General features: G+C 56.2%; 106 protein-coding genes, 1 tRNA gene and 1 riboswitch (2 of these 108 cut by a window edge). Of the genes, 43 read left to right on the top strand and 64 right to left on the bottom strand.

Going from position 1 to position 115,343, the window contains the following annotated elements; all coding sequences use genetic code 11:
• The 5 genes in view from parE to nudF are tightly spaced (at most 28 nt apart) and all read right to left on the bottom strand, a layout consistent with a single transcriptional unit that may run on beyond the window.
• Positions 1 to 1,863: the 5' portion of a DNA topoisomerase IV subunit B gene (gene parE, locus EKN38_RS03775; RefSeq protein ID WP_014833290.1), read on the bottom strand. Its footprint begins 30 nt before the window's first position; only the first 1,863 of its 1,893 coding nucleotides appear in the window; its start codon is at positions 1,861 to 1,863; its stop codon lies off the left edge, out of view.
• A 28-nt stretch (positions 1,864 to 1,891) separates the two neighbouring features.
• The gene (gene yqiA / locus EKN38_RS03770; protein ID WP_014833291.1) at positions 1,892 to 2,473 is read right to left on the bottom strand and encodes an esterase YqiA; all 582 of its coding nucleotides are present in this window, start codon (positions 2,471 to 2,473) and stop codon (positions 1,892 to 1,894) included.
• Positions 2,473 to 3,300, bottom strand: a complete 828-nt coding sequence (cpdA, locus tag EKN38_RS03765) for a 3',5'-cyclic-AMP phosphodiesterase (protein ID WP_014833292.1) — start codon at positions 3,298 to 3,300, stop codon at positions 2,473 to 2,475. Before cpdA ends, yqiA begins: the two co-directional genes overlap by 1 nt.
• A gap of 27 nt (positions 3,301 to 3,327) precedes the next feature.
• On the bottom strand, positions 3,328 to 3,750 hold the full coding sequence (locus EKN38_RS03760; protein ID WP_014833293.1) for a DUF1249 family protein: 423 nt from the start codon (positions 3,748 to 3,750) through the stop codon (positions 3,328 to 3,330).
• Entirely contained in the window at positions 3,747 to 4,379 is a 633-nt protein-coding gene (gene nudF / locus EKN38_RS03755; RefSeq protein ID WP_014833294.1) for an ADP-ribose diphosphatase, read from the bottom strand. Before nudF ends, EKN38_RS03760 begins: the two co-directional genes overlap by 4 nt.
• Before the next feature lie 203 nt (positions 4,380 to 4,582).
• Here nudF and tolC point away from each other — a divergent pair, with 203 nt between their 5' ends.
• The 3 genes from tolC (at position 4,583) to EKN38_RS03740 (ending at position 8,080) form a co-directional block, all read left to right on the top strand.
• Positions 4,583 to 6,061 (top strand): outer membrane channel protein TolC, encoded by a 1,479-nt coding sequence (gene tolC, locus EKN38_RS03750; RefSeq protein WP_014833295.1) that lies wholly within the window; start codon positions 4,583 to 4,585, stop codon positions 6,059 to 6,061.
• A gap of 190 nt (positions 6,062 to 6,251) precedes the next feature.
• Positions 6,252 to 6,917 (top strand): DUF1190 family protein, encoded by a 666-nt coding sequence (locus EKN38_RS03745; protein ID WP_013098745.1) that lies wholly within the window; start codon positions 6,252 to 6,254, stop codon positions 6,915 to 6,917.
• A 2-nt stretch (positions 6,918 to 6,919) separates the two neighbouring features.
• The gene (locus EKN38_RS03740; RefSeq protein WP_014833296.1) at positions 6,920 to 8,080 is read left to right on the top strand and encodes a glutathionylspermidine synthase family protein; all 1,161 of its coding nucleotides are present in this window, start codon (positions 6,920 to 6,922) and stop codon (positions 8,078 to 8,080) included.
• Between the two features lie 85 nt (positions 8,081 to 8,165).
• Here the strand turns inward: EKN38_RS03740 and ygiD are convergent, their stop codons facing one another.
• Positions 8,166 to 8,954, bottom strand: coding sequence for a 4,5-DOPA dioxygenase extradiol (ygiD, locus tag EKN38_RS03735; protein ID WP_014833297.1), 789 nt, complete (start codon positions 8,952 to 8,954; stop codon positions 8,166 to 8,168).
• Positions 8,955 to 9,151: 197 nt separating this feature from the next.
• Here ygiD and zupT point away from each other — a divergent pair, with 197 nt between their 5' ends.
• The 5 genes from zupT (at position 9,152) to EKN38_RS03710 (ending at position 15,002) form a co-directional block, all read left to right on the top strand.
• Positions 9,152 to 9,925, top strand: a complete 774-nt coding sequence (gene zupT / locus EKN38_RS03730; protein WP_014833298.1) for a zinc transporter ZupT — start codon at positions 9,152 to 9,154, stop codon at positions 9,923 to 9,925.
• 200 nt (positions 9,926 to 10,125) lie between these two features.
• Positions 10,126 to 10,683, top strand: coding sequence for a fimbrial protein (locus EKN38_RS03725; protein WP_014833299.1), 558 nt, complete (start codon positions 10,126 to 10,128; stop codon positions 10,681 to 10,683).
• Positions 10,684 to 10,756: 73 nt separating this feature from the next.
• Entirely contained in the window at positions 10,757 to 13,195 is a 2,439-nt protein-coding gene (locus EKN38_RS03720; RefSeq protein ID WP_014833300.1) for a fimbria/pilus outer membrane usher protein, read from the top strand.
• A gap of 6 nt (positions 13,196 to 13,201) precedes the next feature.
• Positions 13,202 to 13,960 carry a molecular chaperone gene (locus tag EKN38_RS03715; protein ID WP_126521643.1) on the top strand — a complete coding sequence of 253 codons (759 nt, stop codon included), beginning with the start codon at positions 13,202 to 13,204 and terminating at the stop codon, positions 13,958 to 13,960.
• The gene (locus EKN38_RS03710) at positions 13,944 to 15,002 is read left to right on the top strand and encodes a fimbrial protein (RefSeq protein WP_014833302.1); all 1,059 of its coding nucleotides are present in this window, start codon (positions 13,944 to 13,946) and stop codon (positions 15,000 to 15,002) included. Before EKN38_RS03715 ends, EKN38_RS03710 begins: the two co-directional genes overlap by 17 nt.
• 45 nt (positions 15,003 to 15,047) lie before the next feature.
• On the opposite strand, the gene ribB is transcribed toward EKN38_RS03710, so the two are convergent.
• A complete protein-coding gene (gene ribB / locus EKN38_RS03705) occupies positions 15,048 to 15,701 on the bottom strand; it encodes a 3,4-dihydroxy-2-butanone-4-phosphate synthase (RefSeq protein ID WP_014833303.1) in 654 nt (217 codons plus the stop codon).
• A gap of 106 nt (positions 15,702 to 15,807) precedes the next feature.
• Positions 15,808 to 15,958, bottom strand: a riboswitch (FMN riboswitch).
• Between the two features lie 120 nt (positions 15,959 to 16,078).
• On the opposite strand from ribB, the gene ubiK reads away from it, so the two are divergent.
• Positions 16,079 to 16,375 (top strand): ubiquinone biosynthesis accessory factor UbiK, encoded by a 297-nt coding sequence (gene ubiK, locus EKN38_RS03700; protein ID WP_014833304.1) that lies wholly within the window; start codon positions 16,079 to 16,081, stop codon positions 16,373 to 16,375.
• A gap of 79 nt (positions 16,376 to 16,454) precedes the next feature.
• Here ubiK and hldE read toward each other — a convergent pair whose 3' ends face one another.
• From hldE to EKN38_RS03685, 3 genes are read right to left on the bottom strand one after another with little or no spacing between them, the layout of a single operon-like run.
• The gene (gene hldE, locus EKN38_RS03695) at positions 16,455 to 17,885 is read right to left on the bottom strand and encodes a bifunctional D-glycero-beta-D-manno-heptose-7-phosphate kinase/D-glycero-beta-D-manno-heptose 1-phosphate adenylyltransferase HldE (protein WP_014833305.1); all 1,431 of its coding nucleotides are present in this window, start codon (positions 17,883 to 17,885) and stop codon (positions 16,455 to 16,457) included.
• A gap of 40 nt (positions 17,886 to 17,925) precedes the next feature.
• Positions 17,926 to 20,784, bottom strand: a complete 2,859-nt coding sequence (gene glnE / locus EKN38_RS03690; RefSeq protein ID WP_126521641.1) for a bifunctional [glutamate--ammonia ligase]-adenylyl-L-tyrosine phosphorylase/[glutamate--ammonia-ligase] adenylyltransferase — start codon at positions 20,782 to 20,784, stop codon at positions 17,926 to 17,928.
• Positions 20,785 to 20,802: 18 nt separating this feature from the next.
• The gene (locus EKN38_RS03685) at positions 20,803 to 22,104 is read right to left on the bottom strand and encodes an inorganic triphosphatase (protein ID WP_014833307.1); all 1,302 of its coding nucleotides are present in this window, start codon (positions 22,102 to 22,104) and stop codon (positions 20,803 to 20,805) included.
• Positions 22,105 to 22,342: 238 nt separating this feature from the next.
• On the opposite strand from EKN38_RS03685, the gene EKN38_RS03680 reads away from it, so the two are divergent.
• On the top strand, positions 22,343 to 22,963 hold the full coding sequence (locus tag EKN38_RS03680; protein WP_014833308.1) for a TIGR04211 family SH3 domain-containing protein: 621 nt from the start codon (positions 22,343 to 22,345) through the stop codon (positions 22,961 to 22,963).
• Between the two features lie 60 nt (positions 22,964 to 23,023).
• Entirely contained in the window at positions 23,024 to 24,265 is a 1,242-nt protein-coding gene (locus EKN38_RS03675; RefSeq protein ID WP_014833309.1) for a multifunctional CCA addition/repair protein, read from the top strand.
• A gap of 10 nt (positions 24,266 to 24,275) precedes the next feature.
• Here EKN38_RS03675 and bacA read toward each other — a convergent pair whose 3' ends face one another.
• A complete protein-coding gene (bacA, locus tag EKN38_RS03670) occupies positions 24,276 to 25,097 on the bottom strand; it encodes an undecaprenyl-diphosphate phosphatase (RefSeq protein ID WP_014833310.1) in 822 nt (273 codons plus the stop codon).
• Positions 25,098 to 25,202: 105 nt separating this feature from the next.
• Complete coding sequence (gene folB / locus EKN38_RS03665) at positions 25,203 to 25,571, bottom strand: bifunctional dihydroneopterin aldolase/7,8-dihydroneopterin epimerase (RefSeq protein ID WP_013098764.1); 369 nt, start codon at positions 25,569 to 25,571, stop codon at positions 25,203 to 25,205.
• A 107-nt stretch (positions 25,572 to 25,678) separates the two neighbouring features.
• On the opposite strand from folB, the gene plsY reads away from it, so the two are divergent.
• Together plsY and EKN38_RS03655 are read left to right on the top strand one after the other, a co-directional pair.
• Positions 25,679 to 26,293 (top strand): glycerol-3-phosphate 1-O-acyltransferase PlsY, encoded by a 615-nt coding sequence (gene plsY, locus EKN38_RS03660; protein ID WP_014833311.1) that lies wholly within the window; start codon positions 25,679 to 25,681, stop codon positions 26,291 to 26,293.
• A gap of 91 nt (positions 26,294 to 26,384) precedes the next feature.
• Positions 26,385 to 27,851 carry an MFS transporter gene (locus tag EKN38_RS03655; RefSeq protein WP_014833312.1) on the top strand — a complete coding sequence of 489 codons (1,467 nt, stop codon included), beginning with the start codon at positions 26,385 to 26,387 and terminating at the stop codon, positions 27,849 to 27,851.
• Positions 27,852 to 27,891: 40 nt separating this feature from the next.
• On the opposite strand, the gene EKN38_RS03650 is transcribed toward EKN38_RS03655, so the two are convergent.
• Positions 27,892 to 28,314 carry a MarR family winged helix-turn-helix transcriptional regulator gene (locus EKN38_RS03650; RefSeq protein WP_014833313.1) on the bottom strand — a complete coding sequence of 141 codons (423 nt, stop codon included), beginning with the start codon at positions 28,312 to 28,314 and terminating at the stop codon, positions 27,892 to 27,894.
• A 148-nt stretch (positions 28,315 to 28,462) separates the two neighbouring features.
• On the opposite strand from EKN38_RS03650, the gene EKN38_RS03645 reads away from it, so the two are divergent.
• The 9 genes from EKN38_RS03645 (at position 28,463) to ureG (ending at position 35,110) form a co-directional block, all read left to right on the top strand.
• A complete protein-coding gene (locus EKN38_RS03645) occupies positions 28,463 to 29,476 on the top strand; it encodes an alpha/beta hydrolase (RefSeq protein ID WP_014833314.1) in 1,014 nt (337 codons plus the stop codon).
• A 148-nt stretch (positions 29,477 to 29,624) separates the two neighbouring features.
• Positions 29,625 to 30,452, top strand: coding sequence for an urease accessory protein UreD (locus EKN38_RS03640; protein WP_014833315.1), 828 nt, complete (start codon positions 29,625 to 29,627; stop codon positions 30,450 to 30,452).
• Between the two features lie 10 nt (positions 30,453 to 30,462).
• A complete protein-coding gene (locus EKN38_RS03635; RefSeq protein ID WP_003862556.1) occupies positions 30,463 to 30,765 on the top strand; it encodes an urease subunit gamma in 303 nt (100 codons plus the stop codon).
• Positions 30,766 to 30,775: 10 nt separating this feature from the next.
• Complete coding sequence (locus tag EKN38_RS03630; RefSeq protein WP_014833316.1) at positions 30,776 to 31,090, top strand: urease subunit beta; 315 nt, start codon at positions 30,776 to 30,778, stop codon at positions 31,088 to 31,090.
• Entirely contained in the window at positions 31,083 to 32,786 is a 1,704-nt protein-coding gene (gene ureC, locus EKN38_RS03625) for an urease subunit alpha (RefSeq protein ID WP_014833317.1), read from the top strand. Before EKN38_RS03630 ends, ureC begins: the two co-directional genes overlap by 8 nt.
• A 9-nt stretch (positions 32,787 to 32,795) precedes the next feature.
• Positions 32,796 to 33,260 carry an urease accessory protein UreE gene (gene ureE / locus EKN38_RS03620; protein ID WP_014833318.1) on the top strand — a complete coding sequence of 155 codons (465 nt, stop codon included), beginning with the start codon at positions 32,796 to 32,798 and terminating at the stop codon, positions 33,258 to 33,260.
• A gap of 9 nt (positions 33,261 to 33,269) precedes the next feature.
• On the top strand, positions 33,270 to 33,809 hold the full coding sequence (locus tag EKN38_RS03615) for a HupE/UreJ family protein (RefSeq protein ID WP_014833319.1): 540 nt from the start codon (positions 33,270 to 33,272) through the stop codon (positions 33,807 to 33,809).
• Positions 33,809 to 34,483, top strand: a complete 675-nt coding sequence (locus EKN38_RS03610; protein ID WP_014833320.1) for an urease accessory protein UreF — start codon at positions 33,809 to 33,811, stop codon at positions 34,481 to 34,483. Before EKN38_RS03615 ends, EKN38_RS03610 begins: the two co-directional genes overlap by 1 nt.
• A 9-nt stretch (positions 34,484 to 34,492) precedes the next feature.
• Positions 34,493 to 35,110, top strand: coding sequence for an urease accessory protein UreG (ureG, locus tag EKN38_RS03605; RefSeq protein ID WP_003862566.1), 618 nt, complete (start codon positions 34,493 to 34,495; stop codon positions 35,108 to 35,110).
• A gap of 35 nt (positions 35,111 to 35,145) precedes the next feature.
• On the opposite strand, the gene EKN38_RS03600 is transcribed toward ureG, so the two are convergent.
• Both EKN38_RS03600 and tsaD read right to left on the bottom strand, forming a co-directional pair.
• Entirely contained in the window at positions 35,146 to 37,158 is a 2,013-nt protein-coding gene (locus EKN38_RS03600) for a S8 family peptidase (protein ID WP_014833322.1), read from the bottom strand.
• 292 nt (positions 37,159 to 37,450) lie between these two features.
• Entirely contained in the window at positions 37,451 to 38,464 is a 1,014-nt protein-coding gene (gene tsaD, locus EKN38_RS03595) for a tRNA (adenosine(37)-N6)-threonylcarbamoyltransferase complex transferase subunit TsaD (RefSeq protein ID WP_014833323.1), read from the bottom strand.
• A gap of 236 nt (positions 38,465 to 38,700) precedes the next feature.
• On the opposite strand from tsaD, the gene rpsU reads away from it, so the two are divergent.
• From rpsU to rpoD, 3 genes are all read left to right on the top strand, one after another.
• Positions 38,701 to 38,916, top strand: coding sequence for a 30S ribosomal protein S21 (rpsU, locus tag EKN38_RS03590; protein ID WP_001144069.1), 216 nt, complete (start codon positions 38,701 to 38,703; stop codon positions 38,914 to 38,916).
• 116 nt (positions 38,917 to 39,032) lie between these two features.
• On the top strand, positions 39,033 to 40,778 hold the full coding sequence (gene dnaG / locus EKN38_RS03585; protein WP_014833324.1) for a DNA primase: 1,746 nt from the start codon (positions 39,033 to 39,035) through the stop codon (positions 40,776 to 40,778).
• 153 nt (positions 40,779 to 40,931) lie between these two features.
• Positions 40,932 to 42,779 carry an RNA polymerase sigma factor RpoD gene (gene rpoD, locus EKN38_RS03580; protein WP_013098777.1) on the top strand — a complete coding sequence of 616 codons (1,848 nt, stop codon included), beginning with the start codon at positions 40,932 to 40,934 and terminating at the stop codon, positions 42,777 to 42,779.
• A 103-nt stretch (positions 42,780 to 42,882) separates the two neighbouring features.
• Here the strand turns inward: rpoD and mug are convergent, their stop codons facing one another.
• Positions 42,883 to 43,389, bottom strand: a complete 507-nt coding sequence (gene mug / locus EKN38_RS03575) for a G/U mismatch-specific DNA glycosylase (protein ID WP_014833325.1) — start codon at positions 43,387 to 43,389, stop codon at positions 42,883 to 42,885.
• A gap of 125 nt (positions 43,390 to 43,514) precedes the next feature.
• Here mug and EKN38_RS03570 point away from each other — a divergent pair.
• A tRNA-Ile gene (locus tag EKN38_RS03570) sits at positions 43,515 to 43,590 on the top strand.
• A gap of 155 nt (positions 43,591 to 43,745) precedes the next feature.
• Here the strand turns inward: EKN38_RS03570 and EKN38_RS03565 are convergent.
• From EKN38_RS03565 to EKN38_RS03440, 26 genes are all read right to left on the bottom strand, one after another.
• The gene (locus EKN38_RS03565) at positions 43,746 to 43,946 is read right to left on the bottom strand and encodes an ogr/Delta-like zinc finger family protein (RefSeq protein ID WP_014833326.1); all 201 of its coding nucleotides are present in this window, start codon (positions 43,944 to 43,946) and stop codon (positions 43,746 to 43,748) included.
• Between the two features lie 66 nt (positions 43,947 to 44,012).
• Positions 44,013 to 45,158 carry a phage late control D family protein gene (locus EKN38_RS03560; protein WP_014833327.1) on the bottom strand — a complete coding sequence of 382 codons (1,146 nt, stop codon included), beginning with the start codon at positions 45,156 to 45,158 and terminating at the stop codon, positions 44,013 to 44,015.
• Entirely contained in the window at positions 45,155 to 45,619 is a 465-nt protein-coding gene (locus tag EKN38_RS03555; protein ID WP_014833328.1) for a phage tail protein, read from the bottom strand. The genes EKN38_RS03560 and EKN38_RS03555 overlap by 4 nt, the downstream gene beginning before the upstream one ends.
• Before the next feature lie 11 nt (positions 45,620 to 45,630).
• The gene (locus EKN38_RS03550; RefSeq protein WP_014833329.1) at positions 45,631 to 48,078 is read right to left on the bottom strand and encodes a phage tail tape measure protein; all 2,448 of its coding nucleotides are present in this window, start codon (positions 48,076 to 48,078) and stop codon (positions 45,631 to 45,633) included.
• Positions 48,071 to 48,190, bottom strand: a complete 120-nt coding sequence (locus tag EKN38_RS03545; protein ID WP_014833330.1) for a GpE family phage tail protein — start codon at positions 48,188 to 48,190, stop codon at positions 48,071 to 48,073. Before EKN38_RS03545 ends, EKN38_RS03550 begins: the two co-directional genes overlap by 8 nt.
• Positions 48,191 to 48,222: 32 nt before the next feature.
• The gene (locus EKN38_RS03540) at positions 48,223 to 48,531 is read right to left on the bottom strand and encodes a phage tail assembly protein (RefSeq protein WP_014833331.1); all 309 of its coding nucleotides are present in this window, start codon (positions 48,529 to 48,531) and stop codon (positions 48,223 to 48,225) included.
• Between the two features lie 55 nt (positions 48,532 to 48,586).
• Positions 48,587 to 49,105 (bottom strand): phage major tail tube protein, encoded by a 519-nt coding sequence (locus EKN38_RS03535; protein ID WP_014833332.1) that lies wholly within the window; start codon positions 49,103 to 49,105, stop codon positions 48,587 to 48,589.
• Between the two features lie 11 nt (positions 49,106 to 49,116).
• Positions 49,117 to 50,310: a phage tail sheath protein gene (locus EKN38_RS03530; protein WP_126521639.1), complete on the bottom strand. Its 1,194-nt coding sequence runs from the start codon at positions 50,308 to 50,310 to the stop codon at positions 49,117 to 49,119.
• A 123-nt stretch (positions 50,311 to 50,433) separates the two neighbouring features.
• Complete coding sequence (locus EKN38_RS03525; protein ID WP_014833334.1) at positions 50,434 to 50,940, bottom strand: tail fiber assembly protein; 507 nt, start codon at positions 50,938 to 50,940, stop codon at positions 50,434 to 50,436.
• Positions 50,941 to 50,949: 9 nt separating this feature from the next.
• Entirely contained in the window at positions 50,950 to 52,995 is a 2,046-nt protein-coding gene (locus tag EKN38_RS03520; RefSeq protein ID WP_014833335.1) for a phage tail protein, read from the bottom strand.
• 11 nt (positions 52,996 to 53,006) lie between these two features.
• On the bottom strand, positions 53,007 to 53,537 hold the full coding sequence (locus EKN38_RS03515) for a phage tail protein I (protein WP_014833336.1): 531 nt from the start codon (positions 53,535 to 53,537) through the stop codon (positions 53,007 to 53,009).
• Positions 53,530 to 54,438, bottom strand: coding sequence for a baseplate assembly protein (locus EKN38_RS03510; protein WP_014833337.1), 909 nt, complete (start codon positions 54,436 to 54,438; stop codon positions 53,530 to 53,532). Before EKN38_RS03510 ends, EKN38_RS03515 begins: the two co-directional genes overlap by 8 nt.
• Before the next feature lie 5 nt (positions 54,439 to 54,443).
• A complete protein-coding gene (locus EKN38_RS03505; protein WP_014833338.1) occupies positions 54,444 to 54,794 on the bottom strand; it encodes a GPW/gp25 family protein in 351 nt (116 codons plus the stop codon).
• A complete protein-coding gene (locus EKN38_RS03500) occupies positions 54,791 to 55,432 on the bottom strand; it encodes a phage baseplate assembly protein V (protein ID WP_043951700.1) in 642 nt (213 codons plus the stop codon). Before EKN38_RS03500 ends, EKN38_RS03505 begins: the two co-directional genes overlap by 4 nt.
• Positions 55,433 to 55,558: 126 nt before the next feature.
• Positions 55,559 to 56,026, bottom strand: a complete 468-nt coding sequence (locus EKN38_RS03495) for a phage tail protein (RefSeq protein WP_014833340.1) — start codon at positions 56,024 to 56,026, stop codon at positions 55,559 to 55,561.
• Entirely contained in the window at positions 55,989 to 56,234 is a 246-nt protein-coding gene (gene lysC, locus EKN38_RS25880; RefSeq protein WP_194515989.1) for an Rz1-like lysis system protein LysC, read from the bottom strand. The genes EKN38_RS03495 and lysC overlap by 38 nt, the downstream gene beginning before the upstream one ends.
• Positions 56,134 to 56,547, bottom strand: a complete 414-nt coding sequence (gene lysB, locus EKN38_RS25925) for an Rz-like lysis system protein LysB (RefSeq protein WP_014833341.1) — start codon at positions 56,545 to 56,547, stop codon at positions 56,134 to 56,136. Before lysB ends, lysC begins: the two co-directional genes overlap by 101 nt.
• Positions 56,544 to 57,053, bottom strand: coding sequence for a lysozyme (locus tag EKN38_RS03480; protein ID WP_014833342.1), 510 nt, complete (start codon positions 57,051 to 57,053; stop codon positions 56,544 to 56,546). The genes lysB and EKN38_RS03480 overlap by 4 nt, the downstream gene beginning before the upstream one ends.
• The gene (locus EKN38_RS03475) at positions 57,037 to 57,258 is read right to left on the bottom strand and encodes an HP1 family phage holin (protein ID WP_014833343.1); all 222 of its coding nucleotides are present in this window, start codon (positions 57,256 to 57,258) and stop codon (positions 57,037 to 57,039) included. The genes EKN38_RS03480 and EKN38_RS03475 overlap by 17 nt, the downstream gene beginning before the upstream one ends.
• Complete coding sequence (locus EKN38_RS03470) at positions 57,249 to 57,452, bottom strand: tail protein X (protein ID WP_014833344.1); 204 nt, start codon at positions 57,450 to 57,452, stop codon at positions 57,249 to 57,251. Before EKN38_RS03470 ends, EKN38_RS03475 begins: the two co-directional genes overlap by 10 nt.
• A 165-nt stretch (positions 57,453 to 57,617) precedes the next feature.
• Positions 57,618 to 58,058 (bottom strand): DinI-like family protein, encoded by a 441-nt coding sequence (locus EKN38_RS03465; RefSeq protein WP_014833345.1) that lies wholly within the window; start codon positions 58,056 to 58,058, stop codon positions 57,618 to 57,620.
• A gap of 109 nt (positions 58,059 to 58,167) precedes the next feature.
• Positions 58,168 to 60,129, bottom strand: coding sequence for a replication endonuclease (locus tag EKN38_RS03460; protein WP_014833346.1), 1,962 nt, complete (start codon positions 60,127 to 60,129; stop codon positions 58,168 to 58,170).
• A 1-nt stretch (position 60,130) separates the two neighbouring features.
• On the bottom strand, positions 60,131 to 60,352 hold the full coding sequence (locus EKN38_RS03455) for a TraR/DksA family transcriptional regulator (protein ID WP_126521637.1): 222 nt from the start codon (positions 60,350 to 60,352) through the stop codon (positions 60,131 to 60,133).
• Entirely contained in the window at positions 60,352 to 60,579 is a 228-nt protein-coding gene (locus EKN38_RS03450) for a DUF2732 family protein (protein WP_014833348.1), read from the bottom strand. Before EKN38_RS03450 ends, EKN38_RS03455 begins: the two co-directional genes overlap by 1 nt.
• 67 nt (positions 60,580 to 60,646) lie before the next feature.
• Entirely contained in the window at positions 60,647 to 60,985 is a 339-nt protein-coding gene (locus EKN38_RS03445) for a DUF5347 domain-containing protein (RefSeq protein ID WP_014833349.1), read from the bottom strand.
• 32 nt (positions 60,986 to 61,017) lie between these two features.
• A complete protein-coding gene (locus EKN38_RS03440) occupies positions 61,018 to 61,281 on the bottom strand; it encodes a hypothetical protein (protein WP_014833350.1) in 264 nt (87 codons plus the stop codon).
• A 132-nt stretch (positions 61,282 to 61,413) separates the two neighbouring features.
• Here EKN38_RS03440 and EKN38_RS03435 point away from each other — a divergent pair, with 132 nt between their 5' ends.
• Positions 61,414 to 61,989 carry a phage repressor protein CI gene (locus tag EKN38_RS03435; protein ID WP_014833351.1) on the top strand — a complete coding sequence of 192 codons (576 nt, stop codon included), beginning with the start codon at positions 61,414 to 61,416 and terminating at the stop codon, positions 61,987 to 61,989.
• Positions 61,989 to 63,023 carry a tyrosine-type recombinase/integrase gene (locus tag EKN38_RS03430; protein WP_014833352.1) on the top strand — a complete coding sequence of 345 codons (1,035 nt, stop codon included), beginning with the start codon at positions 61,989 to 61,991 and terminating at the stop codon, positions 63,021 to 63,023. Before EKN38_RS03435 ends, EKN38_RS03430 begins: the two co-directional genes overlap by 1 nt.
• A 440-nt stretch (positions 63,024 to 63,463) precedes the next feature.
• Here EKN38_RS03430 and EKN38_RS03425 read toward each other — a convergent pair whose 3' ends face one another.
• The 11 genes from EKN38_RS03425 to EKN38_RS03370 form a co-directional block, all read right to left on the bottom strand.
• Positions 63,464 to 64,147: an outer membrane protein gene (locus tag EKN38_RS03425; RefSeq protein ID WP_013098813.1), complete on the bottom strand. Its 684-nt coding sequence runs from the start codon at positions 64,145 to 64,147 to the stop codon at positions 63,464 to 63,466.
• Positions 64,148 to 64,284: 137 nt separating this feature from the next.
• Positions 64,285 to 66,399 (bottom strand): fimbria/pilus outer membrane usher protein, encoded by a 2,115-nt coding sequence (locus EKN38_RS03420; RefSeq protein WP_043951805.1) that lies wholly within the window; start codon positions 66,397 to 66,399, stop codon positions 64,285 to 64,287.
• Positions 66,400 to 66,462: 63 nt separating this feature from the next.
• On the bottom strand, positions 66,463 to 66,891 hold the full coding sequence (locus EKN38_RS03415; RefSeq protein WP_014833354.1) for a DUF1090 domain-containing protein: 429 nt from the start codon (positions 66,889 to 66,891) through the stop codon (positions 66,463 to 66,465).
• 62 nt (positions 66,892 to 66,953) lie between these two features.
• Positions 66,954 to 70,142 (bottom strand): ATP-binding protein, encoded by a 3,189-nt coding sequence (locus tag EKN38_RS03410; protein WP_014833355.1) that lies wholly within the window; start codon positions 70,140 to 70,142, stop codon positions 66,954 to 66,956.
• The gene (locus EKN38_RS03405) at positions 70,139 to 70,768 is read right to left on the bottom strand and encodes a response regulator transcription factor (protein ID WP_014833356.1); all 630 of its coding nucleotides are present in this window, start codon (positions 70,766 to 70,768) and stop codon (positions 70,139 to 70,141) included. The genes EKN38_RS03410 and EKN38_RS03405 overlap by 4 nt, the downstream gene beginning before the upstream one ends.
• A gap of 223 nt (positions 70,769 to 70,991) precedes the next feature.
• A complete protein-coding gene (locus EKN38_RS03400) occupies positions 70,992 to 71,351 on the bottom strand; it encodes a DUF6911 family protein (RefSeq protein WP_232943025.1) in 360 nt (119 codons plus the stop codon).
• A gap of 356 nt (positions 71,352 to 71,707) precedes the next feature.
• Positions 71,708 to 72,385, bottom strand: coding sequence for a hypothetical protein (locus EKN38_RS03395; protein WP_014833358.1), 678 nt, complete (start codon positions 72,383 to 72,385; stop codon positions 71,708 to 71,710).
• A 218-nt stretch (positions 72,386 to 72,603) separates the two neighbouring features.
• Positions 72,604 to 72,870: a hypothetical protein gene (locus EKN38_RS03390; RefSeq protein ID WP_014833359.1), complete on the bottom strand. Its 267-nt coding sequence runs from the start codon at positions 72,868 to 72,870 to the stop codon at positions 72,604 to 72,606.
• A 386-nt stretch (positions 72,871 to 73,256) separates the two neighbouring features.
• The gene (locus EKN38_RS03380) at positions 73,257 to 73,559 is read right to left on the bottom strand and encodes a hypothetical protein (RefSeq protein WP_014833360.1); all 303 of its coding nucleotides are present in this window, start codon (positions 73,557 to 73,559) and stop codon (positions 73,257 to 73,259) included.
• Entirely contained in the window at positions 73,546 to 83,451 is a 9,906-nt protein-coding gene (cdiA, locus tag EKN38_RS03375; protein WP_238540746.1) for a contact-dependent inhibition effector 16S rRNA endonuclease, read from the bottom strand. The genes EKN38_RS03380 and cdiA overlap by 14 nt, the downstream gene beginning before the upstream one ends.
• Before the next feature lie 9 nt (positions 83,452 to 83,460).
• On the bottom strand, positions 83,461 to 85,107 hold the full coding sequence (locus EKN38_RS03370; RefSeq protein ID WP_014833362.1) for a ShlB/FhaC/HecB family hemolysin secretion/activation protein: 1,647 nt from the start codon (positions 85,105 to 85,107) through the stop codon (positions 83,461 to 83,463).
• 301 nt (positions 85,108 to 85,408) lie between these two features.
• Between EKN38_RS03370 and EKN38_RS03365 the strand changes: the two genes are divergently transcribed.
• The 4 genes from EKN38_RS03365 (at position 85,409) to EKN38_RS03350 (ending at position 90,496) form a co-directional block, all read left to right on the top strand.
• Positions 85,409 to 86,035 (top strand): response regulator, encoded by a 627-nt coding sequence (locus EKN38_RS03365; protein WP_014833363.1) that lies wholly within the window; start codon positions 85,409 to 85,411, stop codon positions 86,033 to 86,035.
• A gap of 142 nt (positions 86,036 to 86,177) precedes the next feature.
• On the top strand, positions 86,178 to 87,308 hold the full coding sequence (locus EKN38_RS03360; RefSeq protein WP_043951808.1) for a polysaccharide export protein: 1,131 nt from the start codon (positions 86,178 to 86,180) through the stop codon (positions 87,306 to 87,308).
• A gap of 38 nt (positions 87,309 to 87,346) precedes the next feature.
• Complete coding sequence (locus EKN38_RS03355; protein ID WP_014833365.1) at positions 87,347 to 89,206, top strand: polysaccharide biosynthesis tyrosine autokinase; 1,860 nt, start codon at positions 87,347 to 87,349, stop codon at positions 89,204 to 89,206.
• A gap of 120 nt (positions 89,207 to 89,326) precedes the next feature.
• Entirely contained in the window at positions 89,327 to 90,496 is a 1,170-nt protein-coding gene (locus tag EKN38_RS03350) for a DNA repair ATPase (RefSeq protein WP_014833366.1), read from the top strand.
• On the opposite strand, the gene EKN38_RS03345 is transcribed toward EKN38_RS03350, so the two are convergent.
• The gene (locus EKN38_RS03345; RefSeq protein WP_126521635.1) at positions 90,497 to 91,261 is read right to left on the bottom strand and encodes a siderophore-interacting protein; all 765 of its coding nucleotides are present in this window, start codon (positions 91,259 to 91,261) and stop codon (positions 90,497 to 90,499) included. It lies immediately after the preceding gene.
• Positions 91,262 to 91,407: 146 nt separating this feature from the next.
• Here EKN38_RS03345 and EKN38_RS03340 point away from each other — a divergent pair, with 146 nt between their 5' ends.
• Positions 91,408 to 91,902 carry a PadR family transcriptional regulator gene (locus EKN38_RS03340; RefSeq protein WP_014833368.1) on the top strand — a complete coding sequence of 165 codons (495 nt, stop codon included), beginning with the start codon at positions 91,408 to 91,410 and terminating at the stop codon, positions 91,900 to 91,902.
• Here the strand turns inward: EKN38_RS03340 and EKN38_RS03335 are convergent.
• Both EKN38_RS03335 and EKN38_RS03330 read right to left on the bottom strand, forming a co-directional pair.
• On the bottom strand, positions 91,899 to 93,458 hold the full coding sequence (locus tag EKN38_RS03335) for a methyl-accepting chemotaxis protein (RefSeq protein WP_014833369.1): 1,560 nt from the start codon (positions 93,456 to 93,458) through the stop codon (positions 91,899 to 91,901). The genes EKN38_RS03340 and EKN38_RS03335 overlap by 4 nt on opposite strands.
• 336 nt (positions 93,459 to 93,794) lie before the next feature.
• On the bottom strand, positions 93,795 to 95,315 hold the full coding sequence (locus EKN38_RS03330; protein ID WP_014833370.1) for a PAS domain-containing methyl-accepting chemotaxis protein: 1,521 nt from the start codon (positions 95,313 to 95,315) through the stop codon (positions 93,795 to 93,797).
• 434 nt (positions 95,316 to 95,749) lie between these two features.
• On the opposite strand from EKN38_RS03330, the gene ygjG reads away from it, so the two are divergent.
• A complete protein-coding gene (gene ygjG / locus EKN38_RS03325) occupies positions 95,750 to 97,129 on the top strand; it encodes a putrescine aminotransferase (RefSeq protein WP_043951702.1) in 1,380 nt (459 codons plus the stop codon).
• Between the two features lie 35 nt (positions 97,130 to 97,164).
• On the opposite strand, the gene EKN38_RS03320 is transcribed toward ygjG, so the two are convergent.
• A complete protein-coding gene (locus EKN38_RS03320; protein ID WP_014833372.1) occupies positions 97,165 to 97,767 on the bottom strand; it encodes a helix-turn-helix domain-containing protein in 603 nt (200 codons plus the stop codon).
• A 42-nt stretch (positions 97,768 to 97,809) separates the two neighbouring features.
• Between EKN38_RS03320 and EKN38_RS03315 the strand changes: the two genes are divergently transcribed.
• Together EKN38_RS03315 and EKN38_RS03310 are read left to right on the top strand one after the other, a co-directional pair.
• Positions 97,810 to 98,496 (top strand): B3/4 domain-containing protein, encoded by a 687-nt coding sequence (locus tag EKN38_RS03315; RefSeq protein WP_014833373.1) that lies wholly within the window; start codon positions 97,810 to 97,812, stop codon positions 98,494 to 98,496.
• 11 nt (positions 98,497 to 98,507) lie between these two features.
• The gene (locus EKN38_RS03310) at positions 98,508 to 99,356 is read left to right on the top strand and encodes a dihydrodipicolinate synthase family protein (protein WP_014833374.1); all 849 of its coding nucleotides are present in this window, start codon (positions 98,508 to 98,510) and stop codon (positions 99,354 to 99,356) included.
• A 94-nt stretch (positions 99,357 to 99,450) separates the two neighbouring features.
• Here EKN38_RS03310 and lsrG read toward each other — a convergent pair whose 3' ends face one another.
• Genes lsrG through lsrA form a run of 6 tightly spaced genes read right to left on the bottom strand, consistent with a single transcriptional unit; the run spans position 99,451 to position 105,136 of the window.
• Positions 99,451 to 99,744: a (4S)-4-hydroxy-5-phosphonooxypentane-2,3-dione isomerase gene (gene lsrG, locus EKN38_RS03305; protein WP_013098845.1), complete on the bottom strand. Its 294-nt coding sequence runs from the start codon at positions 99,742 to 99,744 to the stop codon at positions 99,451 to 99,453.
• Positions 99,741 to 100,628 (bottom strand): 3-hydroxy-5-phosphonooxypentane-2,4-dione thiolase, encoded by an 888-nt coding sequence (lsrF, locus tag EKN38_RS03300; protein ID WP_014833375.1) that lies wholly within the window; start codon positions 100,626 to 100,628, stop codon positions 99,741 to 99,743. Before lsrF ends, lsrG begins: the two co-directional genes overlap by 4 nt.
• An 11-nt stretch (positions 100,629 to 100,639) precedes the next feature.
• Entirely contained in the window at positions 100,640 to 101,641 is a 1,002-nt protein-coding gene (gene lsrB / locus EKN38_RS03295; protein WP_014833376.1) for an autoinducer 2 ABC transporter substrate-binding protein LsrB, read from the bottom strand.
• 1 nt (position 101,642) lies between these two features.
• Complete coding sequence (lsrD, locus tag EKN38_RS03290) at positions 101,643 to 102,620, bottom strand: autoinducer 2 ABC transporter permease LsrD (protein WP_014833377.1); 978 nt, start codon at positions 102,618 to 102,620, stop codon at positions 101,643 to 101,645.
• On the bottom strand, positions 102,621 to 103,652 hold the full coding sequence (gene lsrC / locus EKN38_RS03285; protein WP_014833378.1) for an autoinducer 2 ABC transporter permease LsrC: 1,032 nt from the start codon (positions 103,650 to 103,652) through the stop codon (positions 102,621 to 102,623).
• Positions 103,649 to 105,136 carry an autoinducer 2 ABC transporter ATP-binding protein LsrA gene (gene lsrA / locus EKN38_RS03280; protein ID WP_014833379.1) on the bottom strand — a complete coding sequence of 496 codons (1,488 nt, stop codon included), beginning with the start codon at positions 105,134 to 105,136 and terminating at the stop codon, positions 103,649 to 103,651. The genes lsrC and lsrA overlap by 4 nt, the downstream gene beginning before the upstream one ends.
• A 215-nt stretch (positions 105,137 to 105,351) precedes the next feature.
• Between lsrA and lsrR the strand changes: the two genes are divergently transcribed.
• The 3 genes from lsrR (at position 105,352) to EKN38_RS03265 (ending at position 110,135) form a co-directional block, all read left to right on the top strand.
• A complete protein-coding gene (gene lsrR, locus EKN38_RS03275; protein ID WP_013098851.1) occupies positions 105,352 to 106,320 on the top strand; it encodes a transcriptional regulator LsrR in 969 nt (322 codons plus the stop codon).
• Between the two features lie 35 nt (positions 106,321 to 106,355).
• The gene (lsrK, locus tag EKN38_RS03270; protein WP_014833380.1) at positions 106,356 to 107,948 is read left to right on the top strand and encodes an autoinducer-2 kinase; all 1,593 of its coding nucleotides are present in this window, start codon (positions 106,356 to 106,358) and stop codon (positions 107,946 to 107,948) included.
• Between the two features lie 165 nt (positions 107,949 to 108,113).
• A complete protein-coding gene (locus EKN38_RS03265; RefSeq protein ID WP_014833381.1) occupies positions 108,114 to 110,135 on the top strand; it encodes an NADPH-dependent 2,4-dienoyl-CoA reductase in 2,022 nt (673 codons plus the stop codon).
• On the opposite strand, the gene rlmG is transcribed toward EKN38_RS03265, so the two are convergent.
• Complete coding sequence (gene rlmG, locus EKN38_RS03260; RefSeq protein WP_014833382.1) at positions 110,132 to 111,268, bottom strand: 23S rRNA (guanine(1835)-N(2))-methyltransferase RlmG; 1,137 nt, start codon at positions 111,266 to 111,268, stop codon at positions 110,132 to 110,134. The genes EKN38_RS03265 and rlmG overlap by 4 nt on opposite strands.
• Positions 111,269 to 111,353: 85 nt before the next feature.
• Between rlmG and EKN38_RS03255 the strand changes: the two genes are divergently transcribed.
• From EKN38_RS03255 to sstT, 4 genes are all read left to right on the top strand, one after another.
• Positions 111,354 to 111,857: a YgjP-like metallopeptidase domain-containing protein gene (locus EKN38_RS03255; RefSeq protein ID WP_013098855.1), complete on the top strand. Its 504-nt coding sequence runs from the start codon at positions 111,354 to 111,356 to the stop codon at positions 111,855 to 111,857.
• Between the two features lie 70 nt (positions 111,858 to 111,927).
• The gene (locus EKN38_RS03250) at positions 111,928 to 112,926 is read left to right on the top strand and encodes a Gfo/Idh/MocA family protein (protein WP_014833383.1); all 999 of its coding nucleotides are present in this window, start codon (positions 111,928 to 111,930) and stop codon (positions 112,924 to 112,926) included.
• 252 nt (positions 112,927 to 113,178) lie between these two features.
• Positions 113,179 to 114,144, top strand: coding sequence for a TerC family protein (locus tag EKN38_RS03245; protein ID WP_014833384.1), 966 nt, complete (start codon positions 113,179 to 113,181; stop codon positions 114,142 to 114,144).
• A 210-nt stretch (positions 114,145 to 114,354) separates the two neighbouring features.
• Positions 114,355 to 115,343: the 5' portion of a serine/threonine transporter SstT gene (gene sstT, locus EKN38_RS03240; protein WP_014833385.1), read on the top strand. The gene runs 253 nt beyond the window's last position; only the first 989 of its 1,242 coding nucleotides appear in the window; the start codon lies at positions 114,355 to 114,357; its stop codon lies off the right edge, out of view.

Here is a 115,343-nt window from a genome sequence, read left to right as displayed (position 1 = left end):
CTCCTGCAGCCAGTTGCGTCGGTCTTCCGAGCGTTTTTTGGCCAGCAGCATATCCATCATGGCGTTGGTTTGCTGCTCGTCTTCATCGCTGATAGTCAGCTGAACCAGACGACGGGTGTTAGGATCCAGCGTGGTTTCGCGCAGCTGCATTGGGTTCATCTCGCCCAGTCCTTTAAAGCGCTGAACGTTTGGTTTGCCCTTCTTGCGCTTGAGCTGTTCCAGCACGCCCGCTTTCTCTTCTTCCGTCAGCGCGTAGTACACCTCTTTGCCGAGGTCGATACGGTAAAGTGGCGGCAGCGCGACGTAGACGTGACCGTTTTTCACCAGCGTGCGGAAGTGCTTCACGAACAGAGCGCACAGCAGCGTGGCGATGTGCAGACCATCGGAGTCCGCATCCGCGAGGATACAGATCTTGCCGTAACGCAGCTGGCTGAGATCGTCGCTGTCCGGATCGATGCCGATCGCCACAGAGATATCATGCACTTCCTGCGAGGCCAGCACTTCATCAGACGAGACTTCCCAGGTATTCAGGATCTTACCTTTAAGCGGCATGATCGCCTGGTATTCACGGTCGCGCGCCTGCTTGGCCGAGCCCCCTGCCGAGTCCCCTTCCACCAGGAACAGCTCGGTGCGGTTGAGGTCCTGCGCCGTGCAGTCTGCCAGCTTGCCCGGCAACGCAGGGCCGCTGGTCAGCTTTTTACGCACCACTTTCTTCGCCGCTCGCAGACGACGCTGCGCGCTGGAGATCGCCATTTCCGCCAGCATCTCTGCGGCCTGAACGTTCTGGTTCAGCCACAGGGTAAAGGCATCTTTGACCACACCGGAAACGAAGGCCGCGCACTGACGTGAGGAGAGACGTTCTTTGGTTTGCCCGGCAAACTGCGGATCCTGCATCTTCACGGACAGTACGTAGGCACAGCGATCCCAGATATCTTCCGCAGACAGCTTCACGCCGCGCGGCAGAATGTTGCGGTATTCGCAGAATTCACGCATCGCATCCAGCAGACCCTGACGCAGTCCGTTGACGTGCGTACCGCCGAGCATGGTCGGGATCAGGTTGACGTAACTTTCGGTCAGCAGCTCCCCGCCTTCCGGCAGCCACAGCAACGCCCAGTCCACCGCTTCGGTATCGCCTGTGAAATTACCGACGAACGGTTTTTCTGGCAGGGTCGGCAGGCCGTTTACCGCTTCGCACAGATAGTCGTTAAGACCATCTTCATAGCGCCAGGTCTGCTCGGTATTGTTGACGTTATCTTTAAACGTGATTTCCACGCCAGGGCACAGCACCGCTTTGGCTTTCAGCAGGTGCGTCAGGCGAGAAACAGAGAAACGTGGGCTGTCGAAGAAGCTTTCGTCAGGCCAGAAGTGGACGCTGGTACCGGTGTTGCGTTTACCGCACGTGCCGACAACTTGCAGATCCTGCACCTTCTCGCCGTTTTCAAACGCGATGTTATACACCTGGCCGTCGCGGCGAACGTTCACTTCCACGCGCTTAGACAGGGCGTTAACCACGGAGATCCCCACGCCGTGCAAACCACCGGAGAACTGGTAGTTCTTGTTGGAGAACTTACCGCCCGCATGCAGTCGGCAGAGGATCAGCTCAACGGCCGGTACGCCCTCTTCCGGATGGATATCCACCGGCATGCCGCGACCGTCGTCGATAACTTCCAGCGACTGATCGGCATGCAGGATAACGTCGACGCGTTTGGCATGGCCTGCCAGCGCTTCGTCGACACTGTTATCAATCACTTCCTGGCCCAGATGGTTTGGGCGCGTCGTATCGGTGTACATCCCCGGGCGGCGGCGAACCGGCTCAAGCCCGGTGAGTACCTCAATGGCATCAGCGTTATAGGTTTGCGTCATGATTTAAACTAGCAATTCGCATTGATTGTCAGAGGCTGTGCAGTCCAAGAAAATCGACAATCTGGGTGAAATGATCCTCAAAGCCCGTGAAAGCATGGTTTCCGCCCTCTTCTATAGTCTGGCGGCAGGATGCGTAATACGCCACTGCCTGGCGGTAATCCAGCACTTCATCACCCGTTTGTTGCAGCAGCCAGATCAGATCCGGTGCTTCAAGCGGGTCGACCTGCATAACTTTGAGATCGTAAATATGGCGTGACTCTAGCACATATTGTTGGCCGGTGTAGGGGTTCTCGTTTTCGCCAAGAAAGTCCCGCAGCAGCTCAAACGGCCGAACCGCCGGGTTAACTACAACGGCGGGCAGCATAAAGCATTGCGAGAGCCATGTGGCGTAATACCCTCCCAGCGAGGAGCCCACCACGCCAAAAGATTCGCCGCCGTGTTCCAGAACAATGGATTCCAGCATCTCCGCCGCCTCTGCCGGATAAGGCGGCAGCTGCGGGATAATCATCTCAACGTGCGGATGATGCTCGCTCAGCCACTGGCGTAACTGTGTCGCTTTTGCGGAGCGCGGCGAGCTGTTGAACCCATGCAGGTAGAGGAGCGTAGACATCAATAGCCTTCTGAAGCGGTATCGGGGCGAAATTGCGTGCCTGCCAGACGGCAGACTTCGGTGGTCAGCGTACCATCGGCATGCAGTTCCAGCCAGCGCCAGCCCGGTGCAATGGTATCCAGGGTAAAGTTAGCGCAGTGCGGCTTAAACTGAACGCAGGTGGACGGCGTTGCCAGCAGACGGCGACCGTTCCAGTCGAGATCCTGTTCCTGATGAATGTGTCCGCACAGCAGATTCTTCACGCGCGGGAATTTCACCAGCACGCTATCCAGGGCGGCAGAGTTACGCAGACTGTGTTGATCAAGCCAACTACAGCCCGCCGGCAGTGGATGATGATGAAGCAACAGCAGCGTATGACGCGCCGGTTCGGCAGCCAGTTTGGTCTCCAGCCAGTCGAGCTGAAACTCGCTTAACTCACCGTGCGGGACGCCAAACACCTGGCTGTCGAGGAGCAGGATCTGCCACTGGTCCCCCGCCAACACACACTTCGCCGGAGAGATCCCCGCTTCCAGGAGAGAGCTGTACATTGCAGGCTGGAAGTCATGATTGCCCGGAAGCCAGACGCACGGCACGCTAAAGCTCGCGATGCCTTCAGCAAAATGCTGGTAGGCCGCGGAGGATTGATCCTGCGCCAGATCGCCCGTTGCGACAATCAGATCGCAGGCACGATTTTCAGCGTGAATCGCGCTAAGTACAGCCTGATAACTCTCCCAGGTGTTCACCCCCAGCAGAGTTTCATGCTTTTCGGCAAAAAGGTGAGTATCGGTGATTTGTAATATCCTGACTGGTGCCCCACCAGCAACAGTCAGGTTCAACAGGCTTTCCAAATGGTGTCCTTAGGTAGGTTTATGACGCTAACAAACCGGAATCGCCATTGCTCCATGTGCTAAACAATATCTTAGCCAGTCGGCTAAAAACTGGTTAATTTGATGCTTTTCGTCGCGTTGATGCAACTTTTTATTCGGGTAATCATACCGCGCTTTAAACCGAAAGATCTGCTGACTTGAACACACTTCAGCGACCATCGCGTCGTGATAGAGCCGCACTGTCATGGACGGCAGGCTCCAGTAGCTAATGCTGGGGGCCGTTTGTTCAATCTCCACCAGCGTAGTGTAGCGCGTTGATTCTGTTATCGTTAACCGATACTGCGCGTTGCTCACCTGATAGCTTACCGTTTCGCCGGGTGCGTCATTTTTCGGCAGCAGGCGGCGCAATTGTGCGAAATTGGTTTCGCACAGGCGCATCATTTCTGGGAAGTCAGGTGTATAACGCTTCATTTTTTCCACTCGTTTCGTAATGTCTGATAATGCAGTTGCAGCCATTGCAGGGCGATGACAGACGCTGCGTTGTCGATTTTCCCCTCTTCTACCCACTGGTAAGCCTGCTCCCGACTTACCACATGAACCCGAATATCTTCGTTTTCATCTGCCAGACCGTGGATCCCTTCCGCCGTCGTGGCGTCCACTTCGCCCACCATAATGGACAAGCGCTCGCTGGTGCCTCCCGGACTGGCCAGATAGCTCAGCACCGGTTTTGTGCGGCCGACAACCAGCCCGGCTTCTTCCAGCGCTTCGCGACGGGCGACGTCTTCAACCGACTCGCCCTCTTCGATCATCCCGGCTACCATCTCCAGCAACCACGGGCTTTCACTGACGTCATAAGCGGCAATACGAATCTGCTCAACCAGCACAACTTCATCGCGCACTGGGTCAAAGGGTAGCAAGACTGCGGCATGCCCGCGCTCAAAAATTTCTCGCTTAATTTCGCCGCTCATTTCACCGTTAAACAGGCGATGCCTGAAACGGTAAAGTTCCATTGAAAAAAAACCGCTATATAGTGTTTCTCGTGCAATAATTTCTACATCGTTTTTGGCGAATGTCACGGGCAACTTATCTGGTTTTTGCATGAGTCGAGTCCTGGTAGCAATGGTGATGAAATGATGAATTTCAAGGCTGTTTGGCTGCCGTTTGTAAGGCTATATGGTAGATTGGTGCAAATTACCGCCAGATGGCACGTTACGCCAACCTTTTGGTGTGGATGATTCTGTTAGAATCGGCAATTATTTTTAATTAGATCAGCGCTAATACTGCTTCACAACAAGGAATGCAAATGAAGAAATTGCTCCCCATCCTTATCGGCCTGAGCCTGACGGGCTTCAGTGCAATGAGCCAGGCGGAAAACCTGTTACAGGTCTACCAGCAGGCACGTCTGGGCAACCCTGATTTACGTAAATCAGCGGCCGATCGTGATGCTGCGTTTGAAAAGATTAACGAAGCGCGTAGCCCACTGCTGCCGCAGTTAGGTTTAGGTGCAGATTATACCTACAGCAACGGTTTCCGCGACGCTAACGGCGTTAACTCCAATGCTACCAGCGCCTCACTGCAATTGACACAGACGCTGTTTGATATGTCCAAATGGCGCGCCCTGACCCTGCAGGAAAAGAGCGCGGGTATCCAGGATGTGACTTATCAGACCGACCAGCAAACGCTGATCCTGAACACGGCGACCGCGTACTTCAACGTCCTGAGCGCGATTGACTCGCTCTCCTATACTGAAGCGCAGAAACAGGCGATTTACCGCCAGTTAGATCAAACCACCCAGCGTTTCAACGTGGGTCTGGTGGCGATCACTGACGTGCAGAACGCCCGTTCACAGTACGACAGCGTGCTGGCCAACGAAGTGACCGCGCGTAACAACCTCGACAACGCGCTGGAATCCCTGCGTCAGGTCACCGGCAATTACTACCCGGAACTGGCTTCCCTGAACGTGGACAGCTTCAAGACCGATAAGCCACAGGCGGTGAACGCCCTGCTGAAAGAAGCGGAAAACCGCAACCTGACCTTACTGCAGGCGCGTCTGAGCCAGGACCTGGCTCGCGAGCAGATTCGTCAGGCGCAGGATGGCCACCTGCCAACCCTGAGCCTGAGCGCCTCTACTGGCGTGTCTGATACCCGCTACAACGGTTCTAAAACCAACACTGCCCAGTATGACGACAGCAACCAGGGCCAGAACAAAGTCGGTCTGAGCTTCTCTCTGCCGCTGTATCAGGGTGGGATGGTGAATTCTCAGGTGAAACAGGCGCAGTACAACTTTGTTGGCGCAAGCGAGCAGCTGGAAAGCGCACACCGCAACGTGGTGCAGACCGTGCGTTCGTCGTTCAACAACGTGAACGCCTCTATCAGCAGCATCAACGCGTATAAACAAGCCGTTGTGTCCGCCCAAAGCTCACTGGATGCAATGGAAGCCGGTTACTCCGTCGGTACCCGTACCATTGTTGACGTGCTGGACGCGACCACCACGCTGTATAACGCCAAACAGCAGCTCTCCAGCGCACGTTACCAGTACCTGATTAACCAGCTGAACATTAAGCAGGCGCTGGGTACGCTGAACGAGCAGGATCTGCAGGCGCTGAACAGCGCACTGGGCAAGCCAGTCTCAACGTCGCCGGACAGCGTTGCACCGGAGAACCCGGAGCAGGTTGCTGCGGTTGATAACTTCAACGCTGACAGCAGCGCGCCTGCTGCACAGCCAGCCGCTGCGCGTACCACGACGTCCACCAGCAAAGGCAATAATCCGTTCCGTAACTAAGCGTGTCATCAGGCCCACTGCGGCCTGATGCCCTCATCCCGGTCCTCTCCCACAGGGAGAGGACGCATCTGAATCACATCCGAACGTAAGCCAACGTAAAGATCCCCCTGATTCCGCCCCTCTTCGCTTCATTTTCAACCACTCATCCTCTATCCTGAGCGTTATAACCACTGGGTCCTGGAAGACAAACATGAAACGGACAAAATCCATAAATCACGCGTCGTTCCGCAAAAGCTGGAACGCGCGTCACCTCACTCCTGTTGCGCTGGCGGTTACCGCTGTCTTTATGCTGGCAGGCTGTGAGAAAAGCGATGAAACGGTCTCTCTGTATCAAAACGCAGAGGACTGCTCAGCCGCAACCGGCAACGCGGCAGAATGTAAGACCGCGTATAACAACGCCCTGAAAGAAGCGGAACGTACCGCACCGAAATATGCCACACGCGAAGACTGCGTGGCAGAGTTCGGTGAAGGCCAGTGTCAACAGACACCTGCTCAGGCGGGGACTGCGCCAGAAAACCAGGCGCAGGCACAGTCCAGCGGCAGCTTCTGGATGCCGCTGATGGCCGGCTATATGATGGGCCGCCTGATGGGTGGCGGTGCAGGTTACCAGCAGCAACCGCTGTTCAGCTCGAAAAACCCGGCCAGTCCGGCTTACGGCCAGTACACCGATGCCAGCGGCAAAGGCTATGGCGCAGCGACCCCGGGCCGTACCGTAACCGTACCGAAAACGGCAATGGCTCCGAAACCGGCTACCACCAGCACCATCACCCGCGGCGGGTTCGGTGAGTCTGTGGCGAAACAGACCAGCATGCAGCGTAGCGCGACGGGCACCTCGACTCGCTCAATGGGCGGCTGATCATGGAACGAGTCAGTATCACCGAGCGCCCGGACTGGCGCGAAAAAGCGACCGAATACGGTTTTAACTTCCACACCATGTATGGCGAGCCGTACTGGTGTGAAGATGCTTATTACAAACTGACGCTCGCCCAGGTAGAAAAACTGGAAGCGGTGACGGCAGAACTGCATCAGATGTGCCTGAAGGTCGTTGAAAAAGTCATCGACAGCGATGAGTTGATGGCTAAATTCCGCATTCCTAAGCACACCTGGGGCTTTGTACGCCAGTCGTGGAAAACCAGCCAGCCCTCGCTCTACTCTCGCCTTGATTTGGCGTGGGACGGCGTGGGTGAACCTAAGCTTCTGGAAAATAACGCCGATACGCCAACCTCTCTGTATGAAGCGGCCTTCTTCCAGTGGATCTGGCTGGAAGATCAGATGAACGCCGGCAACCTGCCGGAAGAGAGCGACCAGTTCAACAGCCTGCAGGAAAAGTTGATTGAGCGTTTCGCCGAGCTGCGTGAACAGCACGGCTTTAACCTGCTGCATCTCGCCTGCTGCCGTGACACAGAAGAAGACCGTGGTACGGTTCAGTATCTGCAGGACTGTGCTGCCGAAGCGGAACTCGCCACCGAATTTCTCTACATCGAAGATATCGGACTGGGTGAGAAAGGTCAGTTTACTGACCTGCAGGATCAGGTGATCAGCAACCTGTTCAAGCTCTATCCGTGGGAATATATGCTGCGTGAGATGTTCTCCACCAAGCTGGAAGACGCTGGCGTGCGCTGGCTGGAACCGGCCTGGAAGAGCATCATCTCCAACAAAGCCCTGCTACCGATGCTGTGGGAGATGTTCCCGAACCACCCGAACCTGCTGCCGGCGTACTTTGCGGAAGATGATTATCCACAAATGGAAAAATACGTCGTTAAGCCGATCTTCTCCCGCGAGGGGGCAAACGTCTCCATTATCGAAAACGGTAAAACGCTGGAAGCGGTTGAAGGGCCTTATGGCGAAGAAGGGATGATCGTCCAGCAGTTTTATCAACTGCCGAAATTTGGCGACAGCTATACGCTGATTGGCAGCTGGCTCATCAACGATCAGCCTGCCGGGATTGGCATCCGCGAAGATCGCGCGCTGATCACCCAGGATCTGTCACGCTTCTATCCGCATATTTTTGTGGAGTAGAGTGCGACCTGATGCCCTCACCACGCCCCTCTCCCACGGGAGAGGGTGCAAACACTAAAAACAGCAGCCGCGGGTTGTGCTTTTATTACCCCACCTGCACCGACAACATACTCAAACTCCCCATCTCTATACCGTCGACCGGGATCGTCACCGGCTCCTGACCATCCCACGCGCCCAGGATATACAGCAGCGGCAGGAAGTGTTCCGGCGTTGGGTTAGAGAGCGAACCGCCTTCGTGATCCAGATAGTTCACCAGCGGGTGCTCTTCAACCGGGCCTTGCCAGGTCAGATTGTCTTTGACGTAGTCGTTAAAGGACGTTGCCCACGGATACGGGGTATTTTCACCATGCCAGCGCGCCGTGCGAAGGTTGTGTACCACGTTACCGCTTGCCACCAGCATGATGCCTTCATCGCGAAGCGAAGCCAGCTTGCGGCCCATCTCCATGTGCCAGGCAGCCGGTTTAGTGCTGTCGATACTCAGCTGCACCATCGGGATATCGGCGTCAGGGTACATTTTTATCAGTACGCCCCATGAGCCGTGGTCAAAGCCCCAGGCTTCTTTATCCAGCGCGACCGGAACCGGGGCCAGTAGATCGACCAGTCGGAGGGCCAGCTCTGGCGAGCCTGGAGCCGGATAGTGCGTGTCGTACAACGCCTGCGGGAAGCCACCAAAATCATGAATGGTTTTTGGCGCTTCCATGGCGGTCACACCGGTGCCGCGGGTAAACCAGTGCGCAGACACCACCACAATCGCTTTTGGACGCGGTAACGTCTCGCCCAGATGACGCCACGTGCGGGTATAGACGTTGTCTTCCAGCACGTTCATTGGGCTACCGTGGCCTAAAAACAGTGCTGGCATACGCGAAGAAGTCATGGTGTTATCCTTACAGAAGGTGTCAATTTGATGGTGCTACATTACGCGTAATCCTGCAAAGATGAACGCTGATAAGCGTGAAGATCATCATCAGGAAATTTGAATGTAAGGAATGCGTAAAGCACAGGTTCCCGCTCTCGCTTTGGCTAAAGTGAATAATTAGTATTGATTAGAATGATTAACGCAAGGAGCATTGCATGTCTGTCCCCTTGATCCTGACCATACTTGCGGGCGCCGCCACGTTTATCGGTGCGTTCCTCGGCGTGCTCGGCCAAAAGCCGTCTAATCGCCTGCTGGCCTTTTCACTGGGTTTTGCCGCCGGCATTATGCTGCTTATCTCCCTGATGGAGATGCTGCCTGCCGCATTGGGAACGCAAGGCATGTCTCCGGTGTTGGGTTACGGCATGTTTGTCTTTGGTCTGCTGGGCTATTTTGCCCTCGATCGCATGCTGCCCCACGCGCATCCGCAGGATTTGATGCAGAAAAGCGTCACGCCCGTGCCACGTAAGATTAAACGTACCGCTATTTTACTGACACTCGGCATCAGTCTGCATAACTTCCCCGAGGGCGTGGCGACCTATGTGACCGCCAGCAGCAATCTGGAAATGGGGTTGGGTATCGCCCTGGCGGTGGCCTTGCACAATATTCCTGAAGGACTGGCCGTTGCCGGGCCGGTCTATGCCGCCACGGGATCAAAACGCACCGCCGTGCTCTGGGCCGGAATTTCAGGCATGGCTGAAATTCTGGGCGGTGTGCTGGCATGGCTGATCCTGGGCAGTCTGGTTTCACCGGTGGTGATGGCTGCCATTATGGCCGCGGTTGCAGGGATTATGGTGGCGCTCTCGGTAGATGAACTGATGCCACTGGCGAAAGAGATCGATCCCGACAACAATCCAAGCTATGGCGTGTTATGCGGAATGTCTGTAATGGGATTAAGCCTGGTGTTGTTACAAACGGCAGGCATTGGCTAATATTATATTATGGCGCTTATTTTTTTATAAGCGCCCATCTCCCAGGCGTAATTAATCACACACCCATTCAATAAGCGCATATATATAAGCCATCTTAAAGCGGGCTTAATAATTACTAACAACACATTGTTACATTTGAAAGTAAAATACACAGAGCCAATTTTTGACCGTTCAAAAATGCTCATGTAAAGGAAATTCTAATGAACGATGGAAATAAAACCCTTCTTGCTCTGACTCTCGCCACTTTCCTCTCTGCACCTGCTTTTGCCAGCGATCAAGGCTCCGGAAAAATTACCTTCAAAGGTGTTGTGATTGATGCGCCATGTAATATCGCTCCTGACAGCGTTGATAAAGAGATCGATCTTGGTCAGATAACAACCGCGGTCATTAATGCCAACAAAAAATCAACGGCGGTGCCGGTTGATATCAATCTGGAAAACTGCCAGCTTGACGCAGCGGATGAAACCGCCACCCCCGTCACCAAAGTGGACGTGACCTTCAGCAGCACCGCTACCGATTCAACAGACACCAGCTTGCTGAGCAATACCTATGCGGGCGGTGCACAGAATGTTGGCGTTCGCCTGCTGGATAGCGCAGAGTCTCCAGTCACGCTTGGCTCCACAGAGACTGTCGATCTGTCTGCAGGTTCAGCAATTCAGACGCTGCACTTCAAAGCGCAGATGGAAGTGGCCAGTGGTAAAACAGCAACGGCCGGTCAGGTTGAATCTACCGCAAATTACGTCCTGCTGTATAAATAAGCCAAGACGCTGAATTCTGTTTCGGCTGGCAATATATTTGCCAGCCATTGCCGTAATTTTATTTGAGAGCTAAATGATGAAATACAGTGCGTTTTCGATCATCATTGCTGGCTTTCTTACGCCTCTCCCACTGGTCGCCGTTGAATTTAATATTAACGCTATCGATAAAGATCAGCGCGGCAATGTTGATTTATCCCAGTTCAAAGATAAGAACCACGTTGCGCCGGGTCATTATTTCGTTACCGTTTCAATAAATAATACGCCGCTCACTAACGGCTGGCAGTTAGCCTGGTATAAAAAAGACGATACAACGGAAGTCTGCATTCCGTCCGATCTGGCGGACACTTTTGGTCTGGACGATAAATACCGCAGCATGCTGACGGTTAACGCGGGCTGTGTCGACTTTTCCCCGCTGCCGCAGGTTCGTTTCGAGTTTATTCAGGCGACGCAAACGCTGGAAGTCACCCTACCTCAGGCCTGGCTACAGTACCGTTCCACCAACTGGATGCCGCCCGCGACCTGGGACAACGGTGTCTCAGGCGTGCTGCTGGATTACAATCTGTTTGCCAGCCGCTATCAGCCAGATGAGGGGTCAAGCAGCGATAACGTCAACACCTACGGGACCGCTGGCGCCAACCTGGGCGCCTGGCGACTGCGAGGAGATTATCAGTACGCCCTTAACCGTACGGATGGGAGGTCGCAGAGCGATGGCCGCCTGTCGCGCGCCTACCTTTTTCGCCCTCTGCCTGCACTTGGCTCAAAGTTCACGCTGGGTGAGTCAGATTTTCAGTCTGATATTTTCGACGGATTTTCCTACACCGGAGCCTCACTTATCAGCGACGAGCGCATGCTGCCCTGGTCTCTGCGCGGCTACGCGCCACAAATTTCTGGTATTGCTCAGACGAATGCCACCGTGACCGTCAGCCAGGCAGACAGAATTATCTATCAAACCAAAGTTCCGCCGGGTCCCTTTGTGATCCAGGATATCAACCAGTCGGTACAGGGTACGTTAGACGTTATCGTCGCCGAAGAAGACGGTCACACCAGTACCTTTCAGGTTTCTGCAGCATCAGTGCCTTTCCTGACGCGAAAAGGCCAGGTTCGCTATAAGCTGGCGGGCGGTAAACCCCGTCAGGACAGCTCGCATAATGTCGAAAGCGAGGCCTTTTTAAGCAGCGAATTCTCCTGGGGCGTACTCTCCCGGACATCCCTGTACGGCGGGCTTCTCAACAGCGGTAATGATTACCGCGCACTGGCGGCAGGTATCGGGCAAAACATGGATATGCTTGGAGCGCTGTCATTTGACGTCACCCGGGCCAGCAGCCAGCGCGTAGGAGAAACAAAGCAGACCGGATACAGCTATCGCATCAACTACAGCAAGCGTTTCGACACCACCGGGAGCCAGCTTACGCTTGCCAGCTCCCGCTACTCCGACAATCGCTTTCTCAGCTATGCCCGTTTTCTTGAAAACGATCAGGCTGACGCAGAAATGGAAAAACAAACGCTGAGCATCACTGCCAGCCAGTTCATCCCCGCCCTGTCGTTAAACCTTTACCTTGGTATGCTGCGCCAGACCTGGTGGGACAGAGCCCCCTCCACCACCGGCACGCTCACGGCAGGATACACCTTCGACCTTGGCCGCTGGAAAAATCTTGGCGTGACGGCCTCATGGAGCAAAACACATTATCAGGATCAAAGCGATGACACGCAGGTTTACTTCTCGCTAAGCCTGCCCCTCGCTCCGGAGCACCGCCTCAATTACGACCTGAGAAACAGCGACACGAAGCGTCAGACGCTCTCCTGGTATGACTCTTCAGACAGTAACAATACCTGGGGGATCTCCGCAGGGACCGAGAGCGAAACCGCCGACGTCGGGGCGCAAGTCAGCGCGAATTATCAGCATTACGCCGGAACGGGAGACCTGAACCTGTCCGGAAGCTACAAGGCCCATGACTACCGTTCCGTCAGTGCGAGCTGGAACGGCTCGTTCACCGCAACCGCCCATGGGGCAGCGCTTCATCGCCGGAGCTACGGTAACGAACCACGCGTGATGGTCAGCACGGAAGGTGTCGGCAACATACCGCTGAATATGTCCCGTGATGCCACCAACATGTTTGGTATTGGCGTCCTGCCCGCCTTTTCGAGCTATATGCCCGCCAGCGTACAGGTCAATCTGAATAATCTGCCAGAGGGTGTCGATGTCGATAACCGCGTCCTTCGCTCGACATGGACCGAGGGGGCAATCGGTTATCGGCTGATTGCTTCCCGTCAGGGTCAGGATATTGCCGGTGTCGTACATACCGCCCGCGGCACGCCTCCCCTCGGTGCCCAGGTGCGTGAGCAGGATTCAGGTAAAGAGGTGGGCATTGTCGCCCAGGACGGACACATCTGGCTGGGAGCGGTAAACGCGGAACAGCACTTTACGGTCACGTGGGGAGACAATCAGCAGTGTCATTTCTCTCTGCCAGCCTCTCTCGACAACACCACGCAGCTAATGCTGCCCTGTCAGTAAATTATCATGATGAAATCATACGTTTATTTAGCAGCATTCCTGTTTTGTGGCTCCAGCGTCTCGCATGCGGCGATTAACCTGGACAGGACGCGCATCGTCTTTTCCGCAAGCGATAAAGCCAGCAGCCTGACTATCGACAACCAGAGTAAATCACTTCCCTATCTTGCCCTCGCCTGGGTGGAGGATCAGGAGGGGCGCAAAGAGGACAGCCATTTTATGGTCCTGCCTCCCATTCAGCGCATTGAACCTGGCACTTCGTCACAGGTACGGATTGTGAAACAGGCTGCGACGCAACAGTTGCCTCAGGATAGGGAAACGCTGTTTTATTTCAATCTGCGTGAAGTGCCGCCCAAAAGCACGAATCTGAAAGAGGCGCGTAGCGTCATGCAGGTGGCTATGCAGAGCCGCATCAAGTTGTTCTGGCGTCCGGAAAACATCCGCAAAAAAACGGGAGAGGAAACGGAAATGCAACTGGCGGTGACATTGTCGGGCAACACCATGCACCTGAAAAACCCAACGCCCTATTTCATCACCCTGGCGTGGCTGAGCAATAACGGTAAAACAATGATGCCAGGCTTCGACAGTTTGATGATCGACCCGTTTGCGACCAGCACGCTGACGCTGAGTGAATCACAAGGAACGGGCTATAGCATAGGTTATATCGATGATTACGGTGCGCTACGCAAGGTTAATCTAACCTGCTCCGGGTCAACACCATGCACGCTGGCGCCGCGTAAGGCAGGGCAAAATGCGACAACTCGCTAAGCTTTTCCTTTTTATGCTGGTGATGTGTCCCCTTAAGCAGGCGCTGGCGCTGAACTGCTACCTTGGCACACAAAATGGCCCGGTGGAGCAAACCAAAACGGTATCCGAATTCTCAATTCCCAGCACAGCCAGGGCTGGGCAAAAGATTTGGGAATCCAGCGATATCAAAATCCCCGTGTATTGCGACAGAAATACCGCGTCAAATCATGAGAATGAAGATGTGTTCGCCTGGGTGAATCCTTATCCGTCGGTGTCGGATCCTTACTACGAACTTGGTGTGACCTACGAAGGTGCGGACTACGATGCCATCGGGCAAACCTACGGCGTGGATACCCGTCAGTGTCTGGACAACAACAGCCTGAGTAAATATACGGCTGAACAGTTAAAAGCGATGGGCTGGGAGAAATACGTGTGCTCGGGGAATGCGTTGGATGTTCATACCTCACGAACCTTTGCGGCGCGCTTCAGACTGTACGTTAAGCTCAGGGCGATACCGCCTCAGGGCTACGTCAGCACGCTTGGTGATTACATCGTCGTGCAGTTTGACGGCAAAGGAGGCGTAAATGCCCTTTCTGATGCGAAAAATCTCAAATATCACATTAACGGGCTGGAGAACATCAGGGTCCTGGACTGCGGGGCGACGTTCAGCATTTACCCTGAAAATCAGGAGATCGATTTTGGCACCTTCAGCGCACGTGACATCGTCAATCAGGGCACACGCACGCGAACGTTCTCGGTTAAAACCAGTAAAGTACAGGATGCGCAGTGTTCAGACGGGTTTAAGATCGACGCGTCGTTCTATACCGATAACGAACTGACGGCCAATGACACGGCGTTGCTGATTGGTAATGGGCTGAAGCTGCGTATTCTTAACGGTACACAGCCCTACACCTTCAATCAGTATGACGAGTACGCTGATTTTACCGGTTCGGTACTGCATTTCGAGACCACGTACACCGCTGAGCTTTCACGTGCAGAGGGAAAGGGTATCGATTCTGGTCCTTTTGAAACGGTCGTGCTGTTTAAAATTAACTACCACTAGAGACAACAAAGCCGGGTTTCCCCGGCTTTTTCATTCGTGTGCAGTTCAGCTGGCTTTGCGCTCATGCGCCTGACGGTATTCGATCAGATCTTCAATCGTCACCACCGGCATGTTGTGCAAGCGTGCAAAGGTGATGCACTCTGGTGCACGCGCCATGGTGCCATCATCGTTGGTCAGTTCACACAGTACGCCTGCAGGTTTGAAGCCTGCCAGCGTTACCAGGTCGATGGTCGCTTCCGTGTGGCCGCCACGGGTCAGCACACCGCCCGCCTGCGCACGCAGCGGGAAGACGTGGCCAGGACGGTGCAGGTCGGAGGGTTTCGCGCCATCCGCAATCGCTGCACGGACGGTAGTCAGACGGTCAGCCGCTGACACACCGGTGGTCACGCCATGCGCAGCTTCAATCGTCACGGTAAAACCGGTACCAAAGGCGCTGGTGTTGTTCTCAACCATCATCGGCAGGTCAAGCTGCTTACGACGGTCTTCGGTAATACACAGGCATACGATGCCGCTGCCGTGACGGATGGTCAGTGCCATCTGCTCAACGGTCATGTTTTCGGCGGCGAAAATCATGTCGCCTTCGTTTTCACGGTTCTCATCGTCCAGCACCATCACACCGCGGCCTTCGCGCAATGCATCCAGTGCATGTTCAACACGTTGAGTTGAAGTGCCAAAAGAGGAAAGTAGCGTCTGATTCATGGTAAAAAAACCTCATTAACATTATGGTTACCAGAATCAGGGCAGTCTTAGGAGCGCCGTATAAGCGGCAAAAAGATAACGTGAGCGGGCCCATGCCCGACTGGATCGTTACTCTCTCCCATCCGGACTCTAACCGTCGGCCCCGGAATTACACCGGATCTGCTGACCTTTGAGTGTTCACCCAAAGCGCTCGCGGGCTTTCAGCATGACGCTGATTTACCGCCGGTGGGGAATTTCGCCCCGCCCTGAGAATAAGCGAGATAACTATAACGCTATTGATTATCCTGGGCAATGCATAAGCAACAAACAATTTTGTTTAACCCGTGGCATGACGCGCTACAATGGACACTAACACCTTTTCATCAAGGGAAACGACAATGATTGACCCAAAGAAAATTGAGCAAATTGCACGTCAGGTTCATGAATCCATGCCGAAAGGCATTCGTGAGTTTGGTGATGATGTTGAGAAGAAAATCCGCCAGACGCTGCAGGCGCAGTTGGTTCGCCTTGATTTAGTCAGCCGCGAAGAGTTTGACGTGCAGACGCAGGTTCTGCTGCGCACCCGCGAGAAACTGGCGCTGCTGGAACAGCGTCTGACCGAGCTGGAAAACCGGAATACGCCAGCGGAAGTGAAACCCGCACCGGCGATCCCACCTGTGGATGACCAGGAGTAAGTGCGGCCTGTTGTGCCCTCACCCTAGCCCTCTCCCACGGGGAGAGGGTAAAAAAAACGGGCCAACTGGCCCGTTTTTTTTACTGACTGTCTTTCTGGATCTTCTTGATGATGTTGGTGGTTGAACACCCGTCCTCAAAGTTGAGCACCATCACTTCACCGCCGTTGGCCCAGACCTCTTCGCTGCCCGCGATTTGCTCCGGTTTATAGTCGCCGCCTTTCACCAGCAGATCCGGCAGAATGCCTGCAATCAGGCGCTGAGGCGTGTCTTCTTCAAACGGCACCACCCAGTCCACCGCTTCCAGCGCGCCGAGCACAATCATACGCTGCTCCAGCGGATTCACCGGACGCGTTTCGCCCTTCAGACGTTTGGTCGAGGCATCGCTGTTCACTGCCACAATCAGACGATCGCCCAGCTTGCGTGCATTCGCCAGATAAGAGACATGGCCCGCGTGCAGAATGTCGAACACGCCATTGGTCATCACCACTTTCTCACCGCGTTTACGCGCAGCGGCAACGGCCACTTTCAGTTCGTCTTCGCTCATGACGCCAAAACCGGTATCGGCACGGCCGCGTACGGCGTTTTCCAGTTCGATTGGCGAAACGGTAGAGGTCCCGAGCTTTCCGACGACCACGCCCGCCGCGGCGTTCGCGAAGTAGCAGGCTTCTTCGAGGGAGTTACCCGCCGCCAGCGTTGCCGCCAGCACGCCGATCACCGTATCACCGGCACCCGTCACGTCGTACACTTCCTGCGCCTGAGTAGGCATATGCAGCGGCGCTTTGCCCGGCTGCAGCAGCGTCATCCCCTGCTCGGAGCGGGTCACCAGCAGTGCAGACAGCTCGAAGTCAGCGATGATCTTCATACCGCGCTCGACGATCTCCGCTTCCGTCTTACACTTGCCCGCCACCGCTTCAAACTCCGAGAGGTTTGGCGTCAGCAGCGTTGCGCCGCGATAGCGCTCAAAGTCGGTGCCTTTCGGATCGATCAGTACCGGCACATTGGCTTTACGCGCCAGCTGGATCATCTGCTGTACGCTTGCCAGCGCCCCTTTGGCGTAATCGGACAGTACCAGCGCGCCGATATTGCTCAGCGCCTGATTAATGCGCTCGTGCAGCGGCTCCGGATCCACACCTTCAAACCCTTCTTCAAAGTCGAGGCGGATCAGCTGCTGGTTACGCGACAACACGCGCAGCTTGGTAATGGTCGGGTGTGTCGGAACAGAAACGAAATCGCACTTCACGTTCACGTCCGCCAGCGACTTGCTCAGCGCGCGCGCCGCATCGTCGATACCGGTGAGGCCCACCAGACGCGAATGCGCGCCCAGAGAAGCAATGTTCATCGCCACGTTTGCCGCGCCGCCAGGACGCTCTTCAATGGTATCGACCTTAACGACCGGTACCGGTGCTTCCGGGGAGATCCGGCTGGTCGGCCCATACCAGTAGCGATCCAGCATCACATCGCCGACAACCATAACTCCAGCACGTTCAAACTCTGGCAGTGTTACTTTCATTCCTGACTCCAGAAAGATTCACAATTTGCGCGCGATGATATCACACTTGTTTTGTTACGCACGGTTCCACCAGCCACTTCTGCCAGCTCGCTTTCACCTGGTCGCGTTCATGGGTAAAGCAGTCGAGCGCCACGTGGCCCGGCTGTTCCTGCAAGGCGAGGTGGTGCAACTCATCGCGCAGCGTGGTGTAGGCGCGGGTTAAGGCCAGCGCTTCCTGCTCATCCATGATGTCGTTTTGCGCAAGCAGCTCCAGAATGCGCACATTATCCGACCAGCGGGTCAGCTTCGGCTTATCATGCGCATGCAGGAGCACCAGATACTGAGTAATAAACTCAATGTCGGTAATGCCACCCTCATCGGCTTTAATATCAAACCGATCGCGGTGTTTATTGCCCAGGTGCGCGCGCATTTTTTCACGCATTTCGCGCACGTCGGTCTGCAACTTACTGCCTTCACGTGGGGTGGTCATCACCGCTTTACGAATGGCATCGAACTGCGTTTTTAACTGCGGATCACCATATACCACGCGGGCGCGCACCAGCGCCTGATGCTCCCACGTCCAGGCTTCGTTTTTCTGATAATCGGCAAAGGATTCCGTTGAAGTCACCAGCATCCCGGCAGCGCCGGACGGGCGCAGACGGGCATCCACTTCGTACAGAATCCCCGATGACGTGCGGGTGCTGAACAGGTGCATAATGCGCTGGGCCAGACGCAGATAGAACTGGCGCCCGTCAATTTCACGCTCGCCGTCGGTCATCACATCGGCCGGACAATCGTGCAGGAAGATTAAATCCAGATCCGAGCTGTATCCCAGTTCCCACCCGCCGAGCTTGCCATAGCCTACCACGGCGAAACCGCGGCCTTCTCGTTCAGCAAGATGTTTTGGCTGACCGTAACGCGCCACCATCTGGATCCACGCCTGATGCACAACTGCATCGATGATTGCTTCCGCCAGCCAGGTTAAGTGATCGCTCACTTTCATCACCGGCAGCGTTCCGGCAATATCCGCCGCCGCGACGCGCAGCATCTGCGCCTGTTTGAACTGACGCAGCGCTTCCAGCTGCTGCTCTTCATCTTCCTCGGGCACGCGCAGCAGATACTGACGCAGCTCATCGCGGTAGGCATCGGTCGCCGTCGGCTGATAGAGGGTATTGGGATCGAGCAGTTCATCCAGCAGCAGCGGGTAGCGCGCCAGCTTGTTGGCCACCATCGGTGACGCCGCGCAGAGCGTGATCAGATGCTTCAACGCTCCCGGGAACTCGCTCAGCAGTTCAAGATAGGTGGTACGCGTAATAATGCCGCTCAGCAGCGGCATCATGCGGGAAAGTGGCACCGGTGCGTCGGCACGGGAACAGACATCGCTCAGCAGGTGCGGCATCAGGTGATCCAGCACCTGGCGACCACGCGGACCAATGGCGCGCTTGTTGAGTTCAAGGCGGAAATCGGCGATCAGCGCCACCACCCGATGGCGATCGTCGTCGCTCAGGTGCGCCAGCACGGGCGTGGTGTCATCTTCCTGCAGGGCATCCTGCCACAGTTCACGCCAGTGTTCAGAGAGCGTATCGTCCTGCGATTCGCTTTCATCATCGCCAATCAGCTCGTTAAAGATACGGCGCACGCCTGCCATATGCGCGTCCAGTCGTTCGGTCAGTGCCGCCCAGTCGTCCACGCGCATACCCCAGGCCAGACGCGCCCGGTTCAGGTCATCCCCCGGCAGGGTCTGGGTTTGCTCGTCATTGATGCTTTGCAGCAGGTTTTCCAGACGACGCAGGAACAGGTATGCCTCACGCAGGGTTTGTGCGTCCCCCTCCGGCAGGAGATGGAGTTGCTCAATCGCCGACAGCGTCGGGAGCAACGAGCGGGATTGCAGCGACGGCTCGCGACCACCGCGGATGAGCTGGAAAACCTGGACAATAAACTCGATTTCACGAATCCCGCCCGCGCCGAGCTTAATGTTATCTTTCAGCCCACGACGGCGTACCTCACGGGCGATCATCCCTTTCATGTTACGCAGGGACTGGATCACGCTGAAGTCGATATAGCGACGGAACACAAACGGGCGCAGCATGGCGCGTAGCTCGTTGGCGTAAGCGTCATCACTGTCACCCATGATCCGCGCTTTGACCATCGCATAACGCTCCCAGTCGCGCCCCTGCTCCTGGTAGTAATCTTCCAGCGCCGCAAAACTCAGCACCAGCGGGCCGCTGTCGCCAAACGGACGCAGACGCATATCCACGCGATAGACAAATCCGTCCTGCGTCGGCTGATCCAGCGCCTTAATCAGACGCTGGCCAAGACGGGTGAAGAACTGGGCATTGTCCAGCTCACGACGGCCTCCGCGCGTGGAGCCGTTCTCCGGCCAGGCAAAAATCAGGTCGATATCGGAGGAGAAGTTCAGCTCGCAGCCGCCCAGCTTGCCCATCCCCAGAATCAACAGCGGCTGAGGAACCCCTTCATCGCTGCACGGCGTGCCCCACTCTTTACAGCAGGCGGCGTAAAGCCAGTCTCGCGCAGCGACAATCAGCGTCTGCGCCAGCTCGCTCAACTGCTGGAGCGTGCTCTCTTCACTGACCAGCTCAAGCGCCTGCGCCCAGGCGATACGCACCATCACCCGGCGGCGGAACTGGCGCAACACCCGCATTAAGGTGGCCTCATCCGCGACGTCAGCCAGCGCGGTTTGCAGCCAGCCTGCATAATGCCGCCACTCGTCAGCCTGCGGCGGGGCGTTTTCCAGCTCCACCAGCCAGTCCGGGTTAGCCGTAATACTTTCCTGCACAAAATCACTGAACGTGAGCACGCGCTTTGCCTGCTCACTTAACGATGACGCCGGTAATGACTCAGGCAGACGTTCGCAAACGGTCTGCCACTGCTGCTGTAACTGCGAAGAAAGCGGCATTATAGGGGTTCCTTGCCAGAGTTAACGTTTTCCGCTGTGCAGCCAGAATGGCTCCTGCGAAATGGCCTCGTTGCGGAAATGCTCAATCTCAATATGCTGACGGGTTTCGATGGCATGTTTCAGCCCCTGCCAGTTCTCCAGCCAGGCCTGCGCTTTGACGCCATCATAGGCGCCTGACAGCAGTAACATGCTGTCGATGTTGCGCGTCAGGCGGATCAGCTGATCGCCGTACTGGTCGCCCAGCGGATAAGCAAAGGTGGTTTTCAGCTCTGCGGCATGGCGGGAAAGGTGGATATCCGCGAAACGTTTGAAGTTTTCTGCGATTTTGGCCTGAGCTTTCGCGTCCAGGAAGGTGCGCCAGCCGCGCGTCACCAGAAACTCGGTCAGCGCCAGTTTGGCGGCCGCGGTTTGCGGGCTGTAGATCGCCGTTTGCGCAGACACGTCGGAGAGCATCAGTGCTTCGGTTTGGGTCAGCAGATCGCGTAAGTGAGCACTTGCTTTGCGCGGCACAATGCCGCCAAACAGCGTCAGGGTATGACGAACCAGACCGATGGCGGCCAGGACGTGGGCTTTTGCGTTTTTGACATTACGCACCCAGAGCTCCTCGTGGTACTGCCACTGCGAGAGCGCCAGCTCCAGCGCCGCCTCCATACCCTGCTCAACGCTGGCTTTTGGGGCAACGCGTAGCACAGGGGTCTCTTTCAGCACGCGTGGCGCATTCCCGGCTGCCAGATGATAGCCGCGGGCGGCTTTGCTGAGGCTGCCCTGACGTAAGCCTGACTGACTCACTAGCTTACGCGCCAGCTTCAGCACATCGTTCGTCTCACCTTCCAGCAGCTCAAGCTCCAGCTCGCAAATCGGTTCCTGGTATTCCCCCGCTTTCACCTCGCCCAAATCAAGGGCGATTTCAATGCGGCTTTTGCCTTCCGTTACCAGCCATTTCTCGCGCCAGAAATCGGTGCTGAACAGCGGCTGCACCTCTGTTGCCAGGGTGGATGGCAGTTCGCCGTTCGGCCACACTTCTGCCGGAAAACGTTCCAGCTCAAGTTTTGGCTGACTGATGTCGATATTGTATTCCGGGCGCTGATGCAAACCGCCCACAACGCGACCGGCGATTTTCATCGTCATCTCGTAGCGCCCGTTCGCGCCACGGATGCGCAAGCCCATATCGTGACGACGCAGCCAGTTGTCCGGCGTTTCGTAATAGATATTGAGCAGCTGTACGGGTTCATGGTGTTCGCCGGACAGCGTTTGCAGATGCTGGCGCAGCGCGTCAACGCTGTCTTTTTCGACGATAAACTTTAATTCGATCTCTTGTGCCATAGCCTTGTACTTTTGCGTGCGTCACAGACGCGTCGATGAAGGCGAACTTCCTCGCCATTTGTTTGTCAGTACATAGTATTTTGCGCCAAATTGCCACGCAATGAGCAATTTGACGGGCGTAAAAAGTTTGCAGCGGCGGCGATCGGGACACAGATGATTCTGATTGATGACGAATCCTTTGCGTAGAGACACTGATGCCACTACTATCGTTCCACTATTTATGAAAATAACGACTGATATGCTTAAATTACGCCTGATTGGACTTACTTTACTCGCTTTTAGCGCCGCGACTGCGGTCCACGCTGAAGAAAAGCGTTACGTTTCTGACGAACTGAACACCTGGGTACGTAGCGGCCCCGGAGATAATTATCGCCTCGTGGGTACGGTAAATGCCGGCGAGGAAGTCACCCTGTTACAGACCAACGCGGAGACCAATTATGGTCAGGTTCGCGACAGTTCCGGCCGTACGTCCTGGATCCCCCTGAAAGAGCTGAGCACCGTGCCAAGCCTGCGCACCCGCGTGCCGGATCTGGAAAACCAGGTGAAAACCCTGACCGACAAGCTGAACAACATTGACGGCACCTGGAACCAGCGTACCGCGGAAATGCAGCAGAAAGTCGCGCAGAGCGACAGCGTGATTAACGGTCTGAAAGAAGAGAACCAGAAACTGAAGAATGAGCTGATTGTGGCGCAGAAGAAAGTGAATGCCGCCAATCTGCAGCTCGATGACAAACAGCGCACCATCATCATGCAGTGGTTTATGTATGGCGGCGGCGTGCTGGGCGTCGGTCTGGTACTGGGTCTCGTTCTGCCACACCTGATCCCAAGCCGTAAGCGTAAAGACCGCTGGATGAACTAACTCGTCTTCTCTGCCAGACTTACGTATGATCCTGGAAAAGAGAAAACGGGAGTGTAAGGCGTGAAGAGTTATCTGGTCGGTGGTGCGGTACGTGATGCGTTGTTAGGTCTGCCGGTCAAAGATAAAGACTGGGTGGTGGTAGGCGCCACCCCCGAAGAGATGCTCGACGCGGGCTACCAGCAGGTAGGCCGCGATTTTCCCGTGTTCCTCCATCCGCAAAGCCGCGAAGAGTACGCTCTGGCGCGTACCGAACGGAAATCCGGTTCCGGCTATACCGGCTTCACCTGCTATGCCGCGCCGGACGTCACGCTGGAGCAAGATCTGCTGCGCCGCGATCTCACCATCAACGCGCTGGCGCAGGACGAGAACGGCCAGATCGTAGACGCTTATGGCGGCCAGGACGATCTGCGCAACCGTCTTTTACGTCATGTTTCCCCGGCGTTTTCGGAAGATCCGCTCCGGGTGCTGCGCGTGGCGCGCTTTGCCGCGCGTTACGCCCATCTCAGTTTCCGTATTGCCGATGAGACGATGGCGCTGATGACCGCCATGACCGAGGCGGGCGAGCTGGAACACCTGACGCCAGAGCGCGTCTGGAAAGAGACGGAAAATGCCCTCACCACCCGCAACCCGCAGGTCTTTTTCCAGGTGCTGCGCGACTGCGGCGCCCTGAAGGTGCTGTTCCCGGAGATAGACGTGCTGTTTGGCGTGCCTGCCCCGGCAAAATGGCATCCGGAAATCGACACTGGCGTGCACACCCTGATGACGCTCAGTATGGCGGCCATGCTCAGCCCGGAGGTGGACGTGCGTTTTTCCACCCTGTGCCACGATCTTGGCAAAGGCTTAACGCCAAAAGAATTCTGGCCTCGCCACCACGGGCACGGCCCGGCAGGGGTGAAGCTGGTCGAGGGGCTGTGCCAGCGCCTGCGGGTGCCGAACGAGATCCGCGATCTGGCGAAACTGGTGGCCGAATTCCACGACCTTATCCACACCTTCCCGATCCTGAAACCGGCCACCATCGTTAAACTGTTCGATAACATCGACGCCTGGCGTAAACCCCAGCGCGTCGAGCAGATCGCGCTCACCAGCGAAGCTGACGTGCGCGGGCGTACCGGGTTTGAAGCCTGCGACTACCCGCAGGGGCGTTTGCTGCGCGCCGCGTGGGAGGTGGCCAAAGCGGTACCGACGAAAGATGTTGTCGACGCGGGCTTTAAAGGTCCCGAGATCCGGGAGGAGCTCACCAGACGGCGAATTCAGGCGGTATCAGACTGGAAGGAAAAGCATTGCCCTCAGCCAAAAGACTGAGGGCAGTCGGTCAGAAGAAGACCACGTAAACGGCAGCCGCGACGATAAAGCGGTAGATGGCGAACGGGATAAACGAGATACGCTTAATCAACTGCAGGAAGGTTTTAATGGCAATCAGCGCCACGATAAAGGCGGTGATAAAGCCGACGGCAAACATCGGAATGTCGCCCGTGGTGAGGAAGCCAATGCTTTTGTAGAGGTCCAGCGCGGTGGCGCCCATCATCATCGGCACCGCCAGCAGGAACGAGAACTCAGATGCCGCGTAACGGCTTACGCCCATCAGCATCCCGCCAGAGATCGTCGCACCAGAACGCGAGAAGCCCGGCCACAGTGCCAGACACTGGAAGCAGCCAATGATAAAGGCCTGGCGATAGGTCATATCATCCAGGCCTTCTGCCCGCGGCGTTTTTGGCTTCAGCACTTCCGCCGCAATCAGCAGGAAACCACCGACCACCAGCGCGTACATCACGTTAATCGGATTAAACAGCGATTTGATGGTGTCGTGGAAAACCAGCCCCAGCACCACTGCCGGGATCATCCCGAGCAGGATATGAATCAGCGTCAGGCGGCCCTTGCTCTCACCTTCACGCTGTGGCAAACGCCCGAAGTGGATACCGATCAACCCAAACAGACGCCGCCAGAACATCACGACCACAGCCAGAATGGAACCCAACTGAATGACCACCTCGAACGTCTTTGCGGTATCGCCTTCAAAGCCCAGCAGATGGCCAACGATAATCATATGGCCCGTACTGGAAACCGGCAAAAACTCCGTCAATCCTTCGACCACACCCAGAATTGCCGCCACCAGCAGCGAGTGCATATCGCTCATCTATAAACCCCTAAAAAAATATAAAAAAACGGTCGCCCCAACAGCTACCGTGAAAGATACAGCTTTAAGACCGATATAACCTAAAATGGTTTAGCTATTATGACGTTAAATCTTTCCTTTCAGATTTGTGCCACGCTCGATGATGACGCCCACATTAGCGGCACGCGCCACCGCGCCTGGCTTGCTCAGTTTAATGCGCACCCACGGCGAGTTGAATTTGGTCAGCAGCAGTTCGGCCACCTCCTCCGCCACCCGTTCTACCAGCGCAAAACGCTGCCCTTCAACGTGGGCAATGACCGTTTCGCTGATGTCGGCATAGCTCAGACAATCATTTACGTCATCACTCTTCGCTGACTTGCGGTTATCCCAGCCCATTTCGATATCGAACACCAGCTTCTGCTCGATAGTCTGTTCCCAGTCGTAAACACCAATAGTGGTGATTACCGAAAGTTGCTCTATAAATACAATATCCATCACGACCTGCCTGCTTTTTGGCTAAACCGGATACCACTTCCGGTGAATTATGCGTATTATCCACAGATGCTGAGAATACAGATACATTTTCTAAACGGAACAGCGTTATGAGTGCAATCGCGCCTGGAATGATTCTCCTCGCCTACCTTTGCGGCTCAATCTCCAGCGCCATTCTGGTCTGCCGTATTGCCGGGTTACCTGACCCGCGCGAAAGTGGTTCCGGGAATCCGGGAGCGACCAATGTACTACGAATTGGCGGCAAGGGAGCAGCCGTAGCGGTTTTGATTTTTGACGTTCTGAAAGGGATGTTACCCGTCTGGGGCGCGTATGCGCTGGGCGTCACTCCGTTCTGGCTGGGGCTTATTGCCATCGCCGCCTGTGTCGGCCACATCTGGCCCGTATTCTTCGGTTTTAAAGGCGGCAAAGGCGTCGCGACAGCCTTTGGTGCCATCGCGCCCATCGGCTGGGATCTCACCGGCGTGATGGCGGGCACCTGGCTGCTGACCATCCTTCTGAGCGGCTATTCGTCGCTGGGCGCCATCGTCAGCGCGCTGATTGCCCCCTTCTACGTCTGGTGGTTCAAACCCCAGTTCACCTTCCCGGTGTCGATGCTCTCCTGCCTTATCCTGCTGCGTCATCACGATAATATTCAGCGTCTGTGGCGTCGTCAGGAGACCAAAATCTGGACGAAGCTCAAGCGAAAGAAAAAAGATCCCGAGTAGCGGAGAGTTATGCCTTATAACCAAATGTGATTTTGGTCATCTTCTGCCTGTGGTAACTGTTAGAGACACAACACAACCACACAAAAAGAAAATGGCAGAAATCACAGACACCACTCCCCTTGCAACGGCAGGAAACACCCCGGATGGCGACATCAAGTGGGTACGTAACGCATCGGACGTTTCACGTCTGGTTAACGACGGTTCTCAGGGCCGCACTAACGCCCGTATTGTGGTCGGTATCGCGCTGGGAGGGATTTTCCTCGATGCCTACGATCTCGGCGCACTGGCGTTTGGCATCAAAGACATTACCCGCGAATTCAATTTAACCCCTGCAGGCACCGGCATGGTGGCCTCGGCCATTACCTTTGGTGCTATCGTCGGGGCGCTGCTTGGCGGCTATCTTACGGATAAAATCGGGCGTTACCGCGTCTTTATGGCCGACATGGTGTTCTTTGTCGTCGCCGCTATCGCCTGCGCACTGGCACCAAACGAATATGTGCTGGCGGGTGCGCGCTTTGTGATGGGGCTCGGCGTGGGGATCGACCTCCCCGTGGCGATGGCCTTTCTGAGCGAGTTTGCCAAACTCAAAGGCCCGGGTAATAAGGCCTCCAGCGTCGCAATGTGGTGCCCTACCTGGTATGCCGCCATCAGCATCTCTTACCTGCTGGTGCTTTTCTTCTACGCCGTGCTGCCGGCAAGCCACAGCGACTGGCTCTGGCGCTTAATCCTCGGTTTTGGTGCGGTGCCTGCGCTGGTGATTATCGCCATTCGCAGTCGCTATATGAGCGAATCGCCGGTCTGGGCGGCAAATCAGGGCAACCTGAAAGAGGCGGCGTCTATTTTACGTCAGTCTTATAACATCAATGCCCACGTGCCGCAGGACGCGCTCAGCCAGCCCGCGCCGGTGGTCAATAAGGCAAAATGGTCGAACTACCTGAACCTGTTCCGGGGCATCTATTTACGCCGCACCATGCTCGCCACGCTGCTGTCGGTGGTCTCTTCCTTCGCCTATAACGCCGTGGCGTTTGGTCTTCCGGTGATCATCTCCAGCTTCTTTGTCCAGTCGATGCTGACCACCATTCTGATTTCGCTCGCGCTTAACCTGCTGTTTGCCTTCGTTGGCGGACTGCTGGCGGTCCGCTACGTGCCGCGCTTCGGCGCCTGGCGAATGTCACTTGCGGGCTACGCCTGTCAGCTGGTAGCACTGCTTGGGCTGGCGCTGATAGGGCGGCCTGAGGGCGCGGCAGAGGGTGTGATTGCCGTCGGCATGCTGGCGCTGTTCCTGTTTGGTCAGGGTTTTGGGCCAGGCGCGCACACCATGACGTTCGCTTCCCTCAGCTACCCGACCTCGCTGCGCGGCGTGGGCGTAGGCCTTAACCAGACGCTGATGCGCAGCAGTTCAACGCTGTCACTGTTCCTTTTCCCGCTGCTGGTAGCCTCACTGGATACCGCCGTCTTCTGGGTGATCGCCCTGGCGCCGTTTATCGGGCTGGCCTCACTGCTGGCGATCCGCTGGGAGCCGTCCGGGTATGATGTGGATGCGGAGGATTATCGGTAATTACGCATCACTTCGGTGGGGTCAGCCCACCGAAGGATTTTTATAAATCTTCCAGCAGCGTTCTGGAGAGTTTTTTTAGCGTCTCAAGCTCATCATCATTCATCCGCATGCTGCAGCGAATCCGGTCTGGCAGCGCCATCACCTGCTTTTTAAGTTCATTCGCCTTATCGGTCAGAACGACGTGTTTCATCCGTTCATCATTAGCCACGGCAACACGGTTCAAAAATCCTTTTGCCTCAAGCTTTTGTACGAGCGGAGTCAATGTACCCGAATCAAAAAACGTCTTATCGCTCAGATCGCGAAGCGGGATGTTGTCTTTCTCATAAAGGGCCATCAAAACAACAAATTGCGGATAAGTGAGGTCCAGCTCCTGCAGCAAGGGGCGATATTGTCGAACGAACGCATTGGTAACCGAGTACAGGGAGAAGCAAAGTAAATCATCTAATGTTTTGTTTTCTTTCATTTTTGTATCCACCCTGAAGCTGTTATCTAAAAAAAATTATAAATAAAGTTTGACTAAAAGTATCTTGCGCGCAAGTATTATACCAACAACTAAGTAGCGCACTACTTAATGCGGTAACTGTTCAATACTCGCTTAAAGAGGTACAACCATGAAAACAATGACCGCCATCCTGGTTTCTTCCGTCTTCGCGTCAGCCGCGGCATCCGCTCAAACCAGCAATACCCCAACCCCGACCGCGGGCGTGCAGGCATTTCTTAATGTTCTGAATGCCGGGAAAGGGAAACCGATGGAACAGATGACCCCGCAGGAAGCACGTCAGGTATTGATTGGCGCGCAGCAGGGGGCAAAACTTCCCGCCGCTGACGTTTCAGAAAAAACGATCCAGGTAAATGGTCAGGCGATCAAACTGAAAATAGTGAAACCTGAAAACGCGAGCGGCACGCTCCCGGCATTTATGTTCTTTCACGGCGGCGGTTGGGTGCTGGGTGATTTCCCAACCCACGAACGTTTAATCCGCGACCTCGTTCGCGCTTCCGGCGCCGCTGCGGTTTATGTCGATTACACACCGTCACCTGAAGCCCACTTCCCGGTGGCAATCAATCAGGCCTATGAAGCGACAAAATGGGTAGCCGCGCACGGTCAGGAAATTGGCGTGGATGGTAGCCGTCTGGGTCTGGTCGGTAACAGCGTGGGCGGCAATATGGTGGCTTCCGTGGCGCTGCAGGCAAAACAATTTAATGGGCCAAAAATTCGCTACAACGTCATGCTCTGGCCTGTGACCGATGCGAATTTTGATACTGCCTCGTATAACCAGTTCGAGAACGGCTATTTCCTGTCGAAAAACATGATGAAATGGTTCTGGGATAACTACACCACCCGCGCTGACGATCGCAACAATATCCTGGCCTCTCCGCTTCGCGCCAGCACCGCGCAGTTGAAAGGTTTCCCGGAGACCTTGATTCAGACAGCAGAGCTGGACGTTCTGCGTGATGAAGGTGAAGCCTTCGGGCGTAAACTGGATGCAGCTGGCGTCCCGGTGACCGTCACACGCTATAACGGCATGATCCACGATTACGGCCTGCTCAATCCACTGAGCGAAGAGCCGACGGTCAAGGTTGCCCTTGAGCAGGCCGGCGCAGCGCTGCATGAGCACCTGAAATAACGGCATCGCGATCTTTGTCAGACAGCACGCCTCCCGGGCGTGCTGTTTTGTTTCGTCTTAACCGCCATCCATAAGCGACTCATATGACAGCCTTCATTTCCGCCAGGGCATACTGAAACGACCCCGATGATGAGCAGATGGATGCAGCATGTTAGCAGCTCAGGTCACTGATAATTCATACAAAGGCTGGCAGGCATCGCTTGCCCTGCAGTTTTGTCACACCCCTGAGAAAACCCTCCTGTACTCCGCTCATCACGTCGGGCCGCTTACCGTTCAGCGTCCGTTTTACCCCGAAGGGGAAACCTGCCACCTTTATCTGCTTCATCCGCCCGGCGGGATTGTGGGCGGCGATACGCTGGACATTTCCGTTCGGCTGAACGCCAAAAGCCATACGCTTATCACCATGCCCGGCGCCAGCAAGTTCTATCGCAGCAGCGGCCCGCAGGCCCGTCTGAGCCAGCACTTTTATCTCGATGAAGACGCCACTCTGGAATGGCTGCCGCAGGACACCATTATTTTTCCCGGTGCGAATGCCGCACTGCGCTCCGTCTTCCACCTGAAGGCCTCCAGCACGCTGCTGGCGTGGGAGCTGTACTGCCTGGGCCGCCCGGTGATAAACGAAACCTTCAGCCACGGCACGCTGGAGAGCCGTCTTGAGGTGTGGGTAGATGACGAGCCGCGTCTGATCGAGCGTCAGCATCTCCGCGACGGCGATCTTACCCCTGTTGCCGGGCATCCGTGGCTCGGCACGCTGCTGTTCTATCCGGCCGGGGAAGTGCACCTCGACACGGTGCGCGAGCTGCTCGCACCACTGAATACGTTTGCCGGGGCAACGCTCACTGACGATCTGCTGTCGGTGCGTTTTCTCTCCCACGACAACCTGATTTGCCAGCGGGTGATGCGCGACATCTGGCAGTCGCTTCGCCCGCAGTTAACCTCAAAAACCGCCTGTTCGCCGCGTATCTGGCAGACATAAGAGAAACATTATGGAACTGACCCCCAGAGAAAAAGACAAGCTGTTGCTGTTCACCGCCGCGCTGGTTGCCGAACGCCGCCTTGCGCGCGGGGTAAAGCTCAATTACCCGGAATCGGTCGCGCTGATCAGCGCCTTCATTATGGAAGGCGCGCGCGATGGCGAAACCGTCGCCTCACTGATGGAAGCGGGCCGTCACGTCCTGACGCGCGACCAGGTGATGGAGGGCGTACCGGAGATGATCCCGGATATTCAGGTGGAAGCCACCTTCCCGGACGGGTCAAAGCTCGTCACCGTGCATAACCCGATCGTGTAAGGAGCGCGTGATGATCCCAGGCGAGTATCAGATCCAACCCGGCACTATTGCCCTTAACGTCGGGCGCGAAACCCGGCGTGTCATCGTCGAAAATCACGGTGACCGACCGATCCAGGTGGGATCGCACTACCACTTTTACGAGGTGAATCCGGCGCTGAAGTTTGACCGGGAAGCCACCAAAGGCTACCGGCTGAATATTCCGGCAGGCACCGCCGTGCGTTTCGAACCTGGCCAGAAGCGCGAAGTGACGCTGGTTAAGGTCACCGGAGCGCAGCGCATTTTCGGTTTCCGTGGTGACGTGATGGGAGAAGTGAAAAATGGCTGAAATTTCGCGCCAGGCTTATGCCGATATGTTCGGCCCCACCACCGGCGATAAAGTACGATTAGCCGACAGTGAGCTGTGGATCGAAGTGGAAGACGATCTCACCGTCTACGGCGAAGAGGTTAAATTTGGCGGCGGGAAAGTGATCCGTGACGGCATGGGCCAGGGGCAGATGACCGCGCAAGACTGCGTGGATCTGGTGCTGACTAACGCGTTGATTGTCGATCACTGGGGGATCGTGAAAGCGGATATCGGCGTGAAGAACGGGCGGATCTTCGCCGTCGGCAAAGCCGGTAACCCTGACATTCAGCCTGGCGTAACGATCCCGATCGGTGCCGCCACAGAAGTGATCGCCGCTGAAGGGAAGATCGTCACCGCTGGCGGGATCGACACCCACATCCACTGGATCTGCCCGCAACAGGCCGAAGAGGCGCTGGTTTCCGGCGTCACAACGATGATCGGCGGCGGTACGGGACCTGCGGCAGGGACCAACGCCACCACCTGCACGCCGGGACCGTGGTATATCGCCCGTATGCTGCAGGCTGCCGATACCCTGCCGGTGAATATCGGCCTGCTCGGCAAAGGTAACGGTTCAAACCCGGATGCCCTGCGCGAGCAGATAGTCGCCGGTGCCATCGGACTTAAGATCCACGAAGACTGGGGCGCGACGCCCGCGGCCATCAACTGCTCGCTGGAGGTGGCGGAAGAGATGGACATTCAGGTGGCGCTGCACAGCGACACGCTGAACGAATCCGGTTTCGTCGAAGACACGCTGGCCGCCATTGGCGGGCGCACCATCCATACTTTCCACACTGAAGGAGCAGGCGGTGGCCACGCGCCGGATATTATTACCGCCTGCGCACACCCCAATATTCTGCCCTCCTCCACCAACCCGACGCTGCCCTATACGGTCAATACCATCGATGAACATCTCGACATGCTGATGGTCTGCCACCACCTCGACCCGGATATCGCCGAGGACGTAGCCTTTGCCGAATCGCGTATTCGCCGGGAAACCATCGCCGCGGAGGATGTGCTGCACGATATCGGCGCATTCTCGCTGACCTCTTCTGATTCCCAGGCGATGGGCCGCGTGGGCGAAGTGATTATCCGCACCTGGCAGGTGGCGCACCGCATGAAGGTGCAGCGCGGCGCACTGCCGGAAGAGACCGGCGATAACGACAACTTTCGCGTGAAGCGCTACGTCGCCAAATACACCATTAACCCGGCACTTACCCACGGTATCGCCCACGAAGTGGGCTCCATCGAGGCGGGCAAGCTGGCGGATTTAGTGGTCTGGTCCCCGGCGTTCTTTGGCGTGAAACCCGCCACCATCGTCAAGGGCGGGATGATCGCCTGCGCGCCGATGGGCGATATCAACGCCTCGATTCCCACGCCGCAACCGGTCCACTACCGCCCGATGTTTGGTGCGCTGGGTGCCGCACGCCACGCCACCCGGCTGACGTTTGTCTCGCAGGCTGCTGACGCGCTGGGAATGGCACAACAGCTCAACCTGCAGAGCGCCACAGCGGTGGTCAAAGGCTGCCGGACGGTGAAAAAAGCCGACATGATCCACAACGGCCTGCAGCCAAATATCACCGTCGATTCGCAAACCTATGAAGTGCGCGTCGACGGCGAACTGATAACCAGCGAACCGGCTGACGTTCTGCCGATGGCGCAACGCTATTTCCTGTTTTGAGGAGTGATGATGATCTATTTAACCCAACGCCTGGACCATGCGCATCCGATCACCGCCAGCGTCACGCTGCCGATTGACGTGCGGGTGAAAAGCCGCGCCCGCGTGGCGCTGAACGACGGGCGCGAAGCCGGGCTGATGCTGCCGCGCGGTTTACTGTTGCGCGGCGGCGACCTGCTCTGTAACGAAGACGGCAGCGAGGTGATCGAAGTGATTGCCGCCCCGGAGTCCGTCTCCGTGGTGCGCTGCGACGATCCTTTCCTGCTCGCCCGCGCCTGCTACCACCTGGGTAACCGCCATGTGCCGCTGCAAATCATGCCCGGCGAGCTGCGCTATCACCACGATCATGTCCTCGACGACATGCTGCGCCAGTTTGGGCTGGAAGTGACCTTTGCCAGCCTGCCGTTTGAACCCGAAGCGGGGGCCTACACCAGCGAGGCCCACAGTCATAGCCACGCTCACGCTCATTCACATTAAGGATTCATCATGCGCAAGTACTTACCCCTGTTACTGCTGGCTTTTTCCCTGCCTGCGCTGGCACATCCAGGACACGGTGCCGACAGCTTCCATGCTGGTTTTTTCCACCCACTGACCGGACTTGATCACCTGCTGATGCTTGCCGGCGCGGGCGTGCTCTCCGCGCTGAGCGGCCGCAAGCTGCTGCTGCCTTTTGCCACCCTCGGGATGATGCTCGTCGGTGCCATTGCAGGCAGCCTGCTCGGCGGCTTTAGCGGCATGGAGATGCTGATTATCGCCTCGCTGGGCATCTGCGGCGTGATGATGTTTAAAACCGAAAATCGTCTGCTGCTGGCGGTGCCTGCCCTGGCGATGTTCCACGGCTGGGCGCACGGGGTGGAGATGTCCGGCCACAGCTTCTGGCTCTTCACCAGCGGCTTTATGCTGGCCAGCGCCACGGTGCTGTGCGCCAGCTTCGCCGCGGGGTTACTGCTGCGCCGCCACGACGGACTGCGTAAAACTTTTGGCGGCGGGCTTATCGTCTCTGCCCTGCTGGCGCTGATGAGCTGATGGAGCTCGCCCGCCAGCGTCTGCGCCTGATGCAGCTCTCCAGCAGCAGCCTGCCGGTCGGGTCGTTTACCTGGTCACAGGGGCTGGAGTGGGCCGTCGAGACAGGCTGGGTTACCGATGCAGAGGCGTTCAAAAACTGGCAAACCCTGCAGATGGAGCAGAGCTTTTTCTGCGTCGACCTGCCGCTATTTGCCCGGCTCTACCGGGCCTGTGAAGAGGGCGATCTGGCGGCAGCAAAACGCTGGACGTCATATCTGCTCGCCTGTCGGGAAACCCGTGAACTGCGGGAAGAAGAACGCAATCGCGGCGCCGCCTTTACGCGGCTCATCAAAAGCTGGGAGCCGGACTGTCCGGCCCCGTGGCAGCCGCTGTTTATGCAGAGCCAGCTCAGCGGCATGGCGTGGCTCGGCGTGCGTTGGGGTATCAGCGCGCACGAGATGGCGCTGAGTCTGGGCTACAGCTGGATTGAGAGCGCGGTGATGGCCGGCGTCAAGCTGGTGCCGTTTGGGCAACAGGCCGCGCAGCAGCTGATTATCGAACTCAGCGATCATTTTGCCGTCGGGTTTGAACAGGCATTTTTACGTGACGATGAGGCACTGGGCGCGGCGACGCCGCTGTCCGCCATCGCCTCTGCGCGCCACGAAACACAATATTCACGACTATTTCGTTCCTGAGGAAGCAACATGGCTGATTACAAACATCCCCTGCGCGTGGGCGTGGGTGGCCCGGTGGGGTCGGGTAAAACCGCGCTGCTGGAAGCGCTTTGCAAGGCAATGCGCGACACGTATCACCTGGCGGTGGTGACGAATGATATCTACACCAAAGAGGATCAGCGCATCCTGACCGAAGCAGGCGCGCTTGAGCCGGAGCGCATCGTCGGGGTGGAGACCGGCGGCTGCCCGCACACCGCCATCCGCGAAGATGCGTCAATGAACCTGGCCGCAGTGGAAGCGCTCAGCGAGAAGTTCGGTAACCTGGATCTGATCTTCGTTGAAAGCGGCGGCGATAACCTGAGCGCCACCTTCAGCCCGGAGCTGGCGGATCTGACCATTTACGTGATCGACGTGGCCGAAGGGGAGAAGATCCCGCGCAAGGGCGGGCCGGGGATCACCAAATCCGATTTTCTGGTGATCAACAAAACCGACCTGGCCCCCTACGTTGGCGCCTCACTGGAGGTGATGGAGCGCGACACAAACCGCATGCGCGGCGAGCGTCCGTGGACCTTTACCAACCTGAAAGCGGGGGATGGTCTGGCGACGATTATTGCGTTTCTGGAAGAAAAAGGCATGCTGCGGATCTGAATAAACCGGCCTGGTGCAATGCCAGGCCGTGTGGGTTATTTACAGCTGTTATTGGAAGCGCCCTGTTCACGCCATGCGCCCCACTGCCCGCCGGTTCCCGGGGTTTCCTGGCCCGGGTTGACATACCACTGGTTGAACCAAATTTTTCCGTTGTAAGAGACTTTGGTGCATTTGGTCGGGTAAGCAATTTTGGCGTTATAGGCCGGTGCAGCAGGTTTTACCGGCGTATCGTCTTTTGCCGGGGTGTCGTCTTTCGCGGGTACCGCAGGCTTAGTGACCTTAATGGTCATGCTGTCCGTCGCGGTACGGCCGTCTGCGCCGGTTGTGGTCAGCGTGAAGATCGCTTCTCCCTCGCTGTTGGCAGGAATGACGGCATAGGCATGCGCGCTATCCACGCTCTTCACCAGCGTGCCGTTCAGTTTCGCTTCCAGTGAGAAGGTTTCAGCCCCTTTCGTCACACTCCAGTTATACGATTTGGCATTCAGGCTCTTGCTGCCGTCCAGCGGGTAGGTGCTCACGCCAGTAGCCGGAGACACCATGGTGTAATCTGCCCCTGCCGCAGCCGTTGGGGCCGGCGCGACAGGCGTGTTACCGTCTTTCAGCGCCATAATGCGGGCTACCGCGCGCTCCATGTCAGGCTGTGTACCCACTTTCGCCGACTCCCCGTTCGCCAGCGGCGTACCGGTCTCCGCCAGAATCTGACGCATCTGACGCGGCGTCACGGTGATACCGTTGGCTTTCGCAATGCCCGACAGGCTCGCGACCACGCCGGCAATAATCGGGTTCGCGGACGACGTGCCGGCGAACGTCGACGTATACTGTGCGTTTGGCGCATTATAAAGGTTGCCAAAGCCCGCGCTGACTACATCCCAGCATCCCCATGACGAACTGGTGACGCGCGATCCGTAGGTACTAAAGTAGGCTCTCTTACCCTCCTTCGCACAAAACGCACCGGCAATGATGGCCCCGGAATCGCGGACATTAACGTCAAATTTACCGTTAAACGCACTATGATCGAGGTTAACGTTGCCGTTCCCTGCCGCTTCAATGACATAGACGCCTTTATCGGTGAGAGCCTTGATGATGTCGTAGTAGCTCTGCACATTCTCCTGCGGCACGTAGCAGGTTGTGGTGCACCCTGTGATCTCACCGCCGCCGGTCTGCATGCCAATCTGTACGACATCGCCTGCTTTGAGCAACGGGATCATGTTATAGAGGTTGTTATAGTGCCAGTCGCTGAAGCCCACGCGGCTTTTCCAGCTAAGCCCACGGACGCCTGCGCCAATGTCTCTTGCCGCCATAATCCCCACTGAAGCCGTATCATGATCGTCAACATATTTATTGCTGCCCTGAATCAGAGCTGGCTTCGGCAGGTTGATATGGTTGACGTTCCAGATATCGTTCTCCATGGAGATAATCGTGACACCCTCCCCCTCGTTGCCAGGATATTTATTAACACTGTCCCGATTGACGCCGCCCATATAATAGCCCTGACGTTTGTCAGTGGGCGATTTAGTGTAATATTGCTGGCTACGAAAGTCTGGTACTGACGATGCCCCCACCGAGCTTTGCACCGTTGATTTTAATGGTGGCTTATTTTGATGTTCTTCACCACTGTATTTATCTAATGATACCGGGACGCTTTCCGGGTAGACCATTTCCACATTCTGGTTTTGTTCCAGTTCCGTAATGACGCGATTGATATAATTTTTATCGGTGCTTTTATTTTCCGGCAAATCAATCCGCACATAACGATCAAAACCGTAGCGTGCATTCAGCTGTGCAAACTCATCAGATTGGGTACTGCGCAGTTTATTTGGACGGAACATACTGGTCGGCACCAGAGCGGGGTCGCTCAGCGTCAGCGTATTTGCCGTGGTTGTGGTTGTACTGGTGGATTTGAGCAACGGTTTGCCCGGCTTCAGCTTCACCACAATCGCAATATAGGATTCGCCGTCCTGGGCAAACTCTGCCTGTGGCGTGGTTTCAGCAAAGGCAGAACATGTCACTGCCGCACATATTAAGAGTGAGAGAAGACTTTTTTTCATTTCGCCAACGTTCCTTTATGACATTTTGATGAGGGAGTTCCTTTTTACAGGATGAATTAACTCCCCATCACAGCCAATAAAAACGCAGGGTAAAAATAGTCAAAATAGATTGGGAAATATGTCAACCATGATAAGGCAATAATAAGCAAGGAACGAATAAAATAAAAATATCCGTTGAATTATTGAGTCGGTGAAAATGCGGGGGTTATAAAATAATTTGCTCTAATAGAGTAATGAATCTTCACTGCCTGCTTATCACCGCCCGAATGTCTGACATTCGGGCGGTGAATTGTCACGCCTCTGGCAACTCCGCCAGCGGCCAGCGAGGACGCACGGAGACGCTCAGATCGGACGTTGCGCCAGCGTTCAGGCGTACCATTCCGGCGTAGGCGATCATCGCCCCGTTATCGGTACAGAATTCCGGACGCGCATAGAACACTTCCCCGCGACGTTTTTGCATCATCTCCGCCAGCTTCGTGCGCAGCGTGCGGTTAGCGCTAACGCCACCCGCCATGACCAGGCGCTTAAAACCGGTCTGATCCAGCGCGCGTTTGCACTTGATCATCAGCGTATCGACCACCGCATCTTCGAACGCACGGGCGATATCCGCACGGGTCTGCTCGCTGTCGTCATTATTGCGGATGGTATTGGCGGCAAAGGTTTTCAGGCCAGAGAAGCTGAAATCCAGCCCCGGACGGTCGGTCATCGGACGCGGGAAGACAAAACGCCCTTCCGTACCCTGCGACGCCATTTTCGAGAGCATCGGGCCACCCGGGTAATCCAGACCGAGCAATTTGGCGGTTTTGTCGAAGGCTTCTCCGGCGGCGTCATCAATCGACTCGCCCAACAGCTCATACTTGCCGATGCCGGTCACGCTAATCAGCTGGGTATGGCCGCCTGAGACCAGCAGCGCCACAAACGGGAATTCGGGTGGATTCTCTTCCAGCATCGGCGCCAGAAGATGCCCTTCCATATGGTGAACCGGAATGGCCGGAACATCCCACGCGAAGGCCAGGGAACGGCCCACCGTGGCACCGACCAGCAGCGCGCCGACCAGACCCGGGCCTGCCGTGTAGGCGACGGCATCAATATCAGTTGAGTTCAATCCGGCCTCTTTCAGCGCCGCCTGAATCAGGGGAACCGTTTTACGCACGTGGTCACGAGAGGCCAGTTCAGGCACGACGCCGCCGTAGTCAGCATGCAATTTCACCTGACTATACAGTTGGTTGGCAAGAAGCCCTTTTTCGTCGTCGTAAATGGCGATGCCGGTTTCATCGCAGGATGTTTCAATACCCAGTACACGCATGACTTGTTTTACCTCGTTTCAGTACCGCGCAGTGTAGAGCCTGGGCGGGTTGATGTAAAACTTTGTTCGCCCCAGGACATCCGCTCGTGTATACTCTTCCCCCTTATAAAAGTCCCTTTCAAAAACGCGTCGGTGCTTTACAAAGCAGCAGCATTTGCAGTAAAATTCCGCACCATTTTGAAATAAGCTGGCGTTGATGCCAGCGGCAAACCGAATTTATCAAAGGTGAGAGTTACATGCCGGTAATTAAAGTACGTGAAAACGAGCCGTTCGACGTAGCACTGCGTCGCTTCAAACGTTCATGCGAGAAAGCAGGTGTTCTGGCTGAAGTTCGTCGTCGTGAGTTCTATGAAAAACCAACGACTGAACGTAAGCGCGCTAAAGCTTCTGCAGTGAAACGTCACGCGAAGAAACTGGCTCGCGAAAACGCACGCCGTACTCGTCTGTACTAATCCGTTGAGGGCGATAGTCCTCAATTGACAGACAGAGTAATAGTCGTAAGGCCGTGCTTCCGGAAGGAATGCGCGGCTTGTTTTCGTTTATGAGTTGCTAAAAACTTTTGGGGCATATGGCCGGACGAATCCCACGCGTTTTCATCAATGACCTGCTGGCAAGAACCGACATCGTCGATCTCATCGACGCGCGGGTAAAGCTGAAAAAGCAGGGCAAGAACTACCATGCGTGCTGTCCTTTCCATAACGAAAAAACCCCCTCCTTCACCGTCAACGGTGAAAAGCAGTTTTACCATTGCTTCGGCTGTGGCGCACACGGTAATGCCGTCGATTTTTTAATGAACTATGACAAGCTCGAGTTCGTTGAAACTGTCGAAGAGCTGGCCGCGATGCACAACCTTGAAGTGCCGTATGAAGCGGGCAGTGGACCAAGCCAGATAGAGCGCCATCAGCGTCAAACGCTGTATCAACTGATGGATGGCCTGAATTCGTTTTACCAACAGTCTCTTAAGCACTCTGCGGCTGAGCCTGCGCGTCAATATCTGAACAAGCGCGGACTGAGCGACGATGTTATTGCGCGTTTCGCTATTGGTTACGCCCCGCCCGGCTGGGACAACGTGTTAAAGCGTTTTGGCGGCAATAGCGAAGATCGTAAATCGCTGATCGACGCAGGCATGCTGGTCACCAACGACCAGGGACGAAGCTACGACCGCTTCCGCGAACGGGTGATGTTCCCGATCCGCGACAAGCGTGGCCGGGTGATTGGTTTTGGGGGACGCGTGCTGGGTGATGCCCTGCCCAAGTACCTCAACTCCCCGGAAACCGACATTTTCCATAAGGGCCGCCAGCTTTACGGCCTTTATGAAGCGCAGCAGGCGAATGCGGAACCTCCGCGCCTTCTGGTCGTCGAAGGGTATATGGATGTCGTTGCGCTGGCGCAGTACGACATCAATTACGCGGTGGCCTCGTTGGGTACCTCCACCACGGCCGATCATATTCAGCTGCTGTTTCGGGTGACCAACAACGTCATCTGCTGTTACGACGGTGACCGTGCAGGGCGCGATGCCGCCTGGCGTGCGCTGGAAACTGCGCTACCTTATATGACCGACGGGCGGCAGTTACGCTTTATGTTCCTGCCCGACGGTGAAGACCCGGATACGCTGGTGCGTAAAGAGGGCAAAGCGGCGTTTGAAGCGCGGATGGAGCAGGCTCAGCCGCTCTCCACGTTCTTGTTTAACAGCCTGATGCCGCAGGTTGATTTGAGTACTCCTGACGGGCGCGCGCAGCTCAGTACGCTGGCGCTGCCATTAATTAGCCAGGTGCCCGGCGAAACGCTGCGCATCTATCTGCGTCAGGAGTTAGGCAACAAGCTCGGCATTCTGGATGACAGCCAGCTTGAACGTTTAATGCCAAAACAGGCTGAAAACGGCACGGTTCGCCCCGCGCCTCAGCTAAAACGCACAACCATGCGTATACTGATAGGGTTACTGGTCCAAAACCCCGAACTTGCGCCGCAAGTGCCATCGCTGGCGGGTTTGAACCACGAAAAATTGCCCGGACTGGGCTTATTTTCAGAACTGGTCAACACATGTTTGTCTCAGCCAGGTCTGACCACCGGACAACTTTTAGAACATTATCGCGGCACAAAAGAGGCCGCTACCCTTGAAAAATTGTCGATGTGGGACGATATAGCAGATAAGGACATTGCAGAAAAAACGTTCACCGACTCACTCAACCATATGTTTGATTCGATGCTTGAGTTGCGCCAGGAAGAGTTGATTGCTCGCGAGCGCACACACGGCTTAAGCAGCGAAGAACGCCGGGAACTGTGGATGATTAACCAGGAACTGGCGAAGAAATAAAAGAATTTAACGGCTTAAGTGCCGAATATCGATCGGGAAGCCCCCGGCAGCCGCACTGAGAGGCAGCGGCAAAAATATAAGTACGCCCTCGCTTTAAAGGTTGGCAAACCATCGCCGACACCAATCAAACGAATTAAGTGTGGATACCGTCTTATGGAGCAAAACCCGCAGTCACAGCTGAAACTTCTTGTCCAACGTGGTAAGGAGCAAGGCTATCTGACCTATGCCGAGGTCAATGACCATCTGCCGGAAGATATCGTCGATTCAGATCAAATCGAAGACATCATCCAAATGATCAATGACATGGGCATTCAGGTGATGGAAGAAGCACCGGATGCCGATGATCTGTTGCTGGCTGAAACCTCCAACAACACTGACGAAGATGCGGAAGAAGCTGCTGCACAGGTACTGTCCAGCGTGGAATCTGAAATCGGGCGTACCACTGACCCGGTCCGCATGTACATGCGCGAAATGGGTACCGTTGAACTGTTGACCCGCGAAGGCGAAATTGACATCGCAAAACGCATCGAAGACGGGATCAACCAGGTTCAGTGCTCTGTTGCTGAGTACCCGGAAGCGATCACCTATCTGCTGGAGCAGTACGATCGCGTTGAAGCGGAAGAAGCGCGCCTGTCCGATCTGATCACCGGTTTTGTCGACCCGAACGCTGAAGAAGATATGGCGCCAACCGCCACTCACGTCGGTTCTGAACTGTCTCAGGAAGAGATGGATGACGACGAAGACGAAGATGAAGAAGAGAGCGACGACGACAGCGCCGATGATGACAACAGCATCGACCCGGAACTGGCACGTGAGAAGTTCGCCGAACTGCGTACCCAGTACGAAGTGACGCGTGACACCATCAAAGCCAAAGGTCGCAGTCACGCTGCTGCTCAGGAAGAGATCCTGAAACTGTCTGAAGTCTTCAAACAGTTCCGCCTGGTGCCAAAACAGTTCGACTACCTGGTGAACAGCATGCGCGTGATGATGGATCGCGTACGTACCCAGGAACGCATCATCATGAAACTGTGCGTTGAGCAGTGCAAAATGCCGAAGAAGAACTTCATCACCCTCTTCACCGGCAACGAAACCAGCGAAACCTGGTTCAACGCGGCTATCGCGATGAACAAGCCGTGGTCTGAAAAACTGCACGACGTGAAAGAAGACGTGCATCGCGGTCTGCAGAAGCTGCAGCAGATTGAAGAAGAGACCGGCCTGACCATTGAGCAGGTTAAAGACATCAACCGTCGTATGTCCATCGGTGAAGCGAAAGCCCGCCGTGCGAAGAAAGAGATGGTTGAAGCAAACTTACGTCTGGTTATCTCTATCGCCAAGAAATACACCAACCGCGGTCTGCAGTTCCTGGATCTGATTCAGGAAGGCAACATCGGTCTGATGAAAGCGGTAGATAAGTTTGAATACCGTCGTGGTTACAAGTTCTCCACCTATGCGACCTGGTGGATCCGTCAGGCGATTACCCGCTCTATCGCGGATCAGGCGCGCACCATCCGTATTCCGGTGCATATGATTGAGACCATCAACAAGCTCAACCGTATTTCCCGCCAGATGCTGCAGGAGATGGGCCGCGAGCCGACGCCGGAAGAGCTGGCTGAACGCATGCTGATGCCAGAAGACAAAATCCGCAAAGTGCTGAAGATCGCCAAAGAGCCAATCTCCATGGAAACACCAATCGGTGATGATGAAGATTCGCATCTGGGTGATTTCATCGAGGATACTACCCTCGAGCTGCCGCTGGACTCTGCCACCACCGAGAGCCTGCGTGCTGCCACGCACGACGTGCTGGCTGGTCTGACCGCCCGAGAAGCGAAAGTACTGCGTATGCGTTTCGGTATTGATATGAATACCGACCACACGCTGGAAGAAGTGGGTAAACAGTTCGATGTTACCCGCGAACGTATCCGTCAGATCGAAGCGAAGGCGCTGCGTAAACTGCGCCATCCGAGCCGCTCTGAAGTGCTGCGTAGCTTCCTGGACGATTAATCCAGGTAAACAGCAAAAAGCTCCCAATCGGGAGCTTTTTTTTTGTTTATTCCCTCTCCCTGTGGGAGAGGGCCAGGGTGAGGGAATCAGGCCGCAGAGGCCCCTAGAGCCCCCGCACCACCAGCGCCTCGTCGAGCTCCCTGTAAGCTTCCACCAGTTTATCCAGCGTTGCCCTGTTAAGTCCGCTCGGGTTTGGCAGCACCCATACCTGCGTCACGCCGATAGTGATGGCCTGTTTCCCCCATTTCACCCCGCGCTGGCTGAACGCCTGCTCATAGGCCTGTTTGCCCAGAATCGCCAGCGCGGCAGGCTGGTAGTCTTCGATCTTCTTAATCAGTTCCCGCCCGCCAGTGCGCAGTTCATGCAGGTGGACTTCGCTCGCCTGCACGGTAGGTCGCTCCACCAGCATGGTGATCCCGCAGCGCGTATCCAGCAGATGCTGCTCCTCTTCAGGCTTGAGTAAGCGGTCGGTAAACCCGGCCTGGTAGATCACTTTCCAGAAGCGGTTCCCCGGATGAGCAAAGTGAAAACCGGTATGCGCCGAGGATTTACCGGGGTTGATCCCGCAGAAGACCACCCGTAGTCCCGGGGCCAGAATATCGTTGATCATGTTTACTCCCGATTGATACATCATCATGGAAGTATAAAGGATTGATTATGCGTTGTTTATAAAAACAGCAGGCGGGTGTGAATGGCTGGATTGCGGCGGGGAGTTACATTATAATCCACCGCCACGGCCCCTTAGCTCAGTGGTTAGAGCAGGCGACTCATAATCGCTTGGTCGCTGGTTCAAGTCCAGCAGGGGCCACCAAATTTTAGCTTTAGAATCATATAATTAAGCCACTCACATGAGTGGCTTTTTTGTTGGCTCAATTTGCAGTGGCGATGAAATGGCGGTATCGCTGAGTTGTTACAGGGATAAAAAAAAACCGCACGAGGCGGTTTTTTTGACTGATGCGGCTATCGCTAACTGCGGTTCACCGAGGGCGCCCGGGCACGCTCTGGCATGCCAGGGGCTGCAATCAGGCGCTCAACAGACTCCATGGTGACAAACGTACAGCTGCAATCAACGTTGGTACACTGGTGATAACGCTCTTTGGTATTTTCACTCAAATAGCGACTGGTTCGCGCATGTGCCGAGTGCTTACATTTAGGACAATGAAACATACCGCCTCCGTTTAATTCACTTTTTGTGAATTAATAATACCCCAAAGACGTAAAATTAAAAGCATACTACTCGCTTTCGATGGAAAATTTTTCGTCGGCAATGTCAGGTTCAAGATTCACCTCCGTCGTAAAGCCTCTTCCGTCAAGGGTGTGTACGACCCGGCTGACGATCCACGCTTGCTCGTCAATCGCCCGCTTAAAGCCTTTTACCTGAAGGGGGGTTTCGGGAAAAAGGTCAGCTTTCCCCAGCGCCAGCTGGATTGAAAATTTCACCACCCCGCGCTGTAAAGCGCGCCATTTGGCTTCAGCCGCTCTGAGTGCCTGCGCTTCGGAGGCAAAAATAGTGGTCAACTCAAAGACGTTATCGGCGGCACCAACCAATGTCTCCTGCGGCGTTTGCTCCGTGCTGCCGGATACGGCTGCGGCATCCGGATGAGGTAACGCACCTGTCGCTGCCGCCTGAGGCAGACGATTGATGCTGACCTTGGGGTGTTGTTGTTTAGGATCGCTCGTTTGCAGCCATTTGGCCGTCACGCCGGAATACGCTTCGCGATCGGCGATGGAAAAGCTGTGTTTATCGCCATCGGCGCGTTCAATCACCTTCAACGGAACCGGTTTGCCGCTGGCCGTCACGGCGCCGCCCGCTTTCATGAAAAGCACCTTCCCTTCCTTAACGGCGACAAACGCGCCATTGCGTTCAGCCAGGCGGGAGAGAAACGCGGCATCGGACTCCTGAGTCTGGTCGATATGCGCAATGGCTATGGATGAAAATTCCGCCGCCACGCTGGCGCTAAGCTGGTTGCGCTGCGCGATGGTATCAACAATTGCGCCGAGGGTGGTGTCATGCCATGACTGCTCGCGACGAACGTTGAGCTTGCCACGAAAATCGGCGCTGCGCCCACGAATGGTTAACCGGTCCGGCGCCCCCCGAAATTCAATATCATCGACCGTGAAATTCCCCTTCGGCTCCAGAGGGGTACCCTGCCAGCCCAGCCATAGAGTAATAAACGCGCCGCGAGCCGGCAGGTCTAACAGACCGTCGGAATCATCCAGCTCAATGTCCACCTGATCGGCTTCCAGGCCTCGGTTGTCAGTCATGGTCAAGCGGATAAGGCGATGGCTAAAATTTTGCGTAATATCACGGCCATTAAGCTTGAGCATAAAATCGGGGGCGATTTTCCCCCCCGCCCGGATATTCATTTCCGTGATCATCCCAGCAGCCCTCCGATTTCGGTACGCGCGCTGGTCACCAGCTCTTCAGCCTGTGTTCTCAGGTCGCCAAACATCGCCATCAGCGATTCATCAACCCGCTTCAGAGAAAGCGTAAAATCAATTTTACGCGCCGTACCATCGCTGTAAAAATCCGTATGGGTGTGCGTGACCTTATCAATCACAAACATGCCATGGATAATGCCCGTCCCGTCAATCAGCGGCCAGGCCCGCCCCTCATTCGCCATCAGTTCGATGGCTTTGAGGGACAATCGCCCTCCGGTAATTTCAGGATAAAGCGTTCCGGAGAGCGTATGGGATGTATCGCCCTCACCCAGATACTGCCAGGCTTTGGGCTTCCCGATGCGATCGTTAGAGGCCCAGCGGTAATCCTTTGAAAACTGCATTGACTGATACGGCAAGGTTCGTCGCTCAAAGACAAACAGCCCCAGCACCATTAACATTTTCTCTCTCCTTACTCATACATAAAGCGCGATCGCTGGTTCGCCGCTCTCTGATTCTCTCTGCTGTCCAGGGCATCCTGAATTTGCCGGCTGAGGTCCGCGCCGGATGTCATGTCACCCTGCAGCGTGAAGTGATATTCGCTCCTGCTCTGATCGACATAAGAGCGTCCGCCAGTGGCCAGCGCTGGCTGATACTTCAGATAGCCACCATAGGTCGATGTCGGCGGAATATACGCACTGCCCGGCGCAGAGGAAGCCGCCCCTGCGTTAGCCGCAGCGGGCTCGATGTTGTCCGACTCTGTTTTGATAAGACCGAGTTTATCCAGCAGCCAGGTCGCTTTGCTGCTCAGACTGTTGAACAGATCAAGCGGTGCCATCAACGCCTCCCCGAGCATCTGACCGAACATCACCCCCGCGTTTTTGCAACTGTCGAGCGTTTCCTGAGTCGCTTTGATTGGCGTAATCAGGTCAGTAAACCACTGCCAGATCCCGCCCAGCTTCTCTGAGATGAAACCAAACGCCTGCAGAAGGGGAGAAAACAGCTCGCCCAGTGGAGCAAAGGCCACAGAAAGCCCTTCCATCACCCCGGTAAAGAAGGCGCTGACAGGTTCCCAGTATTTAAAAATCAGTAATGCACCCGCCGCAATCGCCGCACCAATGGCAATGATGGGCCAGCTGAGTGCACCCAGGATCGCCATGATGCTACCGCCGACCACGCTGAAGGCGGTGCCTAACATCCCGGCGGCGGTAATGACCAGGTTCAGGCCGGTCACCATCGGCGCAACGACCGTGCCCAGCCCGCCCACTATGCCGGCAAACGCCTGCGCGCCGACGATAACCCCGACCAGGCCTTGCGTCAGTGCGGGGTTGGCATTCACCCACAGAGAGAGCGTACTGATCCACCCGGTCGCGGTGGTGGTCAGGGTACGCAGGGCGCCATCCGCCTTATCAAATACATCCATCTTCAGGCCGTTCCACACCGCCTGAAGCTTGCCTATATCACCGGCAAGGTTATCGGACTGAACGGCAGCTACCCGCGCGGTACTGCCCTTTGCCCCCTGGAGCTGCTGACGTTTCTCAGACAGCGTTCCATTACCCGCGGCGGAGACCAGTACCGCAGCGCCTTGCGCGTTTTCCTGACCGAAAATGGTCTTCAGGTACGCCATCTGCTGCGCGGTACCGAGTTGGCTCTTTTCAAAGGATGCGGAGAGGGCTGTGAGGATTTGCTCCGCAGGCAGCAGATTACCTTGTCCATCATGGGTCTGTACGTTCAGTTCACCCAGCGCGGCAGAACCCTGACCGTTCTGCATCTGCAGATGGCTCAGCACAGCGCCGACCCCGGCGCCAGCCGTGCTCCCTTTCATCCCCTTTTCCATCAGAATGCCAAGCAGCGCGGTCGTCTCTTCAAGGCTCACGCCAGCGCCGCTGGCAATTGGCGCGACAGAGGCCACGGCAGCACCCAGCTCGGTAAGGCTGGTGTGAGAGGAGGTAAATCCGCGGGTCAGCACGTCTGCGACACGCCCAGCATCGGTATTGGCCAGGTTGAACGCGGTCTGTGCATTGCTGATGATGTCGGCGGCGTTTGCGGCATCGACATTTCCCGCAAGGCTGAGATTGACCGCAGGAAGCGTGGCTGCAAGCACACCCTCGGCGTCATATCCTGAACGAACCAGCTCGGTCTGCGCCCGGGTGACCGCCTCCGTTGAGGTTCCCGTACCGGCACTGACGTCCCGCGCCTGCTGGCGAATAGCCTCAAGCCTGGCATCTCCCTTCTCCAGACCAAGACTGGCCTGAATAGCAGACATCTGCTTTTCAGCACTGATACCCGGCGCCATAAACCGGGACATCTGATCAACGCCCGTCTTTGCCATGCTCACGCCTGCGCCAGCGATCTGATGCACGCGCGTGGCAACACGTTTGCCGGATTCGTAGCGACGCTGAACGGCATTGAGCCGCTCCTGCTGCTGATTAACCCGGGCGAGTGCCTCTCGTTGTCCGTTGAGCTGCTGCGTTTTTTCGCCGATGCTCTTTCTTAAACGACGTTCATCTGCTGCCAGGGTACGGGTGTTAATCCCCGCCTGCGCCAGTTCGCCGCGCTGGCGCTGGACGGACTGGCGCAGAGTGTTGTACTCAAGCTTCAGGGCGGCGGCAGACTGGCGGGCTGCCGTCAGCGCATCGTTCTGCTCCCGGGTGGGGTTTTGCGTGTTTTTCAGTTCGCGCGCCAGCGCCGCCGTCTGTTGTCTCGCCAGGGCAAGCGCCTGCCCCGTCATGGTGAGCTGACTGCTTGTTTTTCTGAATCCATCGACGCGGGCCGCCTGTTCATCGAGCGCGCGCAGCGCCGCCTGCGATTCACCGATCTCTCCCTCAAGAGAGAGACTGGCATTCTGAATAGCTTTAAGCGGTCGGCTTGCCCTGGCGACTGCATCCAGCAGCGCCTGAAGTCTGACATTATTACTCATGGTGGTTTCCGCTTCGCTGCAGCGCCTTTTCGCGCCATATGAGGAGTTCGGTCACGCTCAGGGGGTACAGCTCTGACGGCGGCCAGTGAAAAATCACCGCGATATCCGCCATCAGATCGTCGACCGACAGGTTTTCAGGAAATTTCAGCGAGCCGAAGTCGGTGACAAAAAACCGACCACCTTACCGGCAAAAGAGAGCAGGTCGGAGGCATCCAGACGTGCAATCTCATGTTCGGTCAACGCCGGAGAGGTCATTCGCGGCAGCACCTTAATCAGGGCATCCACGTCGGATTGCGCCAGCGACGCCAGCGATACGCCACGCAGGGTGCCCGCATTGGGTTTTGCGACGGTCACTTTTTCGATTTTTTGCTCGCCGCGCAGAACGGGGCTATCAAGCGTGACGGTGTGTGGGTTTTCGCTTTCGTTGATAACAGTCTCGTTGATATTTTCCATTTCGTTACTCTCAAAAAGGGTAAGTAACCGGCCAGCAACTGCGGCCGGTTAAGGGTTACAGGCCGATGGCCTTACGGTGTTCCGCCAGACGATCGACGCCGTCGACTTTCAGCACCATGTTGATGATGTCAATCTCGATAACCTCTTTGCCATCGATAGTAAGCTGGTAGTAAGCGCACTCGGTGGACATTTTGGTCGTGCCGCTTTCGCCCTGCTTGTTCTCGCCGCCGTCAAACTCTTTGTGACGGCCACGCATCACGATCTCCACCGCAGAGATTTCGCCGGTATCGTCACGCTGGAAGGAACCGGTAAAACGCAGCGGCACGCTGTCCGCGCCTGGCGAGGCATACTGCGCCCACAGAGCAACGTCCGGCAGGCCACCAATGGTCCACTCAAGCGCCAGGGCATCATCGTCCAGGCCCAGGTCGACAGAGACCGAGCCCGGCATACCGCCGCCGCGATACTTCTCCAGCTTGCGGGTGAGCTTCGGTAAGGTGACAGACTCAACAACGCCCATATAGCTCAGGCCATCGTTGAACATATTCAGATATTTAAGTTTGCGTGGTAACGCCATGCTGCAGCTCCTTAGCTGTTAACCGAATCTGACAGGTCTGCCAGATAGGTATCGGTGATGCGCTGGCGCAGGGTCAGATTCTCCAGCGGCGGAACAGGGGTGTAGTCGTAATCGATATACAGTTTCCCCGCTTTGAGGGTCGACACGTCATTCGATTCCGGGTCATACCAGCAGGAGCCGTCAACAATGTAGCCATTGGTTTTCAGCTCACGGAATTTGGCATTGATACCGGAAATGATGTCGCGAATAAGCGTTGGGGTAATGGGTTTATCCATCGCCCATGCGTGCGCTTCCGCCATGGTGTCGGCCAGTACCTGCGCGGTACGGGTGTAGTTTTCAAACAGGAATAACGGATCGTCAGAGCAGGTACGGTTGCCCCAGAATTTGAAACCGTCATTGCGAATCAGCGTAGTCACGCCCGCCTGGTTAAGCAGGTTGGCATCGGTGGCCTGTTCCTGCAGGTCCCAGGAGACAGAAGCGCTCACCCCGGTGACGCCGTTAACACCGACGTTGGACAGGGTTTTATGCCAGCCGGTAGTCTGATCAATCTTGGCGCGCAGACCAAGTGCGCGTGCGGTCGCCCAGGCCGTTTTGGTGGCGTTCGTCGTGGTATCCCACGCCAGGAAATCCGGGTGAATAACCATCAGCTCACGCTGGCTGAAGTTTTTGCGATAGTTGATCGCCTCAGGAATGGTTTTACAGCCCCATGCGCTGACATAGCCAAACGCACGCAGGCTCTGGCACGTCGCTGCCAGCGCGGTCGCCACTTCCTGCGAATCCAGCCCCGGTACGCCGAGAATGCGTGGTTTAACGCCGGTCACCGTTTTCGCGGTGAGAAGTGCCTTCAGGCCGGTGTATTTGCCGTTTTCGTCGGTGGTACCGATGATGTTAGAAATGGTTTCTTTCTGTGCGGCTTCCGGGTCGTCCGGGTTATCGACACCTTCGGACACGCGAACAACAACGACAACCGGTTTACACTGATCGGCAATCGCCTGAAGGGAAGCGGACAGCGTGCCTGTTTTCCCGGCTTTCGCAATCGCGGATTGTACATTGGTAATGAGCACAGGCTCGTTAAGAGGGAATGTCTGTTCGTCAGCATCGCTGGCCGTACAGACCATACCGATGATTGCCGTCGAGACGGTGGAAATGGTGCGTGTGCCATCGTTGATTTCGATGACTTCCACGCCGTGGTGATAGTCGCCCATCCGTTTAACTCCGTGGTTTAGTGGTGAGGGTATTTTCTGTGGAGCGCGCGATGGATGCGACGTATTGGGGTTGGGGAAAGGATTACACAACAAACGAAAAGCCCTCCGGGAGGAGGGCTTGGGTTATTGCGGTTTTTCAGGCCATTCAATGTCTGGCGCTTTGCTGATATCAACACGGTTGAGGAGAACTCTGTATTTTTTCCATTCTACTAGCAATTCAGCCTCTTCTTTTGTGGCAATACCTAGCCCAGACGCATCCTCCAGCGGATCAATAGTTGCTGTTGCCGCACTCATAAGGATCTGTTTTTTTGATTCAGCCAGATAAACGTAATCGATGGGCGCAGGAATGATTTTTTCACCATCAAACATCCATTCTCCATTATCACTTAGACCATCAGGAACTAGATTTTTGCTGATATCAGCAACCGATCTTCCAATCGGCCAAAGCATAGACACATCATATGAAAAACGCGTAATAATGCCGTTTTCGTCAAATTCGAACTTTAATTTATCCTTTTCAAATAAAGATTGTGCCTCATACCAATCCTGGGCATCCTCTGAAATAAGATTAGCTATACTGTAACCCTGAATTTGTTCTGTGCCAGACAGACGGAATTTTTTAATAATCATAAGATACCTTTATGCAGTAATTGTTTTCCATGTACCGTTTACATTTATCTGTAAGGCGCGGGAATACCACACGGAATAACGTGCATCACCATTGTTACTGTATCGACCTGTTATGAAACTTCCAACTGGTGCATCAATATCGGCTGAACCGCTTGAAGCCGACCCCATACTTCCTCTTGCACTGACGCGCACGCCAATAACTGTTGCTGATTTAAGTGTGTAACGTGCATCAGATTCAGCTTTTGTATATGCCTGTCCAGCTGGTGTGTAACTACCTTTTGCCTGGAATCTCGAATCACTTTCCGTTTTGGTGTAATAGCGCCCATCAAAATTGGAATAATTGGTTGGTATTATCTGCCCAGTAAAGGAAAATGTTGTGGTGTTCCAGTACCCCATAACTTTTGAATTTGCCCACAGGTCAACCTGACCATCTACTGAATTACGCAGACCTGAATCGTTATCACCAATATTTAAAACAGCAGATCCAACTGAACCAATTTGAAGGGTGTTTTTTACCGTGAGATTCCCATTTACCGCCCCACCTGCAAGTTGCAGATAGCGAGCATCAAAGTTTGCGTAATTTCCCGGTATCCATTGTCCGCTGGTTTGAGCCGTTCCGGCATCAGTGAACGTTAAACGATACTTGTAATCCTGCCCGTTTAGGGTGCCGTCAGTATGTATGTCAATATAGAAATTTCCTGCTGCCCCCTTTAAATGCCCAATTTCCAGAGGTGTTCCGTCAGTTCTGGTGAATATCTGATTGCAATATTTTAACGCAGTGACTTTATCCACACTGCCATCAGAATTAAGTGGAACGGCACCTACATCCCCCGCTGAAGGTTTATTTGCCGCATCATACTGTTTTACCCAGTCAGACCAGGTCGCACCATATAACGTGCGAATGTATGAGCGGGAATTATTATAAATACGGTAAATCTGTGTAATACCAGCGTGTTTATAAACTTCAAGCGATCCTGCATTGGCCTCGGGATAATTTTTACCAGTCTGTGCCTGTGCGTTAGCTGGCTGGTAATAAAGCCCCGGTGTCGTGTAGGTATTCAAGTCGGCAGCATTGCCAATACCAGAAGCCTGACCGTTAAAAATATCCTGCGCACTGATATTAAAATCCCCAGTCAACGCATGACCATTAATCTTACGTCCTGACGGCACGCGCCCGTTAGCATTATCATTCGCGACCTTAACAGCTTTCAGCGTCGCTGCGAGAGTCTCAGACGTACTATCGGTCGCACTACTCAGCTGGACAATACCCTTTTGCGCCGTAGTGGCATCCTGAGCTGTATATTTCCCATTAGCCAGATCGTACGCAGTCTTCACCGCCTTCGGCGTTGCCGCCAGCACCTCAGACACACTGTCAGTGGCGCTACTCAGTTGAACAATCCCCTTACGCGCCGTGGTTGCATCCGCTGCGGTATACTTCCCGTTCGCCAGGTCGTACGCCGCCTTCACCGCTTTCGGCGTTGCGGCAAGCACCTCAGACGTGCTGTCGGTGGCACTGCTTAACTGGGTAAAGCCCTTTGCGGTCAGCGTGGCGTCCGGATGGCGACGCGACTGCTCGTGCTCCGCGAGCTTCCCGTCGACGTATTCCTGCGTGGCCATTACCGTTGAGGTGTCAATCGTCAACTCGACGGAGGAAATATCGCTCACCATGATAACCATGCGAAGCGTCTGCGCGCGTCCTGACCCCTCCGCCAGCGCGGGCTTATAGCTTTCAGCCATATTCCCGACGGCAATCAGCGTTCCGGTATCGTCATAAAGGCCCATCTCACGCATCCAGAAACCGCCCACTTCTGGCGGGATCAGCAGCTCCGCCACAACGTAGTTTTTGTTCTTCTTGTCCTGGCTGATTTTGTTCAGCGCGTGGCGCCAGACTTCATTCACCAGCTTTGTCTGGCTGGCATCCGGAACGGGCAACGCACCGCCGCCGTCGCCGACCGCCATTGCGGTGAAGTTCACTTTCTTCCCGTTGGGGACGGTTGCTGCAGCCAGTTTTTCTGCACCGGCTTTGGTGATAACCGTTTTAAATTTCACTGTCATTGTGCTCTCACTTATCCGGGGTAAACCGTAATGATGTCGCCGTCATAGCTCAGGGCACCGGTAAAGAGATAACCCGGGATGTCCTGGATGATATTCAGGCCGATAAGGTGGCGGCTGGCAGGCTTCGCATCAGCGATAAGCCTTTCCATCTCGTAATACATTTCCTCGGTGATACCGGTGTCTAATACGCCGATATCAAGGCGGAAGGTGCCGGGCGGATCGTTGGTTTGCCACCACTCGGTGACGTTAATCAGATAACCAAGCGGCTCCACGACGCGGCGCACGGCGCCGATGGTTCCCTTGTGGGCATGGATAAACCACGCCGCGCGGATCACGTCCCGTTTGGTGGCCTCCGTCCAGTTCTCGTCCCAGCGATCGACCGAAAATGCCCATGCCAGCCACGGCAGCAAATTCGCCGGGCAGCTATCCGCGCTCCAGAGATGGCGCAGCGGTACCGGCGTTTTTTCTATCTCCGCACAGGCGCGCGCGGCCGCCACCTCAAGAGACGACGATCCAACCGGTAAAAGACGGGTATCACTCATCGCTCCCCCCCACGGTTACGCTGTACTGGCTGCACCATGAGGCCTGAGTTTCATCGAGCACGATATCGGCTGCCGGAGCGGTCAGCTCCACGCGCTGCACTCCTTCAACGTGAAGAGCGGCGTAAATGGCAGACTTGCGAATATCGCGTCCCAGCCGATGCTGCGCCGTGATATAGGCCTGCAGCCGGGCTCTGGCCGCGTTGAGCACCGGTTCGCTTTCCGGGCCAGGGAAGAGGAACAGCGAGGCCGCAATGGTGTAGTCGACAATTTTGGCCGACTGGACGGTCACGCGATCGGCGACTGGCCTGACGTCCTCATCGTTCAGCGCATTGCGAACGAGGGTAAGCAGCTCTTCAGACGCCACGCCGTTATTCTCCCGGGAGAGCACGGAAACCGTGACGTTCGCGGGCTGAGGGCTTATCACGGAAATATCCGCCACCCGACCATCCGCGCTGCGGCCATGGAACTGATAAGCGCCAGTCGAACCGGCCACGCTCAGCCCTTCCGGTGCCTGCTGGATACGCAGACGAAAGTCGGTATCAGACTCCATCACAGCCGGCGTGGGCGGAAAGGTCGTGTCGTCGGCAGGCGTAATCACCAGACGCTGAAGGTTAGCGTTTGCCCCAATCTGGTCGAGATCGCTGCCAGCGGCGTAGGCCAGCATGACCGCTCGCGCGGCCTCGTTGACGCGCTGGCGCCAGATAACTTCCCGATACGCGTTTTCCTGCAGCAGCTTCACAATCGGCTCTGACTCCAGGGTCAGCGTGCGTGCGATAGCCTCTTGCTCCGCCTCAGGAAAGAGTGAGACAAAGGTGGCCTTTCGTTCTGCCAGCAGCGTTTCATAATCCACCTCCTCCACGACATCAGGCGCGGCGAGCTGGCTCAGATCAACAATAGCCATAGCGTTTAACTCAGTGAAATGGTGAGAGAAAAAGAGCGATCGGAAGCCGGTCGCGTGCCGGTGATATCGACATACAGCGTCCCGTCACTCTCCGACCGTTCGAAAGCAATCGCCGTCAGGCTGATCCGCGGTTCCCATTTCTGGATCGCGGAATAACATGCGGCCATAATCTGCAGGCGCAGCGCCGGACTCTGGGGCCTGTCGATCATCGCCGCCAGCAAGGAGCCGTACTCCCGGCGCATAACACGTGAGCCAACTGGCGTAACCAGAATGTCGCGCACGCTTTGCCTGATGTGTTCCGCCTCTGTAATGCTGAGCCCGGTCTGACTGTTCATTCCCGTGTAGCGCACCGTCATTGCGTCCCCTTAGTCCAGCTTCCGCCGCTTTGCACACTGCCGTGGGCATGGTTGTCCACCTGCACCCCATTGGAGGTGAATTTACCGCCGGCGTGTTCGATATTTCCGGCCATCACCCCGCCCTTCTGCACCTCCAGAGAGGCGGTAATCAACTTGTTGGTACACACCACTTCAGGCGTATCCAGCGTGATACGGCTCTCAGCTTTCACCTGTACCACCGGAACGGTCGCGGTCAGCGATTCCGATGCGGTGATGGTTGCCGTTTTGATGCCGGTCGCCGTCAGCGCACCGTTGCCGGGCTCGTATTCGATAACCGCCCCATCAGGAAACGAGACGTGGAGCGCGTCAGGCGACTCAGACGGCGCCGGATGGTCGTCAGAGAAAATGCCTGGCAACACGAAGGCGGTATCCAGCTCACCGCCGATAGCCAGCAGCAAGACCTGTTCACCCTCGGACGGTGCCCACCAGACGCGCGAGCGGCCTGCGCGGCAGGTCAGCCAGTTCAGCCAGGTGGTTTTCATCCCCCCGGACTGGACGCGGCAGAGCCCTCGTTTGAGGTCGACATCGGTCACAACACCGAGACGAATAAGATTGCGGATCGCGCGAGCGATGCCGTGCATGGACGTTAGCGTATTCATAAGAAGAGAATGCCGCTCAGGGCGATCGGCAGCAACGAGGCGGGGTTTTATGCGGGATGAAACAACAAGCAGGGGTGCCGTCTGGCCAGCCGACAGGGCTGCGGACTGGCCATCAGCACGGTTACATCAGGCCTCCCACCGGCTGACCAGTTCACCGTTGACGTATAACTCCATCGGACGCGTGACGGGTTCTGGCAGCGGCGGCTCCGGAGAATAGGTGGCAAGCAAGGTCCCTTCATTCTCGGACACCAGAATCCGCTCGGTTAACTGCAGGCTGAAGCTGATATCTGAGGTTTCATCGTCATTTAAGACAACCTGAAAGAGATACCCCTTTTTTCGTCCCTCATCGAGGGTAAAAATATCCGGCTGGTTTTCCCGAAGCCAGGCCAGCACCGGGACGAAAATCCCCTCGCTGTCACCGGAAAAACCGCTGACGTTTGCCTTCAGCTCATATCGTTTTTCGAACGAGAGCGAGGCCGCCAGACGCGCATCGATGTTACCGCTCCAGACGGACATCTGTAAGCGCTCCGGGTTTGCGCGCAGTTGTGGTACAGCGTCAATTAATGCCTGACGCAGGCTTTTGAGTTTGTGCATCGAGTTTATCCTGACAGTCTTTAATGGTTTCAACCTGCAAGGCGCAGGCGATAAGAGCGTGCTCAAGCCTGCGAATATCGGCACTCAGATCGCCGTTTGTGACAGGCTCACTTGCCGGCATCGGGCAGGTGCTCACCTTTGGGCAAGCGTTGTAAACAATGTGCGGCGGAGGCGCAGGCGGTGCGGGTGTGCAACCTGCGGACAACATCAGGCAGCTGAGCGTGATACCAGCGGCGTAGTGCTTCATTTTCATTCATCAATCTCCCGATAGCCGCTTCGCGCCTTGCCATCTCCTCAGCGGTAACGGCAAGCGCATCGCGGAGCCTGACCTGCGCGTTTTCATTTTCGCTGGCCATCCGTTGCGCTACGGCCAGCTGATGGTTCAGCGCGTTAATCGTGTTTTTTTGTTCAGTGGCGATCTGGTTGGCTTTGGCAAAGGCGCGGGACAGGTTCTGATTTTCATGACGAAACCACAGGGTAATGGCCATCAGCACAGCCAGCATCAGCAGGAGCGTTCTCATCTTCCCCCCTGCATACACCAGGCCTTTTCACGGGCCCGACGGTTTTCCAGCCCGGCGTTCTTCTTCCCGTTGACATACACCCAGCGGGTCAGCTGATCGCAGGCCTGTGGCCACTGTTTGTGATGAATAAACGCCACCAGCGTCGAACGGCAGGCGGCACCGGTTCCCACGTTAAAGGCAAAACTGACCAGCGCGTCATAGACACGGGGTGGCATCTCCACCGGCGCGCATGCGGCAAGCCGTTTCTCAACATTCAGAACGTCGGCGATCAGGTTCGCCGCCGCGTCACGCTCGGTGATCGCCTGCGTCGGTACAACGCCTGCCGTATGGCCAATGCCTGACGTCCATACGCCCGCGCTACAGCGGTAGGGCGAAAGACGGCAGCCTTCGAGATCGGCAATTAACGCCAGCCCTTCAGGCGAGGTGTGCAGTAATCGAAAGTCAGGCATGAGCACCGCCAGGGCAAGGACGCTGGCGACGCTGCAACGCTTAATGATTGAGTTCACGAATACTCTTCTTATCGAGGCCCAGAGAGTTGAGATAGCGCCAGGTTTTTCGCTTAAACCAGTAATTCGTCAGCGCGGTAAAGATGGCGCAGAGGCTTCCCACGTACAGCGCCACTTTTTCAGGAGACATCGCCCCGAACCAGGCCAGCGCCACGGCCAGCCAGTAGGCAATAAACGTGGTGACTTTCTCCAGACTCAGTCCCATAGGTTCACGGATTCTTTTCTGGGTGCGCTATCAACCTCTGGCATGTCTACTGCCGTGCCATGGGGTAAGACAACGCCCCACTCAGTAAGGCCAGGATTGGCTTTCAAAACGGGTTCGACTACGCCTGCCGTGCGCCCGTAATAACGCGCACAGATGGCATCAAGCGTATCTCCCTGCATTGCATAGATCTTCATCAGACACTCCAACATCCGGATTTCCAGGTACTGTAGAGTTTCCAGAGCCAGCGCCCTTTCCGCTACCGCAGGCGGATGGACAATCGCGGGCACAACAGGCTGTCCGCGTACGACAGAACGCGGCTCAAATCTGAATGAAGGTTGTTGCCGGGGAAAGGGCAGACGCTAGCGCCAGCTCTCGTCTTCCCAGACTTCCCGAAGAATGTTGTCTAACGCTTCGCGCTCGGCCTCGCCGTTGATGCCCAGCAGCTCGACGCCCGTCATGGAGCCTTCTTTCACCGTCACCCGCGTTGACGGGAACAGCGGCCTTATCCTGCGGGTGAGTTCGCACTGGAAGGCTTCCACCACCGACGGACCAATGTGCTGATCTTTATCGAGGGTGATATTTACCCGCACATGGCTCTCTTTTTTGATTCGTTCCGGAACAGGCGATGCCGAGAAAACAACGGTAAACGCGTTGTTTTTGATTAAATTCCCTCTCGCTATCTCAGCAATAAGATTCAGGGCAATTTCACGATCTCTCTCCTGACATGTTCCTTCTGTCGTCAGTCGCGCAATCATCTCGACTCGTTCAATCATGACTTGCTCATTCAACTCTCTGTCCACACAACCTCCACCACGAGATACTGTATAAACATACAGTAGCACGTATTCATAAAAAGAGTGAAGCAAAAAATCAGAACCGTATGCGGTATGTGCATGATATCGATGGAGATTAGCGCATCACCGCAGCCAGCTGACGCGTTAAATGCCCGGTACGTTCAAGGATTGAACGGGTCTTTTCCTGGAATGGCGGGGGCAATTCGCGGTGGCGGTGCAGTTGAGAAAAATCGCCCGGCGTACAGTTATTGACAGAACTCCAAGAGGGCGCGATGGCGCCCTTAAGGTCAACGGCCCGCTTCGGGACAATCTTCCACTGTTTGAGGCGGGTTAACACCGGTGACCCGGCCCCAACGGCCGCATCGTAGACCCCGCGGATACAGACGGTTTCCTCGCCGTACTGGTTATATTCTTCTTTCGATTCGTAGAGCGTACGTACCTGCAGATCGTCACGACGGACAAACGGCCCACCCTGGGCGTTCACATACCCCGCCCAGTCTCCGGCGTCCGCCGCGTCATGCACGGCGGCAAACTCCACGCTCAGGCCATACGCCGTCTCGCGCTCGGTGAGACGGCGCAACTCCCGGTAGACCGTCACCGGCGCACCGCCAATAAACTGAAACTGACGGATGTGCCAGCGGGCCGCCCAGGCGGAAACGGCGGGAGCGGTCTCTTTCAGCAGCTCGCCATTTTCATCATCCGTTTCGCCCTCAAGCGCATAGCCATCGATATTCTTCGCGATATATTTGGCGATATAGCCTGTAGCGCTTCCCTTCTCCGGGTCAATGGCTTCGGCGTGAAAGCGGGCTTTTTTAGCCCTGTCGCGTTGTAACTCGAAGGCATCCTCTTCGCAGGCATAGTCATCCATGATGCGTCGAACGCGCCCGGTATCCTCCGGTCGCATGAACAGCAGCATATGCCAGTGGGGCGTACCGTCATGATGAGGTTCAGCAACACGGATCCCGAAAATACGCATCCCCTCCCGGTGCAGCTTCGCCCGGATGCGCGCCCAGAGCCGGTTAAGGTAGTGTTGCGTGTCTGCCGGGCTGGCGCCGTTCCACTTGCCGTTACGGTAACCGGCCTGCACGGTCGCGTGATATTTTGCGGGGGCGGTTAAGGTGTAGAACTCGCCTGCATAGCCCAGCTCATGGCAGATATTTTCAAACCCGCGAATACGGGTCATCAGTTCGCAGCGGCGTATTGCGGGGTTGGCCACCGAGCCATCGTATTTTTCAATCAGGCTGATACGGTTACCCTCTTCATCTTCAAGCTCCAGCCCCTTCAGGAACTCACGCGTACGGCGCTTCTGCTCGCGCCACTCGGCGATGCACCGTTTGCTCGCATAGGCAGATTTCTTTTTGCTGACGTGACCGATGGCGATCTGCAGATGCTCCCGCCAGGCGGCCGCCATCCGACGCAGACGACCGCGCCACCAGGCCTCTGAAAACATGCGCATCACCGCCGGGGCAACGTCATCTTTGCAAAAGACGGTTTTCGACACGCGCTCCCAGTGGGGAGGGACCACATTAAACTGACGGGTAATCACACCGGCGCGTTGATACCAGGCATGCAGCGTTTGATATTCACCCATGCCGGCATCGTCCATATTTGCCAGCTCGGCGCGAATAAAGCGGGCGATGTCAGCCCCCAGCAGATCGATATCCGCACGGGACATATCCGGAAGGCGGTTGAAGCGGGCGACCATATCCACCATCCGCGAGGCGAGGTATTGCAGTTGCGGCGTGTCAAAGTGGCCATCAAAAACCGCCGCGGAGACGCTCTCGTGCACTCCAACCCGGCTGTATTGCTCAGCAACCCGCTGCAGGCGCGGTAAGACCCCTTTACAGAAGCGGATCAGAAACGCATTGGCTCGCGGCGTGCCCTGCTGCTGTTCGATGGCGTCAACCGTACGCCACACTTCGGAACGGACGCATTCAGGCTGCAGAGAGAGGGCTTTTCTGGCTTGCAGCAGCGCCGCGAACAGACGATCGCGACGCTGCAGTTGAGAGTGTGTGAGATAGGGGCTGGCAATGGCCGTCCGTGGCGCATTCCACGGATAAGCACAGGAGATAGCCAATTCACCCTCCCCGATAGTGTTTGTTTTTCAGCTCCGTCATTTCCTGGCAGGTAACGCACATGGCCACGCCGGGGACGGCAATACGGCGCGCCTCGGGGATCGGGGCGTCGCACGCTTCGCAGAGAAAACGCGATGGCGACACAGGTCGACGGCGCGCGCTGTTAATGTGGCGCTCGCGTTCTGCCAGTTCACACTCCTGCACCAGATCGATAAAATCCGCCATCAGTGCAGCTCCTGGGATTCACGCTCGTAACGGGCCGCTTCGTGGCACAGCAGTTCAGCCACGTCTTCACCGCTCATACCGGTTTTGTAAATGTGGCTGGCCAGCGCCTCAAGGCGCTGTGAAACCGCGAGCGCACGTGCTCTTCGCTCCTCGGTCTTTGCCTGCGCCAGCAGACGTACCAGTTTTTCTCCCTCGATCGGGGACGTGCGGTTTTCGCTATTTCGCATTACTCGTTCTCCTTACATTCAGGCAATAGAATGCCCGGCGGGTTTACGCCATTACGTTTGGGTGGGGTTACATCGGCAGGGTCAGCCGTTCGGGAAATAAGCTCACGACTGCACGAAAATGGTTCATGGCGGTAATCAGCGCCCTTTTCTCGTCAGTCGTCAGTTCACCGATCTCGCACGCATGACGGGTAGCGGGTAATTTCGCCAGGAAGAAGATGGCAGCCAGCGCGCGGGTGTTCTCTGCAAAACAGGGATCGCGCTTATCACGCAGCGCTGCAAAAAACCGCGTCAGCTCTTTCTCGCTATCGCCCCAGAATCTGGCGCGCAGTTCAGCCACGTGGTTAAGTCCGGACAGACGCGCCCCGACGCTGAGCGGAACGCTTGCCTGAGCAGCTTCTATCGCCATATCGCCCCTCGCTTCGTTTCCCGCAACGTGAATTATTCACCGATAACAAGCTGGAAGCGGGAATGGCCTAACGCCTTACGTAGCTGCTCCTCTTTCCAGCGCGCGTAATAGATACGGATGGGGCCACCTGCTTTTTTGCAGCCCTTGCGGATAGTGCGCGGCTCAATGGGGACCCGGGGGTTATCGCCGGTCGTCCAGCGGTAGGCAGTGCGTTCAGAAACACCTTCCAGCGCGGCGAATTGCTGCAGCGTCACCACAGGGGCTGGCACTTTGATGATTGCGATTTCAGAAGCCATGTTGCATGATTCCCATTTTGATAATGACTGCAATCTTTAGCCTCTGTTTGCCAACGTCTGCCGCTGATTGCCCGAATTTGCAATGATATTAATACCCAATTGAGTATTAGTAAACACCCAAAGGAATATATTTTGATTTTAGATTCTCAAGTGAATAATGAAGAGTTGCTCGATAGAATCTGTCAGGTATATGGTTTTACGCAAAAAATCCAGCTTGCCCGGCACTTCAATATTGCCGCCAGCTCGCTGCAGAACCGCTACGCACGCGGCACTATCTCTTATGACTTCGCCGTGCAGTGCGCCCTGGATACGGGCGCCAGCCTGCGCTGGCTAATGACCGGGCAAGGTTCTCAGTTTGAAGGTCAGCCTGCGCCGGGCGATCCTGTATCTGTCGCGTCGTTCACTCTCAGTGATGGTCGACTGGAAGAAAATACTACTTTGAGTATCGACTCCCATTTCTTCAGTAAACAACTCACCCGCGGCATCGCCGTCCGGGCTGAGGGAAAACTTCACTTTGTTGAAAAAGACGCATCGTTAACCGACGGGCTGTGGCTGGTTGAGATTGAAGGCACCACCAGCATCCGCGAGTTGACGCTCCTGCCGGGTAAAAAGCTCCACGTCGCGGGCGGAAAAATCCCGTTTGAATGCGGTATCGAGGAGATAAAAACGATTGGCCGTGTGGTGGGTGTCTACAGCGAGGTTAACTGATGGCGGTTCGTAAAAATCCTGCCGGTGGCTGGCTTTGCGAGATCTACCCCAACGGGGCAAAGGGTAAGCGCATCAGAAAGAAATTCGCCACCAAAGGCGAAGCGCTGGCCTTTGAACAGTACACCGTTCAAAACCCATGGCAGGAGGAAAAAGAGGACCGCCGCACCTTAAAAGCGCTGATTGACGCCTGGTATAGCGCTCACGGCATTACGTTGAAAGACGGTCTTAAACGCCAGCTGGCGATGCATCATGCTTTTGAGTGTATGGGCGAACCGCTCGCGAGGGATTTCGATGCGCAGATGTTTTCCCGCTACCGGGAAAAGCGGCTAAAAGGCGAATACGCCCGTTCTGCCCGGGTAAAAGAAGTTTCTCCCCGCACGCTTAACCTTGAGCTGGCCTACTTCCGGGCGGTATTCAACGAGCTGAATCGTCTGGGGGAATGGAAAGGCGAAAATCCGCTGAAAAATATGCGCCCTTTCCGCACGGAAGAGATGGAAATGGCCTGGCTGACGCAGGAGCAAATCGCCCGGTTACTGGCCGAGTGTCGGCGTCATGACAACCCGGATCTGGAAAACGTGGTCAGGATTTGTCTCGCCACAGGCGCACGCTGGTCTGAAGCCGAAGGGCTCAAAAAAAGCCAGCTGTCGAAGTACAAAATCACCTATATCAATACCAAAGGGCGAAAAAACCGCACCGTTCCTGTCAGCAAAGCCCTGTATGACGCTCTGCCTGATAACAAAAATGGCCGTTTGTTCAGTGATTGCTATGGTGCGTTCCGCTCTGCGCTGCAGCGGACAGGTATCGAGTTACCCGCCGGGCAACTGACCCACGTTCTGCGCCATACTTTTGCCAGCCACTTTATGATGAATGGCGGGAATATCCTGGTTCTGCAGCGGGTGCTTGGGCATACGGATATTAAAATGACTATGCGATATGCGCACTTTGCACCTGATCATTTAGAGGATGCCGTTAAGTTCAACCCGCTGGCGGTGAGTGGCGATAAAGTGGCGGTAGAAATGGCGAATAATGGGTAATTGATGGCAAACAGTGGCAAAGTATGTCAATGATAAATAACGCAATGTATTGATTTTCCGTTATTTCATCAGGAACTCATAATCGCTTGATCGCAGGCTTAATTGAGTAGAGGAAACATGATGAAAATAAACAATGCTGCTTTATATGAGCGATTAAAAAGATGAAACGAGCAATACTATGGTTTCTGCAATCATATATTTATTACATCCCTATAGCACTTATCATTGCTGGCGCTTATATATTCGCGCGTTTCGTCCCTGACTATTTTGGTATTCTTACACTGGCATGGATCATCATCGTGACCTATTTCTATGTTAAACATAATCGTTGGTTCTGATCTGGCTCGGGCAATCAACATGCCACACCTGCGCAATAAAAAAGCCAACCCCGCACTCCCACGGTGTTGGCCCTGTTTTAAAGCAGTGACGGCCACAACAGGTTAAAACACGTAACGCATACCCAGCGTAAATTCGTTAGAGACAATATGCGCTTTCATCTGCTCATCTTTTAAGCCGCGCGCGTTAGTGAAATTGTTATATCCGCTTTCGATCTTGCCCATATCGATATAGCGATAACCCAAATCGACATACAGACGTTCAACCGGCGTGTAGCTTACGCCCGCTCCTAATGCGTAGGTCAGGTTGCTTTGGGTGGTCGAGGCGTATTCACGTCCGGCGTTACCCTGCCAGCCGCCCGCTTTGATCTTGCTCACGCCAAGCCCTGCGGTACCGTAAACAGAGACACCGTAGCCGAGTTCATAATCGCGGTAGACATTCAGCATCAGACGTTCTGTTTCGGTCTGCAGGTGGTTAAAGCTGTTCGCGAATGTGCTGGAGCCGCTGGTGTACTCCGTCTTTTGTTTAAAGGTGTATTCACCCTCGGTGCGCCAGCCGTTACCGAACTGGTAGCCTGCGGCAATCGCCGCGCCGCCAAAATGCTCTTTCTCTTTACCGCCCACAAACTGTCCGACACCCGGACGCGCGCTGGTATCCATCTCCTTCGCACGCTGTTCAATCTGCAGGTATTTTGCCGAGCCGTAATACCCTTCTTCCGTATTTGCCGCCAGAACGGTAGCCGGGATCATCGCCACAGGCAGGGCAATTAAAATTGCTTTCATCTTCATCTACACTCCATTGAAAAACAGTCAGTGAGACGAATCATAAGCAGTCCCGAAAGGGCAAACTATTAGGATGAATACGCGTTTAACCTGGTAATTTTACGTAGGGATTTGTCCCGCTTTTCATCCTGTTTATTGTAATTTCAATCCGTTACCGGTTGGGGAAAACGCAGCAGAACAATCGCGCCATCGGTGGGCACCGATTCCAGTTCCGTCACATCCAGCGCGGTGTTTTCCGGCAAGCTCAGGCTATCGACCGTAATGCGGTTCACCCGCCATGGCGTTAAGTAACTCACCAGCAGCTCACCTCTGGCATTGGTTGTGGAGCCAAACTGGTTATAGAAGCCAATTCCCGGCGAGTCCGGCACGTCCACCAGCGCAGCGGTGCTGCCGAGCTGTTGACCCAGCGTCACGCCGTCAGCATGCACCAGAATGCTGCCGCTGGTGTCGGCATGATAATCGCGGCGCGTTCCCCCGCGTACCATACTGAGGTTCAGCTCGCCCGCGTTGTACTGATAGCCCAGATTCGCAGAGAGCTCATCATTGCGGTGTACGGTATGCGTCGCCTGCAGATCGTAACGCAGGCTGTAATCACTTAACGCTGAACCATACACATTCACCCCATGGCTATCTTCCCCCCGGCTGGCGAGCTCGGTGATATAGCCGACATTACTCGTCGCCCCCCAAAGGGATAAAGGCACGCTGATGTTGATACCCACGGTGGTTTCATCCGGGTTTTTACCGTAGCGCTCGTATACGCCGTACACGCTTACATCCACGTTGTGTAAGGTTGTATTCAGGCTCAGTGTCGCACCCGTGTTGCCCGCGTCAGGTTCACGTGACTTCAACCCGTGCCAGGACAGGCTCAGGCTGGAATCCTCGCCAAGATTCTGGTTAAGCTCCAGCTGTCCACGCAGCGCCCGCCGGGTGACGTCATCGTCCCAGCCGTACCTCAGCAATTCCGCCCGCGTAATTTTTTCTTCCAGCGACCGGTAATGCTCACCACGTGGATACCACTGGAGCTGGGCGGTGAGGCTGGTTTCGGTAGTGAAGAACGCTTTGGCATAGCGCAAACGCCACACCTTGCCCCGTAGCGTCTCCGCCTCTTGCGTATAGCGAGCCGCGCTGACATCGCCGGAAAACGCCCCCCACAACCCCAGGTTAGCGCCAAAACCCGCGACCTGGCTGAAATAGTGCTCCCCTTGCTGCAGCCCGGCAAACACAGTGACCTGCGGTGCAATCCCCCACGAGACCGTACTCTGCCAGAAGCGATCCTTGTCCCTGTCAATGCCGTGAAAAGGCTTATACCGACCGGCGGCCAGTTCGTAGCTAAAGAGTCCCTGATGCACCAGATTGGGCATACTGGAATAGGGCAGCAGGCGGGTACGCTCTGTACCATCGCTCTCCTGAATCGTCATTTCCAGGTTGCCGTTTGGGTCCGGCGGATAAAAATCGCGAATGGTAAACGGCCCGGGCGGGACATGAATACGGTAAACACGTACCCCGTTCTGATGAATGGTGACTTCCGCCTCTGTGCGGGCATAGCCGTTGATCCAGGGCGAATAGGGTCGCCAGCTATCCGGGTACATAGCCTCGTCACTGGCGAGTGATGCACCGCGAAACGCCAGGCTGTCGAACATATTTGAAGAGGTATTGCCGTCGCCCAGGGTCACACGCGAGCGCAGCGGCGTGATGCTGCGCCAGAGCGACATCGCATTGGTGTACGAACCGTGTTGCCCCTCTTTTTCACGCCAGAAGGTGTTTTGATAACGCAAACGCCAGGGACCCACATTAAGGCCATTGTCCAGGCTCAGCGTGGCGTCAGTACCAGAATGCTCCCAGTCGTACTGCGCCTGGCTGTTATCCGCATCCAGACGATAGTTAATAAACAGTGCGTTGATGCCATCATCCCAGCGACTGGTACTGACGCCGTTCTGCTGTGGGCTAATGGCGTCAGGCGGGAAGAGAAGCGTCAGCAGTTGCGCTTGTGGGCGGTACCAGTATTTGAGGTTGAACTGCTCCGCAGACTGCGGCGTCAGGCAACCTTTGGCATCCCAGACCAGACGCGCAAGCACCGCGTCACGCACGCCCCACTCCTCCATCAAAGGCTGACTAAGGCAAGGCCCCGAGGCAGATACCTCAAACGAAATCGCCCCTTTGTAGAGGTTATTAAGGATCACCCACGTCTTTTGGGTGGCCGCGCGGCTCTCTGCCATGGCGAAAAGCAGCACAAAAAAGAGAAGATGGAGTCGCATCATGATGGCAGGCAGCGCAAAAAGGTGAGGAGGCTCACGCCCCCTCACCTGTTTTACAAAAAAACGTTATTTCTGCAGGGAGGCGAGCGCAGCGCGAGCACGGCTCAGCTCTTGCTGAATGCTGCTCAGATCGCTCTGTTTTTCAGCCAGTTTGCGCTGGTATTTCGCCACTTTCTTGCTGTCGCCTTTGGCTTTCGCTTCACGCAGATCTGCCTGAACCTCGGCAATATCTTCACGCTTCTCGGCCAGTTTCTTCTCCAGCTTCTTCACCTCTTTTTGCGCGTCAGCCTGTACGCTTGCCGGGGTGCAGTGTGCTTTCACTTCGGCCAGCGCTTTTTTCAGGCCGTTGACCTTGTAGGTATTACCGTACTGCTGGGCGATACGGATCTCTTTTTCCAGTGCCGCGGCTTTCGCAGAGCAGCTTTCTGCCGCCTGGGCGGTGGTGAACATACCAACAGATGCGATAACGGCCAGTGCGGATACGAGTTTTTTCATCGGGATATCTCCTTTATATGTGAACTTCCCCGACTAAAAGCGTACCCCGATGGAGGGGAAGCTTACGCTGTACGCCCGTCCTCATTCTGCTGTAGGACGGTCTCGCCCGGTTGTAGTCCCGTCTCGCGCCAGCGCTGTAATACGCTCCTCAATACCAGAATGTCCTCCTCAAGCTGACGGATGCCGCCGCTGTCGGCAGCCTGTTCCTGCTCCAGACAGCGCGCTTCCAGCGCCGGCATACCGAGCAGTTGAATACCGCCCCGCAGACGGTGCAGCGCGTCCTTCAAGGGTATACCGGGGTCCTTCCGCCACAGTGCGATATCACGCAGCGTCTCCTCCAGCACGGTTATCTGCAAATCCAGAAACGTTGCCAGATGCTCACCGTCCAGTAGTGCTGGGGGTAGCGTGATGGAACAAGGCAACGCATCCGGTGATTTTTTGGATGGAGCAAGAGGGGCGAGCAGGTTTTCCAGCGCAACCAGCGTAACCGGTTTGAAGATACAGTCGCGCATGCCCGCTTCCCGCGCCTCATCCCTCACGGATTCACGCGCGTCCGCCGTCATGCCAAACACCGTGACATCCGGGTAACGTTCATTGATGATGCGCGACAGGGCATAGCCACTCATCTCGGGCATGTTGCAGTCGGTGATCACCACGTCCGGCTGTCGGGTTGCCAGGCGCTCGATCAGCATTTTCGGGCTGTCGTACTGGGTGACCGCATGCCCCAGCCACTCAAGCTGCTGGGTAAGCAGCATCCGTCCGACCGGATTGTCGTCTACCACCATAATGGTCAACGCAGCGCGTTTGCCGGAAGGGACAGCATGCCCGGCCTCTTTCTCTGGCAGGGCGGCCATAACGGGCAGCCTGAGCGTCACCGTGACCGTCGTCCCCTCACCTTGCACGCTATTCAGCGTGAGATCCCCTTCCATCATGTCCGCGAGCTGGCGACAGATATAGAGCCCCAGCCCGCTGCCCTGCGCCCGGGTACGGCTCTCACCCTGACTAAAAGGCTGGAACAGACGCTGTTGCGTCGCGGCATCAATCCCCTCGCCGGTGTCTGCTATTGCCAGCTCCAGCAGCATAAACTCGCCGTCCTGCCATTGCGGCTGCGCGCGCAGCATCACCTGACCGTGGTCGGTGAATTTAATGGCGTTGCCCAGCAGGTTGGTGACGATCTGGCGAAAACGCATCACATCGATCAATACGTCCCCCTTCAGGGCGGTATCCATTTCCAGCAGCAGCTTCAATGATTTCTGCGCCGCCAGCCCTTCAAACTGCGACACCGTTCCTTCAATCAGGTTTCGAAGCGAGGCGCGCTCCGGGCGGAGCACCAGACGGCCGGACGCCATACGCTCCACATCCAGGATATTCCCGATAAGCAGCAACAGCGACTGCGCCGCGTCCCAGGCGACCCGTATCGACTGCGGGTTTTGCGGGGCATGGTCAGGACGTTTCATCACCAGTTCCAGCATGCCGATAATGGCGCTGACGGGCGTGCGAATTTCATGGCTCATGGTCGCCAGAAAAGCGCTTTTTCCCCGACGGGCTCGCTCTGCGCGATGTTTCGCCGCGCGCAGCGTCTGAATAAGCTTACGGATGCGCGCCTGTCGGATGCGCCGCCGACGGTAAATCCACCCTGCCACCAGCGCCAGCAAGACCAAACCGGCGGCGGTGAACGTCACCAACCACGTTATCGACAGCGCCGACGTCGACACCGAGGCAAACGCATTGCCCGTATTGCTGCCGCGCGTCAGGGCGTGGAGATCTTCCGGCGGGATGTTGATCAGCGCTTTATTCAGAATGGTGATCAGCGGCCAGGCCTGCCGCGATGCGCCAAAGGCAAAGCGCAACGGTTCGGCATCGATGCTGGCGAGAATTTTTAGTGAGGCAAATTCTTTGCGGGTGAGCTGGGCGTTGGCAATGATCAGCGGCACCACCATCATGTCGTTTTTATCCTTCACCACGCTGTTAAAACCCTGCCACCAGGTATCGACCTTCGCCGTCTGGCCGCTGTTTTGTCGGCCAAGCCAGCCATCAGGCGCTTCACCGCGCAGGCTCACCACACGGGGCTGAAGTGCCTCCTTGCCCGGCAGCGCGCGTCCAACCATAACCCAGGAGTTATACAGCCAGGTTCGGGTAGTGAGGAGATCCTCCTGCCAGATCCCCTCCTGCGTGACACCTGCAATCAGCTCGGCCTCTCCGCGATTAATGGCCCTGAAGGCGGCGGCCTGGCTGGGATAACGGCGGATTTCAAAGGTAAACCCGGTACGCAGGCGGAGCGCGGTGAGCAGATCCGCCAGGATGCCGCGCAGCTGCCCGCGCTCGTTGAAAAAGGCAATGGGGGCGTTATCCTGCGCCACCGCGACGCGGATCCGGGAATGTTCTTTGATCCATTTATGTTCGAGCGAGGTGTAACGCGGTGGCTCTTCGCTCAGGGAGAGCGGGATCCCCCCGCTCCAGCGACGGTGGATCTCCACGCCCGCGTTCTCCGGCAGCGCCGTCAGCATCTTGTTGAGGATCGCGATCCAGACCGCCATCTTTGGCATCGCAGCGAACGAGAACCCCGACGCCTCGAACGTGTCCGCCACCGGACGAATACTGAGATTGCTTAAATTTGACTGACTCGCCAGATAGCGCGCGGTGATCGCATCGCTGAAGAACAGATCGATTTTGCGAAACGCCAGCGCCTCCAGCGCATGCCGCGTGGAGGAGAAATTCACAATGACAGCCCCCGGATAACGGGCCAGCACGTCGCTGCTGCTGTAGACAGGCGAAACGGCGATCCGTTTCACCGGCTCATCGGGCGAGGCATCGGTATTCACCACTTCAACCGGGATGTTGTCGCTGTAGGGCACACTCAGCATCAGCCCCTGTTTTTGCTGGCTACCCCCTGCCTGAGGCATAAAATCCGCCTTGCCTGCCCGCAATGCTGACAAGGCATCGTCATAGGTGGGATAACGCACCACCTCGATCTCCAGACCGAGGTTTTCCGCCACCAGCCCGGTGAAATCCGCATTGATACCACCGTAATCGTTCAGCCCCGTGGTGATGTCGTAAGGGGGCATCATCGGCTCCCAGACCGCCAGACGGATTTTGCGGTGTTCGCGTACCCAGCGCCATTCGCTGCCGCTGAGTCCCGGCTCGATCACCTTTTCATGGCTACGCGCCAGCAGGCGAAGGGATTCCCCCGATTGCGCGGCGCACACGGTAAAGGCAATACAAAAAAGCAGGATAAAGGTAACGGCTCTCACGTCTCTGGCTCTGAAGTATCAATAAGATCGAAAAGTTGTTCAAAATGCGCAAAGCCGCTTTTTTTCATCATTCGCGCCTTATAGGTGCTGATGGTTTTGTTGCTGAGCGCCAGCCGGTCGGCAATCTCCTTGTTGCTTTTGCCCTGCTTCAGATAGTTCAGCACCGCGATTTCACGATCGGAGAAACTCGCCAGCAGCGCCCGGCTATCATGTTGTATTTCAGTAGCCTCGACGATTTTCGTGAACGTCTCTTCCGGGAAACAGTGATAGCCGTCCAGCAGCAGTTGGCAAACCGGCTCGACGCGCTCCAGCGCCAGGCTTTTATTGATAAACCCGCTCGCCCCGGCCTTCAGCGTACGCAGTGCGTAGATCCCCGCAGGCTGGTTGGTATAAACCAGCACCCTGAGCGCAGGGAAGTGGTGCTTGATGCGCGGGAGAAGATCCAGTCCGTCAGCGTTTTTGAGTTCCAGGTCGAGGATCAGCAGCAACGGCTGTTCCCGATGCAGCAGCGCCAGCAGGTTCTCGCCGGAGGATGTCGTCACGATAAAATCCGGATTCTTTTCCAGCAGCACCTTGAGCGCAAAGCAGATTGCCGGATGGTCATCCACAAGCAGTATTTTTGTCATTGGTGTTTATTCTTTCCTGAGGCATTAACGGCTCCATTACACGCTGTACACCATAGCCTACCACGTGTTGAATCAGGACAAGGTTTGTCTGGTTTGAGAATAATTCAGAAAAAATACGGAATACGCGAACACAACCTACTTTTCATTAGGCATAATGATCTAAACAAATAGGTTTGGAATTTTAATGCCAGATATTACAGGAGGGTTTTAATGCAGCAAAACGCTAAACCTGTCCTGTGAAGAAAAAGGATCTGCAAACCTCAGTCACAAACTCGAAATCACTTATCAGGTCATGAGAGTGACTCAGAAAAACAGGCGGAACAGAACTTTCTTTCCTTTCAAAAAAAGCAGTCTGGATGCTTTGTATGTTTGTTTTATCATCCTTACCCTTAATTAATGAGAGCAGGAAATGCATACCATCCGAATGGATGCTGAGCGTTTTTTGATTATCAACATCTACAATATTAACGCTTCCCGTATTCGTCCTGAGCTGATGAAGCGCATCGTAAACATCTGACCATAAGGGAAAGTCTTTTTTACTTAAACCTGTATTTGCGCAAAACAGGGAAAGCTTCATTTTCATCGTTTGTCCTTTAACAATGTTGTTTGCTACGTATTTTAACATGGAAGATGAACAATCCAGAGCAAGATAAAGTGATGTCGCTGGCAAATTACACATTTTAGGAATTTTATGGTAAACCGGGCATAGGGGGCGGGGTAATCAGAATGACAACTGCGATCAAGCCCCGCAACGTGTAATGAGAGTAAATGTAACAATTGATATAGAATTTCCAGCACGGAGGTAGGGATCATTCAATGATATTGTTCAAAAATATTTTCCGAAGCTACTTCACCATTCCCATAATTATTTTTATCGAAAGCTAATTTTCATACAGATAACATCCCGGTTTTAAAACCGGGACTATTTTTATACAAATGCTATTTCTTCAGCAAGCGCGGGAGTTGATTATTTAATTCAATGATACACGCATCCATATATTTCTGGGTTTCAACAGTCACCTTCTTATAATTATCACGTTCCCACTCTGACAGATTCGCTTCCACAGGAACGGGGGAACATTCAGCTACAGTATACGCGGAAAACATATTCCCACCCTCAGGTTTCTTATAGAACAGCACTTTATATTTCAACTGATAAACGGGAGTGGTTGCTGTAGCATCTTTAAAAATCAATGCCCAGGTAGCATGGCCAATATGGAGTTGTTCTTTATAAACATAACCGCTGGATTGGGAGTCCATCCACTTACTGATACTTTTCTTTGCACCTTGAGCGAGGTAGGTATCAGTAGGGTTTTTGATCGACTCGATGATTTCCCCTTTATAATTTTCTTTATCAAAACTGCTGGGTTTTATATTTCCGGTTAACACAGACAAAACGGCCAACCCTTTTCCTACAGCGTTATGAGTCGGAGTAACTACGCGTAGTGAATTATCTGCGATACGGTTATTATTAAGATCTGCCTGTGCTGACACAGCCATAATCTCAATTGAACTACCATTGGAAGAGGTTACTGTTTCAGGCTTTATTTTGCTGGCACACCCCGTTAGCGCTACAACGAATAGTAAAGTAGTTACTGTGAATGTTATTACTTTCATTTTCTTTCCTTGAGATAAAATAATGAAGGAGAATATCCTTCTGCTTGCTTACGCTTACCGCTCTTTCGTACTTAATTCAGGCCTAATTCGGCGTTTACCGCTTCCTGAAATATCCACGGCCGTTAAGGTCGACAATCTGTCAGTGATCCAGCGCAGATACGGGAACTTCGAGTAAAGCCTGACAGAACGCTCCCGGCTCGGTGGCCGGGATCATTCACTCAACGATACTGTTTAGGAATATTTTGTAACTGCCTATCTAAGAACCAGCTTTCTGGTTTATTTTTCTTTCTGAACCAGTTAGCACCACTGTCGAGCCATTTTTGTCTGTAGCGTTTGATCGACTCCAAATTCATATCTTCATACCCAAACTCAACACCACAACAGTCACATATGTCATAACTTGGTATTTGACCATCTTCCCCCCAAGGAGGATCTAGCTGTTCAGCGCCACATACTCGGCATACATAAAATTCATTATTGTGCATTAAAGTAGTCCAGGTTCGATTTGTATCCATGATCAACATGGGTACGGCTTAAACATTGTTTTAGGAACCCCATCTGCCGTTTTAACAGCAAAAGTATTTGTTGTTGGGTTGTAATACAACGTCTCCCCGTTAGAACGTGTTTTAGTAAACCTATCCGCCCCGCCGATATGCTCCTGTTTGTCCGCTGCAATGCTGACGTTACCGCCCGTCGAGAAGAAAATGCTGAAACTTTCGCTCTGGCCCTGCGCCTGAGCGCCAACTTGCTGGCAGAGGCATGATTCAGCACCGACACCCCGGTCACGGTCAGCATGGAACAAGGAAGTATGGTGATCGAGCCGGTTGGCTGACGGATAAAAGGATCCCGGCCCGGTGGCCGGGATCTCAATTTACTTCAACAAGTTAAGTAGTTCATCCATGATATGGGACGCATCTTGCTTATAACCAAATTCCCACTGTTTTTTCCAGTCCGAAGGACATCCTTCGGTTTCCCATTGAGATAAAGCAAGTGCGTTAATGATTTCTAACTCGAACCATATTTGTTCGTAATCCTCTTTATCCTTATTATTTTCAAACAATTCATCTAGTTGGGAGAGATCTTCCGCATAGCTGACAAACCTTGCGAAACTAGCTATGTCGCCTAACGAATTAAGCGCATATTCACAAATGACATCTTTCTTATTTGTTTCCATATTTAACCGTCACCACCCTTCCAGTTTCATTTGTTACCACTGATATTTTACTCTCAGGATCAAAATGTACTGTCGTGCCACCTCGACCAGGAGTTGATTGTCCATTTTTAATCGTATTTTCAACAACAGAAGGCGTAACCCCTCGATCCTGCATTCGGTCTAAGGCATGACCAGAATATTCCCTGTTACTGATCGTTGCTGGCTGGTTTCTGACTGGTTGATAAGACGGATTACTCGGCTGATTCATGGGATTACGTTTACTTCCCATAGGAAGCGTCGTATAAACTTCATCACTGGCTTTATTTATCAGCTTAGACGCTGTTTCAACATCCCCGGCCTTCAGCGCCTTTTCCGCCGCCTTGATCGTCTTACCCGCTACATCACCCGCACCCGGTATTAATCCGATTGCCGCAGCAAGATAATCCAGCGCCGTCTCAGCCTCGTGGAACCCTTTGATATCCCCGACTATCGGCACAAAATCCAGCCCCAGATTCGCCGCCTCATTCACTGCCTGACGACACGCTTCCGGGTCTTGCTTACACATGGCTTCTCTGGCGGCCTGGTATTTCGCTATCGTACCCGGTTTTTCTTTCTCCGCTGCTGCCAGAACATGCGCCAGCGCATTATTCTCAGCCGCATTCTTCCCACCCTGCCCGCCAGCAACCGCCGAACCCGTACTGTCTCCAGCAAGCCCGCCAGCCATCCCGGCTGATATCGTTGCCAGCGCACTGACCGTCTGCTTCTGCTCTTCACTCAGCGTCGATAAATCTTTGACGTCAGGGTACAGCATACCCGCTATCGCCTTCGCCGCAAGCTCACCGGTCGCCGCTCCGGCCGCACCCGCTGCTGCACTGTTTCCCTGCAGCGCCGCAACCGCACCGCCCAGGATGGCATGCGCAATGGTTTTCGCTGCCGTATTATTATCGATCCCCATGCCGTGACCAATACGATACGCCAGCTCCGGCGCCGATGCCCCTGCCAGTGCTGCCTTCAGGTCGCTGCCCGCCAGCCCCTGAAGCGCGGCCGTCGCCGCCTGGATACCCCGCTGCAGGTCGCTACCCGTTCCGTATTTTGCCGTCGTGGTCTTATACGCACCGGTCTCGCGCAGGGCATTCTGATATGCGGCTTTAACCTCGTCGCTGGCATCCGCCCCCGGCTCGGTTATCCCTTTCTCTGCAAGCTCTTTTCTGCCTGCGTTCAGCCCGTTTATTTCCCCCTGCGTGTTCGCAATATCCACCACCTGCGAGCCAATCTCACCAATCAACTGCACTTCCTGCAGGCGCTGCTGCTCCTTCTCCTTGTCAAATATCGGGCTGATGCTGCCGTTCGCATGTTCCGCATCGCGGCTCAGGTCAGCCACATCCTGCTTCTGGTTCTCCTTATCGCGGATGATGAGCGTCCCTTCGCTCACCGCCGCCTGTGTTGTCCCTTCCGCGTGACCGCTGTTACCGCCTCCGGCCAGCAGAGCGTTCGCCATATTCCCGGCAAACTGCTTGCCGATGCTGCCGCCCGAACTGATACCCGCGCCCTGATGCTCCGTCTTAAAATCCGCCTGGTTGTGGATATCGCTAAAGCCCAGCGTGCCCGTATCTAGACGGTTTTTATCCGCCGTCGCCGTGGAGGCAATCACCCCGCCGTCGAGCTGCGTATGGTTGCCCACCGTCACGTCAAACCCGCCGTTGCCTGCAAACAGCCCGCTCTGCTCCTGCACCGAGTCGTAGTCGCTGGTCATTTTGTCGCGGCTGACATTGATGCTGCCGGAGAAACCGCCTGCACCAAAGGTGTAACCCGCACCGCCGCTGACGCTGTTCTGCTTGCTGTTGTAGTGATCGCTGTCCTGGGTGCTGGCAATCGTCAGGTCGCGCCCGATATCCGCCACCACGGTTTCGCCGCTCACCTGCGCCCCGGCGATCGTCGCGTCGCGCCCGGTGTTGATGGTCACGCGGTTACCCGCATCCACCGTGGTCTCGTTCTGCCAGACACCGTTGCCCTTCTCGTGCCCCTTGCTGCTGTTTGCGTTCGCCGAGATGCTGATGCCCGCCCCACCGGAACCGACACCCACTCCAACACCCAGGCTGCCACCGCTGCTGCTGTTTTTACCCGTTGTCTGCTGCGTGTCCTGCGAGGCAATCAGGTTGACGTCCCGTGCTGCATCAAGCGTCACGTCCTTTCCGGCCTTAATCTGGCTTCCCGCCACGGTGATGTCGCTTCCGGTGGCTTTTATCGTGACGTTATTGCCTGCACTCAGGGAGCTGCCCGTGGTCGTTTCGCTCTCCATGTGCGATGAGGATTTGGACGACTGTGACCCAATCGACGCGCTGACGCCGATGGTGTTGTTATTGCGTTTGTCAGAGTCGCCCTTCACCTGATCCAGCGCCACGGCCTGTCCGGCCTGTACGCCTGACAGCGCCGCCTGCGTACCCTGCAGTGCCGCCAGACGTGAGTCGCTGCTCTGCTTCGCGCTCTGGGCCGTGGTGACCGCGTTATTCACCGCGCTCCCCGCCGCCCCGGACAACGCCACCGTCAGTCCGCTGCTCTTCTGCTCAAATTTCTCATCGCGGGTGCGTTTGTCATGCCCCGGCTCAATCACCATGCTGTCACCGGTCAGGCTGATATCCTTCTGTGCGATGATATCTGCCCCGCCGATATGCGCCTGTTTGCCCGCTGCAATGCTGACGTTGCCGCCCGTCGAGCCGACGGTGCTGAAGCTCTCGCTCTGGGTGGTACCCTGCTCGCGAAGATCGTGGGTGGACTTGCTGCTGCCGATGGTGAAGCCAATGCCGCCCGTGCCCATCAGGCCGGACTTTTTGGTCTCCTTAAAGCGCCAGGCCGTGTCGGTGTTGGTCGCCGCCACGATGTCCACATTGTTGCCCGCGGAAAGGGCCACATCGCCGTCGCCAGCGACCGCAGAACCTAACACCCGCAGGTTGTTACCCGCCGACACCGTTACATTGTCGCCGCTCAGCAGCGAGCCTTTCTCCCGTGTCGCGCTGTCTTCCTCGATGGTGTGGGTGGTCTTTTTGCTCAGGAAGCCGCTACTGGTTTTAGTTTGTTCCCGATAGCGGTAATCGCTCTCCGTCGCCGTCGTCAGATTTACGTCGCGGCCTGCCGCCACGCCAATATCGCCCTTCGCTGTCACGTCAGTTGCCTGCGCGGTTACGTCGCGCCCTGCGAGGATCACCGTATTCCCCCCGCTGGCAATCTCCGTACCCTGCTGACGTACAGATTCGTCAATGGCTGTTTTTTTCTTCGCCTGGCTGCTGGAGCGTTCCATCGACGCTTCCGCCAGCAGGTTCACATCCCGACCGGCCTGAATGCCCACATTGCCTTCCGCCGCTATCGCTGCCGCACGGGCATTCACGTCGTTACCCGCCTGCAGGGTGAGGTCACCGCCCGCGCTCAGGGTGCTGCCCTGATGCGTGACGGACGCCGTCTCCGTAGTCGCGCGGTTGCGCCCGGCACGTCCTTCGCTGGTCGCAATCTCGTTGGCGGTGATGTTGATATCATTCCCCGCCGCCATACCCAGGCTGCCACCCGCCGAGACGTTTGCGCCGGTCACGTTGATATCCTGTCCGGCGCGCATCGTCAGCCCGTCGGTGGCGGTGATGGAGGCCGTCTTGCCGACATCGGTGCCACTGAAATGCACATTTCCCGCATCGACATTCCACTGCTGTGCGCGGGTAATGTTGTTAATGCTGCCCGCGACGCTCTCCAGCCCTACCGTTTTGCCGCTGATGGTGGATCCGATGTTATTGATATCCCCCAGCGCGCTCAGGTTCAGCCCGCCGCCTGCGCTCAGCAGCCCCGCATTGAGGTTGCTCAGGCTGTTGCTGCTGTCGATTGATAGCCCATTCTGCGCCGCAATGGTACTGCCGCTGTTAATGACGTTCCCGCCCGCCAGCTGGACGTTATTGCCGCTAATCACGCTGCCGCTGTGAACGGTGACATCCTTCGGCGACAGGTAGACTTTCGGGATCATCACCGTCTGACCGTTGATGGTCGCTGACTCCCACCAGAGCATGCTTTTATCGAGCGCGGCAACCTGCTCAGCCGTAAGCGCCACGCCAAATTTCAGCCCCAGCGTTTTTTGTTGCTCTGCGGCGCTGTCCATCAGGTAGCGCATCTGATCGAGATCGGAGCCGATGCCGTTGATATAGCGGCTACCGGTCTGGTTCAGAATCGCGTTACTGACGTAACGGGTATCAAACGCCGCGTCGCCGAGGAACCGGTAGTCGCGATCCGGGTTCAGGCCGAGCCTGTCCAGGAAATAGGACGAGCCAAGGAACTGGTTCCGATCGGTGTACGCGCTGTTGGTTTCACGCGGTGTGGCACCGGGTGTTATGCCAAGCAGGTCATACAGTCCATTAAACAGGCTGTCGTCCATGTTGCCGAGGTCATCGAGCTTCGGGTTCACCGTAATCAGATACGGGCTATCGGGATCGGTGGAGGGGACAAAATAGCCGTTATTGCCGGACGGCAGCGGATAGTTACCGCTGCTGCCGTTTTGGTCGGAGAGTGATGAACCGCCGGAGATATCTTTCAGGGCGTCGGAAATATTCCCCAGTTGTTCAGACAGACGAATGTCTGCACTGCCACCTTGAGCCAGTAATTCACTGTTAAGACCCTTACCAATGGCTTCAGGCGTGAGTGTATTCAGCGTTGGGGTTTTAATCGTATTACTGAACTCACCCGCATTTGCAGTGACGTTAGTATTGCTGATATCACTCGTAAAGTTTGCACTGACGTTACCGCCAGCACTGATGACTGAGCGGTATATTCCGCCATCGGCCACAAATTCGGTTGTGCGTTCACCGAGGAGATAAGGCACCCAGCCATACCAGCCGTAGTCCTCATCAAACCAGCCCCAACTTCCGTCTGCATAGTGTGTCAGAGGTTCCCATTTACTGTCGTTGCAGTCCTGGTAAAACCACTCACAACGGTATTCAGCCTGAACGTAGGTTACGCGGCGTCCACCTTCGGCAGAGAGGTTATTTAGTGTCCCTCCCGTAAGAACGGCGTTACGTCCCGCAAGAATATGGCTGGCGCGGTTATCCAGCGTTCCTGCATTAACTATGATATCGCGTCCAGCTGCCATTCGGGCGGAACTGCCGGTGGCCGATACGGACACAACCGATTCACTCAGCAGGAATTGCCGGATATCTTCCCCTGTGAGGCGATAATCAACCCTGTCACTACACTGTCCACTGCCATTTGCGCCACTGCCGACGCAACGCTCATACCTGTCAAAAACAACCTTACTGCCATCATTTTTCCAGTCTTCAAGAAGGAGGACAAAATCCGAACGTCTGCCGTTGAGGTCATAACTAAAGTAGTGTTCATCTGCAGCAGGAATGGCATCCGGGTATTCCCGTTCAGACTGGCTGACAGTCAGGCCATCGGCTTCATTGAGTAAATGGCCGGTATTAACGGTGATATCACCGCGTGTGGTCTCAATCGTACCGGAGCGGTTAATAACTTCAGCGTTTGCCTCCCCGACTGCATTCTTCTGCATCCACAGGCTGTTACCGGCCAGAATGTCGCCGTAGACGTTATGAATACGGTCGGCATATAACATCAGGTTATTGCCCGCATAAATCAGCGCCGTGTTCAGCAGCGTACCGGCGGCCGTCATCATCAGACTACCCGCTGTACCGGTGAAACCGCTGACGGTGATGTTTTCACGTGAGGTAAGCTGTACATCTCCGCCCGCCTGAAGCGAACCAGAGGCATTGAGCAACAGGCTCTGCGCGTTGAAGGTACTGCTACCGTTCCCGATGGTGAGCGTACCGTTATTCGTTAACGCGCCGCCAGCACTGAGGGCAATGGCATTGCCCTGCATTACGCCGCTGTTCGTCATGGCATTCTGCGATGAGACAGACAGCGTTTTACCTGCAGCCAGGGTGCCGGTGTTAGCGAGCGCATTCACCAGTTTCAGCGTGGCATCGCCCAGGGAAACCACATCACCACGGCCGCTGTAATTTCGCACGTCGAGCAGCAGCTTATCCCCGCTGTAGAGCTTACCGCTCACGGTATTATCGAGAACGTCACCGTTTACCGTAAGCGAAGTGGTACCTAATACCGTTCCGCTGTTGGTTACGCTCTGGTAATTTGCCTGCAAATCAGCGCCCTGGAGTGTGCCGCTGTTATCAAGCGAGCTGCCGCGCAGTTCTGCGCGTGTCGTTGCGAGGACATTTCCGCCATTCACGGCGTTCACCACATCCAGCAGCAACCTCACCGCCTGAACCAGACCGCTGCTGCTGTTCTCCAGTTCCGGTGCGGTCAGCGTGAGTTTGCCACCGGAGAGCATTTTGCCGTCGTTCTGTACGCGGGTGGTGGCCTTCACCGAAGATTCCCCACCGCCCTGCAGCGTGCCCTGATTGTTCAGCGTGGCTGTCGATACCGTCAGCGCATTCTCGCTCAGCAGCACACCGCTGGCGGTATTGTTCAGCGCGCCCGAGGCATTCAGCGTCAGCGCTTCTCCCTGAAGCCGTCCGCTGTTAATGAGTTGCCCGGCGGTAACCGTGGTCGCTTTCCCCTGGATTTGCCCGGCATTCGTTGCATTGTCCGCATCAAGCGTCAGCGCGCCTGCGCTGAGCAGTTTTCCTCCGGCCTGGTTATTCAGCTGCGTAAGGGCGACCGAAAGCGCATCAACGCCGGTGATCTCGCCGCTGTTGTTCAGGGTACTGGCCCCCAGCGTGAGGTGTTTTGCAATCCACTGCCCGCTGTTTGCCAGCGTCAGTGCTGAGAGCGCCAGTTCTCCATTGGAGGTGATTTTGCTGCCCGTTGTCCCGGTAAGGGTGCTGACAATTTGCGCATCCAGTAAATTTTCTGCCTGGATCGCACCGCCGTTCGTAAGCGCCTGCGCATGAATAAGTACCCGTTTCCCCTGCCATTGCCCTGCGTTACGCAGATCGCCGCCCGTCACGGACAACTCGCCCGCGGTCAGCAACGATCCCGACGCGTCATTCACCAGCGTCAGTAATGGCGCCGCCATCTCCAGGCGCGCGGCCAGCGTCAGGGCGGCAATCCCGGTCAGCGTTCCGCTGTTCGTGATGGTGTCCTGATGCGCGGTGACGCGATTCCCCTGAAGCGTACCGCTGTTGCGCAGCGTCTTTCCGTTAAGCGAAAGGTCACCGGCCGACAACATATTGCCGCTGTTAACGGTATTGACCGCATTCAGCGTGCCGTTGCCCTGGCTCATCAGTTCGCCGGTATTGCTGAGTGTTCCGGCGGTCGTCACGTCAAGTGAGCCGGTCGCAAGGGAACTTCCGCGGTTATTCCAGTCAAAGGCACGGATGCTGACATCCTGTCCCTGGAGCTGCCCTGCGGTAGTCAGCGTGGTACCTGAAAGGCCGAGTTCTCCCCCCGTCAGCGTGCGGGAGCCTGTCAGTAAATTCAGGATCCCGGCGGTCAGTGATAATGCGCTATCGCCCTGTAACAGACCGGCACTTTCCAGACGATCGGCATTCAGCGTCAGGGTGTTGCCCACCATGCTGCCCGCACTGGACACCGACTGTGCCGTGATGCGGTTGGCCCCGTGAGCCAGCAGCATCCCCTCCGCGCTGTTCTTCAGCGTCTCGTAATCAATTGCCAGTGAAGCACCGCTCAGCTCGCCGCTGTTGGTCAGATTTGAACCAGAGAGAGAAAGCGCCGCGTCGCTGGTGATAATACCGGCGTTGTTCAGTTCAGAGAGGGAAAGCGACAGCGCCGCCGGGCTGTACAGCACGCCGCTGCTGCGGTTATCCAGCAGACGGGAAACCAGCGACAGCGTTTGTCCGGCGTGGATCAGACCACCGTTAATGACCTCAGGGCTGTCGATTGCAAGCGAGGAGGCCGTCAGAGTTCCACTGTTGCTGAAATGGCCGGTTTCAACCTTAAGCCCTGAGGCTGATGATTTTCCCGTGTGGTTGAGGCTGCTGTCAGCCTTCAGTGTCAGATTGCCTTTGGCAGCCTGAGTGCCTTCAAGGTTTGCGTTTTGCACGGCCACGCCCACGCTGTTGCCCTGCGTCTGTGCCGTGGCCGTGGTGTTGAGGCTGCGGCCCTGCACGGTAACGGCGCCACCGGCACTGGTTTCACCAGCAAGCGTGGTATCGGTGTTGTTCAGCGCCACATCCCCGTCGCTGTGGGTCACTGACTTTGCGCTGGCGGTGAACGTCTCTGCTGAGGTGGTAACCCCCCGGACACCGGAAAGCGCACCGCTGTTGACGATCTGCGCCGCGTTCAGCGTCAGCGTGTCATCGCTGATAAGCGCGCCGCTGTTGTTCAGGTTACCGCTCGCGGTTACGGTGGTTTTGCCTTTCGCGCCGGTCTCACCGGAAAGCGTGGCATTGCGTGCGCGGATATCCAGCGTGGAGGCGCTCTTCAGCGTGCCAGAGCTGGTGATATCCGTTCCGGAGACGGTCAGGCTGTTGCCCTGAACGGTGCCGGTATTGCTGAATTTACCGGTGTTAATCCGGGCATCCGCCACGGCGGCTAATGTGCCATTGTGCGCGAGGCTGCCCGCGCTGACGGCGAGAGAGTGTCCGGCGGTTGTGCTGCCTTTCAGTTGGCTGTGGCCAGACGTGGTAAGCGTGATGTTGCCACTGGCATTTGTTGTGCTGCGGCTCTCCTGCGTCAGGGTCTGCGCGTTAAGGGCAATCTCGGAAGCACTGAGATTTCCCTGCTGCACCAGTTCGCCACCCTTAACCGACAGCTGCTGCCCCGCCACAACAGAACCGTTAAGCGCCGCGTTTTTCTCAGCATTTACGACAAGATGACGACCCGCGCTTGCCCGGGCATCTGCACTCTGGATCAGGGTGGTCGCGGCAAGCGTAGCGTCATTTGCCGCCGTGAACGCACCGCCGTTTTGCGTCAGCGTGCCGCGGGTTGTTAACTGAAGGTTGTTATCGGCGGCAACGTGAGCCTGGTCAAGCGTCAGCGCCGTCTGGCCGGAGACCGTGACGTTGCCACCCGCTTTATGGTCCCCGCGTAACGTTACGTCCGCCGCGCTGACCGTGGTGCTGCCACTGGCAAGGGTGTCTTTCAGCACCACTTTTCCCGCGCTGCTGAGCGCAATATCTCCCTGTCGCGCGTTAAGGTTGCCCAGGTTTACGCCCACCCCCGTTTCACTGGAGACCAGACGGATCCGGTTAGCGTACATGCCGCCCAGCGCGCCGGTGTCCACCGCGACCTTCGGGGCGGTACCTTCACCTTTTAACGCACTGACGCTGCCATCCGCCGCTACGCGGTTCGCCCCTGCAACGACACGTAAATCTTTCGCATGCAGTTGCGCGTTGATCTCCGTCGCACGGGAGATGATCGACACAGCATCGCTCTGCGAGCCATTCAGGCCCGCGCCCTCGATGGTGACCGCACCCTGGGTTACATCAAGAGATTGCAGCTTACCGCTGACATCAAGCACCGGTTTACCCGTGGTGAGGGTCACATTCGGCGTGTTGATAAATCCGCAGCCGTTACAGGTGATACCGTAGGGATTCGCCACAATGACGTTCGCCGCCTTGCCGGCCACTTCGGTATAGCCCTGCAAATTCGAGCGGTTAGCGCCGGTGACTTCGTTGATGATGCCTTTGGCTTCCTGCCCGGCCTTCAGGTTGGGGTTATTCTGGATAAGCCCGCCAAGCTGAGTCTGGTTAAGCTGCCCGGTCGCGTTATTGAGGATCAGCCCCTCTTTCCCGACGTTGTAGTCGTTGTATTTGTTATGGGAAATACCGGACTGGTTCGGCGTGGCGATGTTCACCACCGGCACGCCGTTGGCCGCCTTGTCGATCTGCGTATTGCCGGACGGGGTGATGGATGCCGCCACCGCGGATAACAGCGGCTGCGTTGCCAGCAGAACGCTCAGTAACGCGCTCAGTGCGCGCTGTGAAAAACGAACCTGATCCTGTTTCATCATCCCTGTCCCTTAGAAAGCCACTGATACGCGGTAGTAAATCGTGAGGTGATCCGGTGCCAGCCAGTCCGGATACGCCATCGGTGTGCCAACGGTAAACTGGCTTGAATAGCCGCGATGAGCCGTCGTCAGACCAAACGCGGCGCCCCACAGCGTGCCGGAGGCGTAACGGTCAAAGCCGTCCTTCTTCAGCCAGCCACCGTCAACTGCCGCCAGCAGACCAACATCCCCCACCCACGGCAGCGTAAAGAGCGAATAATTGAGTTCATTTCGCCAGTAACCGCCGTTATCACCGGAGAGGTACTGCTCTTTGAAGCCGCGCACGGAGGCCTCTCCCCCCAGCGTCAGGCGCTCGCTGCCGTACAGCCGGTCCGGCGACCACTGAAAATAGACGCTGGTCAACAACCACAGCCCGTCAGCAACCGGGCGCTGAAAACTGCCGTTGACACTCCATTTGCGAAACTCGGCTTTCGGCACATCGCCATGCTTGTCGTTATCATCTTCGGCGCCAAACCACGGCACACCCTGAGTGAAGATCGAGTTCAGGGTCGCCACGCCGGAGGCGATTTTTTGCGTGTGGTTAAGGCCCAGGGAGAAACTTGAAAGTTTGCGGCTGCTGGTAGCCAGCAGAACATCGTCGAGATAGTTATGGTTGATGCGGTGGGTGATGCCCGCCGACACGCCGGTTTTGATATCGCCATTGCGGAACAGCACCCAGGAGCCATTCAGGCGGTGGGTTTCGGTGTCGCCCGTCGAACGCCAGAGCCAGCCGTTATTATCGATGGTGCTGAGGTAGTTGCTCCAGCTGTAGCTGTAGTCCAGCAAGCCGTAGCCATAAGGCACGCTGACCCCGGCGGCAAAATTCTGCGCATCATGGCTGTTCGAAAAATCGCTGCTGCGCCCGCCGCTGATAAACCACTTATCCGCCAGCCCCAGCAGGTTATTGCCGTACAGCGCGCCATTGAGTTGTCCGGTACCGGTACTCTTTTGCCCGCTGTTATCGAAACTCACTGAACCGCCGAGCGGGAATTCAGGCGAAGCCGTCAGATTAACGACAGAATAGCCCTGCCTGTCGCCGGGCAAAATTTCTATTTCAACCGGGGTCTGACGTACGCGATTGAGCTGCTCCATGCCCTGTTCGATATCGCGCAGGTTAAGAATTTTCCCTTCGAGGCCGGGGAAGGTCATGCTCAGCGTGCGGGCGGGAACCCCTTCAAGCCGGATTTGCTGGAGTTTGCCTTCCAGTACCGCGAGATGCAGTACACCACCAGAGAGATCCTGTTCGGTTAAAAATGCGCGGCTGGTGATATACCCCCGGCTGATATACCAGTCAGAGACGGCGTTGGTCAGGGCATTGAGACGCGCCATATCAAGACACTGGTTCACCCACGGCGCAACCAGGCGATCTCTGGCTAACGGAGAAACAAGGGTGGCGCCCGTCAGTTCGATACGCGAGATAACAAAACAGGGTCCTTGCGGGGTCGCGGTACTGTCGGGCTGAACAGGACGCGGTAATACCACGCTGCGCTCCAGCTCTTCACGCTGGCGCTGGTTTTCATCCAGAAGCTGCTGCTGTTGCTGCTGAATAGTATTACGGTCGGCCGGAGACAGGGGGGCCGCCTGCGCAGCACCTGCCAGCAAGGCCATGCCAGCCCACATAATATTTCTCGTCGTTTTCCCTGACACCCGCGCAACTCCCTGCATAAGTCCGTTTTCAAACTTGACTGTTAAAAAACGAGCAACTTATGTCAAAAGGTAACACTTGTAAATATGAGTAAATAAGAATCAGATTATTTCAAGACGGCTTCAGAATTTTTAACATCACGCCACCTGATGGATGACAAGCTCATTATCCATCCCCTACATAAAATACAGCCATGTCTTGTACCTGATTTACGTACGCCTGATTTATAAATAGATTTGGGAATAGTACGTACACAGCAAAGGGAGCAGGGTGGATATGAAAAATGTATTGATTGTGGATGATCACCCCGTTGTCCGGCTGGCGGTGAGAATATTGCTTGAGAAAGAGCGTATGACAGTGGTTGGTGAGACCGAAGATGGGCTGGAAGCAATACAACTGGTAAAACGATTATCACCGGATCTTGTTATCCTGGATATCGATATCCTTTCATTAAATGGCATTGATGTGACGCAGCGAATCCGCGCTAACGGTTTTCAGGGCGGCATTTTAATTCTGAGCAGTAAAAATAACGAGCATTATATTCGGCTCAGCATAAGTGCCGGCGCGGACGGGTTTATTAATAAACGAAAAAATCTTACCGAATTACACAACGCGATGCGCGCCATTCAGGGTGGATACGGTTATTTCCCCTTAAATTTCATGAGAATGGAATCCCCAGGGCAAACAACTAAGGAGGAAGGAAATACTATAACAGCGCTCTCCGCAAAAGAGTTGGACGTATTACGTTATCTGGCAAAAGGCATAAAGGTAGTCGATATCGCAAAGCTAATGAACGTAAGCGATAAAACTATCAGTACGTATAAACGCCGCCTGATGACAAAACTTAAATTACAAAACATGATGGACATATACGAGTTTAGTCGCAAAAACAATCTGGATTAATGGCGCTAAAACAGGTGTAGTCGATCCCTGTCGTCTGAATAGTCTTTCCCTGACATCAATTAAATCGAGGGCTTATTTTAACATCAAGGGTACCCGATCATACTGCTGTCATGAAAAATCGCAGTGCAGATAAATGATCATCATGGCGCCCTCTTTATTTCGAATTCCGTTAACAGCAATGCTGCTCACTACCCTGACCGGTTGCATGATTGCTACCGGACAAGGGATCGCTGTTCATCACACCGAAGAGAGTAGCGAAACGGAAAACCTAAATACACTCGTGAATGTTTACCCACTGACGCCCTCGCTGATTGAGCAATTGCGGCCGCCCCCGGTCTCCTCCCGGATGAATCCTCAACTGGATAAAGAGATCCAGGATTACGAATACCGAATCGGTATTGGCGACGTATTGACGGTTACGGTTTGGTCTCATCCTGAATTAACCACTCCTGCGGGGGAATACCGCAGTCCGAGTGACTCGGGCAACTGGGTGGGCACGGATGGTACCATTTTTTACCCTTACATAGGCCATCTGTCGGTAGCAGGCAAAACGCTGGCTCAGGTACGAACAGACATTACCACGCGCCTGGAAAAGGTCATTGAAAGCCCCCAGGTTGATGTGAATATTGCAGCCTTTCGCTCGCAAAAAGTGTATGTCACAGGGGAAGTCGGACATTCCGGCCAGCAGCCGGTAACAAATATTCCGTTGACGGTGATGGATGCCATTCACGCGGCCGGTGGGTTAACCGCAGACGCAGACTGGCGCAACGTAGTATTAACGCAAAACGGCAAAGAAAGTCGGCTCTCGCTATACGCCTTATTACAACGTGGCGATCTTACTCAAAATCACCTGCTTCATCCTGGCGATATTCTGTTTGTCCCCCGCAACGACTCTCTCAAAGTCTTCGTTATGGGAGAAGTCGGCAAGCAGAGCACACTGAAAATGGATCGCAGCGGCATGACGCTCACCGAAGCCATCGGAAACGCCGAAGGTCTTCGCCAGGATGTGGCGGACGCCAGCGGGATTTTCGTTATTCGCCCCCTTAAGCAGCGCATCAACGGGAAAATCGCCAGCGTATATCAACTCAACGCACGTGATGCGACGGCAATGATGTTGGGAACCGAATTCTGGCTGGAGCCCTACGACATTGTCTGGGTCACCACCGCGCCGCTGACCCGCTGGAACAGGGTGATTTCGCAACTGTTGCCAACCGTGGTCGGGGTGAGCGAACTCACGGAAGTCAGCCGTCATATCCGGACATGGTCACACTAAGGTCTCGCGTCGTTATCCTCTCAGGGAGTGTTTACTCTATGCCGATATCTCCTCCCGTTTCACCGCGGGAAAATGAAATTGATCTGCTTTATCTGGCGGGCATGCTGCTTGACAGGTGGAAAACGATCGCCACCGTGACGGTGTTATTTATGCTGCTTGCGCTGGCCTGGGCACTGTGCACAACGCCTGTCTGGCAAGCTGATGCGTTGATTCAGGTAGAGAAAAACCCGCATGCGTTTTTACCTGAAACTCTGCGCTCTGGCTTTTCGGAGCAAAGTGCCGATATCGCACCGGAAATACAGTTACTGCAATCCCGGATGGTGATGGGGAAAACCGTCAGAGACCTGAAGTTTTTGCAGTTACCAGAACAGGAAGCGATTCGGCAGTTGGCAAAAAGCCTCACGATCGCTGAAAAGGGCAAAGGCAGCGGCATGATTGGCCTCACAATGACGGGAAGTGACCCGGCACTGCTGGTAACGGTACTCAATACGCTTATCGACAATTACCAGCAGCAAAATATCGTCCGCCAGGCGGAACAAGAATCTCGTAGCCTGAACTTTTTAGAACTGCTTTTAACGCAGGTTCGTAGCAAGCTGAATGACGCGGAAGCAAAGCTGAATGCGTATCGCCAGCAACACGATTCCGTGGATCTCAATCTGGAAGCCAAAACGGCGCTGGAACAACTGGTTACTCTGGAAAACCAACTCAACACCCTGAATTCTCAGGAAGCCGAGGTCGCCCAGCTCTTTAAGCGGGAACATCCTGCTTATCAGACGCTTCAGAACAAGCGTAACGCATTGATAAAAGAGAAAGCACGTCTGAGTAAACGGGTCTCTGAGATGCCTTCCGTACAACAAGAGATCCTGCGTTTAAGTCGCGAAGTGGAGTCCGGTCGCACGGTGTATATGCAGCTATTGAGCCGACAACAGGAGTTGAGTATTAGCCACTCCGGGGTGCTGGGAAATGTGCGTATTATCGATAAAGCCGAGGTGTCACCGGATCCCATCAAACCCAAAAAAATGCTGATCGTGGTGCTTGGAACGATGATGGGATTTGTTCTTTCTGCAATGGGCGTGCTGGCCATGAATCTGCTGCGCCAGCGCATTGACTCTCCACGCCAGTTAGAAGAGCAGGGATTACCTGTGTACGCCATCGTACCGCGATCGGAGTGGCTGGTTCGCAAAATGCGTCGGTTAAAAACGCAAACAAAACCTTTCCTGGCAACCGATAACCCAAGCGACCTCTCCGTCGAGGCGATCCGAAACCTGCGCACCACCCTGCGTTTCGATATGGTGAAATCGGCCCAGGGGGGCGTATTGATGATTACCTGCGCCACGCCCAACAGCGGTAAAACGTTTATCAGCACCACGCTGGCGGCCGTCATGGCTCAGGTGGGGAAAAAAGTGTTGTTTATTGATGCTGATATGCGGCGCGGCGATGCGCATACCTTTTTGGGGTTCGACAGGGGTGAAGGTCTTACCGCGCTGTTATCCGGTAAACATCAGATGCATGAGGTGGTGCGTACTTTTCACGCCGGTGGGTTTGATGTCCTCACTCGTGGTGCATCCCAGTCAGATCCAACGGAACTATTAATGAGCGAGAGATTTAACCAGCTCATCGCCTGGGCCGAAGAACACTATGATGTGGTGATTATCGATACGCCCCCCGTTCTGGCCGTCAGCGATGCGGCGATTATTGGCCGCCTCAGCGATATGACGTTACTGGCAACACGGGCAGGGCTGAACAGTGTCAAAGAGACCCGGCTCAGCCTTGATCGTCTTGTCAGCGAAGGCGTGACCGTGCGAGGGATTGTCCTGAACGGGATGACCCGCCGTGTGGCCGGGTTTTACCGCGATGGTTATCGTTGTGAAGGGTATCGCTATAATGCAGTGGATTAAAACTGCAAAATCTAAAGAAATCCCCCATCGCGCCGATCATCATCCGTGTGTATTATTTCCTGTAGCGTTTCCAACAACTAACCTTAACTCAAATACTTAAGCGCCAAAGCGAAAGGCATCATGAGCACACCGATCAAACGGCTAGAAATCATTAAAAATGCCATTGAACTGGAAGATGACGACATCATTCAGAGCCAGCTGACCCGGCTGAAAAATGAAGCGTTTGACGATGAGCTACAGGCAATCGTCGTGGCGCTTGAGCAGAAAAATTACACCGCAGCCATCGCCGCGATTGCCGCCTGGCTGCAGAGCCAGCGTGCCGTTACCCCCTGGCGCGATCCGCAGGTCGCCGCGAGCAAACTGGAACTGAAAGCGCTGGAAGAGCGACTGCGCGATCTGATTGACCGCCGTAACGCGCGCGTACAGCAACTTGATGAGTTTAACGATCTCTATTTCTCCCGCCTGGGCCCGCTGATGCAGCAGATCCTCGCCCTGCGTAAAACGCTGGCCGAGCTGAACCTGCGCCGCCAGCAGGCTGAAGCGCGTCGTCGCGAGGAAGACTATCGCCGCTGTCAGCGCTACATGGCCCAGGCCGTGGAGGTGCTGGCAACACTCACCCAGCGCTGGCGCGATCTGCCTGCCGATTCCGTACAGGCAGCCGAGGCGCGTAAGCATCTGCAGCAGCAAAGTAACCTGATTGCCAACCTGCTGGCCGAGGCGCTGGAGCTGGAGAGCGGCTTAACGCGTGAGGAAGAGCCAGCGCGTCAGGCGCGTGACGAAGCCAACGAAGAGTACGAGAAATACCGCGAGCAGCATCAGGATGCCGAAGTGCGTCTGCGTAAAGGGAAGGATCTTTCACAAGAGGATCGGGACGAGCTGAAACGGCTCTGGCGGCAGGCAAGCAAGCTGTGTCACCCGGATCTGGTGGCGGACGATTTGAAAGAAGAAGCCAACGCGATGATGGTGCAGCTCAACCAGGCTAAACAGCGTGGCGACGTCAAAGCCATTCGTTCTCTGGTGGCGCGCCTGCAGCAGGGCTTCGAGCCGCTGATGGCCAGCGACAGGCTGAACGATCTGGAGCGCATCCGCAAAAAAATGGCCCAGGTTCGCGAGCAGATCGACACCTTAGTGAACGAGCTGGCGGAGCTGGAGAAAGAAGAATCCTGGCTGCTGGTGTCGTCGCTCAGCAATATGGAAGCGTACTTCGCGCAGCAGGAAAAGGCGCTGAACGAGGTCCGCGCCTCGCTCGAACATCAGGTGAGCGAAGCGCAGCTCGATTCGGCAGCGTAACTATTTCGCGTGCCAGTACGCGCTGGCACGCACCAGTTGCTGATCGATAGCCTCCGTCTCAAACAGTCGGCTCAGGTTTTTAACCACCTTCCCTTCCCCGGTCAGCCAGATAAAGTAATCTTCCGCCGGAACGTTCAGCGCCGCCAGATGCTCAGCCACTGCCTGCTCGTTGTGGCCTGTCACCCAGGTGATGTTGAACGCGCTCAGGTGCGCCAGATAGTCCTTGTACGATTCATCCCCGACGGTGACCACCGCGTGAATTTCCGGGGGGTTCGGCAAGCTGGCGATGCCTTCCAGGCGGCGACGCAGCGCCGGCATCCCGGACTCATCACATACGTACAGCTGCCAGGCGTAATCCTCCGGTACCACCAGCGAACCGCGCGGGCCACCAATCGTCAGCCTGTCACCCGCTTTCGCCTCTACTGCCCACTGACTGGCAACGCCACCGTCATGCACGAAGAAATCGAGCACCAGCTCGTGCTTCGCGGCGTCATACAGCGGCGTGTAGTCGCGGGTTTGCGGACGCACGCCGTCCCCCCAGTCAATGCCGTCGTCGGTGACCACTGGCGGTACAAATGTTGTTCCCGGAGCCGGGAAAAACACTTTGGTGTGGTCGTCGAAACCGCGGGAGCTAAAGCCCTCAAGCGCCTCGCCGCCTAAAACAATGCGCTGAAAACCAGCGCTTACACGCTCAACACGGAGCACGATCAGTTCACGAAAACGCAGCTCGTTACGCACGCGTTGTGGATAGCGGGTGGTTGCCATGTTCAGTCCCTTCTCAGGTGAATACGATATATCGAAATTAATTTTAAATGATAATGATTGCTAATCAGCAAGAATGCAAGATCTTTTAGATTGCATCTGAATATATCTTAGATATAGTTTAGATATATCATTTTGAGAGAGACACTATGCGACACGAACATGATGGCGGTGGACGTCGACCACGCTTTTTTGGTCACGGCGATCTGCGGCTGGTGATTCTGGATATTCTGACCCGCAACGCGAGCCACGGTTACGAGCTGATCAAAGAGATTGAGAACCTGACCCAGGGGAACTATACCCCGAGTCCTGGCGTGATTTACCCGACGCTGGATTATCTTCAGGATCAGGCCTTTATCACCATTACGGAAGAAGAGAATGGGCGTAAGCGTATTGCCATCAACGCGGCAGGACAGCAGTGGCTGGACGAAAACCAGGAACAGCTGGAGCAGATTCAGGCGCGGATCAAAGCACGCGCGGTCGGCTTCCAGCTACGCAAAAACCCGCAGATGAAGCGGGCCCTGGAAAACTTCAAAGCGGTGTTGGATTTGAAGGTGAATCAGGGAGCGCTCAGCGACGCGCAGCTTAAGCAGATCGTTGGCGTGATCGACCGCGCGGCGCTGGAGATCTCCCAGCTGGATTAAGCCGGTGCGTGCGCGCTCACGCGGAAGACGCGTACCAGCTCTTTCAGGTGCATCGCCTGCTCGTTGAGGGACGCCGCCGCGGCAACAGACTCCTCCACCAGCGCGGAGTTTTGCTGGGTGGTGGCATCAATCAGGCCAATCGCGCTGTTAATCTGCGAGATCCCCTCTGTCTGCTCGTGGCTCGCCTGGCGGATCTCACGCAGGATCACATCCATCTCTTCCACGTTGCCCACCATGCCGTTGATCAGCTCGCTCGCCTTCTCAACCAGGTTCATTCCGTCCTGCGTCTGGCTGGTGGAGCTTTCAATCAGCTCACGGATCTCACTGGCCGATGAAGCACTCTTCTGCGCGAGCTGGCGCACTTCACCAGCCACCACTGCAAAGCCACGACCGTGCTCGCCCGCCCGGGCCGCTTCCACCGCCGCGTTCAGCGCCAGAATATTGGTCTGGAAGGCAATGGCATCGATCAGGTCGATGATGTCGGACATCCGGTTTGAGGTCTCGTTAATCAGGCGCATTTTGCTGGTCACCTGCTTCATCATCTCACCGTTGTTTTTGACCACCTTCGCGGCATCCGCCGACAGGTTGGTCGCTTCTCCGGTATGCGAAGCGGTGTTTTTCACCGTCGCGGTAATCTGCTCCATCGAGGCCGCGGTCTGTTCCACAGAGCTGGCCTGCTCTTCCGTGCGCGCGGCCAGATCCTGGTTCCCGGCGACAATCTGCGCGGCGGCGCTGGAGATATTCTCCGAGCCGGTCTGCACCTGCTGCACAATGTCCAGCAGGCGCGTTTTCATCTCCATCAGGGCATGCAGCAACAGGCCGGTTTCGTCTTTACCGTGCGAGGTGATACTGCCGGTGAGATCGCCATCCGCAATCGCCGCCGCAAAGTCCACGGCCTGGCCCAGCGGACGGGTAATGGAACGCACGATAAACCAGCCAATCAGGCTGCCTGCCGCCACGCTGAAGAGGGTGATGAGGATCAGCAGCAGACGGTTGCTCCTGAAATCGCTCTCCACCTGCACGCCGGCGTTTTGCATCTCGGTGTTCTGAATCGCAATCAGCGCCTGCACTTTGGCTTTATAGGCCTGCTGCAGTTTTAGCGTGTTGGTCATCATCTCCTGAACGGCACCGGCGCGATCGTGGTTCTGCACCGCCTGCAAAATACGATACCGCGAGTCCAGATACTGCTGGCGCACGCCGCGTATCTCGGCGAGAACCTGCTGCGATTGTTGATCCTGCAGTGCCTTGTTCAGCTCGCCGAGGATCACCGTGATGTGCTCGCTAATCTCTTTGAGATGCTGCTGCGACTGCGCCGTGTACGTCCCCTGTTCATCCAGCAGCATGAGTTGCTGAGTGCTAATAAATTCCTGGAAGTTGTCGATTAACTGGTTCGCTTTTACCGTGGTCGGATAATCACTGGTAATGATGGATTGCATCCCGTTGTTTGCCCGGTTCAGACTCATTAAAGACAAACTCGCGCTCACCACCATCAGGACAATAAAGAATCCAAACGCCAGAAATAATTTCGTGCCGATTTTTACGTCATGTAAGAACATATTTACTCCATCGATGTGATTATTTCTCAGACGATCACCGTTATCGGTAACGAAACCGCTAACTTTATGACTTTGATCGTTTTTTTATTTCATAACCATCACAATGGATAGGCAGAGGCTATTAATATAGCCGTATCGATCGTTACTCAACCACCAGACGGGGCATTTCTGAAATAGCATCGGGTAAAAATGACTTAGGCAGGGATAAATAACTGAGGCACTTTCTTTAGTTATTTAATATAAAATTAACATTAAACCGCAGAAATAATCACAAATGAAGCGAAGGAAGCCGTTTAATCCTGACAGAATAAACGGCTTTTCTGGAACATTACAGACTCAATGGAGTACCGTCACCGCATCCTGAAGACGTCCGGCACGGTGTTTTACCATCGCGGAGATCTGCGCACTCTCCTCAACCAGATCCGCGTTTTTCTGCGTGATGCTGTCCAGTTCAGCCACCGCGCGGGTTAACTCCGAGAGCCCGGTAGCCTGTTCAGAGGTGGAATGGCTAATTTGCGCGATCAGCTGCGTGACGTTTTTCACCTGCTCAACGATATCATCCATGGTGCGCCCTGCGGCGTGTACCTGCTCAGATCCGGACTGTACCTTGCTGGCGCTGGCATCAATCAGCTTACGGATATCGTTGGCGGCGTTCGCGCTGCGGCTGGCAAGATGGCGAACTTCACCGGCCACCACCGCAAAGCCTTTGCCCTGCTCACCGGCTCGTGCCGCTTCTACTGCCGCATTCAGGGCCAGGATATTGGTCTGGAAGGCAATATCATTGATCAGGGTGGTAATGGAGCCGATACGCTGGGTACTGTCGGCGATATCATCCATGGTTTTCACCACCGTCTGCATCGCGTTGCCGCCTTTGGTTGCCGCACTGCTGGCGGCCACGGAGAGCTTGTCCACCTCGGTGGCCGTTTCAGAGTTACTCTGAACGGAGGCCGCCATCTGGTTCATCGTCGCCACGGTCTGCTGCACGTTTGCAACGGTCTGACGCGTGCGGTCGTTCAGATCCTCATTACCCTGCGCCAGCTTGTCGCTGCCGTCGCGCACGCTCACCACCTGACTTGAAACATCATGGATTAACCAGCGACACATCAGCCCTAACTGCCCCACCGCGCGCAGAGTGAGTCCCAGCTCGTCGCTGCGGTTGAGATGCTGCACGCTATTGCGCTCGCCGGTTGCCACCTTCAGCGCCTGACGCGCCACGTTCTCTATCGGGCGGACAATCTGCTGCTCAAACAACAACGTGCCGAGCAGCATCACGACAGCTGCCGCGACCAACGCCACCCAGCCTGCTGAGGTTGCCACCAGCGTGGCGGCGAGCGCGCCAAAAAGCACCGCCATCACGACGCGTACCCGCCAGCGCAGCGGCATCGCCGGTAGCTTTCCGAGCCAGCCCTGACGCACCACCAGCCCTTTATGGATCCGTTTATTACAGCGTCCGGCATTCAGGGCCTTATAGAGTGGCTCCACGGTGGCGATCTCTTCTGCCGTCGCTTTGGTGCGAATCGACATATAGCCAGTGACCTTCCCGTGGCGCACCATCGGCACCGCGTTGGCGCGCACCCAGTAATGATCGCCATTTTTACGGCGGTTTTTGACAATTCCGCTCCACGGCTCGCCCTGTTGCAGGGTGTACCACATATCGGCAAACGCGGCTTTCGGCATATCAGGGTGGCGCACCAGGTTATGCGGCTGACCCATCAGCTCATTAAGCTGATAGCCACTCACCTGAACAAAGGTGTCATTAGCATGAGTCAGATAGCTGTGGACGTCTGTGGTAGACATTAAGGTGGTGTCATCCTCCAGAAGATATTCATTCTGGGTGACATAGGTTGGAGAGGACATCGTGAGCATCCCTTGCAGGTTATTTGAATGTTAATTTTGTGGTTTATTGTTTTTTCGGCGGTAAACAATTTATCTTTAGTTGTTAAACTTGATGGAGATCGCAGATTTCACTTAAACCGCACTTTTTGTGAGATTTTATAATTGATTGATTTTAAATACTTTCGGAATGAAATTACCTGCAAAGGATGATCTGTTAACGCCCACTTAAGTCGCACCATCTGCACCCCCCTGGTGCAATTGACCCCATGCACGTCTTCTTGCGCCCGTTTTCCGTACCGCTAAATCCCGTTTGGAAAACATCGGCATGATTAAATATTGCGCAACATTATTTTAACCTGGCGTTTATCCCGATTTTCGTTAAGTCCGCTGAAGTGGCGTAATCCCTGCAATACTTAACGCAGTATCATGTGATACGCGATCCCCGGGAGCATATTTTGAACAGGTTACCTTCCAGCGCCTCGGCTCTTGCCTGTACCGCGCACGCACTGAATCTCATTGAGAAGCGAACGCTTGATCATGAGGAGATGAAACAACTTAACCGAGAGGTCATCGATTACTTTAAAGAGCACGTCAATCCAGGTTTTCTGGAGTATCGCAAATCTGTTACCGCCGGCGGGGATTACGGAGCCGTAGAGTGGCAAGCGGGAAGTCTGAATACGCTTGTCGACACCCAGGGACAGGAGTTTATTGATTGCCTGGGTGGTTTTGGCATTTTCAACGTGGGGCACCGTAATCCAGTAGTGGTTTCCGCCGTACAGAATCAACTCGCGAAACAACCTCTCCATAGCCAGGAACTGCTCGACCCGCTTCGCGCCATGCTCGCGAAAACGCTGGCAGCCTTAACGCCCGGCAAACTGAAGTACAGTTTCTTTTGCAACAGCGGCACGGAATCGGTCGAAGCGGCGCTTAAACTCGCCAAAGCGTACCAGTCGCCGCGCGGGAAATTCACCTTTGTCGCCACCAGCGGCGCGTTCCACGGTAAATCCCTGGGCGCCCTGTCAGCGACCGCCAAATCCACCTTCCGTAAACCGTTTATGCCGCTGCTGCCGGGCTTCCGCCACGTGCCGTTCGGCGACATTAACGCCATGCGCACCGTGCTCAGCGAATGCCGTAAAACCGGCGATGACGTAGCCGCGGTGATCCTGGAGCCTATTCAGGGTGAAGGCGGCGTGATCCTGCCTCCGCAGGGCTATCTGCCTGCCGTGCGTCAGTTGTGCGACGAGTTTGGCGCATTGCTGATCCTCGACGAAGTGCAGACCGGCATGGGGCGTACCGGCAAGATGTTCGCCTGCGAGCACGAGAACGTTCAGCCGGACATTCTGTGTCTGGCGAAAGCGCTCGGCGGCGGCGTGATGCCGATTGGTGCGACGGTCGCCACCGAAGAGGTCTTCTCGGTGCTGTTCGACAACCCGTTCCTGCATACCACCACCTTTGGCGGTAACCCGCTGGCCTGTGCGGCCGCGCTGGCCACCATCAACGTGCTGCTGGAGCAAAACCTGCCTGCGCAGGCGGAGCAGAAAGGCGACATGCTGCTGGACGGTTTCCGTCAGCTGGGACGTGAATACCCGGATCTGATCCAAGAGGCACGAGGCAAAGGGATGCTGATGGCCATTGAGTTTGTTGACAACGAAATCGGCTACAGCTTCGCGAGCGAGATGTTCCGCCAGCGGGTGCTGGTGGCTGGCACGCTCAACAACGCCAAAACCATCCGCATTGAGCCACCGCTGACGCTGACGATTGAGCAGTGTGAGCAGGTGCTGAAGGCGGCGAGTAAAGCGCTGGCGGCACTGCGCGTGAGTGTGGAAGAAGCGTAAAAAACGCCGGGTGGCGCAGCGCCACCGGCTGCTTTTTATCGGTGAAACTCCGCCACCGTCATGGTGAAGCGAAGCACGGTATTGCCTTCATTGGCATAGCCGTGCGCCGCTTCAGTTTTCGCCACCGCCGATGCCCCGGCAGCAACCTGCGTCACCGCCTCGTCCACTGTCAGCGATAAAACGCCTTCGTTCACGTGCAACAGCTCAAAGGTTCCCGCCGGATGCCCGGAAGAGGTAAATCGCTCTCCCGGCTGCATCTCCCACTGCCACAGTTCAATCATATCCGGGCCCGCAGTTCCTGCCAGCAGTCTCGCGCGTCCGCCCTTTTCCCCCTGCCACAGCACCGGGATCGCCGCGTCCTCAATGATATGCACCCGCGGTTCGCTGGAGACATTCACAATATCCGCCACCGACACGCCGAGCGCGGCAGCCAGCTTGCACAGAATCGCGATACTGGGGTTAGCCGCCCCTTTCTCGATCTCCACCAGCATGCCTTTGCTGACGCTGGCACGCCGCGAGAGCTCATCCAGCGACAGTTTTTTCTCTTTACGCCAGTTGCGAATACGGCTGGCGACGGCCAGGCTTACCTGGGCGATATCGGCACCCTGTTCAGTCATTATATTGACTTTTTCAGTCATTGGTCACTACCATGGTATAAAACAGTCAATACAGGATTATTTATGTCTCTCGTTACGCCGTCAATAGACCCGCGTCTTGCCGCGATTGCCCCGGGCTTTCGGGCGCTGAGCATTGTGGTTGACGCTGCGCCGATTACCCACCCGGAAGTCGCTCCGGCCGTGCTCAGGCAGGCCTGCCAGCAAATGTTGAATGATGATGTTCCGTGGGCTGACGCGCACCTTTCCGGCTGGGATGAGGTATTTAAGGCCTTCGGCGCAAAACCGAAACGCACGCCCTGCTCGGCCTCCGCCCTGCGTAAGCGGGTCTTAAAAGACGGCTCGCTGCCGCCGCTGGATCCGGTGGTGGATATCTACAACGCGGTGAGTATTCGCTACGCCATCCCGGTTGGTGGAGAAAATCTTGCGGCTTACACGGGGGCGCCACGTCTGACGCTGGCCGACGGCAGCGAGCCGTTTGATACCGTCAAAGAGGGGCAGCCGGTGGTGGAATACCCGGAGCCGGGCGAGGTTATCTGGCGCGACGATCTCGGCGTCACCTGCCGTCGCTGGAACTGGCGCCAGGGGATACGCACTCGTCTTGACAGTCAGGCGCAAACCATGTGGTTTATTCTGGAAAGTCTGCCGTCAATGCCGCTTACGGCACTGGAAGAAGCTGGCGCGGATCTGGTGGATAACCTGCAACGTCTGATGCCGGGTGCAGTGGCGCACAGGCAGTTACTGACACTGTAAGAGGATAAAAAATGTTTCGTGGAGTCAGCGCGTTTCCATTAACGCCCCTGAAAAACGGCACGTTTGATGAGCAGGCGTTTACGCGTCTGCTCTCTTCCGTGGTTGAGGCAGGCGTGGATTCACTGGGCATTCTTGGCTCGACGGGGAGCTATGCCTATCTGACCGTTGAAGAGCGTGCCCGGGTGACACGCTGCGCGGTGGAGCATGCCGGTGGCATACCGGTCATCGTCAGCATCGGCGCACTGCGGCTGGACGATATTCTGCGTCTGGCTGACGACGCGCAAACGGCCGGGGTATCCGGCGTGCTGTTGGCGCCCGTGTCGTACCAGCGATTAACGGATGAGGAAGTGTTTAAGCTCTATGAAACGGTGACCCGCCAGCTCTCCGTACCGCTGTGCATTTACGATAACCCTGCCACGACCGGTTTTGCGTTTAGCGATGAATTGCTATTTGCCGTCGCGTCTCTGCCGAATGTGGGTTCCATCAAGCTTGGCCGCGTGCCGGAGGATCTGTCTCAGGTACGTGTCCGGCTTCCTGATACGGTCACACTGGGTATCGCCGGTGACTGGCGGGCAGCCTCCGCCCTGCAGGCCGGGTTTGACGTGTGGTATTCGGTTCTCGCGGGGTTGTTCCCAAAAGCGGCGCTGGCGATAGCGCGTTCGGGGAAGAGTACTGAGTCAGAACGGTTAGAGCCGCTATGGGATCTGTTCCGTCGTTACGGTAGCGTAAGGGTCATCGCGGCAGCGGCGGAAATGAGGGGAAAAGTGGCAACACCCGGATTGCCGTTCCCGTTGCAGGCGATTCAGGGGGAGCCGCGCGAGGCACTTTCAGCGATCCTTGCGGAACTGGAACTGGCCTGAAAAACGCCGGGTGGCGCTGCGCTTGCCCGGCCTACACAATCAACACGAACTCGTGCCTGTAGGCCCGGTAAGCGCAGCGCCACCAGGCAAAACGTTACTCCGGCAGCAGCCCCACAAAACTGCGTTTTTTGCGTGGCTCCGACATTAATTCTTCGAGCTTATCCACGCAGGCCAGATAGTGCGGCGTTTTCTTGTGCGCCAGCACCGCCTCTTCGTCTTTATAGGCCTCGTAGATAAAGAACCGGGTTTTCACCCGGGGGTCCTGCAACACGTCAAAACGCAGGTTTCCCGGCTCCTGAATCGCGCCCTCGTGGTTGGCGCGAAACACCTCCAGAAACTCGTCCACCCGCTCGGGTTTGATGTTGATCTCCACTAACGTCACGTTCATTTCGCTTCTCCCTGTTTCTCTTCCTGCCAGAACTGGAACGCCTCCCGGGCGCTCATGTTCTCGTGAACCACTTTCTTCACCGCCTTCAGCATGGCGAGCGGCGCGCTGGACTGGAAGATATTACGCCCCATGTCCACGCCGGAGGCTCCCTGATCAATCGCGCGCCAGCACATCTCCAGTGCCTCGTGCTCCGGCAGCTTTTTCCCCCCGGCGATGACGATCGGCACCGGGCAGCTGGCGGTCACTTTTTCAAAACCGTCATCCACAAAATAGGTTTTAACGAACTGCGCCCCCATTTCGGCGGCAATCCGGCTGGCGAGCGAGAAGTACCGCGCATCGCGTGCCATCTCTTTGCCCACCCCCGTCACCGCCAGCACGGGCATCCCGTAACGTGCCCCCGCGTCCACCAGCTTGATGATGTTGTTGATCGACTGATGCTCGAATTCACTGCCGATGTACACCTGCGCCGCCACCGCGCAGACATTCAGGCGCAGGGCATCCTCCATCGCCACCGCCACGCACTCGTTGGAGAGCTCGCCTAAAATCGAATTCCCTCCCGAGGCGCGCAGGACCACCGGTTTATTGGTGGCGGCCGGGACGGTGCTGCGCAAAATACCGCGGGTACACATCAACACATCGGTTTCGCCGAACAGCGGTGCGATAGAGAGATCGATACGCTCAAGACCGGTGGTCGGCCCCTGGAAGTAACCGTGGTCAAAGGCCAGCATCACTGTGCGGTTGCTTTTTGGGTTGAAGATACGCGAAAGCCGGGACTGCATGCCCCAGTCCAGCGAGCCACAGCCCTTCAGGGTGAACGGTACGTTTTGCTGCGGTGTACCGATGCCAAAATCCTTACCGTCTTTGATGTCGTCTAAATCAGCCATTTGCTCCCCCGTCAGAAATCGTATTTGTTGATGTTCTCTTTGGTGAACACCACGCGCTCTGGCAGCAGCACGATGCCGTTGCCTTTTGCTTCATACTGGTAGCCCTGGACGCTGTTCGGCTCGACCTTCAGCGTACCGATATCTTTCACCTCCACGCTGTCGCCGACGTTAAGATCACCTTTTTTCAACAACCGATCGGCGACATTGACCGCAATTTTGCCCTGTTGCACCACATCCCACAGGCTGAAGGCTTTAACCGTGCCGCGCTCGACGTACGGGCGCATGACGTTAGGCGTACTGAACCCGACAATCGCCACCCCTTCCCGCTTCAGGTTTTCCGCCGCCTGCGCCGCGGCTGGCAGGGCGTTGGCGTCCGGGGCGATGATCGCATCCAGATCCGGGTACGCTTTTAAGATCCCTTCGGCGGTTTGCAGGGATTTGGTGGCGTCGTTATAGCCAAACTGGGTGGTCACGATCTGCCACTGGGGATGATCTTTTTCGATTTTGGCCTTCGCCTCTTTCACCCACTGGTTCTGGTCGGTGACGGTCGGGCTGGAGTAGAAGAAGGCCACTTTGGCATTCGGCTTTGTCACCTGCTTCCCGGCCATCTCCACCAGCAGGCCACCGAGCTGCTCCGGGGTACCCTGGTTGATGTAAATGCTGCGGCACTCCGGTTTGGTGTCGGAATCCCAGGTCAGCACTTTGACGCCGCGCTGCATCGCGCGCTTCAGCGCCGGGCAAAGGCCATCCGGCGACACGGCGGAGACGATAATGGCGTTATAGCCCTGGTTGACGAAGTTATTGATGAGCTGCACCTGGCCGGAGACGCTCGGCTCGGTGGGGCCGTCGTAGGTGACGTCCACGCCGAGCGTTTTCCCCGCCTCTTTTGCACCGTTGCCGCCGCTGGTGAAGAAGCCCACGCCTACCAGCTTCGGGATAAAGGCGATGCGGTCCGCCGCCTGCGCCGAGGCGAAGCTGAGGGCCATTGCCAGGACTATCAGTTTTGTTTTCATCTTACGCTCCGGATAGTTTTCTAAAGAGAGAACGCACCCATTCACGGTGCAGACTCAGCGAACGTCCCATCACCACCACAACCAACAGCGCCCCTGACAGCGCGCTCGACACCTGGTTGGGGATGCCGACCATCTGTAAACCCTGCTGCAGGTACCCCACCAGCAGCGCCGCCAGTGCCGTACCGATAACCGACCCTGACCCGCCGTAAATATTCGCCCCGCCGAGCACGGCGGCGGTGAGGGCAGGCATCAGCAGATCGCGCCCCAGATCCGAACGCGCGGAACCGAAATAGGAGACCATCACCAGGGCGGCAATGGCCGAGGCGACGCCCACCAGGCCGTACAGCGCGTAAGGCATGCCGTTAACCGACAGCGCCGCATAGCGCGCGGCGCGCGGGTTCTGGCCGATTAAGAACAGATGCCGCCCAAAGCGCCCGCGGTGGGTAATCAGCCAGAAGAAGAGCGTAATGAGCGCAAACAGCACCAGTGGAATGGGCAGACCTGACACGGTCAGGTTAGCGAACGCGGTAAAGCTGTCCGGGAAGCCGCCGATGCCCTCATAGCCCGTCGCGCCCGCCATGCCAGAGAGCAGCAGCGCCCCGCCGCCGTAGAGGTAGAGCGTGCCGAGAGTAATGACTAACGGGCTGATGCCGGTGTAGTGGATCAGCGCCGCATTCACCAGCCCGCACAGCAGGCCCAGCAGCAGCGTCAGAGGAATGGCGACCGCCATCGGCCAGCCCGATTGCATCATCACCCCCAGCGCAATGGCGCACAGGCCGATGGTCGAACCGAGGGAGATATCGATCCCGCCGCTGATGATCACCAGCGTCAGCGGCAGCGCCACAATGCCGATGCAGATGAAATCGCTGGTGCTGAACAGCAGCATGTTGATGTCGAGCATCCGCGGGTTAATGGCGCCAAAGAGCAGGATCTCCAGCACCAGTAAGATCAGCAGCGCGCTTTCCCAGTTAAGCTTCATTTACGCCACCTCTTTTTTGCGTTTGGGAAATGGGGTGACGTGCTTTCCCCCTCTGTTACCCGGCTGGAAGCGAGCGTATTTCAGCGCCCGCTGATGACGCGCCAACGCCTGGCGCAGACGCCCGTCGAGCACCAGCACGCCCAGCAGCACCAGCCCGGCGATAAAGTCGTTCCACCACGCCGGGAGCTTAAACAGCACCAGTACGGTGTCGATTTGCGTCAGGAAAAAAGCCCCCAGCAGTGCGCCAATCAGCGTGCCCGTCCCGCCCAGCAGCGAAATGCCGCCGAGCACGCAGGCGGCGATGGCTTTCATCTCCAGCCCGCTGCCGGTCTGGTTTGGCACAAAGCCAATCTGGGAAGCAAAGACAATTCCGGCGCAGGCCGCCAGCATGCCGTTGAGGGTAAAGGCGATCATCCGCGTGCGGTTGACCGCCACGCCCAGCTGGCGCGCGGCGGCAAGGTTATCGCCCACGGCGTAGAAATCCCGGCCGAAGGCGGTACGCGAGAGCGTCCACGCGCCGACAGCGGCTAAAAACAGCACCACCATGCCGAGCGGTGAGATACCAACCGCAACCGGTTCTGAGAGGGATTTCAGCGCTGGCGGCAGCCCTTCGATCCACTTCCCGCCGGTCCAGAGCAGCATCGCCCCGCGATACAGCCCCAGCGTACCGAGGGTGGCAACAATCGCCGGGATGCGCAGCGCCACCACCAGAAACCCGTTGAACGCCCCTGCCAGCGCGCCGACAGACAGCGCGAACAGCATCGACACCGGCAGGCTGTAGCCATTGTTCAGCGCCACGCCGATCGCGATGGCGGAGAGCCCCACGGTGGAGCCCACGGAGACGTCAATATTGCGGGTCAGCATCACCAGCGCGGCGCCAAGCGCCAGCAGGATCAGGATTTGCGCGCTGGCGAAGATCATCCCCAGCGTCTGAAGGCTCAGGTAAGCCGGATTAAGCGCCACCAGCACGGCAAACAACGCCAGAATGGCGAGAAACGCGCTCAGCTCGCGGTTTTTCAGTAACGTCTTCATGATTGTCCTCCGAACGCCAGCGCCATCATCCGATCGAGGCTGACGGCATGGCGCGGCAACTCGCCGCTGAGCACGCCCTGGTGCATCACCAGAACGCGATCGGCAAGGCCAGGAAACTCATCGAGATCGCTTGAGATCATCAGCACCGCCACGTTCTGCGCGGCCACGCTTTTGATGAGCTGGTAGATATCAGCACGTGCCGACACATCCACGCCGCGCGTCGGTTCATCGACGATCAGCAGTAACGGGTTGGCTTCCAGACAGCGGGCCAGCAGCACTTTTTGCTGATTCCCGCCGGAGAGGGTGCGCACGGTTTGATCCGCATGGTTAAGTTTGATCCCCAGCGCCCGGTGGTAACGCTCCACCACCGCGGACTCCCGCTTGCGTTGCTGCCAGAGAGACGGCTCGTTCAGCGCCACCGTGTTCCAGCGGATCGGTGCATCCAGGAACAAGCCGGACACCTGCCTGTCTTCCGGCAGATAAACCAGGCCTTTGTCCAGCCGGCCGCCCACGCTCTCGTGAGTGATCTCCTGATTCTCCAGCCAGACCCGTCCGCCACGCACCGCACGCAGGCCGTAGAGCGTCTCGGCAAATTCGGTGCGCCCGGATCCGACCAGACCGGCCAGACCGACGATCTCGCCTGCGTAGATCTCAAGCGAGAGATCGATAAAACCCTCCCCGGTAAGCTCGTCCACGCGCAGCACCGGAAAATCCTGCGGCTGGGTGCGACGGTTTCCCGGCAGCGCCAGCCACAGTTTTTGCGCATCGCTTAAGCCTTTCTCCCGGCTCACCGGCGTCATGGCGGCAATCAGCGCGTTATCGTCGAACTGCGCGGTTTCCCCGCTGAGCACCACGGCACCGTCGCGCATCACCGAGACGTGGCTTGCCAGCTGGCGGATCTCCGGCAATTTATGCGAAATAAAGACGATGCCAACGCCCAGATCCTGCAGGGCGCGGATCTGGCGAAACAGGCGTTCGGTTTCACCGGGCGTGAGGGACGCCGTGGGTTCGTCGAGGATCAGGATCGTCGCGTTACGCATCAGACCGCGCAGGATCTCCACCATCTGCTGATCCGCCACTTCCAGCGTGCTGGCGATCGCGTCGAGATTTAGCTGGCACTGCAACTGCTGCAGCTTCTCCGTCAGCCGTTTCTCTCGTTCCCTTTCACGCGGCAGGCGGAAAAGGATGTTTTCCCGCACCGTCAGATTGGGGAACAGGAGCGGTTCCTGCGGCACCAGATAGATACCTAACTTGTGCGCCTGCACGGGTGTGAGCCGCGCATATGAATGGCCTGCTACGGAAAGTTCACCGCTGTCCGGCGTCTCCACACCGGCGATGATCTTCATCAGCGTCGATTTACCCGCGCCATTACCGCCCATCAAGGCATGTACCTGGCCCGCAAGCAGCGTGAAATCAATGCCTTTCAAAACCGGCACCCCGGAAAACTGCTTGCAGATGGCTCGTGCTTCGATAAGTGAGGTCATCATCGCTCCGCTATTGAACAAATGATTTTTAGATTTAATAATGTTCAAAAGCGTAGACGGTGAACTATATTTACAACCGTGCAGGGATCACAGTTTTATCGATTAAGATCCAACTGAACCAGAAACTATCTAAAAGATCCGTTTTGCCGCGTGGCTCACATTTTCGACCTGCGCCGTCACGAACATATGATCTAAATTTTTATAAGAGTTCAATTATGAGCGATAAACGCACTGCGGAAGAAGGTCGGTTTGCCGGGCTGGCACTGGCGGAAGAGGAGCTGGTTGCCCGCGTGGCCTGGTGTTACTACCACGACGGATTGACGCAAAACGACATTGGCGAACGGCTCGGCCTGCCGCGCCTGAAGATCTCTCGCCTGCTGGAGAAAGGTCGCCAGTCCGGGGTGATCCGCGTGCAGATCAACTCCCGCTATGAGGGCTGTCTGGCACTGGAAACCGAATTGCAGCAACGCTTTGGGCTAAAGCTGGTGCGCGTGCTGCCAGCGCTGAATACCCCGCCAATGAACGTGCGGTTAGGCATTGGTGCCGCGCAGTCGTTAATGGGCGTGCTGGAACCCGGCCAGCTGTTAGCGGTGGGATTTGGTGAAACCACCATGAGCAGCCTGCAGCACTTAAGCGGCTTTATCAGCTCGCAGCAGATCCGCCTGGTCACCCTTTCCGGCGGCGTGGGGCCGTATATGACCGGCATCGGCCAGCTGGACGCGGCATGCAGCGTCAGCATGATCCCCGCCCCGCTTCGCGTCTCTTCCGCCGAGGTGGCCGGGATCTTAAAACGCGAAACCAGCGTGCGGGACGTGATCCTCGCCGCAACGGCCGCCGACGTGGCGGTGGTCGGGATTGGGTCCGTGAACCAGCGCCGTGATGCAACGATATTGCGCTCAGGCTACATCAGCGAAGGTGAACAGCTGATGTATGCCCGTAAAGGGGCCGTCGGCGACATTCTCGGTTATTTCCTCACTGCCGAAGGAGAGTGCGTTGAGGAGCTGGAGATCCACAAAGAACTGCTGGGCGTCACGCTTGATGAACTGGCGCAGTTGCCCACCATCGTTGGCGTGGCCGGCGGTGTTGAGAAAGCCGATGCGATTTACGCCGCACTGAAAGGTCGCCGTATCAATGGCCTGGTGACGGAAGAGACAACAGCCCGCGCGGTGCTGGCCCTGACGTAACGGGGTAAGCCCTGCGCTAACAACGAGGCAAACTCATGAGTTACCTTTTAGCGTTAGATGCAGGGACAGGCAGCGTGCGTGCCGTTATTTTCGATCTGCAGGGCAACCAGGTTGCCGTGGGTCAGGCCGAGTGGAAGCACCTCAGCGCGGAAAATGTGCCGGGCTCGATGGAGTTCGACCTTGAGACCAACTGGCGGCTCACCTGCCAGTGCATCCACCAGGCGCTGGATCGCGCGCATTTGAGCGCGGCAGATATCCAGTCCGTCGCCTGCTGCTCCATGCGCGAAGGGATTGTTCTGTATGACCGTAACGGCGAGGCCATCTGGGCTTGCGCCAACGTCGACGCCCGCGCCAGCCGCGAGGTGGCTGAACTTAAAGAGATCCACGACAACCAGTTTGAATCCGAAGTATACGACGTTTCCGGCCAGACCCTGGCCCTGAGCGCCATGCCGCGTCTGCTGTGGCTGGCGCACCATCGCCCGGATATCTATCGCAAGGCTGCCACTATTACCATGATCAGCGACTGGCTGGCGGCGAAGCTCTCCGGCGAGCTGGCGGTCGACCCGTCTAACGCGGGCACTACGGGGATGCTGGATCTCTTCTCCCGCGACTGGCGGCCAGCGCTGCTGGATATGGCCGGACTGCGCGCCGATATCCTCTCCCCGGTGAAAGAGACCGGCACTGTTCTGGGTGCCATCACCCATGATGCCGCCCGGCAGAGCGGCCTGCGTGAAGGCACGCCTGTGGTGATGGGCGGTGGCGACGTACAGCTGGGCTGTCTGGGGCTGGGCGTGGTGCGCGCCGGGCAAACGGCGGTGCTGGGTGGCACCTTCTGGCAGCAGGTGGTCAACCTGCCGCAGGTGCGCACCGATCCTGAGATGAATATTCGCGTGAACCCACACGTCATCCCCGGTATGGCGCAGGCGGAGTCGATCAGCTTCTTCACCGGCCTGACCATGCGCTGGTTCCGCGACGCCTTCTGCGCGGAAGAGAAGCTGATCGCCGAACGTATGGGGATGGACACCTATTCCCTGCTCGAAGAGATGGCGAGCCGGGTGCCCGCGGGTTCGCATGGCGTGATGCCCATCTTCTCCGACGCGATGCATTTTAAGCAGTGGTACCACGCCGCCCCGTCGTTTATTAACCTCTCCATCGACCCGGAAAAGTGCAACAAAGCGACGCTGTTCCGCGCACTGGAAGAGAACGCGGCGATTGTCTCGGCCTGTAACCTGGCGCAGATCTCACGTTTCTCCGGCGTTCACTTCGAGAGCCTGGTGTTTGCCGGAGGCGGTTCGAAGGGGGCGCTATGGAGCCAGATTTTAAGTGACGTCACCGGTTTGCCGGTGCGCGTACCGGAAGTGAAAGAGGCGACGGCGCTGGGCTGCGCCATTGCCGCCGGAGCCGGGGCGGGACTGTTTGCGGATATGGCCACCACCGGCGAGCGGCTGGTGAAATGGAGCCGCGAGTTTACCCCGAACCCGCAGCACCGGGCGCTGTACGATGGCATGATGCAGAAGTGGCAGGCGGTGTACGCCGACCAGCTTGGGCTGGTGGACAGCGGGCTGACGACATCAATGTGGCAGGCGCCGGGGCTGGTGCGTTCCCCCTCACCCCGCCCCTCTCCCTAAGGGAGAGGGAGATTGAGTCCCCTCTCCATTAGGGAGAGGGTTAGGGTGAGGGCATTATTTGAATCCCATCACAATCACTGCATTCCCCTTTTCCCTTTTACTTCCTGCTGGCTAAATTAGTAACTCATCCGACCACATAACAATAATTTTACACTGGAAGAGACTATGAGCCGCTACCCGTCGTTATTCGCCCCCCTCGATCTGGGGTTCACAACGCTCAAAAACCGCGTGTTGATGGGCTCAATGCATACCGGGCTGGAGGAGCATCCGGACGGGGCCGAGCGTCTGGCGGCCTTCTATGCCGAACGCGCGCGCCACGGGGTGGCGCTGATTGTTACCGGTGGTGTGGCTCCCGCGCCCTCAGGGGTGGGGATGGAAGGCGGAGCGGTACTTAACGATGTATCACAGCTGCCGCACCACCGCATTGTGACCGATGCCGTTCACAATGAAGGCGGGAAAATTGCCCTGCAAATCCTGCATACCGGGCGTTATAGCTATCAGCCGCATCTGGTTGCGCCGTCGGCCATTCAGGCACCGATTAACCGCTTCAAACCGCATGCCCTTAGCCACGATGAAGTGCTGGCGCTGATTGACGACTTCGCCCGCTGTGCGGCGCTGGCGCGTGAAGCGGGCTATGACGGCGTCGAGGTGATGGGTTCCGAGGGGTATCTGATTAACGAATTCCTCGCGGCCCGCACGAACCAGCGTGACGACGAATGGGGAGGCGATTATGCGCGACGCATGCGCTTTGCCGTCGAAGTGGTGCGCGCCGTGCGTGAACGTGCGGGCGCTGACTTTATTATCATCTTCCGCCTGTCGATGCTGGATCTGGTGGAAGGTGGCGGGACGTTTGACGAGACCGTCCAGCTGGCGCAGGCGATTGAAGCCGCCGGTGCCACCCTCATCAACACCGGGATTGGCTGGCACGAGGCGCGTATCCCGACTATCGCCACGCCGGTACCGCGCGCCGCCTTCACCTGGGTTACGCGCAAGCTGAAAGGCAAAGTGTCTGTTCCGCTGGTGACCACTAACCGTATTAACGATCCGCAGGTAGCGGATGATGTCATCTCACGTGGCGATGCCGATATGGTGTCGATGGCGCGTCCGTTCCTGGCGGATGCTGAGCTGCTCTCCAAAGCGCAAAGCGGGCGGGCGGATGAGATCAACACCTGCATCGGCTGTAATCAGGCCTGTCTGGATCAGATCTTCGTCGGGAAAGTGACCTCCTGCCTGGTTAACCCCCGCGCCTGCCATGAAACCAAAATGCCGGTGCTCCCGGTAGACAAATCAAAACGCCTGGCGGTTGTGGGGGCGGGCCCCGCGGGACTGGCGTTTGCAATAAATGCGGCGTCGCGCGGGCACAGCGTGACGCTGTACGATGCCGCGGGCGAGATTGGCGGGCAGTTTAATATTGCCAAACAGATCCCCGGCAAAGAGGAGTTCTATGAAACGCTGCGCTATTACCGCCGGATGATCGCGCTGACGGGTGTGGATCTGCGGCTCAACCAGTGGGTGAGCGCGCCAGATCTGTTGGAATACGACGAGGTGATCCTGGCGAGCGGGATCGCCCCGCGCACGCCTGCGATCGAGGGCATCGATCATCCTAAAGTACTGAGCTATCTCGATGTGCTGCGCGATAAAGCGCCGGTTGGGGAAAACGTCGCCATTATCGGCTGCGGTGGGATTGGCTTTGATACCGCCATGTATTTAAGCCAGCCGGGCGAGGCCACCAGCCAGAACATCGCCGAGTTTTGCGTGGAATGGGGCATCGACACCAGCCTGAGCCAGTCCGGCGGCCTGCGCCCGGAAGGGCCACAGCTGCCGAAAAGCCCACGGCAGATCGTGATGCTGCAGCGCAAAGCGAGTAAGCCGGGTGAAGGACTGGGGAAAACAACCGGCTGGATCCACCGCGCCACCCTGCTCTCGCGCGGCGTGAAGATGATCCCGGCGGTCAGCTACCAGAAGATCGACGATGACGGCCTGCACGTCACGATCGGCGGTGAACCACAGCTGCTGCGTGTGGATCATGTCATTTTATGTGCCGGGCAGGAGCCGAAGCGCGATCTGGCGGATCCGCTACGTGAGGCGGGTAAAACGGTGCATTTGATCGGCGGGTGCGCTGTGGCGATGGAGCTGGATGCGCGGCGGGCCATTGCGCAGAGCACCCAGCTTGCACTGGTTATTTAGCGACGACGCCCCAGCTTCACCGCTTTCAAGACCACAAACTTGTTATTGGTGGCGATGGTGACGCAGTTACCGAAAATCTTCTTCAGCTTGTGGAAGTAGTCCAGGTGACGGTTGGCCACGATATACAGCTCGCCGTTGATTTTCAGGCAGCGGCGCGCATGATGGAACATCTCCCACGCGACGTTATCCGTCAGGGCATGCTTCTGGTGGAACGGTGGGTTGCAGAACACGGCGTTGAAGCGGAAAGGTTCTACGCCGGACAGCGCGTTATTGATCATAAACTCGCAGCGATCCAGCGCCTCTGGCATGTTGGTTTCCACGTTCAGACGGCTCGAGGCCACCGCCATTGGCGATTCGTCGCTGAAGACCACGCTGGCTTGTGGGTTCTTTGCCAGCAGCGTCAGGCCAATCACGCCGTTACCGCAGCCGAGATCCACAATCTCCCCTTCCAGATTTTCCGGCAGATGTTCAATAAAGAAACGTGCGCCGATATCCAGGCCGGTACGTGAGAAGACGTTCGCATGGTTGTGGATGGTCCAGTCGGTGCCTTCCATCTTCCAGCTCAGCGTCTCTGGCGCGTCAGCCAGCTCCGGCGCGCTGAAGGTACAGTTAATCAGGCGCGCTTTTTTCCACGCCAGCGTCGTGGTGGTCGGGCCGAGCACTTTCTCGAACAGCTCCAGCGTTGAGGTGTGAATATCACGCGCCTTCGCACCTGCGATGATGCGCGTCTCTGGCGTGACGACCTTACGTAATGCACGCAGCTGCTGCTCCAGCAACGCCATGGTTTTTGGCACTTTAATCAGCACCACGCCCGGCGCCTGCGGGTAGTCTGCGGTGCTGTCGAGGAACTTCACGCTGGCTTCGTCGAGATCGTTGTGACGCAGGTTTTCACGCGTCGCCAGCTCGCTTAAGTATGAATCGCCAATGCTGTAAGGCGTGTGCGCCGCCAGGGCGCAGCCCAGCGCTCCGAAGGCATCATTCAGGATCAGAACCGGGCCGCGGATTTCAGTCTCATCCAACTGTTGCAGCAGATATTCATCCGCCGCTTCCCACGCCTGAAGCGGGTTAACGTCGTCCGTCTCCGGGAAACGTTTAAGGTTGAGTGAACGGAAACCGTTGTCTAAGTGGCTCATCGGCCCTCCTGAATGGTAAAATTTCGGCGTTATCCCTGAAAAGGGTGCGTGAGTATACCCGTTTTCAACTTATTTTGGGGTTTTGATGAACCAGCTGACTTATCTCCAGGGCTACCCGGAGCATCTGCTCTCCCAGGTACGCACGTTAATTGCCGAGCAAAAGCTGGGGGCGGTGCTGGAAAAACGCTATCCCGGCACGCACGATGTCGCGACCGATAAAGCCCTCTGGCAGTATACGCAGGATCTCAAAAACCGGTATCTGAAGAGCGCGCCGCCGATCAACAAGGTGATGTACGACAATAAGATCCACGTGCTGAAAAATGCGCTCGGCCTGCACACCGCCATCTCCCGCGTGCAGGGCGGCAAGCTGAAAGCGAAAGCCGAGATCCGCGTCGCCACTGTCTTTCGCAACGCACCGGAAGCCTTTCTGCGAATGATCGTGGTACACGAGCTGGCGCACCTCAAAGAGAAAGAGCATGACAAGGCGTTCTACTCCCTGTGCTGCCACATGGAGCCGCAGTACCATCAGCTGGAGTTTGATACCCGTTTGTGGCTTACGCATTTATCGTTAAAGAGTAATGCGCAGTAGCGCACTGGTTTTGCAACAATCACGTGCTACAGTGGCTAAAGGTTCCCCGCTACGGAGTACGTAAACGTTTATGATACGTTTCGCAGTCATTGGTACGAACTGGATCACGCGCCAGTTCGTCGACGCCGCCCACGAAACCGGCAAATTTAAGCTCACCGCAGTCTATTCCCGCAGCCCTGAACAGGCGCAGGCTTTCGCGAATGATTACCTGGTTGAATATCTGTTCACCTCGCTTGATGAGATGGCGCAAAGCGACGCGATTGACGCGGTCTATATCGCCAGCCCGAACGCCCTGCATTTCCCGCAAACCCGGCTTTTCCTCAGCCATAAAAAACATGTCATTTGCGAGAAGCCATTGGCGTCGAATATTCAGGAAGTCGAAGCGGCGATTCAGTGCGCCCGCGACAACCAGGTGGTGCTGTTCGAAGCGTTTAAAACCGCCAGTCTGCCGAATTTCCTGCTGTTACAGCAGTCTTTGCCGAAGATTGGCAAAGTGCGCAAAGCCTTTATTAACTACTGCCAGTACTCGTCACGCTACCAGCGTTATCTGGACGGCGAGAACCCGAATACCTTTAATCCGGCCTTCTCAAACGGCTCGATTATGGACATCGGTTTCTATTGCCTGGCCTCTGCGGTTGCCCTGTGGGGCGAGCCTCACGGCGTTACAGCCACTGCCAGCCTGCTGGAGAGCGGCGTGGATGCGCACGGTGTCGTGGTGCTGGATTACGGTGATTTCAGCGTCACGCTGCAGCACTCCAAAGTGAGTGATTCGGTCCTGCCAAGTGAAATTCAGGGTGAAAACGGCTCGCTGGTTATCGAAAAGATCTCCGAATGCCAGAAGCTGAGTTTTGTGCCGCGCGGCGGTAAAGCGCAGGAGCTGACGCAGCCTCAGCATATTAACACTATGCTCTATGAGGCAGAGGTCTTCGCCCGACTGGTGGAAGACAACGAGGTGAATCACCCCGGGCTTGCGGTAAGCCGCACCACGGCCAAACTGCAAACGGAAATCCGTCGCCAGACCGGCGTGGTTTTCCCGGCAGACGGCGTGAGCGCAGACGCTATCGCGTAAAGCTGTGTAATGAATGACTGTGGACCATTGACGAAACTGATGGTCTGACATATTTTGTTACGAGCAAAGGGGAGTAACTTCCTTGCCGGTGGATCGTCATTACGATGCGTGCAAAACCGCATCCGGTCGCCGGGCAACCCTTGTGGTTGTAAGTGAGACCTTGCCGGAAGGCGAGGTCTATGCATAAAAAGCTAACGGCTATCGTCTTCTGACCATAGCCGTTTTTGTTTTTTTATGTGTAAGGAAAATAGTATGCATTCAGTCGGCACTCCAATGTTGTGGGGCGGATTCGCGGTTGTCGTGCTTATCATGCTGGCGATCGACCTCTTTTTACAGGGGCGTCGTGGCGAGCACGGTATGAGCATCAAACAGGCTGCCGTCTGGTCGCTGGTGTGGGTTACCCTCTCTCTGCTCTTCTGCGCCGCCTTCTGGTGGTATCTGGCCTCGACCGAAGGCCGTGCGGTGGCCGATCCTCAGGCACTCGCCTTCCTCACCGGTTATCTGATTGAAAAAGCGCTGGCGGTGGATAACGTCTTCGTCTGGCTGATGCTGTTCAGCTACTTTGCCGTGCCTGCTGCCCTGCAGCGTCGTGTGCTGGTTTACGGCGTGCTGGGGGCGATCGTTCTGCGTACCATTATGATCTTCGCCGGAAGCTGGCTGATTACCCAGTTCGAATGGCTGCTGTACGTCTTTGGCGCGTTCCTGCTGTTCACCGGGATCAAGATGGCGCTGGCGAAGGAAGACGAAACCGGCATTGGCGAAAAGCCGCTGGTGAAGTGGATCCGTGGACACCTGCGCATGACCGACAAGATCGAGAGCGAGCACTTCTTTGTTCGTCAGAACGGCCTGCTGTTTGCCACCCCGCTGCTGCTGGTGCTGATTCTGGTTGAGCTGAGCGATGTGATCTTCGCCGTGGACAGTATCCCGGCTATCTTCGCCGTCACCACTGACCCGTTCATCGTGCTGACCTCAAACCTGTTCGCGATTCTCGGTCTGCGTGCGATGTACTTCCTGCTGGCAGGCGCGGCTGAGCGCTTCTCAATGCTGAAGTACGGTCTGTCGGTGATCCTGGTATTCATCGGTATCAAGATGCTGATTGTCGATTTCTACCATATCCCGATCGCCATCTCGCTCGGCGTGGTGTTTGGCATTCTGCTGGTGACGCTGATTATCAATACCTGGGTTAACCGCCAGAACGATAAAAAGCAGCAGGCATAGTGCGTTTTGCCGGGTGGCGCTGCGCCACCCGGCACTTTCGTTAAACAATAGTTAAAAAACATGACGCAACACGTAAAATCCAGCATTTTACGCTTCCGCCTTTCCTCGCTTTCCCTGATACTCAACCAGGCAAACAAATACTTACATCCGGACATAAATGTGCCTTAGAGCACAGCCAGGATGGAACGCAATTTCACTCAGGAATAACGTATGAGCACACAATCACGCGGTCTGTTCGCGCGCCTGGCGCAGGGCAGCCTTGTAAAACAAATTCTGGTCGGGCTGGTACTGGGTATTCTGCTGGCAATGGTGTCAAAACCTGCTGCGGAAGCCACGGGACTGCTTGGAACCCTTTTCGTTGGCGCACTGAAAGCCGTGGCACCGGTACTGGTTCTGATGCTGGTCATGGCGTCGATTGCCAACCACCAGCACGGACAAAAAACCAACATTCGCCCGATTCTGTTCCTGTATCTGCTGGGAACCTTCTCTGCGGCATTAACGGCCGTTGTGTTTAGCTTCCTGTTCCCGTCCACGCTGCATCTGACCAGCGCGGCCGGTGATATCACGCCGCCATCGGGGATTGTGGAAGTGCTTCGTGGCCTGCTGATGAGCATGGTCTCTAACCCAATCACGGCGCTGATGAACGCAAACTACATTGGCATCCTGGTCTGGGCGATTGGTCTGGGCTTCGCGCTGCGTCATGGTAATGAGACCACGAAAAACCTGGTTAACGATGTCTCGAACGCCGTGACGTTCATGGTGAAGCTGGTGATTCGTTTTGCGCCAATCGGGATCTTCGGTCTGGTCTCTTCCACGCTGGCAACCACCGGTTTTGACGCGCTGTGGGGCTACGCACAGTTACTGGTCGTGCTGGTAGGCTGTATGCTGCTGGTGGCGCTGGTGATTAACCCCCTGCTGGTGTTCTGGCAGATCCGCCGCAACCCGTATCCACTGGTGCTGACCTGCCTGCGTGAAAGCGGCGTGTATGCCTTCTTTACCCGCAGCTCTGCAGCCAACATTCCGGTTAACATGGCGCTGGCTGAAAAGCTGAACCTCGATCGCGACACCTACTCCGTGTCGATCCCGCTGGGCGCCACCGTGAACATGGCGGGTGCGGCAATCACCATTACCGTGCTGACTCTGGCGGCCGTGCATACGCTGGGTATTCCGGTGGATCTGCCTACGGCGCTGCTGCTGAG

Source organism: Enterobacter sp. WCHEn045836 (assembly GCF_003965585.1).
GTDB lineage: Bacteria > Pseudomonadota > Gammaproteobacteria > Enterobacterales > Enterobacteriaceae > Enterobacter > Enterobacter dissolvens.
The sequence above is the reverse complement of the archived record's forward strand: the minus strand, read 5'-3'. Positions and strand labels throughout refer to the sequence as shown.

Coding starts and splice junctions, on each gene's coding strand:
- rlmG (WP_014833382.1), bottom strand. CDS start 111,268: ATGAGCCACTTAGACAACGGTTTCCGTTCACTCAACCTTAAACGTTTC.
- EKN38_RS03610 (WP_014833320.1), top strand. CDS start 33,809: ATGGAGCTCGCCCGCCAGCGTCTGCGCCTGATGCAGCTCTCCAGCAGC.
- lsrG (WP_013098845.1), bottom strand. CDS start 99,744: ATGAACGTGACGTTAGTGGAGATCAACATCAAACCCGAGCGGGTGGAC.
- EKN38_RS03445 (WP_014833349.1), bottom strand. CDS start 60,985: ATGGCGATAGAAGCTGCTCAGGCAAGCGTTCCGCTCAGCGTCGGGGCG.
- EKN38_RS03395 (WP_014833358.1), bottom strand. CDS start 72,385: ATGAAAGTAATAACATTCACAGTAACTACTTTACTATTCGTTGTAGCG.
- EKN38_RS03345 (WP_126521635.1), bottom strand. CDS start 91,261: ATGGCAACCACCCGCTATCCACAACGCGTGCGTAACGAGCTGCGTTTT.
- EKN38_RS03720 (WP_014833300.1), top strand. CDS start 10,757: ATGATGAAATACAGTGCGTTTTCGATCATCATTGCTGGCTTTCTTACG.
- lsrA (WP_014833379.1), bottom strand. CDS start 105,136: ATGACCTCACTTATCGAAGCACGAGCCATCTGCAAGCAGTTTTCCGGG.
- folB (WP_013098764.1), bottom strand. CDS start 25,571: ATGGATATTGTATTTATAGAGCAACTTTCGGTAATCACCACTATTGGT.
- lsrR (WP_013098851.1), top strand. CDS start 105,352: ATGAGCGATAAACGCACTGCGGAAGAAGGTCGGTTTGCCGGGCTGGCA.
- EKN38_RS03415 (WP_014833354.1), bottom strand. CDS start 66,891: ATGAAAAAACTCGTATCCGCACTGGCCGTTATCGCATCTGTTGGTATG.
- EKN38_RS03350 (WP_014833366.1), top strand. CDS start 89,327: ATGAGCACACCGATCAAACGGCTAGAAATCATTAAAAATGCCATTGAA.
- EKN38_RS03315 (WP_014833373.1), top strand. CDS start 97,810: ATGTCTCTCGTTACGCCGTCAATAGACCCGCGTCTTGCCGCGATTGCC.
- bacA (WP_014833310.1), bottom strand. CDS start 25,097: ATGAGCGATATGCACTCGCTGCTGGTGGCGGCAATTCTGGGTGTGGTC.
- EKN38_RS03360 (WP_043951808.1), top strand. CDS start 86,178: ATGGCGCCCTCTTTATTTCGAATTCCGTTAACAGCAATGCTGCTCACT.
- EKN38_RS03330 (WP_014833370.1), bottom strand. CDS start 95,315: ATGTCCTCTCCAACCTATGTCACCCAGAATGAATATCTTCTGGAGGAT.
- ygiD (WP_014833297.1), bottom strand. CDS start 8,954: ATGACTTCTTCGCGTATGCCAGCACTGTTTTTAGGCCACGGTAGCCCA.
- EKN38_RS03440 (WP_014833350.1), bottom strand. CDS start 61,281: ATGGCTTCTGAAATCGCAATCATCAAAGTGCCAGCCCCTGTGGTGACG.
- ubiK (WP_014833304.1), top strand. CDS start 16,079: ATGATTGACCCAAAGAAAATTGAGCAAATTGCACGTCAGGTTCATGAA.
- lsrB (WP_014833376.1), bottom strand. CDS start 101,641: ATGAAAACAAAACTGATAGTCCTGGCAATGGCCCTCAGCTTCGCCTCG.
- EKN38_RS03455 (WP_126521637.1), bottom strand. CDS start 60,352: ATGGCGGATTTTATCGATCTGGTGCAGGAGTGTGAACTGGCAGAACGC.
- EKN38_RS03715 (WP_126521643.1), top strand. CDS start 13,202: ATGATGAAATCATACGTTTATTTAGCAGCATTCCTGTTTTGTGGCTCC.
- tsaD (WP_014833323.1), bottom strand. CDS start 38,464: ATGCGTGTACTGGGTATTGAAACATCCTGCGATGAAACCGGCATCGCC.
- ribB (WP_014833303.1), bottom strand. CDS start 15,701: ATGAATCAGACGCTACTTTCCTCTTTTGGCACTTCAACTCAACGTGTT.
- EKN38_RS03450 (WP_014833348.1), bottom strand. CDS start 60,579: ATGCGAAATAGCGAAAACCGCACGTCCCCGATCGAGGGAGAAAAACTG.
- EKN38_RS03600 (WP_014833322.1), bottom strand. CDS start 37,158: ATGAAAAAAAGTCTTCTCTCACTCTTAATATGTGCGGCAGTGACATGT.
- EKN38_RS03630 (WP_014833316.1), top strand. CDS start 30,776: ATGATCCCAGGCGAGTATCAGATCCAACCCGGCACTATTGCCCTTAAC.
- EKN38_RS03655 (WP_014833312.1), top strand. CDS start 26,385: ATGGCAGAAATCACAGACACCACTCCCCTTGCAACGGCAGGAAACACC.
- lysC (WP_194515989.1), bottom strand. CDS start 56,234: ATGTTGTCCGCAGGTTGCACACCCGCACCGCCTGCGCCTCCGCCGCAC.
- ureE (WP_014833318.1), top strand. CDS start 32,796: ATGATCTATTTAACCCAACGCCTGGACCATGCGCATCCGATCACCGCC.
- yqiA (WP_014833291.1), bottom strand. CDS start 2,473: ATGTCTACGCTCCTCTACCTGCATGGGTTCAACAGCTCGCCGCGCTCC.
- EKN38_RS03740 (WP_014833296.1), top strand. CDS start 6,920: ATGGAACGAGTCAGTATCACCGAGCGCCCGGACTGGCGCGAAAAAGCG.
- EKN38_RS03760 (WP_014833293.1), bottom strand. CDS start 3,750: ATGAAGCGTTATACACCTGACTTCCCAGAAATGATGCGCCTGTGCGAA.
- tolC (WP_014833295.1), top strand. CDS start 4,583: ATGAAGAAATTGCTCCCCATCCTTATCGGCCTGAGCCTGACGGGCTTC.
- EKN38_RS03505 (WP_014833338.1), bottom strand. CDS start 54,794: ATGACGGTGCGCTACACGGGAATGAACAGTCAGACCGGGCTCAGCATT.
- EKN38_RS03370 (WP_014833362.1), bottom strand. CDS start 85,107: ATGTGGGCTGGCATGGCCTTGCTGGCAGGTGCTGCGCAGGCGGCCCCC.
- EKN38_RS03535 (WP_014833332.1), bottom strand. CDS start 49,105: ATGGCGTTACCACGCAAACTTAAATATCTGAATATGTTCAACGATGGC.
- lysB (WP_014833341.1), bottom strand. CDS start 56,547: ATGAGAACGCTCCTGCTGATGCTGGCTGTGCTGATGGCCATTACCCTG.
- EKN38_RS03540 (WP_014833331.1), bottom strand. CDS start 48,531: ATGGAAAATATCAACGAGACTGTTATCAACGAAAGCGAAAACCCACAC.
- EKN38_RS03475 (WP_014833343.1), bottom strand. CDS start 57,258: ATGGGACTGAGTCTGGAGAAAGTCACCACGTTTATTGCCTACTGGCTG.
- lsrF (WP_014833375.1), bottom strand. CDS start 100,628: ATGGCTGATTTAGACGACATCAAAGACGGTAAGGATTTTGGCATCGGT.
- EKN38_RS03255 (WP_013098855.1), top strand. CDS start 111,354: ATGAACCAGCTGACTTATCTCCAGGGCTACCCGGAGCATCTGCTCTCC.
- EKN38_RS03645 (WP_014833314.1), top strand. CDS start 28,463: ATGAAAACAATGACCGCCATCCTGGTTTCTTCCGTCTTCGCGTCAGCC.
- EKN38_RS03510 (WP_014833337.1), bottom strand. CDS start 54,438: ATGGCTATTGTTGATCTGAGCCAGCTCGCCGCGCCTGATGTCGTGGAG.
- EKN38_RS03515 (WP_014833336.1), bottom strand. CDS start 53,537: ATGAGTGATACCCGTCTTTTACCGGTTGGATCGTCGTCTCTTGAGGTG.
- EKN38_RS03545 (WP_014833330.1), bottom strand. CDS start 48,190: ATGGCGGATATCGCGGTGATTTTTCACTGGCCGCCGTCAGAGCTGTAC.
- EKN38_RS03565 (WP_014833326.1), bottom strand. CDS start 43,946: ATGTTTCATTGTCCTAAATGTAAGCACTCGGCACATGCGCGAACCAGT.
- EKN38_RS03685 (WP_014833307.1), bottom strand. CDS start 22,104: ATGGCACAAGAGATCGAATTAAAGTTTATCGTCGAAAAAGACAGCGTT.
- EKN38_RS03520 (WP_014833335.1), bottom strand. CDS start 52,995: ATGACAGTGAAATTTAAAACGGTTATCACCAAAGCCGGTGCAGAAAAA.
- EKN38_RS03405 (WP_014833356.1), bottom strand. CDS start 70,768: ATGACAAAAATACTGCTTGTGGATGACCATCCGGCAATCTGCTTTGCG.
- EKN38_RS03495 (WP_014833340.1), bottom strand. CDS start 56,026: ATGCACAAACTCAAAAGCCTGCGTCAGGCATTAATTGACGCTGTACCA.
- EKN38_RS03555 (WP_014833328.1), bottom strand. CDS start 45,619: ATGTTAATGGTGCTGGGGCTGTTTGTCTTTGAGCGACGAACCTTGCCG.
- EKN38_RS03745 (WP_013098745.1), top strand. CDS start 6,252: ATGAAACGGACAAAATCCATAAATCACGCGTCGTTCCGCAAAAGCTGG.
- dnaG (WP_014833324.1), top strand. CDS start 39,033: ATGGCCGGACGAATCCCACGCGTTTTCATCAATGACCTGCTGGCAAGA.
- EKN38_RS03310 (WP_014833374.1), top strand. CDS start 98,508: ATGTTTCGTGGAGTCAGCGCGTTTCCATTAACGCCCCTGAAAAACGGC.
- lsrC (WP_014833378.1), bottom strand. CDS start 103,652: ATGAAGACGTTACTGAAAAACCGCGAGCTGAGCGCGTTTCTCGCCATT.
- lsrD (WP_014833377.1), bottom strand. CDS start 102,620: ATGAAGCTTAACTGGGAAAGCGCGCTGCTGATCTTACTGGTGCTGGAG.
- rpsU (WP_001144069.1), top strand. CDS start 38,701: ATGCCGGTAATTAAAGTACGTGAAAACGAGCCGTTCGACGTAGCACTG.
- EKN38_RS03615 (WP_014833319.1), top strand. CDS start 33,270: ATGCGCAAGTACTTACCCCTGTTACTGCTGGCTTTTTCCCTGCCTGCG.
- plsY (WP_014833311.1), top strand. CDS start 25,679: ATGAGTGCAATCGCGCCTGGAATGATTCTCCTCGCCTACCTTTGCGGC.
- EKN38_RS03680 (WP_014833308.1), top strand. CDS start 22,343: ATGCTTAAATTACGCCTGATTGGACTTACTTTACTCGCTTTTAGCGCC.
- EKN38_RS03640 (WP_014833315.1), top strand. CDS start 29,625: ATGTTAGCAGCTCAGGTCACTGATAATTCATACAAAGGCTGGCAGGCA.
- EKN38_RS03530 (WP_126521639.1), bottom strand. CDS start 50,310: ATGGGCGACTATCACCACGGCGTGGAAGTCATCGAAATCAACGATGGC.
- hldE (WP_014833305.1), bottom strand. CDS start 17,885: ATGAAAGTAACACTGCCAGAGTTTGAACGTGCTGGAGTTATGGTTGTC.
- EKN38_RS03355 (WP_014833365.1), top strand. CDS start 87,347: ATGCCGATATCTCCTCCCGTTTCACCGCGGGAAAATGAAATTGATCTG.
- EKN38_RS03390 (WP_014833359.1), bottom strand. CDS start 72,870: ATGCACAATAATGAATTTTATGTATGCCGAGTATGTGGCGCTGAACAG.
- EKN38_RS03430 (WP_014833352.1), top strand. CDS start 61,989: ATGGCGGTTCGTAAAAATCCTGCCGGTGGCTGGCTTTGCGAGATCTAC.
- lsrK (WP_014833380.1), top strand. CDS start 106,356: ATGAGTTACCTTTTAGCGTTAGATGCAGGGACAGGCAGCGTGCGTGCC.
- zupT (WP_014833298.1), top strand. CDS start 9,152: ATGTCTGTCCCCTTGATCCTGACCATACTTGCGGGCGCCGCCACGTTT.
- EKN38_RS03470 (WP_014833344.1), bottom strand. CDS start 57,452: ATGAAGATCTATGCAATGCAGGGAGATACGCTTGATGCCATCTGTGCG.
- EKN38_RS03245 (WP_014833384.1), top strand. CDS start 113,179: ATGCATTCAGTCGGCACTCCAATGTTGTGGGGCGGATTCGCGGTTGTC.
- mug (WP_014833325.1), bottom strand. CDS start 43,389: ATGATCAACGATATTCTGGCCCCGGGACTACGGGTGGTCTTCTGCGGG.
- ureC (WP_014833317.1), top strand. CDS start 31,083: ATGGCTGAAATTTCGCGCCAGGCTTATGCCGATATGTTCGGCCCCACC.
- EKN38_RS03525 (WP_014833334.1), bottom strand. CDS start 50,940: ATGATTATTAAAAAATTCCGTCTGTCTGGCACAGAACAAATTCAGGGT.
- EKN38_RS03335 (WP_014833369.1), bottom strand. CDS start 93,458: ATGTTCTTACATGACGTAAAAATCGGCACGAAATTATTTCTGGCGTTT.
- EKN38_RS03650 (WP_014833313.1), bottom strand. CDS start 28,314: ATGAAAGAAAACAAAACATTAGATGATTTACTTTGCTTCTCCCTGTAC.
- EKN38_RS03340 (WP_014833368.1), top strand. CDS start 91,408: ATGCGACACGAACATGATGGCGGTGGACGTCGACCACGCTTTTTTGGT.
- cdiA (WP_238540746.1), bottom strand. CDS start 83,451: ATGATGAAACAGGATCAGGTTCGTTTTTCACAGCGCGCACTGAGCGCG.
- EKN38_RS03500 (WP_043951700.1), bottom strand. CDS start 55,432: ATGAATACGCTAACGTCCATGCACGGCATCGCTCGCGCGATCCGCAAT.
- EKN38_RS03560 (WP_014833327.1), bottom strand. CDS start 45,158: ATGATCACGGAAATGAATATCCGGGCGGGGGGGAAAATCGCCCCCGAT.
- EKN38_RS03725 (WP_014833299.1), top strand. CDS start 10,126: ATGAACGATGGAAATAAAACCCTTCTTGCTCTGACTCTCGCCACTTTC.
- EKN38_RS03320 (WP_014833372.1), bottom strand. CDS start 97,767: ATGACTGAAAAAGTCAATATAATGACTGAACAGGGTGCCGATATCGCC.
- nudF (WP_014833294.1), bottom strand. CDS start 4,379: ATGCAAAAACCAGATAAGTTGCCCGTGACATTCGCCAAAAACGATGTA.
- EKN38_RS03380 (WP_014833360.1), bottom strand. CDS start 73,559: ATGGAAACAAATAAGAAAGATGTCATTTGTGAATATGCGCTTAATTCG.
- EKN38_RS03425 (WP_013098813.1), bottom strand. CDS start 64,147: ATGAAGATGAAAGCAATTTTAATTGCCCTGCCTGTGGCGATGATCCCG.
- EKN38_RS03400 (WP_232943025.1), bottom strand. CDS start 71,351: ATGAAAATGAAGCTTTCCCTGTTTTGCGCAAATACAGGTTTAAGTAAA.
- EKN38_RS03420 (WP_043951805.1), bottom strand. CDS start 66,399: ATGATGCGACTCCATCTTCTCTTTTTTGTGCTGCTTTTCGCCATGGCA.
- EKN38_RS03365 (WP_014833363.1), top strand. CDS start 85,409: ATGAAAAATGTATTGATTGTGGATGATCACCCCGTTGTCCGGCTGGCG.
- EKN38_RS03710 (WP_014833302.1), top strand. CDS start 13,944: ATGCGACAACTCGCTAAGCTTTTCCTTTTTATGCTGGTGATGTGTCCC.
- ureG (WP_003862566.1), top strand. CDS start 34,493: ATGGCTGATTACAAACATCCCCTGCGCGTGGGCGTGGGTGGCCCGGTG.
- EKN38_RS03265 (WP_014833381.1), top strand. CDS start 108,114: ATGAGCCGCTACCCGTCGTTATTCGCCCCCCTCGATCTGGGGTTCACA.
- rpoD (WP_013098777.1), top strand. CDS start 40,932: ATGGAGCAAAACCCGCAGTCACAGCTGAAACTTCTTGTCCAACGTGGT.
- EKN38_RS03635 (WP_003862556.1), top strand. CDS start 30,463: ATGGAACTGACCCCCAGAGAAAAAGACAAGCTGTTGCTGTTCACCGCC.
- EKN38_RS03250 (WP_014833383.1), top strand. CDS start 111,928: ATGATACGTTTCGCAGTCATTGGTACGAACTGGATCACGCGCCAGTTC.
- EKN38_RS03550 (WP_014833329.1), bottom strand. CDS start 48,078: ATGAGTAATAATGTCAGACTTCAGGCGCTGCTGGATGCAGTCGCCAGG.